At 72.1% G+C, this 112,781-nt stretch carries 104 protein-coding genes and 1 tRNA gene; 44 read left to right on the top strand and 61 right to left on the bottom strand.

What is annotated here, in order from left to right:
- The 5 genes from ABT112_RS15845 to ABT112_RS15865 all read left to right on the top strand — a co-directional run.
- A partial coding sequence (locus ABT112_RS15845; RefSeq protein WP_351509807.1) for a hypothetical protein occupies positions 1 to 277 on the top strand: 277 nt, incomplete at its 5' end.
- Entirely contained in the window at positions 274 to 1,002 is a 729-nt protein-coding gene (locus tag ABT112_RS15850; protein WP_351509810.1) for a response regulator transcription factor, read from the top strand. The genes ABT112_RS15845 and ABT112_RS15850, both read left to right, overlap by 4 nt.
- Positions 999 to 2,441, top strand: coding sequence for a sensor histidine kinase (locus ABT112_RS15855; protein WP_351509812.1), 1,443 nt, complete (start codon positions 999 to 1,001; stop codon positions 2,439 to 2,441). Before ABT112_RS15850 ends, ABT112_RS15855 begins: the two co-directional genes overlap by 4 nt.
- A 65-nt stretch (positions 2,442 to 2,506) precedes the next feature.
- Complete coding sequence (locus ABT112_RS15860; protein ID WP_351509814.1) at positions 2,507 to 3,493, top strand: alpha/beta hydrolase family protein; 987 nt, start codon at positions 2,507 to 2,509, stop codon at positions 3,491 to 3,493.
- Entirely contained in the window at positions 3,490 to 7,779 is a 4,290-nt protein-coding gene (locus ABT112_RS15865; protein WP_351509816.1) for a caspase family protein, read from the top strand. Before ABT112_RS15860 ends, ABT112_RS15865 begins: the two co-directional genes overlap by 4 nt.
- On the opposite strand, the gene icmA is transcribed toward ABT112_RS15865, so the two are convergent.
- The 3 genes from icmA to ABT112_RS15880 form a co-directional block, all read right to left on the bottom strand.
- Positions 7,755 to 9,455: a coenzyme B12-dependent isobutyryl-CoA mutase large subunit gene (gene icmA / locus ABT112_RS15870; protein ID WP_351509818.1), complete on the bottom strand. Its 1,701-nt coding sequence runs from the start codon at positions 9,453 to 9,455 to the stop codon at positions 7,755 to 7,757. The genes ABT112_RS15865 and icmA overlap by 25 nt on opposite strands.
- Before the next feature lie 73 nt (positions 9,456 to 9,528).
- On the bottom strand, positions 9,529 to 9,861 hold the full coding sequence (locus ABT112_RS15875; protein ID WP_351509820.1) for a DUF3817 domain-containing protein: 333 nt from the start codon (positions 9,859 to 9,861) through the stop codon (positions 9,529 to 9,531).
- A gap of 123 nt (positions 9,862 to 9,984) precedes the next feature.
- Complete coding sequence (locus ABT112_RS15880; protein WP_351509822.1) at positions 9,985 to 10,494, bottom strand: MarR family winged helix-turn-helix transcriptional regulator; 510 nt, start codon at positions 10,492 to 10,494, stop codon at positions 9,985 to 9,987.
- Positions 10,495 to 10,798: 304 nt separating this feature from the next.
- On the opposite strand from ABT112_RS15880, the gene ABT112_RS15885 reads away from it, so the two are divergent.
- On the top strand, positions 10,799 to 11,788 hold the full coding sequence (locus tag ABT112_RS15885) for a DUF5937 family protein (protein ID WP_351509824.1): 990 nt from the start codon (positions 10,799 to 10,801) through the stop codon (positions 11,786 to 11,788).
- A gap of 80 nt (positions 11,789 to 11,868) precedes the next feature.
- Here the strand turns inward: ABT112_RS15885 and ABT112_RS15890 are convergent, their stop codons facing one another.
- Positions 11,869 to 12,162 carry an MTH1187 family thiamine-binding protein gene (locus ABT112_RS15890; RefSeq protein WP_351509826.1) on the bottom strand — a complete coding sequence of 98 codons (294 nt, stop codon included), beginning with the start codon at positions 12,160 to 12,162 and terminating at the stop codon, positions 11,869 to 11,871.
- Complete coding sequence (locus tag ABT112_RS15895) at positions 12,159 to 12,503, bottom strand: DUF3817 domain-containing protein (RefSeq protein WP_351509829.1); 345 nt, start codon at positions 12,501 to 12,503, stop codon at positions 12,159 to 12,161. Before ABT112_RS15895 ends, ABT112_RS15890 begins: the two co-directional genes overlap by 4 nt.
- A gap of 167 nt (positions 12,504 to 12,670) precedes the next feature.
- On the opposite strand from ABT112_RS15895, the gene ABT112_RS15900 reads away from it, so the two are divergent.
- From ABT112_RS15900 to ABT112_RS15915, 4 genes are all read left to right on the top strand, one after another.
- Positions 12,671 to 13,309 (top strand): AIM24 family protein, encoded by a 639-nt coding sequence (locus ABT112_RS15900; protein WP_351509831.1) that lies wholly within the window; start codon positions 12,671 to 12,673, stop codon positions 13,307 to 13,309.
- A gap of 130 nt (positions 13,310 to 13,439) precedes the next feature.
- Positions 13,440 to 14,090 carry an AIM24 family protein gene (locus tag ABT112_RS15905; protein WP_351509833.1) on the top strand — a complete coding sequence of 217 codons (651 nt, stop codon included), beginning with the start codon at positions 13,440 to 13,442 and terminating at the stop codon, positions 14,088 to 14,090.
- Positions 14,087 to 14,875, top strand: coding sequence for an AIM24 family protein (locus tag ABT112_RS15910; RefSeq protein WP_351509835.1), 789 nt, complete (start codon positions 14,087 to 14,089; stop codon positions 14,873 to 14,875). Before ABT112_RS15905 ends, ABT112_RS15910 begins: the two co-directional genes overlap by 4 nt.
- Before the next feature lie 118 nt (positions 14,876 to 14,993).
- Entirely contained in the window at positions 14,994 to 15,470 is a 477-nt protein-coding gene (locus ABT112_RS15915; RefSeq protein WP_351509837.1) for a MarR family winged helix-turn-helix transcriptional regulator, read from the top strand.
- 19 nt (positions 15,471 to 15,489) lie between these two features.
- Here ABT112_RS15915 and ABT112_RS15920 read toward each other — a convergent pair whose 3' ends face one another.
- Positions 15,490 to 16,923, bottom strand: a complete 1,434-nt coding sequence (locus ABT112_RS15920) for a sensor histidine kinase (RefSeq protein ID WP_351509839.1) — start codon at positions 16,921 to 16,923, stop codon at positions 15,490 to 15,492.
- Positions 16,916 to 17,581: a response regulator transcription factor gene (locus ABT112_RS15925; protein WP_351509841.1), complete on the bottom strand. Its 666-nt coding sequence runs from the start codon at positions 17,579 to 17,581 to the stop codon at positions 16,916 to 16,918. Before ABT112_RS15925 ends, ABT112_RS15920 begins: the two co-directional genes overlap by 8 nt.
- 126 nt (positions 17,582 to 17,707) lie before the next feature.
- Here ABT112_RS15925 and ABT112_RS15930 point away from each other — a divergent pair, with 126 nt between their 5' ends.
- Positions 17,708 to 18,337, top strand: a complete 630-nt coding sequence (locus ABT112_RS15930) for a PepSY domain-containing protein (protein WP_351509843.1) — start codon at positions 17,708 to 17,710, stop codon at positions 18,335 to 18,337.
- 390 nt (positions 18,338 to 18,727) lie between these two features.
- Here the strand turns inward: ABT112_RS15930 and meaB are convergent, their stop codons facing one another.
- Both meaB and ABT112_RS15940 read right to left on the bottom strand, forming a co-directional pair.
- Entirely contained in the window at positions 18,728 to 19,693 is a 966-nt protein-coding gene (gene meaB / locus ABT112_RS15935; RefSeq protein WP_351509845.1) for a methylmalonyl Co-A mutase-associated GTPase MeaB, read from the bottom strand.
- A 247-nt stretch (positions 19,694 to 19,940) separates the two neighbouring features.
- The gene (locus ABT112_RS15940) at positions 19,941 to 21,152 is read right to left on the bottom strand and encodes an acetyl-CoA C-acetyltransferase (RefSeq protein ID WP_351509848.1); all 1,212 of its coding nucleotides are present in this window, start codon (positions 21,150 to 21,152) and stop codon (positions 19,941 to 19,943) included.
- A 136-nt stretch (positions 21,153 to 21,288) separates the two neighbouring features.
- Between ABT112_RS15940 and mce the strand changes: the two genes are divergently transcribed.
- The 8 genes from mce (at position 21,289) to ABT112_RS15980 (ending at position 32,210) form a co-directional block, all read left to right on the top strand.
- Positions 21,289 to 21,729 (top strand): methylmalonyl-CoA epimerase, encoded by a 441-nt coding sequence (mce, locus tag ABT112_RS15945; protein WP_351509850.1) that lies wholly within the window; start codon positions 21,289 to 21,291, stop codon positions 21,727 to 21,729.
- 227 nt (positions 21,730 to 21,956) lie between these two features.
- A complete protein-coding gene (gene scy / locus ABT112_RS15950) occupies positions 21,957 to 25,757 on the top strand; it encodes a polarized growth protein Scy (RefSeq protein WP_351510009.1) in 3,801 nt (1,266 codons plus the stop codon).
- A gap of 115 nt (positions 25,758 to 25,872) precedes the next feature.
- Positions 25,873 to 26,808, top strand: a complete 936-nt coding sequence (locus tag ABT112_RS15955; RefSeq protein ID WP_351509852.1) for a coiled-coil domain-containing protein — start codon at positions 25,873 to 25,875, stop codon at positions 26,806 to 26,808.
- Positions 26,809 to 26,905: 97 nt separating this feature from the next.
- Positions 26,906 to 27,961 carry an ABC transporter ATP-binding protein gene (locus ABT112_RS15960; protein ID WP_351509854.1) on the top strand — a complete coding sequence of 352 codons (1,056 nt, stop codon included), beginning with the start codon at positions 26,906 to 26,908 and terminating at the stop codon, positions 27,959 to 27,961.
- 3 nt (positions 27,962 to 27,964) lie between these two features.
- A complete protein-coding gene (locus ABT112_RS15965; protein WP_351509856.1) occupies positions 27,965 to 28,735 on the top strand; it encodes an ABC transporter permease in 771 nt (256 codons plus the stop codon).
- 63 nt (positions 28,736 to 28,798) lie between these two features.
- Complete coding sequence (locus ABT112_RS15970) at positions 28,799 to 29,749, top strand: hypothetical protein (RefSeq protein WP_351509859.1); 951 nt, start codon at positions 28,799 to 28,801, stop codon at positions 29,747 to 29,749.
- 206 nt (positions 29,750 to 29,955) lie between these two features.
- Positions 29,956 to 31,221 carry an ABC transporter ATP-binding protein gene (locus tag ABT112_RS15975; RefSeq protein ID WP_351509861.1) on the top strand — a complete coding sequence of 422 codons (1,266 nt, stop codon included), beginning with the start codon at positions 29,956 to 29,958 and terminating at the stop codon, positions 31,219 to 31,221.
- Positions 31,218 to 32,210 (top strand): ABC-2 transporter permease family protein, encoded by a 993-nt coding sequence (locus ABT112_RS15980; RefSeq protein WP_351509863.1) that lies wholly within the window; start codon positions 31,218 to 31,220, stop codon positions 32,208 to 32,210. The genes ABT112_RS15975 and ABT112_RS15980 overlap by 4 nt, the downstream gene beginning before the upstream one ends.
- Positions 32,211 to 32,251: 41 nt before the next feature.
- Here ABT112_RS15980 and ABT112_RS15985 read toward each other — a convergent pair whose 3' ends face one another.
- Entirely contained in the window at positions 32,252 to 32,599 is a 348-nt protein-coding gene (locus ABT112_RS15985; RefSeq protein ID WP_351509866.1) for an Rv1322 family protein, read from the bottom strand.
- A gap of 202 nt (positions 32,600 to 32,801) precedes the next feature.
- On the opposite strand from ABT112_RS15985, the gene ABT112_RS15990 reads away from it, so the two are divergent.
- Positions 32,802 to 33,830, top strand: coding sequence for an LLM class flavin-dependent oxidoreductase (locus ABT112_RS15990; RefSeq protein ID WP_351509868.1), 1,029 nt, complete (start codon positions 32,802 to 32,804; stop codon positions 33,828 to 33,830).
- Positions 33,831 to 33,952: 122 nt separating this feature from the next.
- Here the strand turns inward: ABT112_RS15990 and ABT112_RS15995 are convergent, their stop codons facing one another.
- Positions 33,953 to 34,345, bottom strand: coding sequence for an SCO5389 family protein (locus tag ABT112_RS15995; protein ID WP_351509870.1), 393 nt, complete (start codon positions 34,343 to 34,345; stop codon positions 33,953 to 33,955).
- Positions 34,346 to 34,557: 212 nt separating this feature from the next.
- Here ABT112_RS15995 and nucS point away from each other — a divergent pair, with 212 nt between their 5' ends.
- Positions 34,558 to 35,220: an endonuclease NucS gene (gene nucS / locus ABT112_RS16000; RefSeq protein ID WP_351509872.1), complete on the top strand. Its 663-nt coding sequence runs from the start codon at positions 34,558 to 34,560 to the stop codon at positions 35,218 to 35,220.
- 137 nt (positions 35,221 to 35,357) lie between these two features.
- On the opposite strand, the gene ABT112_RS16005 is transcribed toward nucS, so the two are convergent.
- The 4 genes from ABT112_RS16005 to ABT112_RS16020 all read right to left on the bottom strand — a co-directional run bounded on the left by ABT112_RS16005 (position 35,358) and on the right by ABT112_RS16020 (position 39,959).
- Positions 35,358 to 38,129 (bottom strand): ATP-binding protein, encoded by a 2,772-nt coding sequence (locus tag ABT112_RS16005; RefSeq protein ID WP_351509874.1) that lies wholly within the window; start codon positions 38,127 to 38,129, stop codon positions 35,358 to 35,360.
- Between the two features lie 228 nt (positions 38,130 to 38,357).
- Positions 38,358 to 38,681 (bottom strand): STAS domain-containing protein, encoded by a 324-nt coding sequence (locus ABT112_RS16010; RefSeq protein ID WP_351509876.1) that lies wholly within the window; start codon positions 38,679 to 38,681, stop codon positions 38,358 to 38,360.
- A gap of 136 nt (positions 38,682 to 38,817) precedes the next feature.
- Positions 38,818 to 39,666: a 3-hydroxyacyl-CoA dehydrogenase family protein gene (locus ABT112_RS16015; protein ID WP_351509878.1), complete on the bottom strand. Its 849-nt coding sequence runs from the start codon at positions 39,664 to 39,666 to the stop codon at positions 38,818 to 38,820.
- Positions 39,667 to 39,818: 152 nt separating this feature from the next.
- Positions 39,819 to 39,959 (bottom strand): hypothetical protein, encoded by a 141-nt coding sequence (locus ABT112_RS16020; RefSeq protein WP_351509880.1) that lies wholly within the window; start codon positions 39,957 to 39,959, stop codon positions 39,819 to 39,821.
- Positions 39,960 to 40,040: 81 nt separating this feature from the next.
- On the opposite strand from ABT112_RS16020, the gene ABT112_RS16025 reads away from it, so the two are divergent.
- Positions 40,041 to 40,613, top strand: a complete 573-nt coding sequence (locus ABT112_RS16025) for a cob(I)yrinic acid a,c-diamide adenosyltransferase (RefSeq protein WP_351509882.1) — start codon at positions 40,041 to 40,043, stop codon at positions 40,611 to 40,613.
- A 105-nt stretch (positions 40,614 to 40,718) separates the two neighbouring features.
- Here ABT112_RS16025 and ABT112_RS16030 read toward each other — a convergent pair whose 3' ends face one another.
- Complete coding sequence (locus tag ABT112_RS16030; protein WP_502975353.1) at positions 40,719 to 41,069, bottom strand: hypothetical protein; 351 nt, start codon at positions 41,067 to 41,069, stop codon at positions 40,719 to 40,721.
- A 358-nt stretch (positions 41,070 to 41,427) separates the two neighbouring features.
- On the opposite strand from ABT112_RS16030, the gene ABT112_RS16035 reads away from it, so the two are divergent.
- Both ABT112_RS16035 and ABT112_RS16040 read left to right on the top strand, forming a co-directional pair.
- Complete coding sequence (locus ABT112_RS16035) at positions 41,428 to 42,273, top strand: helix-turn-helix domain-containing protein (RefSeq protein WP_351509883.1); 846 nt, start codon at positions 41,428 to 41,430, stop codon at positions 42,271 to 42,273.
- Positions 42,252 to 42,464, top strand: coding sequence for a DUF397 domain-containing protein (locus ABT112_RS16040; RefSeq protein ID WP_351509885.1), 213 nt, complete (start codon positions 42,252 to 42,254; stop codon positions 42,462 to 42,464). Before ABT112_RS16035 ends, ABT112_RS16040 begins: the two co-directional genes overlap by 22 nt.
- Positions 42,465 to 42,568: 104 nt before the next feature.
- Here the strand turns inward: ABT112_RS16040 and ABT112_RS16045 are convergent, their stop codons facing one another.
- Positions 42,569 to 43,159: a hypothetical protein gene (locus ABT112_RS16045; protein WP_351509887.1), complete on the bottom strand. Its 591-nt coding sequence runs from the start codon at positions 43,157 to 43,159 to the stop codon at positions 42,569 to 42,571.
- Here ABT112_RS16045 and ABT112_RS16050 point away from each other — a divergent pair.
- Both ABT112_RS16050 and ABT112_RS16055 read left to right on the top strand, forming a co-directional pair.
- Positions 43,140 to 44,516: a sensor histidine kinase gene (locus ABT112_RS16050; protein ID WP_502975354.1), complete on the top strand. Its 1,377-nt coding sequence runs from the start codon at positions 43,140 to 43,142 to the stop codon at positions 44,514 to 44,516. The two genes, ABT112_RS16045 and ABT112_RS16050, sit on opposite strands and share 20 nt — an antisense overlap.
- Entirely contained in the window at positions 44,513 to 45,175 is a 663-nt protein-coding gene (locus ABT112_RS16055) for a response regulator (protein ID WP_351509892.1), read from the top strand. Before ABT112_RS16050 ends, ABT112_RS16055 begins: the two co-directional genes overlap by 4 nt.
- Before the next feature lie 228 nt (positions 45,176 to 45,403).
- On the opposite strand, the gene ABT112_RS16060 is transcribed toward ABT112_RS16055, so the two are convergent.
- From ABT112_RS16060 to ABT112_RS16180, 25 genes are all read right to left on the bottom strand, one after another.
- On the bottom strand, positions 45,404 to 45,880 hold the full coding sequence (locus ABT112_RS16060; protein WP_351509894.1) for a DUF2550 domain-containing protein: 477 nt from the start codon (positions 45,878 to 45,880) through the stop codon (positions 45,404 to 45,406).
- Positions 45,881 to 46,031: 151 nt separating this feature from the next.
- A complete protein-coding gene (locus ABT112_RS16065) occupies positions 46,032 to 46,409 on the bottom strand; it encodes a F0F1 ATP synthase subunit epsilon (protein WP_351509896.1) in 378 nt (125 codons plus the stop codon).
- 124 nt (positions 46,410 to 46,533) lie between these two features.
- On the bottom strand, positions 46,534 to 47,976 hold the full coding sequence (gene atpD / locus ABT112_RS16070; RefSeq protein WP_351509898.1) for a F0F1 ATP synthase subunit beta: 1,443 nt from the start codon (positions 47,974 to 47,976) through the stop codon (positions 46,534 to 46,536).
- A gap of 5 nt (positions 47,977 to 47,981) precedes the next feature.
- Positions 47,982 to 48,899: a F0F1 ATP synthase subunit gamma gene (locus tag ABT112_RS16075; protein ID WP_351509900.1), complete on the bottom strand. Its 918-nt coding sequence runs from the start codon at positions 48,897 to 48,899 to the stop codon at positions 47,982 to 47,984.
- A 2-nt stretch (positions 48,900 to 48,901) separates the two neighbouring features.
- Entirely contained in the window at positions 48,902 to 50,473 is a 1,572-nt protein-coding gene (gene atpA, locus ABT112_RS16080) for a F0F1 ATP synthase subunit alpha (protein ID WP_351509902.1), read from the bottom strand.
- Between the two features lie 143 nt (positions 50,474 to 50,616).
- Positions 50,617 to 51,432 (bottom strand): F0F1 ATP synthase subunit delta, encoded by an 816-nt coding sequence (locus ABT112_RS16085; protein ID WP_351509904.1) that lies wholly within the window; start codon positions 51,430 to 51,432, stop codon positions 50,617 to 50,619.
- Positions 51,429 to 51,971 (bottom strand): F0F1 ATP synthase subunit B, encoded by a 543-nt coding sequence (locus ABT112_RS16090; protein WP_351509906.1) that lies wholly within the window; start codon positions 51,969 to 51,971, stop codon positions 51,429 to 51,431. The genes ABT112_RS16085 and ABT112_RS16090 overlap by 4 nt, the downstream gene beginning before the upstream one ends.
- A 41-nt stretch (positions 51,972 to 52,012) precedes the next feature.
- Positions 52,013 to 52,264, bottom strand: coding sequence for an ATP synthase subunit C-like protein (locus ABT112_RS16095; RefSeq protein WP_351509907.1), 252 nt, complete (start codon positions 52,262 to 52,264; stop codon positions 52,013 to 52,015).
- 78 nt (positions 52,265 to 52,342) lie between these two features.
- Positions 52,343 to 53,143: a F0F1 ATP synthase subunit A gene (gene atpB, locus ABT112_RS16100; RefSeq protein ID WP_502975360.1), complete on the bottom strand. Its 801-nt coding sequence runs from the start codon at positions 53,141 to 53,143 to the stop codon at positions 52,343 to 52,345.
- A 279-nt stretch (positions 53,144 to 53,422) separates the two neighbouring features.
- Positions 53,423 to 53,860: a Cg1360 family ATP-synthase-associated protein gene (locus ABT112_RS16105; RefSeq protein WP_351509912.1), complete on the bottom strand. Its 438-nt coding sequence runs from the start codon at positions 53,858 to 53,860 to the stop codon at positions 53,423 to 53,425.
- A gap of 277 nt (positions 53,861 to 54,137) precedes the next feature.
- Complete coding sequence (locus tag ABT112_RS16110; RefSeq protein ID WP_351510013.1) at positions 54,138 to 55,511, bottom strand: MraY family glycosyltransferase; 1,374 nt, start codon at positions 55,509 to 55,511, stop codon at positions 54,138 to 54,140.
- Between the two features lie 127 nt (positions 55,512 to 55,638).
- Positions 55,639 to 56,931: a serine hydroxymethyltransferase gene (glyA, locus tag ABT112_RS16115; RefSeq protein ID WP_351509914.1), complete on the bottom strand. Its 1,293-nt coding sequence runs from the start codon at positions 56,929 to 56,931 to the stop codon at positions 55,639 to 55,641.
- A 481-nt stretch (positions 56,932 to 57,412) separates the two neighbouring features.
- Positions 57,413 to 58,102 carry an arsenate reductase/protein-tyrosine-phosphatase family protein gene (locus ABT112_RS16120; protein ID WP_502975355.1) on the bottom strand — a complete coding sequence of 230 codons (690 nt, stop codon included), beginning with the start codon at positions 58,100 to 58,102 and terminating at the stop codon, positions 57,413 to 57,415.
- Positions 58,099 to 58,746, bottom strand: a complete 648-nt coding sequence (locus ABT112_RS16125; protein WP_351509916.1) for an L-threonylcarbamoyladenylate synthase — start codon at positions 58,744 to 58,746, stop codon at positions 58,099 to 58,101. The genes ABT112_RS16120 and ABT112_RS16125 overlap by 4 nt, the downstream gene beginning before the upstream one ends.
- A 71-nt stretch (positions 58,747 to 58,817) precedes the next feature.
- Positions 58,818 to 59,723, bottom strand: a complete 906-nt coding sequence (gene prmC / locus ABT112_RS16130; protein ID WP_351509918.1) for a peptide chain release factor N(5)-glutamine methyltransferase — start codon at positions 59,721 to 59,723, stop codon at positions 58,818 to 58,820.
- Between the two features lie 59 nt (positions 59,724 to 59,782).
- Positions 59,783 to 60,859, bottom strand: coding sequence for a peptide chain release factor 1 (gene prfA, locus ABT112_RS16135; RefSeq protein ID WP_351509920.1), 1,077 nt, complete (start codon positions 60,857 to 60,859; stop codon positions 59,783 to 59,785).
- Between the two features lie 117 nt (positions 60,860 to 60,976).
- Positions 60,977 to 61,195: a 50S ribosomal protein L31 gene (gene rpmE, locus ABT112_RS16140; RefSeq protein ID WP_351509923.1), complete on the bottom strand. Its 219-nt coding sequence runs from the start codon at positions 61,193 to 61,195 to the stop codon at positions 60,977 to 60,979.
- 193 nt (positions 61,196 to 61,388) lie between these two features.
- The gene (locus ABT112_RS16145) at positions 61,389 to 62,510 is read right to left on the bottom strand and encodes an LCP family protein (RefSeq protein WP_351509925.1); all 1,122 of its coding nucleotides are present in this window, start codon (positions 62,508 to 62,510) and stop codon (positions 61,389 to 61,391) included.
- 639 nt (positions 62,511 to 63,149) lie between these two features.
- On the bottom strand, positions 63,150 to 65,165 hold the full coding sequence (rho, locus tag ABT112_RS16150) for a transcription termination factor Rho (RefSeq protein WP_351509927.1): 2,016 nt from the start codon (positions 65,163 to 65,165) through the stop codon (positions 63,150 to 63,152).
- A gap of 334 nt (positions 65,166 to 65,499) precedes the next feature.
- Complete coding sequence (gene thrB / locus ABT112_RS16155; RefSeq protein ID WP_351509929.1) at positions 65,500 to 66,480, bottom strand: homoserine kinase; 981 nt, start codon at positions 66,478 to 66,480, stop codon at positions 65,500 to 65,502.
- 362 nt (positions 66,481 to 66,842) lie between these two features.
- Positions 66,843 to 67,928: a threonine synthase gene (thrC, locus tag ABT112_RS16160; RefSeq protein WP_351509931.1), complete on the bottom strand. Its 1,086-nt coding sequence runs from the start codon at positions 67,926 to 67,928 to the stop codon at positions 66,843 to 66,845.
- A gap of 5 nt (positions 67,929 to 67,933) precedes the next feature.
- Positions 67,934 to 69,226: a homoserine dehydrogenase gene (locus tag ABT112_RS16165; protein WP_351509933.1), complete on the bottom strand. Its 1,293-nt coding sequence runs from the start codon at positions 69,224 to 69,226 to the stop codon at positions 67,934 to 67,936.
- Positions 69,227 to 69,500: 274 nt separating this feature from the next.
- Positions 69,501 to 70,892 (bottom strand): diaminopimelate decarboxylase, encoded by a 1,392-nt coding sequence (gene lysA, locus ABT112_RS16170; protein ID WP_351509935.1) that lies wholly within the window; start codon positions 70,890 to 70,892, stop codon positions 69,501 to 69,503.
- A gap of 327 nt (positions 70,893 to 71,219) precedes the next feature.
- Positions 71,220 to 72,503, bottom strand: a complete 1,284-nt coding sequence (gene nrtL, locus ABT112_RS16175) for an ArgS-related anticodon-binding protein NrtL (RefSeq protein ID WP_351509937.1) — start codon at positions 72,501 to 72,503, stop codon at positions 71,220 to 71,222.
- A gap of 278 nt (positions 72,504 to 72,781) precedes the next feature.
- Positions 72,782 to 73,213 carry a response regulator gene (locus tag ABT112_RS16180; protein WP_351509939.1) on the bottom strand — a complete coding sequence of 144 codons (432 nt, stop codon included), beginning with the start codon at positions 73,211 to 73,213 and terminating at the stop codon, positions 72,782 to 72,784.
- Positions 73,214 to 73,644: 431 nt separating this feature from the next.
- Here ABT112_RS16180 and ABT112_RS16185 point away from each other — a divergent pair.
- Both ABT112_RS16185 and ABT112_RS16190 read left to right on the top strand, forming a co-directional pair.
- A tRNA-Arg gene (locus tag ABT112_RS16185) sits at positions 73,645 to 73,716 on the top strand.
- Between the two features lie 345 nt (positions 73,717 to 74,061).
- Complete coding sequence (locus ABT112_RS16190) at positions 74,062 to 75,030, top strand: Swt1 family HEPN domain-containing protein (protein ID WP_351509941.1); 969 nt, start codon at positions 74,062 to 74,064, stop codon at positions 75,028 to 75,030.
- A 46-nt stretch (positions 75,031 to 75,076) separates the two neighbouring features.
- Here the strand turns inward: ABT112_RS16190 and ABT112_RS16195 are convergent, their stop codons facing one another.
- Both ABT112_RS16195 and ABT112_RS16200 read right to left on the bottom strand, forming a co-directional pair.
- Positions 75,077 to 75,373 carry a hypothetical protein gene (locus ABT112_RS16195; RefSeq protein ID WP_351509942.1) on the bottom strand — a complete coding sequence of 99 codons (297 nt, stop codon included), beginning with the start codon at positions 75,371 to 75,373 and terminating at the stop codon, positions 75,077 to 75,079.
- Positions 75,370 to 75,822 (bottom strand): GntR family transcriptional regulator, encoded by a 453-nt coding sequence (locus tag ABT112_RS16200; protein WP_351509944.1) that lies wholly within the window; start codon positions 75,820 to 75,822, stop codon positions 75,370 to 75,372. Before ABT112_RS16200 ends, ABT112_RS16195 begins: the two co-directional genes overlap by 4 nt.
- Before the next feature lie 408 nt (positions 75,823 to 76,230).
- Between ABT112_RS16200 and ABT112_RS16205 the strand changes: the two genes are divergently transcribed.
- Positions 76,231 to 77,151 (top strand): helix-turn-helix domain-containing protein, encoded by a 921-nt coding sequence (locus tag ABT112_RS16205; RefSeq protein WP_502975356.1) that lies wholly within the window; start codon positions 76,231 to 76,233, stop codon positions 77,149 to 77,151.
- A gap of 104 nt (positions 77,152 to 77,255) precedes the next feature.
- A complete protein-coding gene (locus ABT112_RS16210; protein ID WP_351509949.1) occupies positions 77,256 to 77,381 on the top strand; it encodes a hypothetical protein in 126 nt (41 codons plus the stop codon).
- A 440-nt stretch (positions 77,382 to 77,821) separates the two neighbouring features.
- On the opposite strand, the gene ABT112_RS16215 is transcribed toward ABT112_RS16210, so the two are convergent.
- Positions 77,822 to 78,118 carry a GYD domain-containing protein gene (locus ABT112_RS16215; protein WP_351510017.1) on the bottom strand — a complete coding sequence of 99 codons (297 nt, stop codon included), beginning with the start codon at positions 78,116 to 78,118 and terminating at the stop codon, positions 77,822 to 77,824.
- 235 nt (positions 78,119 to 78,353) lie between these two features.
- Positions 78,354 to 78,851 carry a potassium channel family protein gene (locus ABT112_RS16220; RefSeq protein ID WP_502975361.1) on the bottom strand — a complete coding sequence of 166 codons (498 nt, stop codon included), beginning with the start codon at positions 78,849 to 78,851 and terminating at the stop codon, positions 78,354 to 78,356.
- A gap of 271 nt (positions 78,852 to 79,122) precedes the next feature.
- Here ABT112_RS16220 and ABT112_RS16225 point away from each other — a divergent pair, with 271 nt between their 5' ends.
- Entirely contained in the window at positions 79,123 to 80,625 is a 1,503-nt protein-coding gene (locus tag ABT112_RS16225) for a hypothetical protein (protein WP_351509952.1), read from the top strand.
- 130 nt (positions 80,626 to 80,755) lie between these two features.
- Here ABT112_RS16225 and ABT112_RS16230 read toward each other — a convergent pair whose 3' ends face one another.
- The 6 genes from ABT112_RS16230 to ABT112_RS16255 form a co-directional block, all read right to left on the bottom strand.
- Positions 80,756 to 82,513, bottom strand: a complete 1,758-nt coding sequence (locus ABT112_RS16230) for a tetratricopeptide repeat protein (RefSeq protein ID WP_351509954.1) — start codon at positions 82,511 to 82,513, stop codon at positions 80,756 to 80,758.
- Positions 82,480 to 82,680, bottom strand: coding sequence for a hypothetical protein (locus ABT112_RS16235; protein ID WP_351509956.1), 201 nt, complete (start codon positions 82,678 to 82,680; stop codon positions 82,480 to 82,482). Before ABT112_RS16235 ends, ABT112_RS16230 begins: the two co-directional genes overlap by 34 nt.
- 25 nt (positions 82,681 to 82,705) lie before the next feature.
- Positions 82,706 to 82,918: a hypothetical protein gene (locus ABT112_RS16240; RefSeq protein WP_351509958.1), complete on the bottom strand. Its 213-nt coding sequence runs from the start codon at positions 82,916 to 82,918 to the stop codon at positions 82,706 to 82,708.
- Positions 82,915 to 83,751, bottom strand: coding sequence for a GTPase family protein (locus tag ABT112_RS16245; RefSeq protein WP_351509959.1), 837 nt, complete (start codon positions 83,749 to 83,751; stop codon positions 82,915 to 82,917). The genes ABT112_RS16240 and ABT112_RS16245 overlap by 4 nt, the downstream gene beginning before the upstream one ends.
- Positions 83,752 to 83,756: 5 nt before the next feature.
- Positions 83,757 to 85,559: a GTPase gene (locus tag ABT112_RS16250; RefSeq protein WP_351509961.1), complete on the bottom strand. Its 1,803-nt coding sequence runs from the start codon at positions 85,557 to 85,559 to the stop codon at positions 83,757 to 83,759.
- A gap of 253 nt (positions 85,560 to 85,812) precedes the next feature.
- The gene (locus ABT112_RS16255; RefSeq protein ID WP_351509963.1) at positions 85,813 to 86,496 is read right to left on the bottom strand and encodes a Crp/Fnr family transcriptional regulator; all 684 of its coding nucleotides are present in this window, start codon (positions 86,494 to 86,496) and stop codon (positions 85,813 to 85,815) included.
- A gap of 352 nt (positions 86,497 to 86,848) precedes the next feature.
- Here ABT112_RS16255 and ABT112_RS16260 point away from each other — a divergent pair, with 352 nt between their 5' ends.
- The 4 genes from ABT112_RS16260 to ABT112_RS16275 all read left to right on the top strand — a co-directional run bounded on the left by ABT112_RS16260 (position 86,849) and on the right by ABT112_RS16275 (position 92,021).
- On the top strand, positions 86,849 to 88,156 hold the full coding sequence (locus tag ABT112_RS16260; RefSeq protein ID WP_502975357.1) for an extracellular solute-binding protein: 1,308 nt from the start codon (positions 86,849 to 86,851) through the stop codon (positions 88,154 to 88,156).
- A gap of 332 nt (positions 88,157 to 88,488) precedes the next feature.
- Complete coding sequence (locus ABT112_RS16265) at positions 88,489 to 88,962, top strand: SH3 domain-containing protein (RefSeq protein WP_351509967.1); 474 nt, start codon at positions 88,489 to 88,491, stop codon at positions 88,960 to 88,962.
- Between the two features lie 204 nt (positions 88,963 to 89,166).
- Positions 89,167 to 90,570, top strand: a complete 1,404-nt coding sequence (locus tag ABT112_RS16270) for an FtsW/RodA/SpoVE family cell cycle protein (RefSeq protein ID WP_351509969.1) — start codon at positions 89,167 to 89,169, stop codon at positions 90,568 to 90,570.
- Positions 90,567 to 92,021, top strand: a complete 1,455-nt coding sequence (locus tag ABT112_RS16275; RefSeq protein WP_351509971.1) for a penicillin-binding transpeptidase domain-containing protein — start codon at positions 90,567 to 90,569, stop codon at positions 92,019 to 92,021. The genes ABT112_RS16270 and ABT112_RS16275 overlap by 4 nt, the downstream gene beginning before the upstream one ends.
- 160 nt (positions 92,022 to 92,181) lie before the next feature.
- Here ABT112_RS16275 and ABT112_RS16280 read toward each other — a convergent pair whose 3' ends face one another.
- On the bottom strand, positions 92,182 to 93,297 hold the full coding sequence (locus ABT112_RS16280) for a ferritin-like domain-containing protein (protein WP_351509973.1): 1,116 nt from the start codon (positions 93,295 to 93,297) through the stop codon (positions 92,182 to 92,184).
- A gap of 282 nt (positions 93,298 to 93,579) precedes the next feature.
- On the opposite strand from ABT112_RS16280, the gene ABT112_RS16285 reads away from it, so the two are divergent.
- The 4 genes from ABT112_RS16285 to ABT112_RS16300 all read left to right on the top strand — a co-directional run bounded on the left by ABT112_RS16285 (position 93,580) and on the right by ABT112_RS16300 (position 97,162).
- Entirely contained in the window at positions 93,580 to 94,524 is a 945-nt protein-coding gene (locus tag ABT112_RS16285) for an AurF N-oxygenase family protein (RefSeq protein ID WP_351509974.1), read from the top strand.
- Between the two features lie 153 nt (positions 94,525 to 94,677).
- A complete protein-coding gene (locus ABT112_RS16290) occupies positions 94,678 to 95,502 on the top strand; it encodes a TetR/AcrR family transcriptional regulator (protein ID WP_502975358.1) in 825 nt (274 codons plus the stop codon).
- Positions 95,503 to 95,552: 50 nt separating this feature from the next.
- A complete protein-coding gene (locus ABT112_RS16295) occupies positions 95,553 to 95,819 on the top strand; it encodes a DUF8847 domain-containing protein (RefSeq protein ID WP_351509976.1) in 267 nt (88 codons plus the stop codon).
- 200 nt (positions 95,820 to 96,019) lie between these two features.
- On the top strand, positions 96,020 to 97,162 hold the full coding sequence (locus tag ABT112_RS16300; protein WP_351509978.1) for a C40 family peptidase: 1,143 nt from the start codon (positions 96,020 to 96,022) through the stop codon (positions 97,160 to 97,162).
- Positions 97,163 to 97,395: 233 nt separating this feature from the next.
- On the opposite strand, the gene ABT112_RS16305 is transcribed toward ABT112_RS16300, so the two are convergent.
- The 5 genes from ABT112_RS16305 to ABT112_RS16325 form a co-directional block, all read right to left on the bottom strand.
- Positions 97,396 to 98,652 (bottom strand): styrene monooxygenase/indole monooxygenase family protein, encoded by a 1,257-nt coding sequence (locus tag ABT112_RS16305; RefSeq protein ID WP_351509980.1) that lies wholly within the window; start codon positions 98,650 to 98,652, stop codon positions 97,396 to 97,398.
- 66 nt (positions 98,653 to 98,718) lie between these two features.
- Positions 98,719 to 99,324, bottom strand: a complete 606-nt coding sequence (locus ABT112_RS16310; RefSeq protein WP_351509982.1) for a GTP-binding protein — start codon at positions 99,322 to 99,324, stop codon at positions 98,719 to 98,721.
- A gap of 10 nt (positions 99,325 to 99,334) precedes the next feature.
- Entirely contained in the window at positions 99,335 to 99,736 is a 402-nt protein-coding gene (locus ABT112_RS16315; protein WP_351509983.1) for a DUF742 domain-containing protein, read from the bottom strand.
- Complete coding sequence (locus ABT112_RS16320; protein ID WP_351509985.1) at positions 99,733 to 100,239, bottom strand: roadblock/LC7 domain-containing protein; 507 nt, start codon at positions 100,237 to 100,239, stop codon at positions 99,733 to 99,735. Before ABT112_RS16320 ends, ABT112_RS16315 begins: the two co-directional genes overlap by 4 nt.
- Positions 100,236 to 103,262, bottom strand: coding sequence for a sensor histidine kinase (locus ABT112_RS16325; protein WP_351510022.1), 3,027 nt, complete (start codon positions 103,260 to 103,262; stop codon positions 100,236 to 100,238). The genes ABT112_RS16320 and ABT112_RS16325 overlap by 4 nt, the downstream gene beginning before the upstream one ends.
- 411 nt (positions 103,263 to 103,673) lie before the next feature.
- Here ABT112_RS16325 and ABT112_RS16330 point away from each other — a divergent pair, with 411 nt between their 5' ends.
- Positions 103,674 to 104,519, top strand: coding sequence for a hypothetical protein (locus ABT112_RS16330; RefSeq protein ID WP_351509987.1), 846 nt, complete (start codon positions 103,674 to 103,676; stop codon positions 104,517 to 104,519).
- Between the two features lie 160 nt (positions 104,520 to 104,679).
- Here the strand turns inward: ABT112_RS16330 and ABT112_RS16335 are convergent, their stop codons facing one another.
- The 3 genes from ABT112_RS16335 to lon all read right to left on the bottom strand — a co-directional run bounded on the left by ABT112_RS16335 (position 104,680) and on the right by lon (position 109,202).
- Entirely contained in the window at positions 104,680 to 105,894 is a 1,215-nt protein-coding gene (locus ABT112_RS16335; protein WP_351509989.1) for a cytochrome P450 family protein, read from the bottom strand.
- 55 nt (positions 105,895 to 105,949) lie between these two features.
- Positions 105,950 to 106,447 carry a MarR family winged helix-turn-helix transcriptional regulator gene (locus tag ABT112_RS16340; RefSeq protein ID WP_351509991.1) on the bottom strand — a complete coding sequence of 166 codons (498 nt, stop codon included), beginning with the start codon at positions 106,445 to 106,447 and terminating at the stop codon, positions 105,950 to 105,952.
- A 340-nt stretch (positions 106,448 to 106,787) separates the two neighbouring features.
- Positions 106,788 to 109,202 carry an endopeptidase La gene (gene lon / locus ABT112_RS16345; RefSeq protein ID WP_351509993.1) on the bottom strand — a complete coding sequence of 805 codons (2,415 nt, stop codon included), beginning with the start codon at positions 109,200 to 109,202 and terminating at the stop codon, positions 106,788 to 106,790.
- A gap of 398 nt (positions 109,203 to 109,600) precedes the next feature.
- Between lon and ABT112_RS16350 the strand changes: the two genes are divergently transcribed.
- The 4 genes from ABT112_RS16350 to ABT112_RS16365 are packed head-to-tail and all read left to right on the top strand — an operon-like array spanning position 109,601 to position 112,750.
- A complete protein-coding gene (locus ABT112_RS16350) occupies positions 109,601 to 110,017 on the top strand; it encodes a hypothetical protein (protein WP_351509995.1) in 417 nt (138 codons plus the stop codon).
- An 11-nt stretch (positions 110,018 to 110,028) separates the two neighbouring features.
- Complete coding sequence (locus ABT112_RS16355) at positions 110,029 to 110,838, top strand: ATP-binding cassette domain-containing protein (protein WP_351509998.1); 810 nt, start codon at positions 110,029 to 110,031, stop codon at positions 110,836 to 110,838.
- On the top strand, positions 110,835 to 112,136 hold the full coding sequence (locus ABT112_RS16360) for a hypothetical protein (protein WP_351510000.1): 1,302 nt from the start codon (positions 110,835 to 110,837) through the stop codon (positions 112,134 to 112,136). Before ABT112_RS16355 ends, ABT112_RS16360 begins: the two co-directional genes overlap by 4 nt.
- Positions 112,133 to 112,750, top strand: coding sequence for a hypothetical protein (locus ABT112_RS16365; RefSeq protein ID WP_351510001.1), 618 nt, complete (start codon positions 112,133 to 112,135; stop codon positions 112,748 to 112,750). The genes ABT112_RS16360 and ABT112_RS16365 overlap by 4 nt, the downstream gene beginning before the upstream one ends.
- Positions 112,751 to 112,781: the final 31 nt, after the last annotated feature.

Genomic DNA, 112,781 nt, shown 5'->3' on the forward strand with positions numbered 1-112,781 from the left:
CGGTCATCGAGCCGGAGGAGAAGCAGAGGTGCTGCTCGGCTTCGACCAGGAGGTGTTGGACACCGGGGTAGATGACGTCGCCGACCTTCCACAGCACATCATGCGGCTGCGCCGCGGGATCGCGCTGTGGAACACCGCCCCGCCGGGCTCCTGGCGCGCCGACCGCCGGTCCCAAGAACTTTCCGAGAACGCCGTTTGGCAGCCTGGGGCCATGAACACCGAGCTCTCCCGCCGCGGCCGCCGGACGCCGCCCGCCCGGCCCGCGGTGCGCGGATGACCCCCGGCCGCGGCAGCGACCCCGCACCGGCGGGCCCGCCCGCGCCCCGGATCCTGGTGGTCGACGACGACCCCGAGGTGCGGGCCGCCGTCGAGGACGGCCTCTGCGTCGAGGGGTTCACCGTGTGCGGGGCGGCCGACGGGCTGGAGGCGCTGCGCGCGGTGGGCGACCGGCAGCCCGACGCCATGGTGCTGGACGTGATGATGCCGGTGCTGGACGGACTCGCGGTGTGCCGCCGGCTGCGGGCACTCGGGGACCGTACGCCGATCCTCGTCCTCACCGCGCTCGACGCCGTGCGCGAACGGGTCGACGGGCTGGACGCCGGCGCCGACGACTACCTCGTCAAGCCCTTCGCGCTGGACGAGCTGACCGCGCGCCTGCGCGCCCTGCTGCGCCGGGCCGCACCGCCGGCCGGGCCCGAGGAGCAGCAGAGCGCCTTCGCCGATCTCGTGGTGGACCCGGCTACCCGGACCGGGACGCGCGGCGGACGGCGGGTGGAGTTCAGCCGGACCGAGTTCGCCCTGCTGGAACTGCTGCTCGCCCACCCCGGCCAGGTGCTGCCGCGGGAGCTGATCCTGGAGCGGGTCTGGGGCGCCGCGTTCGGCCCGGACACCAACTCCCTGGCGGTCTACGTCGGTTATCTGCGCCGCAAGCTGGAGGCGGGCGGCGAGCCGCGGCTCGTCCACACCGTGCACGGCGTCGGCTACCGGCTGGACCTCGCATGACCGGCCGCCGGTCGCTCGGTGCCCGCTGGCGCCGCCACAGGCCGCTGCGGACCCGGCTGGCGGCGGTCGCCTCGGCCGCGGTGGCCCTGGTCGCGGTCGGGGTCTGCTGGGCGGCCTTCCTGGTGATCCGGCACGAGCTGTACCACCAGCTGGACCTCCACCTCACCCAGTCGGCGACGCTGGTGCAGCAGCAGAACCGCGACGACGGACCCCAAGTGGTGTACGGCGAGTGCGTCTTCCTCTCGGCGCCCGCCTGCTCGCAGATCGTCCCCGCCGACCCGGCCCGCGATCCGTCCGCGCCGTATCCCCTGGCGGTGACCGCACCCGTCCGGGAGGTCGCGACCGGCGACCGCGCCCCGTACTACAGCAACATCGGCGTGGAGGGGCACCCGGCCCGGATGCTCACCACCCCCTTCGGGGAGGACCGGGCGCTCCAGGTGGCGCTGCGCTCCGACACGGTGCAGCAGGGGGTGCGACGGGCCGCCTGGATGCTGGGCGGCGTCGGCGGCGCGGGGGTGCTGCTCGCCGGGGCGCTGGGCTACTGGGTGTCCCGGACCGGTCTCGCGCCGGTCGCCCGGCTGACCGCGACGGCCGAGCGGATCGCGGCGACCCGCGACGCCCGGCACCGGATCGAGCTGCCGCCGGGCCCGCCCGGCCGGCAGGACGAGGTGACCCGGCTGGCGGCGAGCTTCAACACCATGCTCGGCGAGCTGGAGCAGTCGGTGGCGGCGCAGCGGCAGCTGGTCGCGGACGCCTCGCACGAGCTGCGGACCCCGCTGACGGCGCTGCGCACCAACGCCGAACTGCTGTCCCGCGGCGACCGGCTGACCCCGGCGCAGCGGGAGCGCGCCTCCGGCGCGCTGGAGCGGCAGATGCGGGAGGTGACCCGGCTGGTGGGCGATCTGATCGAGCTGGCCCGGGAGGAGGAGCCGCAGCCGCTGCTGGAGGACGTCCGGCTGTCGGCGCTGCTGGAGCACGGGGTGGGGACGGCGCGGGAGCACTGGCCCGCGGTGGGGTTCACCGTGGCGGTCGAGCCGGCCGCACAGCCGCTGACGGTGGCCGGGGTGCCCGCCCGGCTCAGCCGGCTGCTGGGCAATCTGCTGGACAACGCCGCCAAGTTCAGCCCGCCGGGCGGCCCGGTGGAGGCGGCGCTCACCGCGCACGGCGGCGGCTGCGAACTCACCGTCCGCGACCACGGCCCGGGCATCGCCGCCGAGGACCTCCCCCACGTCTTCGACCGCTTCTACCGGGCGGACGCCGCCCGCGCCCTGCCCGGCTCGGGCCTGGGGCTGGCGATGGTCCGCCGGATCGCCCTGGCCCACGGCGCGGAGGCCACCGCGGAGCGGGCCCCGGGCGGCGGCGCGCTGTTCCGGGTCCGCTTCACAGGAGCGACGGCCGGCGAGGACGAACAGGGCACCACGGCACATCCGCCCGACTGACTGCCTCTCATCTCCGCGGCGTCTAGGGTGATTCGCGGGGAAACGCCGTACGGGAGGGGGCGCCGGTGGCGCGCGTCGTGGTGGTGCACGGAGTCGGCCGGCAGCTGGACACCGCCGAGACTCTGCTGCCGGCCCTGGAACCCGCGCTGCGGGGCGGGCTGAACCTGGCCCTGGAGCGTGACACGGCACTCGCCGGCCGGGTCCGGCCCCTGGCGGCGGGCGATGTGGCGTGCGTGGGCTACGGACACCTCTTCCGCCGGCCCGGGGCGCGCGGCGTACCGGACTTCGAAGCCACCGACGTCGCGCCGGGGTTCGAGACGGAGCTGCTGCTGGCCTGGTGGGAGGCGGCCGCGGCGGCCGACCCGGCTGTGCTCGGCCCGGACGCCGCCACGCGCGGAGTGCTCGGCTACGCCGCCTCCCGGCCGCTGACGACCGCCACGGTGCAGCGCGCCCTCGACGCCCTCACCCGCTCCCGGTTCTTCCGGGCCGTGTCGGACTCGCTGCTGATCGCCGGGCTCGAGCAGTTCCGCCGCTATCTCACGGACGGCGATCTGCGGGCCGCGGTGCGGGCCCGGACCGATGCGCTGATCGGCCCCGACACCCGGGTGGTGGTGGGCCACTCCCTCGGCTCGGTCGTCGCCTACGAGACGCTGTGCGCCCGGCGGACCGGCCAGGTCGCCTCGCTGGTGACGCTCGGCTCGCCGCTGGGCATCCGCAACCTGACCTTCGACCGGCTCCAGCCTCCTCCGCGCGAGGGCACCGGCGTCTGGCCGCCGGGCCTGCGGCACTGGCACAACGTCGCCGACGCCGGTGACATCGTGGCCCTGGTCCGCGAACTGGCCCCGCGGTTCGGGCCCCGGGTCCGCGACCACCGGGTGCACAACGGCACCACCATGCACAGCATGACGGCGTATCTCACGGCCGTGGAAACCGGTGCCGCCATCGCCGAGGGGCTCTCCGACACCGTGGAGCCGGGCGGTGCCGGGACGGCATCCGGCCCCGCGCGGCCGGGCGTCCGGGAGCCGGCCGCCCCCGGGGAGCCCGCGCCGTGACCGCCGCGCCGCTCCACCACGCCGGCCCGGACCTGGACCCGGGAGAGTTACGGCGTTTCCTCTTCGCCGCCGGGACCCGCCACTACCCGGCCGAGCCGGAACTCGGCGAGCTCCCCGGGGTGGACGAGGACGTGGACCGCGTCACCGCGCTCTTCGCCTCGCTCGGCTACCAGCGGATCCTGCCCCACCTGGGCCGCGACCCGGACGCCCAGCGGCTCCTGGCCGAGCTGGAGGAGTGGCTGCAGCACCCCGACCGCTCCGAACAGGACGTGCTGGTCCTCTACTACGCCGGCCACGGCATCAAGCACCCGCAGCGGCGGCAGCACTATCTGATGTGCGGCGGCAGCCGGATCGCGCTGCCGCAGAGCACCGCGGTCCGCTCCGGGGACCTCGCCGGGCTGCTCGCCTCGTCACCGGTCGGCCACGTCCTGATGCTCCTCGACACCTGCTACGCGGGCGCGGGGACCGCGGAGATGGCCGCCGTCGCCCACGATCTGGTCGCCACCCGCCCCCACGACGGCGACGGTCCCTGGCTGATGGCCGCCGCCCGGGCCCGGGAACAGGCCGTGGACCACGCGTTCGTCCCGGCGCTGGAACACGCGCTGGCCATCAGCCGGGCCGGGATGCGGCAGCCGCACCTCGACCCGGTGGAGATCACCGGCCGGGTCGACGCCCACCTGCGCGCGCACCACCCGCACCAGAGCGCCCGGTGCAGCGCCACCGATGTGCGCGTGCCGCCGCCGTTCTTCCCCAACCCGGCCCACCGGCCGGGCCTGCCGCCGGACCTGCTGGACATCCGGGCGGCCCGGGAGTGGGCGGCCCACTTCGACCCGCGGAGCCGTGGCGTGGAGTACGCCAGCGAGAAGGGGGACCGCTTCACCGGACGGCTCCAGGCGCTGGCGGTGCTCGCCGGATGGCTGCACCGGCCGCAGCACGACGGCCGGGCACGGGTGGTCACCGGCGGCCCCGGATCCGGCAAGTCCGCGGTCCTGGGCCGGCTGCTGGCCCTGGCGGACGCCGACCCCGCCCGCCGTCCCCCGGCTCCGGACCACGTGCTGCCGCCGCCCGGCTGTGTCACCGCCGCCGTGCACGCCCGCGGCAGCACGCTGGAGGCCCTCGCCGAGCGGCTGGCCGCGGCGCTGGACGTCGCGGCGGACACCGTCCAGCAGTTGCTCTCCGGCCTCGCGGACCGCGCCACCCCCTGCACCGTGCTCATCGACGCCCTCGACGAGGCCGGCACCGGCGTCGGCGGGAGCGAACCCCGGCGCATCGCCCGGGAACTGCTCCGCCCGCTCTCCGCGCTGCCGCAGGTCCGGCTGATCGTGGGCAGCCGCCGCGAGAGCGTGCCCGACCTCGGCAGCGCGGTGGAGCTGGTCGACCTCGACACCGACGCGTACACCGGCCCCGAGGACGTCGAGGAGTACGTCCGGAGCGTGCTGACCGGCGCCGGGGACGCTCCGGGGTGCGCGTACCGGGGTCCGGGCGAACCGGCGTCCGCCGTCGCGGCCGCGGTGGCCCGCCGGGCGGGCCGGTCCTTCCTTGTCGCCCGGATGACCGTGCGCGCGCTGCTCCACGGCGACCTGGTGGTGGACACCACGGTCCCGGGCTGGGAGGAGCGGCTGCCCTCGGAGGCCGGCCAGGCCTTCCACGCCTACCTCGCCCGGTACGGGGAGGACGAGCAGCGGGTCCGCCGGCTGCTCACCCCGCTCGCCTACGCCGAGGGCGACGGCCTGCCCTGGGACTCGCTGTGGGGCCCGCTGGCCACCGCGCTGTCCGGGGTGCCCTGTTCGGACGAGGACATCGACTGGCTGTTCCGGCACGCCGGGGCCTATGTCGTCGAGGTGCCCGTCGACGACGAGCGGTCGGTGTTCCGCCTCTTCCACGAGGCGCTGGCGGAGTACCTGCGCAACCCGCGCCGGGACACCGAGAACCAGCGGCGGATCACCGACGCGCTGCTGGCGTCGGTGCCCGCGGAGCCGGACGGGGAGCGCGACTGGCCGCGCGCCCACCCCTACGTCCTGTCCCACCTCCCGGGTCACGCCACCGCCGCCCGGGAGTTCGAACGGCTGCTGGGCGACGCCGGGCTGCTGGTCCACACCGAGCCCCACGCCCTGCTCTCCGCGCTGGAGGAGGTCACCGGCCCGGCGGCGACGGCGGTCCGGGCGATGTACCGGACGAGCGCCCACCTGTACCGGCACGCCACGTTCACCGAGCGCGCGCAGATCCTGGCCGTCGACGCGGCGCGGTTCCGCTCGTCGGTCCACCGGGAGCAGCTGGACCGGCGGCTGGAGTGGCGGCCCCGGTGGGCGACGAGCAGTCAGACGAGCACCGCGTTCCGCGCGGAGATCGCCTCGGAGCCGGACTACCCGCCGGCGCTGGCCTGTGCCGTGGTCGACGGCACGCCCGTCGCCGTGACGAACGCCCGGCCGGACCTCGCCGAGGTGCGGGAACTCGGCACCGGGAGCCGGGTCGCCGTGCTGCGTGGTCACACGGCCTCGGTGACCGCGATCGCCTGCACGGTGCTGGACGGCGACCCGGTCGCGGTGACCGGCAGCGGGGACGGCACCGTCCGGGTCTGGGACCTGGGGACCGCGGCGGAGCTGCGCCGGTTCCCGGTCTCCGGCGACCACGTGGTGGGGCTCGCGTGCACGACGGTGGACGGTGTCCCCGTGGTCGTGGGACACGGATTCCGGGGCACCCGGTGGCTCTGGGAGCTGCGCACCGGAGCCCTCCGTCGCGCCGCGGCGGCGCAGGGATCACGGTGGTCCAGCAAGGACGTCGGCATCGCGTGCCTGGCGCTGGACGACACGGTCCTCTCCGTCGCTCCCGGCACCGACCCCGGCGAGCATCTGTGGGATCTGCGCACCGGCCGTACCCGCGCCCTGGCACCGGACACCGAGGCCTACGCCGTCGCCTGCACCCGGCTCGACGGCCTGCCGACCGTGCTCCTCGGTGTCCGGAACGGGCCTCTGGTGCTGTGGGACCCGGAGTCCGGCACCGCGCGGTCGGAACTCCCGCTGCCGGCCTGCTGGGTCACGGCCATCGCCTGCACCGAGGTCGAGGGCACCGCGGTCGCGGTGCTGGGTCTCGGCGACGGCGGGGTGCAGATCGTCGACCTGCGGACCGGTGCGCTGCTCGGCCGGCTCAACGGCCACGGCGACTGGGTGCACCACGTGGTGTGCACCACGCTCGACGGCGCCCCGGTGGTGGTCACCGCCAGCAGCGACGGTTCCGTCCGGCTGTGGGACCTGGTGCTGAGCCCGCAGGCGGTCGATCCGGGCGGGCACAACAGCTCGGTGGAGGGCGTGGCCGACTGTGTCGTCGGCGGGGTCCCCGTCGCGGTGTCCGCGGGCCACGACCACTCCGTCCGGGTGTGGGACCTCGCGAGCGGCAGAGCGCTGGCCCGGTGGGAGGACCACGGCGGCTGGGTGGACTCCCTGGCCTGCGTGCAGGTGGACGGCGCGCCGGTGGCCGTGACGAGCGGCCACGACGGCACCGTGCGCGTCCGCGGACTGACCGACGGCACGGCGTGGACGGTGGTCGCCGGGTCCCCGTGGAAGCCGGCGGTCGCCTGCACGGTCCTGCGGGGCGAGCCGGTCGCCGTGATCGCCGAGCGCTCCTACGGCCGGGAGTCCCAGCCGTTGCGCGCCTGGAGTCTGTCGACCCGTCGGATGATCCCGGACATCACGGTGGCGGCGGGCAGCGCCGGCCTCCTGGCCTGCACCGTGCTGGACGGCAGACCCACCGCCGTCGTGCACGGCGGGCTGCCGTCGGGCGACCGCACCGTCCAGCTCTGGGACCTGCTCACCGGCGAGACCCCGGGCGAGCTGGTGGGGTGCACGGACCAGATCAACGCGATGGTGTGCACCGTGGTCGGTGACACGCCCGTGGTGATCACCGGCTCCGCGCACCACGGCGCGAGCGTCTGGGACCTGCGGACCCGGAAGGAGCGTTTCCGGCTCGACGCCGGCATGCCCTGGGTCAACGCCCTCGCCTGCACGGTGCGGGACGGCACCCCCGTCGTCGCCGCCGTCGGCTACCACGATCTCCAGGTGTGGGACCTGCTCGGCGGCCGCCTCGTCCAGCACTACGCGCTGCCCCACCGGACGAACGCGGTGGCCGTCGGCGCCGGCGGCGAGCTGATCGTCGGCACCGGCTACGAGGTCCTCGTCCTCGAACCGGCCGCGGCGCACCCCGCACGGCGAAGGCCGTTCCCCCTGGGGTGCCCCCGGGGAAACGGCCCTTCACACCCTGCCGCGGCTCAGAAGCCCGGCGGCTCGGTGTAGACGCCCCACTCGTCGCGCAGGACGCCGCAGATCTCCCCGAGGGTCGCCTCGGCCCGGACCGCCTCCAGCATCGGTTCGATCATGTTGCCGCCGTCGCGGGCCGCCCGCAGCATCGCGTCCAGCGCGGCGCGGACCCGGTCGTCCTCCCGGGCGGCCTTGCGTCCGGCCAGCACCCGGACCTGCTCCCGCTCGACCTCGTGGCTGACCCGCAGGATCTCCAGATCACCGGTGACCGAGGGGGTGTGGCAGTTGACGCCGACGACCTTCTTGTCGCCCTTCTCCAGGGCCTGCTGGTACCGGAAGGCGGACTCGGCGATCTCGCCGGTGAACCAGCCGTCCTCGATGCCGCGCAGGATGCCGGAGGTGATCGGCCCGATGGGGTGCTCGCCGTTCGGCACGGCCCGCCGTCCCCGCTCCTTGATCTGCTCGAAGATCTTCTCGGCGTCGGCCTCGATGCGGTCGGTCAGCGCCTCGATGTACCAGGAGCCGCCGAGCGGGTCGGCGACGTTGGCGACGCCGGTCTCCTCCATCAGCACCTGCTGGGTGCGCAGCGCGATCTCCGCGGCCTGCTCGGACGGCAGAGCGAGGGTCTCGTCCAGTGCGTTGGTGTGCAGCGAGTTGGTGCCGCCGAGCACCGCGGCCAGCGCCTCGACGGCGGTGCGGACCACGTTGTTGTACGGCTGCTGGGCGGTGAGCGACACCCCGGCGGTCTGGGTGTGGAAGCGCAGCCACTGCGCCTTCTCGGAGGTGGCGCCGTAGACGTCGCGCATCCAGCGGGCCCAGATGCGGCGCGCGGCGCGGAACTTGGCGATCTCCTCGAAGAAGTCGAGGTGCGCGTCGAAGAAGAAGGACAGCCCGGGGGCGAAGGCGTTGACGTCCAGGCCGCGGCTGAGGCCCAGCTCCACGTAGCCGAAGCCGTCGGCGAGGGTGTACGCGAGCTCCTGCGCGGCCGTCGCCCCGGCCTCGCGGATGTGGTAGCCGGAGACGGAGAGCGGCTTGTACGCGGGGATGCCCTGCGCGCAGTGCTCCATCAGGTCGCCGATGAGGCGCAGATGGGGCTCGGGCCGGAAGAGCCACTCCTTCTGCGCGATGTACTCCTTGAAGATGTCCGTCTGGAGGGTGCCGTTCAGGACCCCGGGGTCGATCCCCTGGCGCTCGGCGGCCACCAGGTACATGCAGAAGACGGGCACGGCCGGGCCGCTGATCGTCATCGACGTGGTGACGTCGCCCAGCGGGATGTCCTTGAAGAGGACCTCCATGTCGGCGGCGGAGTCGATGGCGACTCCGCAGTGGCCGACCTCGCCCAGCGAGCGGGGGTCGTCGGAGTCCCGGCCCATGAGCGTCGGCATGTCGAAGGCGACGGACAGGCCGCCACCGCCGTTGGCCAGGATCATCTTGTAGCGCTCGTTGGTCTGCTCGGCGTTGCCGAACCCGGCGAACTGGCGGATGGTCCAGGTCCGGCCGCGGTAGCCGGTGGCGTGCAGGCCCCGGGTGAAGGGGTACTCGCCGGGCCAGCCGATCCGCTCGAAGCCGGGCACCTCCGAGCCCTCCGGCGGCCCGTAGGCGGGCTCGACGGGGTCCCCCGAGAGCGTGGTGAAGTCCGCTTCCCGCTTGCGGGCTGCGTCGTACCGGGCCTGCCAGCGGCTGCGGCCCTCTTCGATGGCGTCGGCGTCCATACCCTCGAATTTACTAGGACGTCCTAGTAATTGTCGATGGGAAACCGCCCGCACTCCGGTGCGGGCGGTCGTCTCAGGCCTGCGCTGCGGCCGGGGTACCCCCGCTGACCAGCGGTTCCACCTCCTGGGTGACCTTGCGCTCGACGAAGAACGCGGCCCCGGGGATGGTGCCGGAGAGGAGGACCCAGAGCAGCTTGCCGAATCCCCACTTGGCCTTGGAGCCCAGGTCGAAGGCGAAGACCAGGTAGATGATGTAGAGGACGCCGTGGACCTGGGAGACCACGAACGTGACGTCCGCACCCGTGTCGAAGCCGTACTTGAAGATCATGCAGGTGCACAGCACGAGCAGCATCACGGCGGTGACGTAGGCCATGACCCGGTAGCGGGTCAGCACGCTCTTCTTCATGGACCGAGCGTAGCCGGAGGCTCCGGGCGATCTTCGGCCGCCCTCCCGCTCCCTCGATGCGCCCCGGAGCGGCCGTGCGCCGGCCCCGGGTCCGGCAAGGCCCCACTGCTCCTCGGACGGGCCCTACCGCTCCTCGAAGTCCGCCGCGGCCACCCGCAGCGGGCGCAGCATGGCGAAGATCTCCGAGCACTCCTCGTCGTCGTACACGCCCAGCCCGAAGTCCATGTCCATCAGATCGCGGGTGGCCGCCTGGACGACGTCCCGGCCCTTCGCGGTGATCGAGGCGAGGGTGCCGCGCCCGTCGTTCGGGTTGGGGCGCTTGTCGACCAGCCCGGACTTCACCAGGCGGTCCACGGTGTTCGTCACCGACGTCGGGTGCACCATCAGCCGCTCACCGATCTTCGACATCGGCAGCTCGCCCGCCTTGCTGAAGGTCAGCAGCACCAGTGCCTCGTACCGCGCGAAGGTCAGGCCGTACGGCTTGACCACGGCGTCGACCTGGGCGAGCAGGATCTGGTGGGCCCGCATGATCGAGGTGATGGCCGCCATCGACGGCACGGACCCCCATCGCTGCTTCCAGAGTTCATCGGCTCGGGCGATGGGGTCGAAGGGCAGGCTGAGGGGCTTCGGCACGCCACCGACCTTAGCGGTCGGCCATATGGCGGTCAGCCCCGTCTCAGCCCTCGGGCCGCGGGACGGACACCGCGCCCCGCCCCGCCCGCCGCCGCACGGCGGAACCGCCGGTCGGCGGGGCGGCGGCCGGCCATCCGGAACGCCTCCTCCCACCGCCGCGCACACCCGTCGCCCGCCCCGGCCGTCACCCGTTCGGCCCGTTCGGAACCGAGCCGATGCATGAGCGGCACCCTGCTGGGTAAATGCGGCCCGACCACACAGTTTCGGACTGAGCCGAAAGTTCGGTCCGGAGGGAGGGCGCCCCGTGCCGTTCCATCTCCGCTTCGACTCCGAGGACCGGCCGCACTGCCGGTTCGCCCTGTCCCCGCTCTGGGAACTCCAGGAGGCGGTGCGCACCCTCGGAGCCCCGTACCGCCACGGCTCCCATCTCCCGTGGCTGCGCCGGCTGCGGGACGGCGCCGCCGGCCTCGACCTCCGTCCGCTCCGGCTCCTGACGCCCGAGCGCGGCCGCGGCCCGGACTTCCTCTGCCCGCCGCCGGGCGGCCCGGCCACCACGATCGAGGACGAGCTGGACCGGGTGCGCGGCACCGCCCCGGAGCGGGTCCGCGCGGAGCTGCTCCGGGCCCTGGCCGCCACCCCGGGCGCGGCCGACACCCGGCACGGCCGGGCCCTGCTCGCCGACCCGGCCCGCGCGGCCGCGGACCTCGCGGCCCTGCTGGAACTGGCGTGGAAGGTCCTGATCGCTCCGCACTGGCCCCGGCTGCGTGCCCTGCTGGAGGCCGACATCGCCTTCCACGCCGGACGGCTGGCCGACGGCGGGCCCGAACGGCTCTTCGCCGAGCTGCACCCCCGCCTCTCCTGGTCGGAGACGGCCCTCACGGTGCGGTCCCGGCACGGCGGCCCGCCGGAGCACACGCTCGACGGCGACGATCTGCTCCTGATGCCGAGCGCCTTCGTCCGGCCGGACGTGGTGTGCGACGTGGGCCCGTCCTGGCCGGCCACCGTGGCCTACCCGGCGCGCGGCGCCGCCGGGCTGTGGTCCGAGCCGGACGGCGCCACCCCCGACGCGCTCGCCACCCTGCTGGGCCGGGGCCGGGCCACCGTGCTCACCGCCCTCGCCGAGCCCGCGACGACGACGGGGCTCGCCCAGCGGCTGGGACTGGCGCCGTCCTCGGTCTCCGCGCACCTCTCGGCGCTGCGCGACGCGGGCCTGCTGACCTCCAGCCGCTACGGCCACCAGGTGCTGTACGAGCGCACGCCGCTCGGGATCGCGCTGGCGTCCGAAGCGGCGTGAGAACACCGGGCACGAGCACCGGGCACGACACCCGGCGCGCAGGCGGACGGACACCCGGTCGCGGAGGTCCTCACGCGCCGTCAGGCCGACAGGTGCCGCTCCACCGTCTCGACCTTCGAGGTGAGCCCGTCGGTGACCCCCGGGCGGATGTCGGCCTTCAGCACGAGCGAGACCCGCGGCGCCCGGGCCTCCACGGCGGCGACGGCGCGGTGGACGACGTCCATGACCTCGTCCCACTCGCCCTCGACCGAGGTGAACATGGCGTCCGTGCGGTGGGGCAGCCCGGACTCGCGGACCACCCGTACCGCGTCGGCGACGTACTCGCCCACGTCCTCGCCGACCCCCAGCGGGGTGACCGAGAAGGCGACGATCATGCGTTGACGATCCCCTCGCGGCGCGCCCGGCTCGCGATCACCTCGGCCTCGACCTCGCGCTTGAGCTTCCGGTCCGCGACGAAACCGCCGGTCGGCAGCACCGACAGCACGAAGTAGAGGGCCACCGTCTTCAGCGGCCACTTGGTCTTGCTCCAGGCGTCGAGCAGGAAGACCAGGTAGAGGACGAAGAGCAGGCCGTGGACCGCGCCCATGACCGGCACCGCGTTGAACTCGGTGGTCCGCTTGAGCACGGAGCAGACCAGCAGCAGCAGGAAGGACACTGCCTCGGGCATCGAGACCAGACGCAGGCGTCGGATGGCAGTGGCGGTCTTGGTGTCCACGGGAACCTCTTCCGAGTGGCGGGCGGGCACGGCAGGCGGCGCAGCTTGTGAACACTTGCACAAGCGAAGGCCCATTGTGCCAGCCGCCCGGACCCGGGCCGCCCCCCGGGTCCGGTCCGGGCCGATGGCCCTGTTCGGACCCGCTTCGGGCGGATACCTTCATCCCCGTGGCTCAGTTTCGACTCCAAGGCAGCAAGGTGCTCGCCGTCGACATGACCGGCGACGCCGTGAAGGCGAAGAACGGCGCGATGGTCGCCTACGACGGCCGGATGGCGTTCAAGAAGATGTCCGGCGGCGGCGAGGGCATCCGGGGCATGGTGACCCGCCGGCTCACCGGCGAACAGATGGAGGTCATGGAGGTGTCGGGGCACGGCACCTGCTACTTCGCGGACCGCGCCAGCGAGATCAACCTGGTGTCGCTGCGCGGCGAGACGCTGTACGTCGAGGCCGGCAATCTGCTGTGCACGGACTCGTCCCTGCGCACCGGCACCTCGTTCACCGGGGTGCGCGGCGCCTCCCAGGGCAACGGCCTGTTCACCACGACCGTCGAGGGCACCGGCCAGGCGGCGATCCTCTCCGACGGCCCCGCGGTGGTGCTGCGGGTGAGCGACCGGTACCCGCTCCAGGTGGACCCGGGGGCGTACGTGGCGCACACCGGGAATCTGCAGCAGCACTTCCAGTCGGGCGTCACCTTCCGGACGTTCCTCGGGGAGGGCTCGGGCGAGGCCTTCCAGATCCGCTTCGAGGGCGAGGGGCTGGTCTACGTCCAGCCCAGCGAGCGGAACACCCTCGGCGGTGAGGTGTGAGCGCGACCCGGCCGACCGCCGGACACCCGGCCACCGCGCCGCCGGCCGTGCCGCGTCCGGCCGGCGGGCGGCCGCCCGCCGCCGCACCGGAGCACCGGACCCGCCGGACGCACAGCGAGAGGGGGGCCTGATGCCCTTTCAGGAGATCAATCCCAAGATGGTCGAGGCCCGGGTCCGGCCCGGCGAGCGGCTGTTCAGCCAGCGCGGCGCGATGCTCGCCTACCGGGGCGAGGTGACCTTCACGCCCAACACACAGGGCGGCCAGGGCGGCCTGACCTCGATGATCGGGCGCCGGATCGCCGACGAGGCGACGCCGCTGATGACCGTCGAGGGCAGCGGCACCGTGATGTTCGGCCACGGCGGCCACCACATCCAGGTGATCGAGCTCGCGGGCGACACCCTGTACGTCGAGGCGGACCGGCTGCTCGCCTTCGACGGCACTCTGGAGCAGGGCACGATGTTCATGGGCTCGCAGGGCGGGGTGATGGGCATGGTGCGCGGCCAGGTGACGGGCCAGGGCCTGTTCACCACCACCCTCAAGGGGCACGGTTCGGTGGCGGTGATGGCCCACGGCGGCGTGATCGAGCTGCCCATCACCCCGGACCGCCCCGTGCACGTCGACCCGCAGGCGTACGTCGCGCACCACGGGGACGTGCGGAACAAGCTGTCCACCGCGCTCGGCTGGCGCGACATGGTGGGGCGCGGCTCGGGCGAGGCGTTCCAACTGGAGCTCTCCGGCAGCGGCGCGGTGTACGTACAGGCCTCGGAGGAGAAGCTATGACCGGCCCCGTCGTCCACGACCCGCACACCCTGCCGGTCAACGACAACGTCAATGCCTACACCTTCTGTGTCGACCTGAAGGGACAGTGGTTCCTCCAGAAGGGGAAGATGATCGCCTACTACGGGCGGATCGACTTCGAGGGCGTCGGCCACGGCCGTCTCGACCGGCTGGTCGCGGGCAGTTTCCACTCCCCGCTGCACGCCTCGGACTGGGTGGTCGCCGAGGGCGAGGGCAAGATGCTCCTCGCCGACCGGGCCTTCGACGTCAACTCCTACGACCTCGAGGACGGCAACCTCACCATCCGCGCCGGCAACCTGCTGGCCTTCCAGCCGGGGCTCTCCCTCAAGCAGTCGATCGTCCCGGGCTTTCTCACCCTGATCGGCACCGGCACGTTCGTCGCCGCGTCGAACGGCCCGGTCGTCTTCGTGGAGCCGCCGGTCCGGGTCGACCCGCAGGCCCTGGTGGGCTGGGCCGACTGCCCCTCCCCCTGCCACCACTACGACCACGGCTACCTGCGCGGGGTCATGGGCGGGCTGCGCGCGCTGACCGGCATCGGAGGCACCTCGGGCGAGGAGCACCAATTCGAGTTCGTGGGGGCGGGGCAGGTACTGCTCCAGTCCACCGAGCTGCTGATGCCCGAGCAGAACACCGGCCTGGTGCCGCATCAGGAGGGCGTGCCGGGCGGCGGCCACTCCGGCGGTCACGGCGGCACCCCCGCCGGGCCCCCCGGCCTGCCCCAGCTGCCGGGTTCACTGGGGGGCCTCCAGCGTCGCTTCGGGCTGTGAGCGGTAGTCTGCGGAGTGTAACGTCGAACGCCTGCACACACGGGCGGGCGTCCCGGGGGAACGGACGCCACACACCAAAAATGGTCCGTATTTCAACTTTTGTAGGTAGAATCATTCTATGGAGACCGAGACGGCCACCCTCTGGCTCAGCGACGACGAACAGCGCGCCTGGCGTACCCACCTGGACGTCAACAAGCTGCTGATGCACCAGCTCGAAAAGGATCTGCAGCCGTTCGGCCTGACCAACAACGACTACGAGATCCTGGTCAACCTCTCCGAATCACCGGAGCTACGGATGCGGATGAGCGACCTCGCCGCCGCCACGCTCCAGTCCAAGAGCAGACTCTCCCACCAGATCACCCGGATGGAGAACGCGGGGCTGGTCCGCCGCGAGCACTGCGAGTCCGACCGGCGCGGCCTCTACGCCTGCCTGACGGACGAGGGCTCGGACACGATGCGGAGGGTCGCCCCGCACCACGTCGCCTCGGTCCGGCGGCACTTCATCGACCTGCTGCCGGCCGCCGAACTGGAGGCGCTCCGGGAGTCCCTGACCCCGGTGGCCGACCACCTCCGGGACCAGCGCAGCCGCAGCTAGGCCCTGCCCAACTCCCGGCTCAGCCGGCGGGCAGGCGCAGCTCGAACAGCGCGCCTCCCGCCGCCGACCGGCGGACCGTCAGGGTGCCGCCGTGGCGTTCCGCGACGTCCCGGGCGATGGCCAGACCGAGGCCGGCACCGCCGTCGTCCCGGCTCCGGGCGTCGTCCAGGCGGACGAACCGCTCGAAGATCCGCTCCCGCTGTTCCTCGGGCACGCCGCTGCCGTCGTCCGCGACGCCGAGCACCGCCCAGCCGCCCTCGGTCCGCAGCGAGACGGTCACCTCCGTCGCCGCGTGCCGCCGGCCGTTGTCCAGCAGGTTGCCCAGCACCCGCGCCAACTGGCTCCGGGAACCGGCCACGTCGAGGGGTGACTCCACCGCCTCGGCCCGCAGCCGCACCGGCCCTCCGGCGCGCTGCGCCAGCTCCTCGCGCACCAGGGCGGCCAGCTCCACCGTGCCGCCCTCCCGGGGCCGCTCCCCCGCGTCGAGCCGGGCGAGCAGCAGCAGGTCGGCGGCGAGCTGCTGGAGCCGCACGGTGTCCTCCACCGCGCCCTCGACGTCCAGCAGCTCCGGGTGGGCGACCCCCACCTCCAGCTGGGTCCGCAGGCTGGCGATCGGGCTGCGCAGCTCGTGCGAGGCGTCGGCGACGAAGCGCCGCTGCCGCTCCACGGACGTCTCCAGCGCGGCCAGCGTCTCGTTGGTGGTCCGGGCCAGCCGGGCGACCTCGTCCCGGGAGTCCGGTTCCGGCACCCGCCGGGACAGGTCGGTCGAGGCCGTGATGGCGGCCATCTCGCCGCGGATGCCCTCGACCGGGCGCAGCGCCCGCCGGGTGACCAGCCAGGTGACCCCGGCCACCACGAGCAGCAGCGGCGGCAGTCCGATCAGCATCGCCATGCGCACCTCGCCGACCGCCCCCTGCTCGGTGGCGAGCGGTGAGCCCGCGTGGACGGTCACGGTCTCCCCGCGCGGTGTGGTCGCCTCGACGGACGCGAAGCGGTACTCCTGCTTCTCGCCCTCCACGGTCGCGGTGCCACCGCGGGTCTCCCCCTCGTCCGAGGAGACCTCGCCGCTGTGCGGGGCGTCCTCCTCGTCCTCGTCCCCGTCGTCGTCCTCCGGAGGCCGGGAGGCGGCGCCGCCCGGCTTCACGTCGGCGGTCCCGGTGCCGGTGACGGCCTGCAGATCCTCACTGGCGGCCCGCAGCGCCCCGTCCTCGGAGACCACCTGCACGGGGTGCTCGTCGCCATCCGGCAGGTCCAGCCGGCCGTACGGCGCCCCGGTCGCCACCTGCCCGGCGACCTCCCGCGCCGCGACCTGCGACTGGAGGTCCGCCTGGTCGCGCAGATTGCCGCTCAGCACCATCAGCACGGCGACACCCGCGGCGATCAGAGCCGCCGCGACCACGGCCGTCGCCCCCAGCGCCGCCCGGGCCCGTACGGTGCCGAAGACCCTACGCACGGTCGCCCACCAGCCGGTATCCGGCCCCGCGCACGGTGCCGATGGTCTTCGCGCCGAGCTTCCGCCGCAGCGCGCTGATGTAGACCTCCACGATGTTCGGGTCGCCGTCGTAGGCGAAGTCCCAGACGTGCTCCAGGATCTCGGACTTGGAGACGACCTCGCCGGCGCGCAGCGCCAGCTGCTCCAGCACGGCGAACTCCTTGGTGGTCAGCGTCGCCTCCGCGCCGTCGACGGTGACCCGGCGGGCGGCGGTGTCGACGCTCAGCCCGCCCACGGTCAGCACCGGCGAGGCGGTCCGCCCGCGCCGCCGCAGCAGGGCCCGGACCCGGGCGACCAGCACCACGTACGAGAACGGCTTGGTCAGGTAGTCGTCGGCGCCGGTGTCGAGGCCCTCGGCCTCGTCGTACTCGCCGTCCTTGGCGGTCAGCATCAGGATCGGCACGTCGTCCCCGGCGGCCCGCAGCGCCCCGCACACCCGGTAGCCGTTCATCCCCGGCAGCATGATGTCGAGGACGATCAGGTCGTACGCGCCCTCGCTCGCCCGGTGCAGGCCCTCGGTCCCGTCGTGCACCACATCGACGGCGAACCCCTCCGCCGTCAGGCCCTTGGCCAGCGACAGCGCGAGGCGCCGCTCGTCCTCCACGATCAACAAACGCATGCGCCCAGCTTCCCAGAGCCCACCTGAAGAGAGCTTCAGGAGGCTTCAGCCCCGCTTCAGCATCACTTCGGCACGGTGGTCCACATCGCAACCGACTGCGATACCGAACCACAGCGGGAGGAACACATGAAGCGCAACATCGTCATCGCCACCGTCACCGCGGCGACGCTGATCGGCGGCACCGTCTCGGCCTTCGCCGTCCCCGGCAACGACGAGGCTGCGCAGACCCCCACCAGCGCCACGTCCACGAACGTCCGCGACACGGACGACCGGGACGGGGACGACCGGGACGCGGACGATGTCCGCGAGGCACGCGCCGCCACGACGGACGCGGCACAGGCCGTGGCCAAGGCCCTGAAGGCCCAGCCGGGCACCGTCGCCTCGGCTGAGCTGGACCACACCGCGAAGGGCGTCGTCTGGGACGTGGACGTCGTCGGCGACGACGGCACCTGGCACGAGCTGAAGCTGGACGCCGGCAACGGCCGCGTGCTCGGCAACCACGCCGAGCAGGAGGACGACGGCAACGCCGTGAAGAACGCGAAGACCGACGCCCGCGAAGCCATCGCGGCCGCCCAGAAGGCCGCCCCGGGCAAGGTCACCTCGGTCGAGTTCGACGACGGCGCCTGGGAGGTCGAGCTCCAGAACAAGCAGGGCCAGGACCAGGACGTCCGCGTCGACCAGAACACCGCCAAGGCCACCGTCACCGCCGACCACGACGACGACTCGGACGACGACCAGGACTCCGACGACGACTGACGGCAGCGCGTCCACCAACCACCGGACGGGGAAGCCCGATAACCGCTCCCCCGTCCGGTAGCGGGGAACGCCCAAGAGCCGGGAAAGTTGCTCACCGGCGGGAGGGGGCCGGGGTCGCAGGGGTGTGGGGTCCTGGAAGCTGCCGTGTATTTGTGGGCCGCCAGGCCCGTAAATATACGTTCCAGGACCCCACACCCCGGAGTGCCCCGGCCCCCGTCACCACGCACCGCCCGTGGCGCCCCCAGCGCCCCGGGCGCACAACCACCGCCGCCGCACAACACCCAACGCACCCGCACGCCGCACACAACGCGCCGCCCCAACACCGGAGCCCCCGAGGACCACCTCGGGGGCTCCACCACGTATCAGGGGCACCGAACCGCGCCCGACGAGTCAGCTCCCCGAGCCCTCAGTCAACCCGGCCACCAACTCGTCCGCAGCCGCGTAAGGATCGAGCTCCCCCGCCACGATCCGCTCCGCGAGCGCCCCGAGCCGCCGGTCCCCGTGCAGGTCGTAGATGCGTTCCCGCAGCCGGGTGACGGCGATCGTCTCGACCTCGCCCGCCGCCCGCCGAGCCCGCCGCTCGGAGAGCACGCCGTGCTCCTCCATCCAGGCCCGGTGCTTCTCCAGCGCCTCGACGACCTCGTCGATGCCCTCGCCCCGCGCCGCGACGGTCTTCACGATCGGGGGACGCCAGTCCCCCGCGGCCCGCGCCTCACCCAGCCCCAGCATGTGGTTGAGCTCCCGCGCGGTCGCGTCGGCCCCGTCCCGGTCGGCCTTGTTGACCACGTAGACGTCGCCGATCTCCAGGATTCCGGCCTTCGCCGCCTGGATCCCGTCCCCCATCCCGGGGGCCAGGAGGACCACGCTGGTGTCGGCCTGGGCGGCGATCTCGACCTCCGACTGCCCCACACCCACGGTCTCGACCAGCACCACGTCGCAGCCCGCGGCATCGAGCACCCGGATCGCCTGCGGCGCGGCCCAGGCGAGTCCGCCGAGGTGGCCCCGGGTGGCCATGGACCGGATGTAGACCCCGGGGTCGGACGCGTGATCGCTCATCCGCACCCGGTCGCCCAGCAGCGCACCGCCGGAGAACGGCGAGGACGGGTCGACGGCGAGCACCCCGACCCGCTTCCCGATCCGCCGGTACGCGGAGACGAGCGCCGAGGTGGAGGTCGACTTGCCGACTCCGGGGGAGCCGGTCAGCCCGACGACGTACGCCCCGCCCGTCAGCGGGGCGAGCGCCGCCATCACCTCGCGGAGCTGCGGCGACGCCCCCTCGACCAGCGAGATCAGCCGGGCCACGGCCCGGGGGCGCCCCTGGCGTGCCTGCTCGACCAGGGTGGGGACGTCAACCACTGTTCCGCTCCTCGCGCTCGCCCGAGCCGTCGCACCGACCGCCGGCCTCTGCCGTTCCGCGACCGGCTTCCTGCCGTTCCACGTCAGCCCCGTACCGTCCGCGGCCCGCGGCCCGCGGACCACCTCCGACCGTTCCGGCCCGGATCCTTCCGGACCGGAACCCGGACCCGTCCGCCCCGCGGCCCGCTTCGCGCCGCCCCGCGGACCACTTCACCGCTCCGCGGACCACTTCGTACCGTCCCGCGGACTACTTCGTCCCGTTCCGCGGCACCCGGATGATCAGGGCGTCACCCTGGCCACCGCCGCCGCAGAGCGCCGCGGCACCCGTTCCGCCGCCCCGCCGCTTCAGCTCCAGCGCCAGGTGCAGCACGATCCGCGCACCGGACATGCCGATCGGGTGGCCCAGGGCAATGGCGCCACCGTTGACGTTCACCTTTTCGGAGGAAACTCCCAGGTCCTTCATTGACTGGACCGCCACCGCGGCAAACGCCTCGTTGATTTCGATCAGATCAAGATCCCCAACGGTCAGACCGTCCTTGCCCAGGGCGTGTTCGATCGCATTCGAGGGCTGCGACTGCAGGGAGTTGTCCGGGCCGGCCACATTCCCGTGGGCGCCGATTTCGGCGATCCACTCCAGGCCCAGTTCCTCGGCCTTGGCCTTGCTCATCACCACAACGGCGGCCGCACCGTCGGAAATCTGCGAGGCGCTTCCCGCGGTGATCGTCCCGTCCTTGGCGAACGCGGGCCGCAGCTTTCCGAGCGATTCGGCGGTGGTCTCGGCCCGGATACCCTCGTCCTTGGCGAAGATCACCGGGTCACCCTTGCGCTGCGGAATCTCCACCGGGGTGATCTCGGCCTCGAACAGGCCGTTCTTCTGCGCCACGGCGGCCCGCTGGTGGGACTGGGCCGCGATCTCGTCCTGCTCCGGACGCCTGATGCCCAGCCGGGTGTTGTGCTTCTCGGTGGACTCGCCCATCGCGACGTTCTCGAAGGCGTCGGTCAGCCCGTCGTGCGCCATGGTGTCGAGCATCTCGACCGCGCCGTACTTGTAGCCCTCACGGGACTTCGGCAGCAGGTGGGGGGCGTTGGTCATCGACTCCTGGCCGCCCGCGACCACGACGTCGAACTCGCCCGCGCGGATCAGCTGGTCGGCCAGCGCGATGGCGTCCAGACCGGACAGACAGACCTTGTTGACCGTCAGCGCGGGCACGTTCATCGGGATTCCGGCCTTGACCGCCGCCTGCCGGGCGGGGATCTGGCCGGCTCCGGCCTGGAGCACCTGGCCCATGATCACGTACTGGACCTGGTCGCCGCCGATGCCCGCCCGGTCCAGCGCGGCCTTGATCGCGAAGCCGCCGAGGTCGGCTCCGGAGAAGCTGCGCAGGGATCCGAGCAGACGCCCCATGGGCGTACGGGCGCCTGCGACGATCACAGAGGTGGTGCCGGTCGTACCAGTCATGGTGCGGCCCCTTCGGGGGAAGGAAGTTAACGAGGGTTTTCGTCAATGTACTGAGCGGTACGCGCCTGGTCACCGGTCAGCAGGTGTGATCGCGCGCACGTTGCGTAACCACATGAACGGGCGGTGCACTGGAGCCATGCTGACGCGAATCGACCACATCGGGATCGCCTGCTTCGACCTCGACAAGACTGTTGAGTTCTACCGTGCCACGTACGGCTTCGAGGTGTTCCACACCGAAGTCAACGAGGAACAGGGCGTGCGCGAGGCCATGCTGAAGATCAACGAAACCTCGGACGGCGGTGCCTCCTACCTCCAGCTCCTGGAACCGGTCCGGGAGGACTCCACGGTCGCCAAGTGGCTGGCCAAGAACGGCGAGGGCGTGCACCACATCGCCTTCGGCACCGCGGACGTGGACGCCGACGCCGCGGACATCCGCGGCAAGGGCGTCCGGGTGCTCTACGACGAGCCGCGCACCGGCTCCATGGGCTCCCGGATCACGTTCCTGCACCCCAAGGACTGCCACGGTGTCCTGACCGAACTGGTCACCGCCAACCCCGCCTCCGCCGACGACCACTGACCTCTTCGTCCCCCGGCCGGTAGAGTGGCCGCTCGGCCGGGGTTCGGGTTGGGGGCTGTGACCCATACCTCGCCGACGATCTGACACCATTCTCCGACAGGCACGTACTAGAGCAGCATCAGAGCACGTACCGCGAAGGACAGTGCAGATCGGAGAACGGGCCGGCTCCTGGAAAGGCAGGACGATCGCCGGTGTCGACGCGACCAGGGGACGGATGGGACCGCGCAGTGCGGGGCTACGACCGCTACGAGGCTGACGACCACCTCTCGAAGTTCGAGGCCGAGATGGAGCGGCTGAAGACCGAGCGGGAGAAGGCCGTCCAGCACGCCGACGACCTCGGCTACCAGGTCGAGGTGTTGCGCGCCAAGCTGCACGAGGCGCGCCGCAACCTCGCGACCCGTCCTGCCTATGACACCGGGGACATCGGTTATCAGGCGGAGCAGATGCTCCGTAATGCCCAGATCCAGGCGGACCAGCTGCGGGCGGACGCCGAGCGCGAGCTGCGCGAGGCCCGTGCCCAGACCCAGCACCTGCTGCAGGACCAGGCCGAGCGGCAGGCCCGGCTGGAGGCCGAGCTGCACGCCGAGGCGGTGGCCCGGCGGCAGCGGCTGGACGAGGAGCTGGCCGAGCGCCGGCAGACCGTCGAGTCGCACGTCAACGAGAACGTCGCCTGGGCCGAGCAGCTGCGGGCCCGTTCCGAGGCCCAGGCCCGCCGGCTCATGGAGGAGTCGCGGGCCGAGTCCGAGCAGGCGCTGGCCGCCGCCCGGACCGAGGCCCACCGCCTGGCCGAGCAGGCCCGGGAGCGGCTGGTCTCGGAGTCCGAGGCGGCCCGCAGCGAGGCGGAGAGCATCCTGCGCCGGGCGCGGACCGACGCCGAACGGCTGCTCAACGCCGCGTCGACGCAGGCCCAGGAGGCCACCGACCACGCGGAGCAGCTGCGCACCTCCACCACCAGCGAGTCGGACGAGGCGCGCCGCCAGGCGACCGAGCTGACCCGGACCGCCGAGCAGCGGATGAAGGACGCCGAGGAGGCGCTGCGCGAGGCGCGGGCCGAGGCCGACCGGGTCCGCGAGGAGGCGTCCGCCGCCGCGGCGAAGCGGCTCAGCACCGCCGAGTCGGAGAACGAGCAGCGCACCCGGACCGCCAAGGCGCAGATCGCCCGGCTGGTGGGCGAGGCCACCAAGGAGGCCGAGGCGCTCAAGGCCGAGGCCGAGCAACTGCGCACCGACGCCCAGGCGGACGCCGACCGGGTCCTCGCCGAGGCCCAGGAGACCGCCCGCACCAGCGCCGCCGAGGACTCCGCGGCGCAGCTCGCCAAGGCCGCCCGCAGCGCGGAGGAGGTGCTGACCAAGGCGTCGGAGGACGCCAAGGACACCACCCGGGCCGCGACCGAGGAGGCCGAGCGGATCCGCCGCGAGGCGGAGGCCGAGGCCGACCGGCTGCGCGCCGAGGCGCACGACAGCGCGGAGCAGCTCAAGGGCGCGGCGAAGGACGACACCAAGGAGTACCGCGCCAAGGCCGTCGAACTGCAGGAGGAGGCCCGCCGGCTGCGCGGCGAGGCCGAGCAGCTCCGGTCGGAGGCGGTCGCCGAGGGCGAGCGGATCCGCAGCGAGGCCCGGCGCGAGGCGGTCCAGCAGATCGAGGAGGCGGCCAGCACCGCCGAGGGGCTGCTCGCCAAGTCCAAGGAGGACGCCGAGCAGCTCCGGACCAGCGCCGGCAGCGAGAGCGAGCGGGTGCGCACCGAGGCGATCGAGCGCGCCACGACGCTGCGCCGGCAGGCCGAGGACGCCCTGGAGCGGGCCCGTGCCGAGGCCGAGGAGCTGCGCTCGGAGGCCGCGGCACAGACCCTGAAGACCTCGGAGGAGGCGGCCGAGGAGGCGCGGCAGCTGCGCGAGGAGGCCGAGCAGGCCGCCCGCGACCGGCGGGCCGAGGCCGAGGAGGAGCTGACCCGGCTGCACACCGCGGCCGAGGAGCGGGTCACCGAGGCCGAGGAGGCGCTGCGGGAGGCCCGTACGGAGGCCGAGCGGCTGCGGAAGGAGGCCGCCGAGGAGACCGAGCGGCTGCGCACCGAGGCCGCCGAGCGGCAGCGGACGCTCCAGCAGCAGGCCGAGACCGAGGCGGAGCGGCTGCGCACCGAGGCCGCCGCGGACGCCTCCAATTCCCGTGCCGAGGGCGAGGCGCTGGCCGTGCGGCTGCGCAGCGAGGCCGCGGCCGAGGCCGAGGAGCTGCGGGCACAGGCCCTGGAGACCGCGGACCGGATGCGGGCGGAGGCCGCCGCGGCGGCCGAACGCACCGGCGCCGAGGCCGCGGAGGCGCTGGCCGCCGCCCAGGAGGAGGCGTCCCGCCGCCGGCGCGAGGCCGAGACGATGCTGGGCGACGCCCGCGAGGAGGCGCACCAGGAGCGGTCGGCGGCGCGCGAGCAGAGCGAGGAGCTGCTGGCGACGGCCCGCCACCGGGTCGAGGAGGCGCAGGCCGAGGCGCAGCGTCTGGTCGAGGAGGCGGAGCGGCGGTCCGCGGAGCTGGTGTCCGCGGCCGAGCAGACCGCGCAGCAGGTGCGGGACTCCGTCGCGGGGCTGCACGAGCAGGCCGAGGAGGAGATCGCCGGGCTGCGGTCGGCGGCCGAGCACGCGGCGGAGCGCACCCGGACGGAGGCGCAGGAGGAGGCCGACCGGGTCCGTTCCGACGCCTACGCGGAGCGGGAGCGGGCGTCCGAGGACGCGCAGCGGACCCGGCACGAGGCGCAGGGCGAGGCGGAGGCCGCCAAGTCGCTGGCGGAGCGGACGGTTTCGGAGGCGATCGAGGAGTCCGACCGGCTGCGGTCGGCGGCACGCGAGGAGGCCAACCAGAAGCGCTCCGAGGCCGCCGAGCAGGCCGACCGTCTCGTCACCGAGGCCACGGCCGAGGCGGAGCGCACGGTCGGCGAGGCCACCGAGGAGGCCCAGCGGCTGCGCACCGAGGCCGCCCAGGGGCTGGAGTCGGCCCAGCAGGAGTCCACGCGCACGCTGGACGAGGCCCGTTCGGAGGCGGACCGGCGCCGCGGCGAGGCCGCGGAGCAGGCGGACCGTCTGATGACGGAGGCCGCGAACGAGGCGGAGCGCCTGCGCAACGAGGCGTCCGCCACGGTCGGTTCGGCGCAGGAGCACGCGCAGGTCACCCGGGCGGAGGCCGACCGGATCAAGGCCGACGCCGAGGCGGCGGCCGAGCGGATGCGCCAGGAGGCCCAGGAGGAGTCGGACCGGCTGCTGGACGAGGCCCGGCAGGCGGCGGGCAAGCGCCGCGGCGACGCCGCCGAGCAGGCGGACCAGCTCATGGCCAAGGCCCAGGAGGAGGCGGTGAGCACCGCCGCGGCCGCCGAGGAGCAGGCCGACACGATGGTGGGCGCCGCCCGCACGGAGGCGGACCGGCTCGTCGCGGAGGCGGCGAACGAGGCCAACGCCCGGGTGGAGAGGTCCCGTACGGACGCCGACACCCTGCTCGGCGAGGCCCGCCGGGACGCCACCGCGATCCGGGAGCGCGCCGAGGAGCTGCGGACCCGGGTCGAGGCCGAGATGGAGGAGCTGCACGAGCGGGCCCGGCGGGAGTCGGCGGAGGCCCTGAAGTCCGCGGGCGAGCGGGTGGACAAGCTCGTCAAGGCGGCCGACGACCAGCTGACGGAGGCCGGGGAGAAGGCCAAGTCGATGGTCTCGGACGCGACGAGCGAGGCGAGCAAGGTCCGGATCGCCGCGGTGAAGAAGGCCGAGGGGCTGCTCAAGGAGGCCGAGCAGAAGAAGGCGGCGATCCTGCGGGAGGCGGATCAGCTGCGCACCGAGGCCTCGGAGGAGGCCGAGCGGATGCTCGACGAGGGGAAGCGCGAGCTCGAAGTGCTGGTGCGGCGCCGCGAGGACATCAATGCGGAGATCTCCCGTGTCCAGGACGTGCTGGAGGCGTTGGAATCATTTGAGACACCGGGCGGCACCAAGGAGAACGGCGTCAAGGCGGCTGCCGGAGCAGGCGCTTCGCGTTCGGGTGGCAAGCAGTCCGAGGGGTGAGCCACCCGAAAGAGGGGTCATTCTCCAGATCAAACCTGCGTTGACTCGATGACACGCCGCTTGCGCCCCTAGGATTCCACCTATCACCTCACCGGTCTCTTTCGACAGGAACCTCATGAGCGACACTTCCTCCCCCTTCGGCTTCGAGCTCGTGCGGCGTGGATACGACCGCGGGCAGGTGGACGACCGCATCACGAAGCTCGTCGCCGACCGTGACAGTGCACTCTCCCGAATCACCTCTCTGGAAAAGCGCATCGAGGAGTTGCATCTCGAGACGCAGAATGCCCAGGCCCAGGTCAACGACGCGGAGCCGTCGTACGCCGGTCTCGGCGCCCGGGTGGAGAAGATCCTCCGGCTTGCCGAGGAAGAGGCGAAGGACCTGCGCGAGGAGGCCCGTCGGGCCGCCGAGCAGCACCGGGAGCTGGCGGAGTCCTCCGCGCAGCAGGTGCGCAACGACGCCGAGACGTTCGCCGCCGAGCGCAAGGCGAAGGCCGAGGACGACGGCGCCCGGATCGTCGACAAGGCGAAGGGCGAGGCGGCGTCCCTGCGGTCCGAGGCGCAGAAGGACGCGCAGTCCAAGCGCGAGGAGGCGGACACCCTCTTCGAGGAGACCCGGGCCAAGGCCGCGCAGGCGGCGGCCGACTTCGAGACCAACCTCGCCAAGCGCCGCGAGCAGTCCGAGCGCGACCTGGCGTCCCGTCAGGCCAAGGCGGAGAAGCGTCTCGCCGAGATCGAGCACCGGGCCGAGCAGCTGCGCCTGGAGGCGGAGAAGCTGCGGACGGACGCGGAGCGCCGGGCCCGCCAGACGGTGGAGACCGCGCAGCGCCAGGCCGAGGACATCGTGGCGGACGCCAACGCCAAGGCCGACCGGGTCCGCAGCGAGTCGGAGCGGGAGCTGGCGGCGCTCACCAACCGCCGCGACAGCATCAACGCGCAGCTGACGAACGTCCGCGAGATGCTGGCGACGCTGACCGGTGCGGCGGTCGCCGCGGCCGGCAGCCCCGAAGAGGAGACGGTCACGCACGGGGTTCCCGCCCAGCAGACCCGCTGAGGCCCTGCGCCGGGCCCCCGGTCCGGCGAGGTAGTGCGCGGCGCCCTCCGCCCCTCTCCGGTGGCGGGGGGCGCCGCGCTGTGCCTAGCGTGTGGAAATGATCGAGCTCGAAGGGCTGACGAAACGGTACGGCGACACGCTGGCCGTCGACCGGCTGACCTTCACGGTGCGGCCGGGGGTCGTCACCGGCTTCCTGGGGCCGAACGGCTCCGGCAAGTCGACCACCATGCGGATGGTGCTCGGTCTGGATCACCCCACCGCCGGCGACGTCCGGATCGACGGCCGGCGCTATGCGGAGCTGCCTGACCCGCTGACGGACATCGGCGCCCTGCTCGACGCGGGGGCGGTGCACGGCGGCCGCAGCGCGTACCACCATCTGCTCGCACTGGCGCAGAGCAACGGGATTCCGCCCCGCCGGGTCGACGAGGTGCTGGACACCGTGGGTCTGGCGTCGGTGGCCCGGAAGCGCGCCAAGGGCTTCTCACTCGGGATGGGCCAGCGGCTCGGCATCGCGGGGGCACTGCTCGGGGACCCGCGGATCCTGATGTTCGACGAGCCGGTCAACGGGCTCGACCCCGAAGGCATCCACTGGATCCGGAATGTGATGAAGCGGCTGGCGGCGGAGGGCCGGACGGTCTTCGTCTCCAGCCATCTGATGAGCGAGATGGCCCTCACCGCCGACCATCTGGTCGTCATCGGACAGGGCCGGCTGCTCGCCGACACCTCCATGGCGGACTTCATCACCGAGCACTCCCGCTCGTTCGTCCGGCTGCGGAGCCCCGAACCGGAACGGCTGCGCGACCTGCTCCGCACGGCCGGGCTGACCCCGGTGGCCGGGGTGGACGGGGCGCTGGAGGTGGACGGCACGGACGCGGCCGCGGTGGGCGAGCTGACGGCCCGCAACGGGCTGGTGCTGCACGAGCTGAGCCCGCAGCACGCCTCCCTGGAGGAGGCCTTCATGCGGCTGACCGCGGGATCGGTGGAGTACCACGCGCACGGCGAGGGCGAGGTGACCGGCCCGGCAGCCGGGACCGGGGAGGCCGGGCCGGGAGCCGGAACCGGAGAGGCCGGGCCGCGGGTGCCCGTCGGGCAGCCGGCCGCGTGGGGCGCCGACTGGCGCGGGGCAGGCCGTGACGGACGGAAGAGAGGCTGAGCGATGGCGGTGTCGCAGGTGCTCCGGTCGGAGTGGACCAAGCTCCGGTCGGTACGGTCCACGGCGTGGACGCTGAGCCTGGCCTTCGTGGTGACGCTGGCCCTGGGCGCGCTGATCAGCATCGTGGCGAACGCGAGCTTCGGCGATCTGTCGGCGGAGGAGCAGCTCACCTTCGACCCGACGTTCCTCAGCTTCGCGGGCATGGGCATCGGTCAGCTCGCGATGATCGTCTTCGGGGTGCTGGTGGTCTCCACCGAGTACAGCAGCGGCATGATCCGCACCTCGCTGGCCGCCGTGCCCCGGCGCGGCACCTTTCTGCTCTCCAAGGTCGCCGTGGCCTCGGCCCTGGCGCTCGTCGTGGGCATGGTGACCAGCTTCGGCGCCTTCGCCCTCGGCCAGACCCTGCTGGGCGAGCACCGGGCCGCGCTCGGGGACCCCGGGGTGCTGCGGGCGGTGTTCGGCGGCGGGCTCTACATGGGGCTCATCGCGATGTTCTCGATGGGGATCGCCGCCATGCTGCGCAGCCCGCTGCTCTCGCTCGGCATCCTGATGCCGTTCTTCTTCCTGGTCTCGAACATCCTGGGCAATGTGGAGGCCACCCGCGAGATCGGCCAGTACCTCCCGGACCAGGCCGGGAACGCCGTCATGCAGGTGGTTCCCCCGCTGGACGACAATCCGCCGTACGGGCCGTGGGGCGGGCTGGCGATCATGGTCGCCTGGATCGCGGCGGCACTGGTCGGCGGCTGCCTGGTGATCCGCAGCCGCGACGCCTGAGACGCGTCCGCGCGGCCGGGGCTCCTCCGTCGCCCCGGACCCCGCGCGGGGAGAGGGGCCCGGGTGGCGGACCGGCGTCTGGCGGCCCTGGGGTTCGCCGAGATCCCGGCCGAGCGGCCGCTGAGCTACCCCGGCCGTCCGGTCACCGGGCCGTATCTGCTCACCGGGGCGGAGCTGCTGCCGCTGGCCGTCCGGCGGAGCCGGCCGGGCGCCTGGCCGGTGGCGGGCACCGGCGGTCCGGGGCGCCCGCTGGACGAGGTGCTGGCCGCGCTGGGCCGGCCCGCCGTCGGCCGGCGGCATCCGGTGATCGCGGTCGGCTCCAACGCCTCCCCCGCGCAGCTCGTCCACAAGCTCACCGGCCGCGGGGTGTCCGCGGTGGTGCCGCTGGTGCCGGTCCTGGTGGCCGGGGTCGCCGTGGGCTGCTCCGGGCACGTCAGCCGCCCCGGCTACGTGGCCCGGGCCCCGTACCCGTCGGGGACGGCTGACGCCGCGGCCGTCGCCGTGCTGAGCTGGCTGGACCCGGAGCAGCTGGCCGCCGTGGACGACTCGGAGGCCCCGAACTACCGGCGGGTGACCCTGCCCGGCGACCGCTTCGCGATGACCCTGCCGTCGGGGGAACGGCCGGCCGCCGCCGGACTGTACGTCAGCCGGCACGGCCTGCTCGTCGGCCCCGACGGCGGGCCGCGCCCCGTCACGCAGGACCAGGCCGCACTGCTGACCGCGCTGCTCGCCGCCTCGCCCCGGCTGAGGGCGCTGCTGGGGCCCGATGCGCTCAGCTGGGTGCGCCGCGCGGGCGCCGACCCGGAGCTGCGCCGGCGGGCCACCCGGCTCTTCGCCGAGGAGGGCCTGCTGCCGCCGGCCGACTTCGGGCCGTATCCGGCCCGGGGCGCCGGGCGTCACCGTCACCGCCTGCCGCTCCACGGCGGCCTGCCGCTCCACGACGATCTGCCGCTCGACGACGACCTGCCGCTCTACGACGATCTGCCGCCGCTCGACGGGACGCCGCCCGGCTGATCAACAGGGGTTTTCCGGCGGCGAGGGCACGTGCCGGTCCCACCGCGGACCGTGGGCGGGCGGCACCGGTCCGGGCCCGTCCCGCACTCCGCGCGATTGGACGGGAACCGTCAAGCTGTCGTTATCCTCCTAACTCTTACGGGGGCTCTCTGCAGACGTTCGTTGCAGACGTTCGTGTCCCCGACCCATCCGGCGAGGGGCGGATAATGATCGAGGCAGTCGGCCTGACGAAGCGCTACGGCGCCAAGACGGCCGTGTACAACCTGTCGTTCCAGGTACGACCGGGGACGGTGACCGGCTTCCTGGGGCCGAACGGATCCGGCAAGTCCACCACCATGCGCATGATCCTGGGGCTGGACCGGCCGACGAGCGGCCAGGTGACGATCGGTGGGCATCCCTACCGCAAGCTGCCGAACGCCCCGCGCCAGGTGGGCGCGCTGCTCGACGCCAAGGCCGTGCACGGCGGCCGCAGCGCCCGCAGCCATCTGCTGTGCCTGGCGCAGCTGTCGGGCATCCCGGCCTCCCGGGTGGACGAGGTGCTGGGCCTGGTCGGCCTGCACGAGGTGGCGAAGAAGCGGTCCAAGGGGTTCTCCCTGGGCATGGGCCAGCGGCTCGGCATCGCCGCGGCGCTGCTCGGCGACCCGCAGGTGCTGCTCTTCGACGAGCCGGTCAACGGCCTCGACCCGGAGGGCATCCTCTGGGTGCGCAACCTGATGAAGAAGCTGGCGGCCGAGGGCCGGACGGTCTTCGTCTCCAGCCACCTGATGAGCGAGATGGCGCTCACCGCCGAGCACCTGATCGTGATCGGGCGCGGCCAGCTGCTCGCCGACATGAGCGTGAAGGACTTCATCTCGGCCAACTCGGCCGACTTCGCCCGGGTCCGCACCCCCGAGGGCGACCAGGCGCAGCGGGAGAAGCTGACCGCGGCGCTCGGCGAGGCGGGCGGCCGGATCCAGCCGGAGCCGGACGGCGCGCTGCGGGTGAGCGGGATTCCGCTGCCGCGGATCAGCGACCTGGCCCACGAGGCGGACGTCCGGCTGTGGGAGCTGTCGCCGCACCAGGCGTCGCTGGAGGAGGCGTACATGCAGCTGACGCAGGGCGCCGTGGACTACCGCTCCACCCTCGACCAGTCCGCCGGAGCCCCGGGCCAGGCCGGAATGCCGGGCCAGCCCGGAATACCGGGGCAGGCCGGCCCCGGGTACGCCCCGCCGGGACAGCCCGCGCCGGGCTACGCGCCGCAGGGACAGCCGGGACCGGGCGGTCCGGTGCCGGGCGGCGGCTATGCCCCGCCGCCCGGTGGCTTCGCGCCGCCGCAGCAGGCCGGCCCGTACGGCGCCGCCCCCGGGCAGCCGAACCCGTACGCGCAGCCGCAGCAGGCCGCGCAGCCCGCCCCCACCGCTCCCCCGGCGGCGCCGCAGGCGCCGGCCGGCGCCCCCGACATGACGAAGCGTGACAGCGAGGACGGCCGATGAGCACCCCGTACCAGCAGCAGGGCACGGCGCCGACGGACGGACCGGGCGGACCGGTGCCGCCCCCGGCGTGGCAGGGCCACGCTCCGGCCCCGCACCAGGGGCCCGGCGGTCAGCCGCCGGCTCCGCAGTTCGCCGCCGGGGCGCCCGGGGGCTACGCCTCGCCGATTCCGGTGCGCGGCACCCACTTCTTCCACGCGCTGGCCTCGGAGTGGACCAAGATCCGGACGGTGCGCTCCACCATGTGGACGCTCGGCACCATGTTCCTGATCGTGGTGGGCGTCGGAGCGCTGACCGCGGCCGGGCTCAGCTCCTCGGAGCAGGCCCAGACCCCGCTCCTCGCGGGCGGCTTCTTCGGGCTGATGCTCGGCCAGATCTGCATCATCACCCTCGGCGTGCTGGTGGTGACCTCCGAGTTCGGCACCGGCATGATCCGCACGACCATGACCGCCTGTCCCTCCCGCGGCCGGGTGCTGGCGGCCAAGGCGACGGTCTTCTTCCTGCTCTCCTTCGTCATGACGACGGTGGCCACCGGGCTGACCGCGCTCATCCAGTCGTCCATGCTGGGCGGCCGGGAGCCGTCGGAGTTCGCCTCCCTCCCCAAGGGGTCGGTGGTGGACGGCGTGGTGATCGCCACCGGCAGCGAGTGGCTGGGCGCCACCGTCGGAGCGGGGCTCTACGTGGCGCTGCTCGGCCTGCTGTCGCTCGCCGTCGGCTCGCTGCTGCGGCACTCGGCCGGCGCCATCACCACGATGCTCGGCGTCGTGCTGCTGCCGCTGCTGCTCGCCCTGTTCATGGCGACCGAGAGCCTGCAGACCGTGCGGGAGAAGCTGATCGAGTACTCCCCGCTGAACGGTCTCGCCTCGCTCTACCGCATGCCGATGGGCGGCGGCGGTGACGGCACCGGCTGGGACCTGCTCTGGATCCTCGCGGGCGTCACGGCGGCGGCACTGGCCGGCGCGTTCGCGATGCTGCACCAGCGCGACGTCTGATCCGGTCCGGCGGCCGGGCCCCGGACCACCGGGGCCGGACGTCAGTACCGCGGAGCCTGACGGGACCGCTGCACCCGCGTGGTGCGGCGGTCCCGTGCGTTCCAGCACGCCCGGTGCCAGTGCCGCCGGTCGTCGACCGGCCGGGCCTGGGCCCAGGCCACCACATGCGGAACACCCGGCGGGATCTCCTGGTCGCACCCCGGGCAGCGGTAGTGCTTGGCCGCCGCCGCGCCGCCCACCGGGCGCACCACCCAGTCCTCGCCCTGCCAGCTCTCGGTGCTGCCCCAGCCCGCGAGGCCGGGGAGCGACCGCTGCGGGCCGGAGCGGTCCCCGTCGGTGTGCGGAGTGGGGCGGTCACCGCCGCGGGGGCGGTTTCGACGCGGAGACACGGGGCACCTCGCGAGCATTCCGGGGTCTGCTGAGCCGTGCCCCAGCGTACGCGGCGGACCGGGGGCGGCAGGCACCCCGGAGACCACCCCGTGATCACCCCGATAATCCGCAAAACTTCTTTCCGGGCCGTGCCTTTGGCACGTGTCAGCCGTTAATGCCTCCAGGGGGAGAGCCGCGTCGGCCGCTAGGAGGCAGAAGGCGATGCGCGTAGGAACGTTTGCACTGGCCGCCCAGTTCCCGGGCCAGGGGCAGGGGGAGGCACTGCACCGCGCGGTGCGGACGGCCGAGGTCGCCGAGGAGGCGGGGCTCGACGCGGTCTGGCTCGCCGAGCACCACTTCGTGCCGTACGGCGTCTGCCCGTCGGCGGTCACGCTGGCCGCGCTGCTGCTCGGCCGGACCCGGCGGATCGGGGTCGGCACCGCGGTCAGCGTGCTGCCCACCGCCCACCCGGTGTCCCTGGGCGAGCAGGCGGCCCTGCTCCATCTGACGTCCGGCGGCCGGTTCACCCTGGGCGTGGGCCGCGGCGGGCCCTGGGTCGATCTGGAGGTGTTCGGCTCCGGCCTGCCGGCGTACGAGACGGGATTCCCCGAATCCCTCGATCTGCTGCTGCGCTGGCTGCGGGAGCCGCGCGTCGGGGCGGACGGCGAGCGGTACTCCTTCCGCGAAGTGCCCGTCGTACCCCGGGCGGACGAACTGCTGGAAGCCCCCGAGGGCCCGCCGGTGGTGGTCGCCTGCACCTCCCCCGCGAGCGTCCGGCTGGCCGCGGAGCGCGGGCTGCCGATGCTGCTGGGCATGCACTGCGGTGACGAGGAGAAGGCCGAGGCGGTCGCGCTCTGGCGGCGGACGGCGCTGGCGGCCGGGCGTTCACCCGAGGAGGTCGCGGCCGCCGGGCACGTGTCGGCGGGCGTGCTGCAGATCGCGGACTCCCGGGCGCAGGCGTCCGAGGCACTGGCCAAGGCGATGCCCGGCTGGCTGCACCAGGGGCTGGGCGCCCATGTCACGGTCGACGGCCGGGCGCGCCGGATGCGCGATCCGCACGCCTACACCGAGCTGCTGTGCGCGCTCCACCCGGTGGGTCCCCCGAGGCTCTGCGCCGACCGCCTGGCGGCCACGGCGGAGAGCACCGGGGTCAGCCGGTTCGCCCTCATGGTGGAGGGCACGGGTGACCTCGCCGCGACCGAGGAGAATCTGCGCCGGCTGGGCGGTGAGGTGCTGCCGATGCTGTGCTGAGGCCGATGCGGTGCTGAGGCAGCGGTGGCCCGCCGGTCCGTGCATCGCGCAGGCGCCGGCAGCCGGGTGCTGCCGCTCCTGCCCGATGCACCTCCCCGGTACGCGGAGCGGTGCCGCCGCCGTCAGCAGTCCCGGAGGGTGGGCGACTGGTTGAGGAGCTGCCCCCGTACGGAGGTGAACCGGGCCAGCCGCTCGTCCACCGACGGGTCGACCGGGAAGACCGCCACGCGGTGACAGTTCTGGAACGCCAGCCGCACGCCGAAGTGCCGCTGCAGCGCGCCACGTATCGCGTCGCTCGCCAGCGCCCGGAGGAGCTGGCCGCGCGCCTGCTCGTCCGGCGGGGGCACCTGGTTGTCGGCGAACTCGCCGCCGTCCACCTTGAGCTGGGCCACCAGAGAGCTGATCAGCTCCCAGGCGTAAGGCAGGGAGGTCCGGACGCAGTCGACGAATTCCGCTTCGTCGACCTCGCCTCGCTCGGCCTTCTCGAGCAGGGCCGGTGAGACGTCGAGCGACATGGGGTTCTCCTCTCGCGACCCCGGGTCCCGGGGTCTTACGGGCAGGGACGGGAGTTCGCGACGCAGCGTGCCCATTCGGCGACTTCCCGCGTCAAAGGTATGTCCAGCACCGCCCCGGCACCAGGAGAATGGGCACACAACCGGCCACCGCCGAAGGGGTCCATCCAGGGCGAATCGCGTGGACCCGGCCCGGTCGAGTAGCGTGGCCGACCATGCGTCTCGTCATTGCCCGCTGCTCCGTCGACTACGCGGGCCGGCTCACCGCCCACCTCCCCTCGGCACCCCGGCTGATCCTTGTGAAGGCCGATGGAAGTGTGTCGATCCACGCGGACGACCGGGCCTACAAACCCCTCAACTGGATGTCCCCGCCGTGCACCCTCAAAGAGGGCGACGACCAGGTGTGGACCGTGGTGAACAAGGCGGGCGAGAAGCTCATCATCACCATGGAGGAGGTCCTGCACGACTCCTCGCACGAACTGGGCGTCGACCCCGGTCTGATCAAGGACGGCGTGGAGGCACACCTCCAGGAACTGCTCGCGGACCGGATCGAAACCCTCGGTGAGGGCTATTCGCTGATTCGGCGTGAATACCCCACAGCCATCGGGCCGGTCGACATTCTGTGCCGGGACGCGGACGGCACCACGGTGGCCGTGGAGATCAAACGGCGTGGCGAGATCGACGGGGTGGAGCAGCTCACCCGCTATCTCGAACTCCTCAACCGCGACCCGCATCTGGCCCCGGTGAAGGGTGTCTTCGCCGCCCAGGAGATCAAGCCGCAGGCGCGGGTGCTGGCCGCCGACCGCGGCATCGGCTGTGTGGTGCTCGACTACAACGGGCTGCGCGGCATCGAGGACGACAAGCTCCGGCTCTTCTGAGCCTTCGGCCCGGCCGGAAACCCGTCGAGCGGCCGGGCCTTCCCTGCAGGACGGCCCGCCGTTCGCGCCTGCCGCCGGTGCCCCGGGCCCTCGCCCGCGGCACCGGTGCGCGACAGGCCCGCCGCGCACGGCCCCGGTCAGGCGACCGGGGCCGTTTCCGTGCCTCCGCTTGCCGTTTGCGTGGCTCCGTTTGCCGTTCCCGTGGCCCCGCCTGCCGTTTCCGTGTCTCCGGCTGCCGTTTGCGCCGCCGCGCCGGACGGCGCCGGGGCGCTGCCGGTCACCGACTGCGTGCCGTCGGGGGTACCGGAGGCGGAACCGCCGCCGGTGTTCGACGTGGTGCCGCTCGGCGTGGCCGACGGGGTCCCCGACGGCGCCGGGGAGGACGGCGGACGCGAGGTGGACGGGGAGGACGGCGGCCGGGACGAGGACGGCGGCCGGCTGGAGGAGGGCGGCCCCGTCGGCTCGTCCGGATCCTCGCTCGACGCCGACGGGCTGGGCGCACCGCTCGTCGACGGCGTGCCGCTCGGGGTGCCGCCGGTGCTGGGCGAGCCGTCCGTCGTGGCCGGGGCGGCGTCCTCCACGGGCGTGCGGGGCCGGCTCGTGGACCCCTGGGCGGGCGGCTCGTCGGCGATCAGCCCGTTGCGGCCGTCGTCGGTGTCGGCGGACTGTTCGGTCCGCACCCGGTCCGGCTGCCGGCCGTCGCCGCCGGAGGCGAACCCCAGGGTCACCACGGTGCCGAGCACGGCCGCGAGCAGCGCGCCCGCACCGGCCGCGACGACATTGCGCCGCGCGCCGCTGAGGACCGTGTGCCGCCAGCCGGTCCGCTTCCCCGCTGCCGGCTTCCCGGCAGGGCCCGGCTTCCCGGCTCCGGCCGCCGGGGAGGCGACCGCGCTCCCGGCGCCGCCGGCCTCCGCGGCGGCGGAACCGCCGGAGAGCCGGGCCGGGACGGTGCGGGCCTCCTCCTCCGGTGACTTCCGGGCGAGCGCCGCGGTCACCCGCGCCGTCCGCGAGACCGGTGTCTGCACGATCTCCTCGGCCGCTGCCGGGCCGCCCGTGCCGGGCACGAAGCCGGCGGCCTGGTCGGCGACGAGGGCCAGCGCCCGCCGTCCGGCCACCGCGCCGCGGCGGTCGGCCAGGGCGCCGCGCAGCGCGATGGACGCCTCCAGCTCGGCGCGCGCCCGGTCCAGCCGGCCGGTGCACAGCGCGAGCACCCCCAACTCGTGGTGGAAGTAGGCCTCCTCGGCGACCTCGCCGGAGAGCCGGGCCGCCTCCTGCCCGTGCCGCAGGGTGCGCTCCCAGGCGCCCCAGTGTCCGGAAGCGGCGAACGCGGGGGCCGCGGTACGGGCCAGCAGCACGGCCGCGCTCGGGTGCCCGGCCTCCTCGCTGCCGACGAGGACGGCCATCGCGGCGAGGATCGCGTCCGCCTCGGCCGCGACCCGCTCCGGCGTGACGGACGGGTGCCCGGTCCACCAGGCGTAGTGCTGGGCGGCGCTGTGGGCGTGCCCGGCGGCGTCCTCGGCGTAGCCGGCGTCCGCCAGGCGCTCCGCGACGCCGGAGGCGAGGCGGTAGTGGGCCCCCACCGGGGTGAGCAGTCCACAGGCCAGCAGTTCCCCGACGGCGGCGTCCGCCCGGGTGTCGCCGACGAGGGCGGGCAGATGGGCCTGGTGGGGGCATTCGCCGGCGAGCGCGACCGCGAAGCGCAGGGTGTCGCGGGCCGCCTCGCTCAGCCGGGAGGCGAGCAGCGCGGCGGGCGCCGCGGCCTCGGGCAGGGTCGGCAGCGGGGTGTCCCGCTCGTCGCCGGACGGCTCCTCGGCCGCGTCCGCCGTCCCCTCGGCGCCGCCGGTGCCGCCCTCGCCGGCGAGCGGGCCGTCGCCTTCCGCGCGTCGGGCGTCGTGCTGCCGGAGCAGCGCACCGGCCTGGACGAAGCGCAGCGGCAGCCCCTCGGACTCGAACCAGAGGTCCGCCGCCCAGGCGGCCTCGTCCTCGGAGAGCGGGCGCTGCGCGGCCCGCTCCAGCAGCTCCAGGCAGGCCGCGCGGCTGAGTCCGCCGAGGAACACCTCCTCGAGGTGCGAGTCCGTGGCGGGCGCCGCCACGTCGGGCGTGGCGGAGAGGAGGAACGCGCACTCGGGCGTGGCGGCGAGCAGTTCGTCCAGGCCGCCACCGCCGAACTCGAGGTCGTCGAGGACGACGACGGCGCCGATCCCCTGCACCGTGGCCAGCAGTTCATCCCGTCCGGGCCGGTACCGGGGGGCGTGGTGGACGGTCGCGCAGAGCTCGTGGAGCAGTTCGGTGGGGGTCCGGCGGTAGCCGGAGAGCCGGACCACCCCGTCGGGGGCGAGGTCGGCGCAGTCGGCGGCGACGGCGTCGAGGAGGGCGCTGCGGCCGGATCCCGACGGCCCGGTGACGCGTACGGACCGCCCGCGGGAGAGCAGCCGCACCAGCCGTTCGCGCTCCTCGTCCCGCTCCAGCAGCGGCAGCGCGGGGGCCGCCGGGCCGGGCGGAACGGGGGGCATGGCGGCCCGGCGCAGCGCGTCGCGGTCCTCGCCGCTGGTGCGCCCGGGGCGGCCGGAGTCCGTCCCGGCGTCCTCGGTGCGGTAGCCGGGCGGGCGGCGCTCGATCTCGCTGCCGTCGACCGGATTGACCGTCACCAGGTACGCGCCCGCCTCGAGCTGGACGGCGCGGACGGTGCCGGTGCCCTTGCCGCCGTCCCGCTCACCGGGCGCGAAGGCGGGGGTCACCGCCTCGCGCGGCGGCCGGGGCGACGTGCCGCCGGGCCGCGCGGAATCGTGCTGCTCGTGGCCCTGGAACTCCTGGCCTGGGAACTCCCGGCCTGGGAACTCCTGGCCCTGGAGCTCGTGGCCCTGGAGCTCGTGGTCGTGCTCCTCGGGCTCCCGGTCGTTCGGGTCCATCGCTCAAAGCCCCCCAGATCCGGGTCGCGTGCCGTTGTGCTCCCGGCCTTTCCGCACGCACGCCGCCCGCTTCCGGTCCGGTGGTCCGCCGCGGCCTCCCGAACACGACGGGAGCCGAACCCCGGACCATCGCACAGTATCCAGCAAGAGGAGCGGGACCACGCGGTGCAGTAGGTCACATGTTGGTGAGGATGGCGCCCGGAGCGCCGCCCCGGCGGGCCGGGCGGGTCAGACCCGGGGCAGCGACTCGGCTTCGATACCGCCCTCGATGGAGAGGATGCGGTGCAGCCGGGTGGCGACCAGGAGGCGCTGCATCTGGGGCGGTACGCCGCGCAGCACGAGCCGGCGGCCCGCCCGGCCGGCCCGGCGGTGCGCCCCCATGATGACTCCGAGACCGGTGGCGTCCCAGGAGTCGAGCTCGGACAGGTCGAGTACGAGATCGCCCCGGCCGGTGTCGACGGCGGTGTGCAGGGCCGTTCGGGCGTCCGCCGCGCTGCGGACGTCGAGGCGGCCCCCGACGACCAGCTCGGCGTGGTCGCCCCTGATATGCATATGCGCTCCCCGAATGTGGTGCGTGCGTGGTCAAAGGTCTACAGAACTGACTGCCTCTCGGACGGCAAAGTTGCCGCCTGTAAGCGAACCGATACAGATTTCACCCTCAAGGGTGACCCCTGAGGGTGACGGCGCCTCAGTAGGTGTAGAAGCCCTGTCCGCTCTTCCGGCCGATGTCACCGGCGTCGACCATCCGACGCATGCTCTCCGGCGGGGCGAACTTCTCGTCCTGCGTCTCGGTGTAGATGTTGCCGGTGGCGTGCAGCAGGATGTCCACGCCGGTCAGGTCGGTGGTGGCGAGCGGGCCCATGGCGTGGCCGAAGCCCAGCTTGCAGGCGATGTCGATGTCCTCGGCCGAGGCGACACCGGACTCGTGCAGCTTCGCGGCCTCGACGACGAGCGCCGAGATGAGGCGGGTGGTGACGAAGCCGGCGACGTCGCGGTTGACGACGATGCAGGTCTTGCCCACGCTCTCGGCGAACTCCCGGGTGGTGGCGAGGGTTTCGTCACTGGTCTTGTAACCGCGCACCAGCTCGCACAGCTGCATCATCGGGACCGGCGAGAAGAAGTGGGCGCCGACGACCTTCTCGGGACGGTTCGTCACGGCCGCGATCTTGGTGATCGGGATGGCGGAGGTGTTGGACGCGAGCACCGCGTCCTCCTTCACCAGGCCGTCGAGGGCACGGAAGATCTCCTGCTTGACCTCGATCTTCTCGAACACCGCCTCCACGACGACGTCCGCGTCGGCGACCGCGTCGAGGTCGGTGCTGGTGGTGATCCGGCCCAGCGCGGCCTCAGCGGCCTCGGCGTCGAGCTTCCCCTTGGAGACGAACTTGTCGTACGAAGCCTTGATGCCGTCGGTGCCACGGGTCAGCGCCTCGTCGGTGACGTCGCGCAGCACGACGTCCCACCCCGCCTGCGCCGAGACCTGCGCGATACCGGACCCCATGAGTCCGGCTCCGATGACGGCGAGCTTCCTGGCCACTGCTGCTCCCTATGCCGTGACGACCCGGGGGGCGCCCCCCGGTAAAACTGAACGATTCGACTCTCCGGCGGACCTTAGCGTCCGTGAGGGCCCGGATGGCGGGGAAGAGATGCGCGTCACGTCTCACATGACGGACATCACACGGACGCGACTCATTCGGCTGACCGGACTGCGTAGTTGAGCACGTTTTCACTCAGCAGATGCTCGATCGCGTCGAGCCGGTCGAGCACCGCGCGGGACGCCTCGGCGGGCCCCATCCCGGACGTCATCGCCCGCCGCACGCCGCGCATCACGGTGTGCTGCAGCCAGTCGGGAGCGGGTGCGAGACACCGCGTAGCAGGCGGGAATCCGACGACAGGGCCTAGGCTCGACCCATGGTCAATCTGACGCGCATCTACACCCGGACCGGCGACGACGGCACCACCGCCCTGGGCGACATGAGCCGCACCGCGAAGACCGACGCGCGGATCGCCGCGTACGCCGACGCGAACGAGGCCAACGCGGCGATCGGCGTGGCCATCGCCCTCGGGCAGCTGCCCGAGGAGATCGTGACGGTCCTCGTCCGGGTGCAGAACGACCTGTTCGACGTGGGCGCCGACCTCGCCACCCCGGTGGTCGAGAACCCCCAGTACCCGCCCCTGCGCGTGGAACAGACCTACGTCGACAAGCTGGAGGCGGACTGCGACCGCTACCTGGAGGGCATCGAGAAGCTCCGGAGCTTCATCCTCCCGGGCGGCACCCCGGGCGCCGCGCTGCTGCACCAGGCCTGCACGGTGGTGCGGCGCGCCGAACGGTCCACCTGGGCGGCCCTGGAGCAGCACGCCGACCTCATGAACCCGCTCACCGCGACCTACCTCAACCGCCTCTCCGACCTGCTGTTCATCCTGGCCCGCACGGCCAACAAGGAGATCGGCGACGTGCTGTGGGTGCCGGGCGAGAACCGCTGAGGACGACGGGCCGGCCGGAACCCGGCCCCGGGACTCCGGGAGCCGGGGCGTTCGGGGGGCCGGGGGTATTCGGGAGCCCGGGGCATCCAGGGGCCGGTGACGGACTCAGCCCCCGTCCTCCGGTTCCGTCGGCATCGGCAGCCGTCCGCCACGGCTGTCGGCGACCCGCAGCGCGTCCCGGAGGGACTCGGTCAGCCGCGCGGTGGTGAAGCGCAGCTCACGGACACCGGCCCGGGGATCGGCGAGCACGGCCTCGGCCCCGCCGAGCACCTGAGCCCCGGAGGACAGCTGCGCGGCCTCCACATCGTCCGCGAGCCGGGACAGCCTGCTGCGGGGGTTGTCAGCACTCAGATAGCAGGGCCTGCCGTCGGGGCTCGTCCACGGCAGGAGCCGGAACCGGGACTCGGGGGTGGGCAGCGGAGCCGACGGGAGCAACGACTCCCCGGAACACGTCAACCGGCGCACGGTCCCACCGCCTTCCCGCAACGGCACGCACTGCCGTGGGCGCACTGCCCCGGTGGTGTCGGCCGTGGCCGACGCCCGCGCCGTTGCGGGCACCGGCTCCCGATGCGTTGACTCATGTCGGCTGCTCTCCTCAGGTCGGCCCCTCCCCCGGCACGCGGCGCCGGGGGTCCGTCACGCCTACGGGTCCTCCCGCTCCGTTCCGCTGTCGGGTGACCACGCGGCGACTACTTTGAGTGTGGCAACGAACGCGTTGTGCCATCCGGCCCGAGTGGGCGGTGACCGTCCCTCTGTCGGCCGCGGGACGGCAGGCACCGTCCCGAACTCGCACGTGGGACGAGAGGTTTCGAACGTGAAGTTCCAGTCGCAGTCACTGACCCCCGACCGCTCCGCACGGCACTTCTACGGCGCGGAGATGCGTCGGCACCGCGAGGCGGCGCAGCTCTCGCTGGTGCAACTGGCCAAGATCGTGAACTCCAGCAAGAGCGGCCTGGCACGCGTCGAGACCGCCGAACTGATGCCCCCGCCGGAGCTGTCGAGGGCGCTGGACGCGGCGTTCGGAACCGACGGCCTCTTCGCCCGGCTGTACGACCTGGCGAAGCGGGAGGCGCATCCGGATCAGTACCGGCGGTACATGGACTTCGAGGCCAGGGCCACGGACATCGAGCAGTACGGGGCGCAGGTTCTTCCGGGTCTCCTGCAGACTCCCGGCTATGCCCGCGCGTTCCTCGGCTGCCAGCCCGACCTGGCTCCGGAACAGTTGGAGGAACGGGTCGCGGCCCGGATGGCTCGGCAGGAGCGTCTGAGGTCCGAGTCACCTCCGTGCCGCTGGGCAGTACTCGATGAATCCGTACTCCGACGCAGAGTCGGCGACCGGAATTGCATGCTCGAGCAACTGGCCTCCCTACTCGAACAAGTGGATACTCCGGTCAGCAGGGTGCAGGTCATGCCCTTCGATGCCGGAGAACACCCTTTGCTCGGCGGCTCGTTGACCGTACTCACCCTGGCGGACGGCCCCGCCGTGGCGTACGAGGAGGGCATCGAGGCCGGTCACCTCTACGAAGATCCAGAAGCAGTGAAGAAGCGCCGACGCCGATACGATGTGCTGCGCGCGAACGCCCTCTCGCTGGCAGAGTCGGCGGCGTTGATTCGATCGGCGATGGAGGAGTACCAGCCATGCGAAACACCCTCGACCTGAGCACCGCTAACTGGCGCAAGAGCAGCTACAGCAACTCCAACGGCGGCGAGTGCGTCGAGGTCGCCGACGGAATCACCGGCCTCATCCCCGTCCGCGACAGCAAGAACCCCGACGGCCCCGCCCTCGTCTTCCCCGCCGCCTCCTGGGCGTCATTCGTCGACGCCGTGCGGGACGGCTCGCTGTCCGGCTGACGCCCCCTGGGCATCCGTACCCACGACACCCGGCTCCCCGCCCCCGTCCGGGGCGGGCAGCCGGGTTCGTCGTCTCCGCTGCGGAAGTCACCGACGCTCGCGCGTCACCGGCCCGAACTCAGCTCCTTCTCGCGGCTTTCCGCGGCCACCTCGCCCCCGCCCGCCGGGCCCTTCTTCGGCCAGAGCGTGTAGCTGCCGGCGATGAGGAGGTTGATGCCGATCAGCCAGCCCATCCTGGTCTGCCATGCCCGCAGCGACTCGGTGTTCCCGTCGTCGCCCACGTAGAGCGCCGCGCACTGGAGGAGGCCGATGGCGACGACTCCGGCGAGGATCCAGCGGCCTGCGGTCTTCCACTCGTGCACCGTGCGTGCCATCCCGTACTTCGGCGGCTTGGCCGGCTTCGGCGCGCCCGAGAAGCGGTGCGCGAAGTGCCCGTCCGCCCACTTGATCAAGTGGTGGCCCATGGCGACGGTGAAGCCGATGTAGACGGCCGCCAGACCGTGCTTCCAGTCCGGCTCCGCGCCGTTCTTCAGGTCGATCGCGGTGACCACCAGCAGCACCAGTTCGAGCAGCGGCTCACACAGCAGCACCGCCGCTCCGGTCCGGGGCATCTTGGCCAGATAGCGCAGGCTCAGGCCTCCGGCCAGCAGCAGCCAGAAGCCGACTTCACAGGCGATGATCAGCGTGACGATCACGACGGGGACCTCCTCGCGGTTCCCCTCCAGCATCGCCGCGGTCCGGGCCCCGTTCGTCGTCGCCAGTGACGAACCGCCACTGCATCCTTCGATGTACCCGGTCTCACCCCCCGCGTGGAGGCGCCGGGCCCTGCCGGGCGTGTTGGATGGCGGGGTGCCCCTCTCCTTCGCCCGCCCACACCGTGACGACGTGCTGCTCGCCGCCGGCGGGCTGCTCAGCGGTGTGCTGCTGTGGTCGCTCGGGCTGCACAGCTGGGGAGGGCGCTCGCTCCTGCCGGTCTGGACCGCGCTGATCCCGATCGCGGTGACCGCCGCGACCGAGCTGTTCCGCCGGTCCGCGCCGCCGGTCGCCCTGCTGGTCGCCACCGCCGCGATGATCGGCGACCAGTTCACGACCGGCAGTCTGGCGACGACGATGATGTTCACCGACGTCATGTACGCCGCCGTGGTCTACGGGACACCCGCGTCCGCCCGCCGCATCCCGGTGATCACCGGCTTCATCACCGTCGCCACGACCCTGGTGGCGCTGGTCTGGATCCGGCAGCCGGAGGCCCTGCTCATCGGCGTGTTGACCGGTCTGGTCACCTACGGCCCGGCCTCGACCGGCGCCTCCATCCGCAATCACCGCGACGCCGCGGAGGCCGCGCGGCTGCGCGCCGAGCAGACCGCGCTGCTCGCCGAGATGGACCGCCGGGAGGCCGTGACCGCCGAGCGCTCCCGGATGGCCCGCGAACTGCACGACCTGGTCGCCAACCACCTCTCCGCCATCGCCATCCACTCCACCGCCGCGCTGTCCATCGGCGAGCCGAAGGCGGCGAACGAGGCGCTCACCGTGATCCGGGAGAACAGCGTCCAAGGACTGGCCGAAATGCGCCGCCTCATCGGGCTGCTCCGCGACCCGGATGCCGCGGAGGCCCCCACCGCCGCCCCCACGCTCGACAGCCTCGACGCCCTGCTGGACCAGGCGCGGACGAACGGCACCGGCAGCGGACTGACCTTCGCGCTGGACGACGGCCGCGCCCCGGAGCAGGCCCTTCCGGCGCCCGTCGAGCTGGCCGCCTACCGGATCGTGCAGGAATCCCTCACCAACGCGCTCAAGCACGCCTCCCCCGGCGAGGTGGCCGTCCGCATCGCGCGGGGGCCCGGCGGCCCGCTGACCGTCCTGGTGACCAGCGAGGCCGGGGACCGTTCCGGCCCGCGGGCACCCGGCTCGGGCTCCGGGCTCGTCGGGATGGAGGAGCGGGTGGCGCTGCTCGGCGGCACGTTCGCAGCCGGCCCCGCCACGGCCGCCGGCCACCGGAAGATCTGGCAGGTCCGCGCCGAACTGCCCGTCGACGAAGGAGTCCCCGTCCCGTGACCATCCGCGTGCTCGTGGCCGATGACCAGTCCGCCGTCCGGGCGGGTCTGGTGCTGATCCTGCGCTCCGCCGCCGGCATCGAGGTGGTGGGCGAGGCGGCGGACGGCGAGGAGGCCGTCCGGCTCGCCCGCGAGCTCCGGCCCGATCTGGTCCTGATGGACGTCCAGATGCCCCGGCTCGACGGGGTCTCCGCCACCCGGCGGATCGTCGCCGAGCAGCTGGCCGACGTCCTGGTGCTCACCACCTTCGACCTGGACGAGTACGTCTTCGGCGCGCTCCGCGCGGGCGCCGCCGGGTTCCTGCTCAAGGACAGCGACGCGGCCGGGCTGATCGAGGGCGTCCGCACCGTGGCCCGCGGCGACGGTCTGATCGCTCCGGCGGTGACCCGCAGGCTGATCACGGAGTTCGCCGCCCCCCGCGCGGCACCCGCGCCGACCGCGGAGGCCCCCGATCCGGCGGTTCTCGACGCGCTGACCCGCAGGGAGCGGGAAGTGCTGGTGTGCATCGGCGAGGGCCTGTCGAACGCGGAGATCGCCGTCCGGCTGACCATGGCGGAGGCGACGGTGAAGACCCATGTGAGCCGGCTGCTCGCCAAGCTGGAGCTGCGCAGCCGGGTGCAGGCGGCCGTCCTGGCACGGGAGTTGGGCGTGGGCCGTTAGGGCGCATGTCCAGCAGTTGGAAGCGCCGGCAGTTGGGGGCGCCGACCACTGGGGGGCGGTCCAGCCGCTATGGGGCGTGTCCAGCCGTTGGGGGCGTGTGCGCCGGGACCGTGCGCGGTGGGCCGTCCGACGGGCGGGAAGTCGTCGCGAGCCTTCGGCCCTGCGAGAGGCCATGGTCCGGCTGAGGCTTCGGACCTGTGGCGGGGTCCGGGGCCCGGAAGAGAAGAATCAGGCCACGTTCACACGCTGGCCCGGAGGTGCCGCTTCCAGCCAGGCCAGGAAGCCGGTGAGGGCGTCCTCGCTCATGGCGAGCTCCAGATGGGTGCCGCGGTGCAGACAGCGGAGCACGATGGCGTCGGACAGCAGCGCCAGCTCCTCCTCGCCCTGCGGGGTCCGGCGCGAGAGAACCTCGATCGCGGAGCGCTCCAGCACCCGGCGCGGGCGGAGCGCGTAGGAGAAGACCCGGAACCACTCCACCCGGTCGCCGTTGTAGCGCGCCACCCCGTACACCCAGCCCCGGCCGCCGGGCTCAGGCCCGGACAGGCCGGCCTCGGCCTCGTCGGTGGTCCCGGCAACGTTCCAGCGCAGGCTGCAGTCGAACGTCCCGCCCGACCGCTGGATCAGTCTCCGGCGCAGGCCGAAGACGAACAGCCCCAGCAGTACGAGCGCGATGCCCACACTGCTCAGCAGCAGTGCGAGGAACATCTGCACCGACCTCCTCGCCTCATCTCGCCGGGCCAGTATGACCTCGGGATCCACCTCAGCCGCGGACCGTCCTGGAGGAGTCCAGGCCGGTCCGCGGCTGAGGAAGCACCCCCGGACCGGGTCCGGGGGAGAGTGTCGTGTCGCCGGGCCGTCAGCGGCTGCCCGTCGCCGCGACCAGCCGGATCTCGGCGCGCCGCTCGGCGGCGGCGTCCGTGTCCGACTTCGCTCGCTCCAGGGCGCGCTCCGCACGGGCGACGTCGATCTCGTCCGCCAGCTCGGCGATCTCCGCCAGCAGGGAAAGCTTGTTGTCGGCGAACGAGATGAATCCGCCGTGCACCGCCGCGACGACAGTACCGCCGCCACTCGTACGGATGGTCACCGGGCCGGACTCCAGCACACCGAGCAGCGGCTGGTGGCCGGGCATGACGCCGATGTCACCCGATGTGGTACGTGCGACGACCAGGGTGGCCTCGCCGGACCAGACACTGCGGTCCGCGGCGACCAGCTCGACGTGCAGCTCAGCAGCCAACGTGGCTCCTCGGGTCTCCGCCTGCCGTGGCAGGCGTCCAGTAAAGGACTGGGGTGTCAAGAGTAACGGGCGCGGATGTCAGGGGCGGGGCGGGCCCGCCCCTGACACCGTTCGAGCACGGGGCTCAGGAGACGCCGAGCTCCTTGGCGTTCTTCTTGAGGTCGTCGAGACCACCGCACATGAAGAAGGCCTGCTCCGGGAAGTGGTCGTACTCGCCGTCGGCGATCGCGTTGAACGCGGCGATCGACTCGTCGAGCGGCACGTCCGAACCGTCCACACCGGTGAACTGCTTCGCCGCGTGGGTGTTCTGCGACAGGAACCGCTCGATACGACGGGCGCGGTGGACGACCAGCTTGTCCTCCTCGCCCAGCTCGTCGATACCGAGAATCGCGATGATGTCCTGGAGGTCCTTGTACTTCTGCAGGATCCCCTTGACGCGCGAGGCGCAGTCGTAGTGCTCCTGCGTGATGTAGCGCGGGTCCAGGATGCGGGACGTCGAGTCCAGCGGGTCCACCGCCGGGTAGATGCCCTTCTCCGAGATCGGCCGGGAGAGCACCGTCGTCGCGTCGAGGTGCGCGAAGGTGGTCGCCGGGGCCGGGTCGGTCAGGTCGTCCGCCGGCACGTAGATCGCCTGCATCGAGGTGATCGAGTGACCACGGGTCGAGGTGATGCGCTCCTGCAGGAGGCCCATCTCGTCCGCGAGGTTCGGCTGGTAACCCACCGCGGACGGCATACGGCCGAGCAGGGTGGACACCTCGGAACCGGCCTGGGTGAAGCGGAAGATGTTGTCGATGAAGAACAGCACGTCCTGCTTCTGCACATCGCGGAAGTACTCCGCCATGGTCAGACCGGCCAGCGCGACGCGGAGACGGGTGCCCGGGGGCTCGTCCATCTGGCCGAAGACCAGCGCGGTCTTGTCCAGAACGCCGGACTCCTCCATCTCACCGATGAGGTCGTTGCCCTCACGGGTGCGCTCACCGACGCCGGCGAACACGGAAACGCCCTCGTGCAGCTTGGCCACACGCATGATCATTTCCTGGATGAGGACCGTCTTGCCGACGCCCGCACCACCGAACAGACCGATCTTGCCGCCCTTGACGTACGGGGTCAGCAGGTCGACGACCTTCAGGCCGGTCTCGAACATCTCGGTCTTGGACTCGAGCTGGTCGAACGCCGGGGCCTTGCGGTGGATCGTCCACCGCTCGGACTCGTTGCCGTTCTCCTCGGGGAGGTTCAGCACCTCGCCGAGGGTGTTGAACACCTTGCCCTTGGTGAAGTCACCGACCGGGACGGTGATGCCGTTCCCGGTGTCGGTCACCACAGCCTGGCGGACCAGACCGTCGGTGGGCTGCATGGAGATCGCACGGACCACACCTTCACCGAGGTGCTGGGCAACCTCGAGGGTGAGGACCTTCTGCTTGCCGTCCTCGGCCGGGTCGGCGACCTCGACGGTCAGTGCGTTGTAGATGTCCGGCATCGCGTCGACGGGGAACTCCACGTCGACGACCGGGCCGATGACCCGCGCGACGCGGCCCGTCGCCGTGGCCGTCTCAACAGTGGTGGTCATAGTTGTCAGTCACTCCCCGCGGTCGCGTCGGCCAGGGCGCTCGCGCCACCGACGATCTCGCTGATTTCCTGGGTGATGTCGGCCTGGCGGGCCGCGTTGGCAAGCCGCGTGAGCGACTTGATGAGCTCTTCGGCGTTGTCGGTCGCCGACTTCATCGCACGGCGGCGGGCGGCGTGCTCGGAAGCGGCCGACTGCAGCAGAGCGTTGTAGATCCGGCTCTCGACGTACCGCGGCAGCAGGGCGTCGAGGACGTCCTCCGCCGACGGCTCGAACTCGAACAGCGGAAGGATCTCGTCCTTGCCGCCCTCCGGCTTCTGCTCCGTCGCGTCGAGGCTGAGCGGCAGCAGACGGTTGTCCACCGGCTGCTGCGTCATCATCGACACGAACTCGGTGAAGACGATGTGGAGCTCGTCCACGCCGCCCTCGGCCGTGTCCGCGACGAAGGACTCGATCAGCGGAGCGGCCACCTTCTTGGCGTCCGCGTACGTCGGACTGTCGGTGAAGCCCGTCCAGGATTCCGCGACCTTGCGCTCACGGAAGCTGTAGTAGGCCACACCCTTACGCCCGACGATGTACGGCACGACCTCCTTGCCCTCGGCGGTGAGGCGCTGGGTCAGCGCCTCGGCCGCCTTGATGGCGTTGGAGGAGTAGCCGCCGGCCAGACCGCGGTCGCTCGTGATGAGCAGGACCGCGGCGCGGACCGGACGGTCCGCCTCGGTGGTCAGCGGGTGCTTGTCGTTGGAGCCGGTCGCCACCGCCGTCACCGCGCGCGTCAGCTCACGGGAGTACGGAGTGGAGGCCGCCACCTGCCGCTGCGCCTTGACGATGCGGGAGGCGGCGATCATCTCCATCGCCTTGGTGATCTTCTTCGTGGCGGTGACGGACTTGATCCGGCGCTTGTAGACGCGAATCTGGGCGCCCATACTCAGCCCTCACCCAGGAGCTTGCCGTCCGCGGTCTCGAACTGCTTCTTGAAGCTCGCGATCGCGTCGGCCAGCGCCTGCAGCGTGTCGTCGGACATCTTCGCACCCTCGCGAATGCTGGTCAGCAGACCCTTGTGCTCGCGGTGCAGGTAGTCGAGGAGCTCCCGCTCGAAGCGGCGGATGTCCCCGACCGGCACGTCGTCCATCTTGCCGGTGGTGCCGGCCCAGATGGAGACGACCTGGTCCTCGGTGGAGAACGGCGCGTACTGGCCCTGCTTCAGCAGCTCGACCATGCGCTTACCGCGCTCCAGCGACGCCTTGGAGGCCGCGTCCAGGTCGGAACCGAAGGCGGCGAACGCCTCCAGCTCGCGGTACTGGGCGAGGTCCACACGGAGACGGCCGGAGACCTGCCGCATGGCCTTGTGCTGCGCGGAGCCACCGACACGGGAGACCGAGATACCCACGTTCAGCGCCGGGCGCTGGCCCGCGTTGAACAGGTCGGACTCCAGGAAGCACTGGCCGTCGGTGATGGAGATGACGTTGGTCGGAATGAACGCCGACACGTCGTTCGCCTTGGTCTCGACGATCGGCAGACCGGTCATCGAGCCCTTGCCCATCTCGTCGGAGAGCTTGGCGCAGCGCTCCAGGAGGCGGGAGTGCAGGTAGAAGACGTCACCCGGGTAGGCCTCACGGCCCGGCGGGCGGCGCAGCAGCAGGGAGACGGCGCGGTAGGCGTCGGCCTGCTTCGAGAGGTCGTCGAAGACGATCAGAACGTGCTTGCCCTGGTACATCCAGTGCTGGCCGATGGCCGAGCCGGTGTAGGGGGCGAGGTACTTGAAGCCGGCCGGGTCGGACGCCGGGGCGGCGACGATCGTCGTGTACTCGAGGGCACCGGCCTCCTCCAGCGCGCCGCGCACGGACGCGATGGTGGAGCCCTTCTGGCCGACGGCGACGTAGATGCAGCGGACCTGCTTGTCCGGGTCGCCGGAACGCCAGTTGTCGCGCTGGTTGATGATCGTGTCGATCGCCAGGGCGGTCTTGCCCGTCTGGCGGTCGCCGATGATCAGCTGACGCTGGCCGCGGCCGATCGGGGTCATGGCGTCGACGGCCTTGAGGCCGGTCTCCATCGGCTCGTGCACCGACTTACGGGCCATGACGCCCGGGGCCTGCAGTTCGAGGGCACGGCGGCCCTCGGTCTCGATCTCGCCCTTGCCGTCGATCGCGTTGCCGAGGGGGTCGACGACGCGACCCAGGTAGCCGTCGCCGACGGCCACGGACAGGACCTCACCGGTGCGCGTGACCGGCTGGCCCTCCTCGATACCGCTGAACTCGCCGAGGACGACCGCACCGATCTCGCGCTCCTCGAGGTTGAGGGCGAGACCGAGGGTGCCGTCCTCGAACTTCAGCAGCTCGTTCGCCATGGCCGAGGGAAGGCCCTCGACCTTCGCGATGCCGTCGCCGGCAACGCTGACCGTACCGACCTCCTCGCGCGAGGCCGCGTCCGGCTTGTACGCCTGGACAAAGTTCTCCAGCGCGTCCCGGATCTCCTCCGGCCGGATCGTGAGCTCCGCCATCTGGGTTCCCTGCTCTCCTTGTTGGGCCCGAAGTGTTCTCTGGGGGGTACGGGGGTGTCACCCCCCGAGATGTCACTGCGACTACGGCCCAACTCGGGCCGCTAACAGTACGTTTTCTACAGCTGCTTTTGAGTTGGTGACCGTCAGCCGGCCATCCGCCGACTCGCCTCTTCGAGGCGGTCCGCGATGGTCCCGTTGATGACCTCGTCGCCGACACGGACCTGGATCCCGCCGAGGACCTCGGGGTCCACGTCGAGGTTCAGATGCATCGGGCGGCCGTACAGCTTCGAGAGGGCGGCGCCGAGGCGCTGCTTCTGCCCGTCACTGATCGGCACCGCCGAGGTGACGACCGCGACCATGCGGTCCCGGCGCTCCGCGGCGAGCTTGGAGAGGGCGTCGAGCCCTCCCTCCAGGCTACGGCCCCGCGGATGTGTCACAAGACGCACCACGAGACGCTCGGTGACCGGGTTGGCACGCCCGCCGAGCAGGGTGCGCACCAGCTCCGCCTTGGCGGACACGGTGGCGACCCGGTCGGTGAGCGCGGCCCGCAGCTCCGGCGTGGAGGAGACGATCCGGCCGAACCGGAACAGCTCGTCCTCGACGTCGTCCAGGGCGTCGCTCCGCTGGGCCGCGACGAGGTCGGCGATGTTCGCCAGCTCCTCGAGCGCGTCCACCAGCTCACGGGAGCGCGACCAGCGGGAGCGGACCATGCCGGAGACCAGGTCGACGGTCTCGCCGCCGACCTGGCTGCCCAGCAGCCGAGCGGCGAGCTCCGCCTTGGCCTCACCGGGCTGCGACGGGTCGGTGAGGACCCGGCGCAGCGACACCTCGCGGTCGAGCAGCCTCGTGACGGCGGCCAGCTCCTCGGCGAGCTTCGCGGCGTCGACGGACGTGTTGTCCGTCAGCGCGTCGAGACGCTCACGTGCGGAGGCCAGTGCCTCGCGGCTCGCTCCATTCATCGGGTGGCCTCGGCCTTCTCCTCGAGCTCGTCGAGGAAGCGGTCGATCGTGCGGCTCTGCCGGGCGGAGTCCTCGAGGGACTCGCCCACGAGCTTGCCGGCCAGGTCGGTGGCGAGCTTGCCCACGTCCTGGCGCAGCGCCTGAGCCGCCTGCTTGCGGTCGGCCTCGATCTGCGCGTGACCGGCAGCGATGATCTCCTCACGCTGCCGCTGGCCTTCCGCGCGCATCTCGGCGATGAGCGCGGCGCCCTGCTCCTGCGCCTCCTGGCGCAGACGGGCAGCCTCGTGCCGTGCCTCGGAGAGCTGAGCCTTGTACTGCTCGAGCACCTCCTGGGCCTCGGTCTGGGCTTCCTCGGCCTTGGCGATCCCGCCCTCGATGGCCTCGCGCCGCTCGTCCAGAACCTTGTTGATGTTCGGGAGGAGCTTCTTGGCGAGGAAGAAGAAGACGATCGCGAAGGCGAGGAGGCCGATGACGATCTCTGGGATCGCCGGGAGGAGGGGGTTCTGCTCCTCCTGCGCCAGGTGTACCAGAGCGCTCACATCAATGCCTTTCGTCGAATCGGGCGGGACGTACGCCGCGATTACTTGTACGGGTAGACGAACGGCATGACCAGACCGATCAGCGCGAGCGCCTCACAGAGGACGAAGCCGAGAATCTGGTTGGCACGGATCAGACCGGCGGCCTCGGGCTGACGGGCCAGGGCCTGGGTGCCGTTACCGAAGATGATGCCGACGCCGACGCCGGGGCCGATCGCCGCGAGGCCGTAGCCGATCGAACCGAGGTTGCCCTTGATCTGGACAGCGTCTGCGGCGAGGGTCTGGAGAGCGGACATGCCGATTCTTCCTTCTCTTTCACGGACCGGTGGGGGTTGGCCACCGGACGCCTATCGGGTTTGGGAGCTGGCTGCTGATCAGTGGTGCTCGGCGAGAGCACCCTGGATGTAGTTGCAGGCCAGGAGGATGAAGACGTATGCCTGCAGCGCCTGGATGAACAGCTCGAAGGCGGTCAGCAGGATGACCATGACGAACGAGACGCCGGCGTACGCGATACCGATGCCGTTGAGCATGTACCAGCTGGCGATGGTGAAGATCAGCAGCAGGACGTGACCGGCGAACATGTTCGCGAAGAGCCGCACCGCGTGGGTGAACGGCCGGATCAGCAGGTTCGAGAAGAACTCGATCGACATGACCACGGGAAGAACCGGGCCGAGCGACTTGTCGTAGCCGCCAATGTTCTTCAGGCCACCGACGAAGCCGTGCCGCTTGAAGGTCAGGCTGACCCACAGGACATACACGATCGCCGCGAACGCGACCGGGAATCCGATGATCGAAGGCGCAGGGAACTGGGCGAACGGAACAATGGCCCAGAGGTTCATGATCCAGATCAGGAAGAACAGCGAGACCATGAGCGGGACGTACTTCTCGCCCTCACGCTTGCCGAGCGTCTCGTAGACCACGCTGCGCCGGACGAAGTCGAGACCGGCCTCGCCGACCATCTGCAGCTTGCCGGGGATGAGCTTCGGCTTGTTGAACGCCGCCCAGAAGAACGCGACCACGATGATCGTGCTCAGCAGCGCCAGCAGCATCGGCTTGTTGAACTCGATGCCGCCGGCCTCGAACATCGGCTTGAAGACAAAGGAGTGCAGGCCAGGGGACACTTCATTGAAGCCGCACCCGTCGAAGATGTGGCAATCGGTCTCGAAGGCGAGCATCTGGTCAGCACTCACCGCGAGCTCCTTCAGCGTGGCGCATGGGTACGGCAACCTCGTTGTGTCGGCACGGCACGGAGCCGCGGGTCGGCACTGGACTGGTCTTACGAATGTGAGGGCGGCTGGTCGGCACCTGGCCGAGTGGCCTGAAAGGCATCAGCTGCATGGGCTGCCGGTTCCGTCCCGTGAAAGTGGGGGACTCAGCCGCCTGCGCCCGCGATGCCGCAGTTGGCACCGGACGATAGCAGGCGCTCAGGCCCGTGTTTATTCCGGCCCTACCTGTCACGCCGTCGACCCTGTCGGCTCGGACTTCCGGCTCTCGGCGGACGCGGGCTCGACGTAGAGGATCTTGGCCTTCATGTGGGCACGCACCTGTGCTCCGACCCAGGTCAGCGTCGCGGCGATCAGCGCAATCGCGAAGGCCCGGGGATTGAACAGCGTGGTGTTCTTGAACACGGCCATGAACACGAAGAGCAGCAGAATCTGCGTCGTGTAGAGCAACAGGCCCATGGCCTGGAACAGATGAGGGAACGTGCGCGCGGTCCGCTGCAGAACGAGCAGCCCGATCCCCATGAACAGGGAGACCACCACCACACCGACCGCCGCGCCGATAGCCCCCTTGCCGCCGGCCAGTACGAAACCGACAACGACGGCGATCACGCCGACTGCGGCCGTGGGCACGGCGGTTCGTAGGAGCATGCGGGCGTCGTTCTCAGGCATGGCGGCAACTCCGGCGGGAGACGGGGGCACGAGTGTCGTCATGGACGAGCGTAGGGCCCGGCCGAGGGCGCACCTCACAGCAACGGACCGTTGCGGGACGGCCCTTCTGCTCTAGCACCGGGTTTCGTGAACGGTATCACAAACTATTTGATGAGGTCTTTACCTAGCCGGTGTGCTACCCGTCACACATACGAGCTAACCCGCGCACCAATGAGCTGACGCCCTTTGGAATGTCTGCTAAGGGGCAGCATGTCCGGGTTTCATCGTGTCCCTTTTGTTACCAGTTGCGGGAGCGGGCGCCGATCGCTGTGGCACCGTTCACGCCCGCCGGCATCGGGGCGAGCTCCTCGCCCTCGCGCCGCTCCGCCTCCCCGTCGGTGCCCGAGACGGCCGTTCCGGAAGCCGCGGCGTCCGCCGGAGCAGCGTCGGAGGCGAGTGCTCCGGGCCCCGACGCCGCCACCGTCGACTCCCCGCCGCTGCGGTAGCGCGGCGGGATGAACGCGTAGGCCCAGCGCGGTGCCTTGGGGGTGAAGCGCGGCATCAGGAGCAGCACCAGTCCCAGGGCGCTCAGCGCGACGATCACCAGCAGTATCCACACGCTGGCCGAGTTGACCGAGTACGCGACCGCGCCGAAGGCGATCAGCGCCGACCAGAAGTACATGATCAGGACGGCCCGGCTGTGGGAGTGGCCGATCTCCAGCAGCCGGTGGTGCAGGTGCCCGCGGTCGGCGACGAAGGGCGACTGGCCCTTCCAGGTGCGGCGGACGATCGCCAGGACCAGGTCGGCGACGGGGACCATCAGCACCGTCAGCGGCAGCAGCAGCGGAATGTAGACCGGCACCGTGGCGTGGACCGCCGCCCGCTCCGAACCGGTGAACAGCTTCAGGGCGTCCGGGTCGACCTGGCCCGTGATGGAGATCGCGCCCGCGGCCAGCACCAGGCCGATCAGCATCGAGCCCGAGTCCCCCATGAAGATCCGCGCCGGGTGCATGTTGTGCGGCAGGAAGCCCACGCACATGCCCATCAGGATGGCCGCGAACAGGGTCGCCGGGGCCGCCGCCTCCAGGCCGTAGCCGAACCACATGCGGTACGCGTACATGAAGAACGCCGCCGCCGCGATGCAGACCATGCCCGAGGCGAGGCCGTCCAGGCCGTCCACGAAGTTCACCGCGTTGATGGTGATGACCACCAGGGCGACGGTCAGCAGCGTGCCCTGCATCGGGGTGAGTGCGACCGATCCCACACCCGGCACCGGGATCCACAGGATCGTCAGACCCTGCATCACCATCACGCCGGCGGCGATCATCTGCCCGCCGAGCTTGATCAGGGCGTCGACGCCCCACTTGTCGTCCAGCACGCCGAGCAGCCAGATCAGGGCGGCGCCGGAGAGCAGCGCCCGTGGCTCGTTGGACAGTTCGAACACCTTGCGGACGTCGGCGAGGTGCGCAGCGACGAGCAGACCCGCGCACAGCCCTCCGAACATGGCGATGCCGCCGAGTCGCGGCGTCGGCTCGCGGTGCACGTCACGGGCGCGGATCTCCGGCATCGCACCGGCCGCGATGGCGAACTTGCGCACCGGTCCGGTGAGAAGATAGGTGACCGCGGCCGTCACGCACAGCGTCAGCAGGTATTCACGCACGGGCTGCCCCAGGGGTTTCGCTGGCCATCTCAGCCCCTCACCCTAGCTTCTCGCGGGAGGGCTGCCGGGGTGGCCGGAACACGGCTGCACATGAGGTGGGACACCCCGGACCGGCTCGACGGTTCCACGGCCCCTCCCGCTACGCGGCCACGGGCGCAGGGTACGGCGGGAAGGCCGCCGCCAGCTCGGCCGCGCCCGGCCCGGCACCCGGGTCCTCCCGCAGGGCCGCCCCGAGCAGCTTCGCGATCCGTGCCATCTCCGCCTCCCCCATCCCCTGGGTCGTCACCGCGGCACTGCCCAGCCGGATGCCCGTCGCCCGGGCGGGCGGGGCGGCCCCGCAGGGCAGCGAGCAGGTGTCGAGCACCAGCCCCGCCGCGGCGCAGCGGCCGCGGGCGGTGCGCCCGTCCAGGCCCAGCGGTGCCACGTCCGCCGTGATCAGGTGGGTGTCGGTGCCGCCCGTGGTGATCGCCAGGCCCTCCGCCGCCAGCCCGTCGGCCAGTGCCCGCGCGTTGGCGACCACCTGGTGGGCGTAGGCCGCGAAGGCGGGGCCGGCCGCCTCTCCGAAGGCCACCGCCTTGGCGGCGACGGTGTGCATCTGGGCGCCGGCCTGGGTGAACGGGAAGACCGCCCGGTCGATCCGTTCGGCGAGCCCGGTGCCGCACAGCAGCAGACCGCCCCGGGGCCCGCGCAGCACCTTGTGCGTGGTGGCGCAGACCACATCGGCGTACGGCACCGGGCTGGGTGCCGCTCCCCCGGCGACCAGGCCGATGGGGTGCGCCGCGTCCACGATCAGCGAGGCGCCGGCCTCGTCCGCGATCTCCCGGAACGCGGCGTAGTCGGGGTGCCGCGGGTAGGAGATCGAGCCGCAGACGATCGCCTTCGGCCGGTGCCGGCGGGCCAGGGAGCGGAGCGCGGCGTAGTCGATCACGCCTGCCTCCGGGTGGCCGGCCGGGTGCACTCCGTATCCGACGAAGTCGAACCACCGGCCCGAGAAGTTCGCCGGGGAGTCATGGGTGAGGTGGCCGCCCTGGGGCAGCGCCATGGCCAGCACGGTGTCGCCGGGGCGCAGGAGAGCGGCGTAGGCGGCGAGCACGGCGGAGGATCCGGAGTGCGGCTGGACGTTGGCGTGCGGGGCGCCGAAGAGCGCGGTGGCCCGTTCGGCGGCGAGCCGTTCGGCGAGGTCGACCAGCTCGCACCCGCCGTGGTGGCGGGCGCCCGGATAGCCCTCGGCGTACTTGTTGGCGAGGGGGGAGCCGAGTGCCGCGAGCACCGCGGGGGAGGTGAAGTTCTCCGCCGCGATGAGCTGGAGCCCGGCCGACTGGCGTTCGAGCTCGGCGAGCAGCAGCCCGGCGAGCTCGGGGTCCTGGCGGCGCAGCGCGTCGAAATCGGGGCCCCAGTGGGTGCGTGTGGTGTCCGCGGTGCTGACCGGCATGGCTGACTCCGGGCATGGAGGGGTGGTCCGGTGCCGGGGCCGGGAGGGCTCACCGGCGCCCGTCGCGCCCGGTACGGCACCTCGCTGCGGTGCCGGAGCCGTCCGGTGGCGGGACGGCCCGCCGCCCGGGACGGCTCCCCCGCCGCCTCGGGAGGTGACCCGGTCCCGGACGCCGTGAACGCTTCGGCGGACCTTCCCGGTCACAGCACTAGCCAATGTAGGACCGCAGCGCCGTCACCGCAGGTGCGCGGCGTGGAGCACCGCTGGGGGGCGTGTCCGGGCGGGCCACCTCACCCGTGGCGGGCCGCCTCACCCGTGCCGGGCCGCCTCACCCGTGCAGGAGCGGCGGCAAGGGCGGCCGTCCGCGCAGGCGCTCGGTGCGGACGCGTCGGCTCCGTACGAGGGCACCGAGGAGAGCGTCCGACGCGAGGCACGCTCAGCGGAGACCGTCGCTCGGAGCCGTCGCCTCCCGGGAAGCGCCTCAGCCCCGCGCGGAGACGCCCGTGAGCGCCGTGACCACCGGGTCGAGTGCCTGGTTGATCTCCTCGCCGATGCTGCGGAAGAAGGTGATGGGGGCGCCGTACGGGTCGTACACCTCGTCGGCCTCGGGGCTGGGGGCCAGCAGCCAGCCCCGGAGTGCCGCCGCGGCACGGACCAGGGAGCGCGCCCGGTCCACCACCGCGCCCGCCGGTTCCGGGTCGGGCAGCGTGGCGGGGTCTATGGCGCGCACCAGCCGGGTGAACTCCTTCAGCGTGAAGGTCCGCAGCCCCGCGGAGTGACCCATGGAGATGACCTGCGCCCGGTGGTCGCGGGTGGCCGTCAGCACCAGGTCGGCGCGGATGACGTGCTCGTCGAGGAGCTCCCGGCCGGTGAATCCGTCCGGGTCCGCGCCGAGGTCGCTGAGCACGGTGGCGGCGTGGGCCTCCATGGGAGCCCCCTCGTGCCCCCAGGTGCCCGCGCTCTCCACGATCAGGCCGCGGGTGCCGTGCGGGCCCAGGGGCTCGCCGAGGCGGTCCGCGAGGGCATGCCGCGTCAGCCGCTCGGTGATCGGCGAGCGGCAGACGTTGCCGGTGCTGACGTGGAGGATGCGGAAGGTGCCGCGCGCGGCGCCGGTGCCGTCCGCACCGGCCGCGCCACGATCCGCTATGCCACGCCCCTCAGGGAGTGTCAATTGGCCACCTCGAGGTCGGGTACGACCTCCCGGAGCTGCTCGGCGCTGATCGCGCCCGCGCGCAGCAGCACCGGCACGCTGCCGGTGACATCGACGATCGAGGACGGCACGGCGGCCGGGGTGGTGCCCCCGTCGAGGTAGACGGAGACCGCGTCGCCCAGCATCTCCTGGGCGGCGTCGCAGTCCTGCGGGGCCGGGTGCCCGGTGAGGTTCGCGCTGGAGACCGCCATCGGGCCGAACTCGGTGAGCAGCTCGATCGCGACCGGGTGCAGCGGCATCCGCACGGCGACGGTGCCCCGGGTCTCCCCCAGGTCCCACTGGAGCGACGGCTGGTGCCGGGCGACCAGGGTGAGGGCGCCCGGCCAGAAGGCGTCGACGAGCTCCCAGGCCTGCTCGGAGAAGTCCGTGACCAGCCCGTGCAGGGTGTTCGGGGAGCCCACCAGGACCGGCGAGGGCATCTGGCGGCCGCGGCCCTTGGCGGCCAGCAGGTCGCCGACGGCCTCGGAGCTGAAGGCGTCCGCGCCGATGCCGTAGACGGTGTCGGTGGGCAGCACGACCAGCTCGCCACGGCGGACGGCGGAAGCGGCTTCCCGCAGACCGGTTTTGCGATCGGTCGCGTCGGTGCAGTCGTAACGCCGTGCCATCTAACGGGCCTCCCTGTTCCGGGGCTCCTGCTGGGTCTGCTGTCGTCCGGCCGCTGTCGCGGCGAGGGGCGTCACGGCGTGGCCCTGCGCGCCGTGGCGAACCGCGGACGGTTGTTGAGGTCCGGGTGGTCGGCCGCGTCGGCCCAGCCCCGCTCCTCGGTGAAGATCCACGGCACCTGGCCGCCCTGGGTGTCGGCGTGCTCGACGACGACCACCCCGCCGGGGCGCAGCAGCCGGTGGGCGGTGCGCTCGATGCCGCGGATGGTGTCGAGACCGTCCTCGCCGGAGAAGAGCGCCAGCTGGGGGTCGTGGTCGCGGGCCTCGGGGGCGACGTACTCCCACTCGGTGAGCGGGATGTACGGCGGGTTGGAGACCACCAGGTCGACCTGGCCGTCCAGCTCCGGGAGCGCACTGAAGGCGTCCCCCTGGTGCAGCCGCACCCGCGAGCCCTCGACGTTCTTGCGCGCCCAGCGGAGCGCGCCCTCGTCGAGCTCGACGGCGTGCACCCGGGACCGCGGCACCTCCTGGGCCAGCGCGAGCGCGATGGCGCCCGAGCCGGTGCACAGGTCGACGATGAGCGGCTCGACGACGTCCATGGCGCGCACCGCGTCTATCGCCCAGCCGACCACCGACTCCGTCTCCGGCCGGGGGACGAAGACACCGGGGCCGACCTGGAGCTCCAGGTAGCGGAAGAAGGCGCGGCCGGTGATGTGCTGGAGCGGCTCGCGGGCCTCCCGGCGGGCCACCGCCTCCCAGTAGCGGGCGTCGAAGTCGGCGTCGGACACCGCGTGCAGCGCGCCGCGCTTCACCCCGTGCACGAACGCCGCCAGCTCCTCCGCGTCGAAGCGGGGCGAGGGGACGCCGGCGTCGGCCAGCCGCTGGGTGGCCTGCGCCACCTCGGCGAGCAGCACCGAGCGCGGGTGCGGCTCACGACGGAGCGGCTGGGGGTCGTGGTGCCCCCCGGACTGTTGCGACATCCGGTCCTCCGACGACGGCTCAGGGTTGACGGCTTGCGGGTGGTGCGGCGGACCGCGCCCTACTGGGCGGCGGCCAGCTTGGCGGCGGAGTCGGCGTCGACGCAGGCCTGGACCACCGGGTCCAGCTCACCGTCGAGCACCTGGTCCAGGTTGTACGCCTTGAACCCCACCCGGTGGTCGGAAATGCGGTTCTCCGGGAAGTTGTACGTCCGGATGCGCTCGGAGCGGTCGACGGTGCGGACCTGGCTGCGGCGGGCGTCCGCGGCCTCCTTCTCGGCCTCCTCCTGCGCCGCGGCGAGCAGCCGGGCGCGCAGGATGCGCAGCGCCTGCTCCTTGTTCTGGAGCTGGCTCTTCTCGTTCTGGCAGGAGGCGACGACGCCGGTGGGGATGTGGGTGATGCGCACCGCGGAGTCGGTGGTGTTGACCGACTGGCCGCCGGGGCCGGACGAGCGGTAGACGTCGATCCGCAGGTCGTTGGCGTTGATCTCGACGTCGACGTCCTCGGCCTCGGGCAGCACGAGCACGCCCGCGGCGGAGGTGTGGATGCGGCCCTGCGACTCGGTGGCGGGCACCCGCTGGACCCGGTGCACCCCGCCCTCGTACTTGAGCCGCGCCCAGACGCCCTGGCCGGGCTCGGCGGTGGCGTTGCCCTTGAGCTTCACCGCGACCTGGACGTCCTTGTAGCCGCCGAGGTCGGACTCGTTGGCCTCGATGATCTCGGTCTTCCAGTTGTGGCGCTCGGCGTAGCGCAGGTACATGCGCAGCAGGTCGCCGGCGAAGAGCGCGGACTCGTCGCCGCCCTCCCCCGCCTTGATCTCGAGGATGACGTCCTTGTCGTCGCTGGGGTCGCGCGGGACGAGCAGCAGCCGCAGCTTCTCGGTCAGCTCCTCGCGCCGCTGCTCCAGCTCCTTGACCTCGGCCACGAAGTCCGGGTCGTCGGCGGCGAACTCACGCGCGGTCTCGATGTCGTCGCCGGTCCGCTTCCAGGACCGGTAGGTGCCGACGATCGGTGTCAGCTCCGCGTACCGCTTGTTCAGCCGGCGCGCGTTGGCCTGGTCGGCGTGGACCGCGGGGTCGGCGAGCTGCTTCTCCAGATCGGCGTGCTCGCCGATCAGTTCCTCGACCGCCTCGAACATCGGGACTCGTTCCTTGAGTGAAGGGCTGGATGCGTGGGTTGCCTGGGCCTGCGGGACGACAAAGCGCCGGTCCGGTCACCCCTGTGCGGGGCGACCGAGGACCGGCGCTGCGGGTCGCTACTTCTTGCCAGCGGCCTTGCCGAAGCGGGCCTCGAAGCGGGCCACGCGGCCACCGGTGTCGAGGATCTTCTGCTTGCCCGTGTAGAACGGGTGGCACTCGGAGCACACGTCGGCGCGGATGGCGCCCTCGGTGACGGTGCTACGGGTGGTGAACGAGGCTCCGCAGGTGCAGCTGACCTGGGTGTCCACGTACTCCGGGTGGATGTCGCGCTTCAAGGGATTCTCCTAGGTTCGGGAGGGCTCCGGGTCGTACAGGCGGGATACCTGTGCGTGAACCGGGGCCGACATACCAGTCTGCCAGCACTGGCCGTATCTCCCAAAACCGGGGGTCGGCCGCATCTATTCCACCGGCCGCGCCGATGGTCCGGTCACCGTCGGTGACCTGCCGGAACAGTGTTCCGGGCGGGCGTCAAGAGCTCTTGACGACCTTGGAGGCATCCGCCTTGTCACCGGCCGCGCCCTTGGTCGCCGACTCCGGTATCGGGCGGTCCTTGCGCAGGGCTTCCCAGACCTGCGCGCCCTTCTTCTCCAGCGGGATGACGCGGTTGGGGTCGGCCGGGTCGTACGTGACCGGCATCGTCACCATGTTCATGTCCTTCGGACCGATGCCCTGGAGGCCCTTGGCGAAGCCGAGGAGGTCGTCGACGGAGGCGAGGGAGGAGTCGGTGGTGACGGTCCGGGTCGCGGTGTCCGCCAGGCCGTAGAGCTTGGACGGGCTGCCGAACAGGTCGACGTTCTCCGCCTGGTGGATCAGCGCCTTGACGAAGGCCTGCTGAAGCTGGATCCGGCCCAGGTCGCTGCCGTCGCCGACGGCGTGCCGGGTGCGGACCAGGCCGAGGGCCTGCTCGCCGTCCAGGGTGTGCCTGCCGGGCTGCAGGTCGAGCCGGCTGCTCTTGTCCTGGATCGGCTTGCCGGTGGTGACGGGCACCCCGCCGAGCTTGTCGATGAGCTTCTTGAAGCCGGTGAAGTCGACCTCGAGGTAGTGGTCCATGCGGATGCCGGACAGCTTCTCGACGGTCTTCACCGAACAGGCCGGACCACCGATCTGGTACGACTCGTTGAACATGGCGCGCTCGGCGGCCGGCGAGGTCCCGCCGCCGGTCTTCCGGCACTCGGGGCGGCTGACGATGGTGTCGCGCGGGATGCTGACGACGCTGGCCTTCTTGTGCCCCTTGGAGACGTGCAGCACCATCGCGGTGTCCGCGCGGGCGCCGCCGCCGTCGTCCCCGTACTTGCCGTTGGTGCCCTGGCGGGAGTCCGAGCCCATGAGCAGGATGTCCATCGAGCCGTTGTCGGCGTTCTTCGGACGGTCGGTGCCCAGCGCGGAGTTGATGTCCACGCCCTTGAGGTTCCCGTTGAGCTGGAAGTAGGCGTAGCCGAGACCCGCGCCGGAGAGCACCGCCGCGCCGGCTGCCGACCAGGCGACGACCGTCAGGACCTTCCGGCGGGTGCCGTGCACCTTCCGCCGCCGCCCGGTGGGCCGTATTCGGCCAGGTCCCGAACCGGATGCTGTCGTACCTTCGTCGGCCATGTGTTCCTCAGTCCTCGCAATGCTGTTCGGCCGTCCTGCTACCCCCTGCCGAGACGGTCAGGCGTGGAAAGTCGTCATCTGTCAGGACGACGGCTCACCCAGCAGGGTGGCACGGGCGCGTTAAGGAGCCTCTCAGCGCGCGACGGCACACGGAGGGCGGACGGCCGGTGGCGCACGCCGGGTCTCACCTGCGGTTTCGACCGGAGAAAAGGGGCGCTTTCCGGCCAGATCCGATCTTGACGGATGTGGCCAACGTCTCTCCGGGACCCTCTTGCCGACGAGGAAGACGGCCGTCGTCGCGGGCCGCACCACGGCGGGGTGACGGCCATCGGGCCCGGGAAGGGCGCAGGCGCCCGGGTGACGCCCTCGATCGGCCAACGCGGGCCGGGACGGCGGGAGATGGCGCCCGCGGCCGCTCGCGGCGGCCCTGGGGCCCGGCGTCAGGTCCCGCGCCGGGGCCTGATGTCACGTCCCGCCCCGGCGCCCCGACCGCGGCCGGGCAGTCCCGTCACGGGCGTCCCGACCGCGGCTCAACAGTCCCGTCACGGGCGTCCCGACATGCACCAGGGCCCTCCGTCACCGCATGGTGAGGGAGGGCCCCGGATGTGGCCGGCGGATGAGACGCCGTCAGCCGGTGACTCAGTCGTTGCCGTTGTTCATGCCCGGCGTCGTCTTCTGAATCTGGAGCAGGAACTCCGCATTGCTCTTGGTCTGCTTCATCTTGTCCAGGAGCAGCTCGATGGCCTGCTGCGAGTCGAGCGCGTGCAGCACCCGGCGCAGCTTCCAGACCACGCCCAGCTCCTCGCTGCCGAGGAGGATCTCCTCCTTGCGGGTGCCGGAGGCATCCACGTCGACGGCCGGGAAGATGCGCTTGTCGGCGAGCTTCCGGTCGAGCTTGAGCTCCATGTTGCCGGTGCCCTTGAACTCCTCGAAGATCACCTCGTCCATCCGCGAGCCGGTCTCGACCAGCGCGGTGGCCAGGATGGTCAGCGAGCCGCCGTCCTCGATGTTCCGCGCGGCACCGAAGAAGCGCTTCGGCGGGTACAGCGCGGTCGAGTCGACACCACCGGACAGGATGCGGCCGGAGGCGGGGGCCGCGAGGTTGTACGCACGGCCCAGACGGGTGATGGAGTCCAGCAGCACGACCACGTCGTGGCCCAACTCCACCAGACGCTTGGCGCGCTCGATGGCGAGCTCCGCGACGGTGGTGTGGTCCTCGGCCGGACGGTCGAAGGTCGAGGAGATGACCTCGCCCTTGACCGACCGCTGCATGTCGGTGACCTCTTCCGGACGCTCGTCGACCAGGACGACCATCAGGTGGCACTCGGGGTTGTTGTGCGTGATCGCGTTGGCGATCGACTGCATGATCATGGTCTTGCCGGCCTTCGGCGGCGAGACGATGAGACCACGCTGGCCCTTGCCGATCGGCGCGACCATGTCGATGATCCGCGTGGTCAGTGCGCCCGGCTCGTTCTCCAGGCGCAGCCGCTCCTGCGGGTACAGCGGCGTCAGCTTGTTGAACTCCGGGCGGCCGCGGCCGGTTTCGGGCGCCATGCCGTTGACGGAGTCCAGCCGCACCAGCGCGTTGAACTTCTCGCGGCGCTCGCCCTCCTTCGGCTGCCGGACCGCGCCGGTGACGTGGTCGCCCTTGCGCAGGCCGTTCTTGCGGACCTGGGCGAGCGAGACGTACACGTCGTTCGGGCCCGGGAGGTAGCCGGAGGTGCGGATGAACGCGTAGTTGTCGAGGATGTCGAGGATTCCCGCGACGGGGATCAGGACGTCGTCCTCGGAGACCTGCGGCTCGTTGCCGAAGTCGTCGCGGCCGCGACGGCCACGGCGGTCGCGGTACCGACCGCGGCGCCCGCGCCGGCCGCCCTCGAAGTCGTCGTCGTCCTGCTGGCCGCCGCCACCGCCGCCACCGCGGTTGTCCCGCTGCTGGCGGTTGCCGCCGCCCTGGTTGTCGTCGCCGCCCTTGCCGCGGCGGTCGCGCTGGCCCCGCTCGCGGCGGTCGCCCTTCTGGCCCTGACCGCCCTGACCGCGGTCCTGGCGGTCGCCGCTCTTGGAGCGGCCCTCGGCGGCGTCGGCGGCGTTCTCGGCCTTGGCGTCGGACTTCGCCTCGACGCGGGCCTCGACCTTGGTGTCGGTGCCGCTCTCGGCGGCCTCGGGGCTGCCCGCCTGCGCGGTGGCGCGGCGCCGGCGGCGCTCGCCGGCCGGCTGCTGCTCGTCGCTGGCCGGCTGGCCCGGGATGTCGATCTGCTGCTGGGCCACGGCCTTCGCGGCCGGCGCGTCGGCGCTCTGCTCCCCCTCGCCCGTACGGGCCTTGGAGGTGGTGCGGCGCTTGGGCTTGGTCTCGCCCGAGGCCGCGGCGGAGGCAGCGGTGTCGCCCTTGGCGGGGGCCGAGGAACCCCCGGCCTGCTTCTCCTTGATGACCTCGATCAGCTGGCTCTTGCGCATCCGCGCGGTGCCCTTGATGCCGAGGCCGGAGGCGACCTGCTGCAGCTCGGCCAGGACCATGCCGTCGAGGCCGGTGCCGGAGCGGCGACGCTTGGGGGCAGCACCGGTGGCAGGCGCGGCAGGAGCGTCCGTGGCGGGCGCGGAGGCAGCGCCGACGGAGTTGTCGGCAGTCACGCCCATCAGATCGGTGGTGTCGCTCACGAAGGGTCCTTCCCTGGAGCGGGCGTCGGCCTGTCTGGCTCGGCGACCGGTTGTGCTGTCCGGCTGCGGTCCTTGGGTTGCGGACCGGCCGGGGCGGTGGTCCGCCGGTACGGCGGAGAGATCAATTGATAATTCCGGCGCATTGCGCCGACTCCGGAGCGTGCTCGAATCTGCTCAGGCAGGCTGCTCAGGCAGTTTGGGAGGCTCCCGGAAGAGGGGTGGTCCCGAAGGGGGACACGGAGCACCGCACCTGAATGGTGCCGGGTGCAGACTTGAGGTTAACACTACCGGATCCAAAAACATTCCCCCTCACTCAAGACCGGCAAGCGTGTGTTCACCCGGGAATACGGCCCTCACCGGTGCCGTCGGGCGTTCTGGTGCCGTCCGGGTGTCCGCCCCGTCCGGAGAGCGGCAGGACACTCGCCCCCGCCGCGTCGAGGGTGAGCGGATTGGCCGCCCAGCCCTCGCCCGCCAGCTGCGCCACCTTGTCGGCGGTGCTGCTGTCGGCGAGCGCGAGCACCGTCGGGCCCGCGCCGGAGATGACCGCGGGGACGCCGTCCGCCCGCAGCCGGGCGACCAGGGCCACGCTCTGCGGCATCGCCGGGGAGCGGTACTCCTGGTGGAGCCGGTCCTCGGTGGCCGGCAGCAGCAGTTCGGGGCGCCGGGTGAGGGCCTCGACGAGCAGCGCGGCACGGCCCGCGTTGGTGGCCGCGTCCACATGCGGGACGGTGCGCGGCAGCAGGCCGCGGGCGGTCTCGGTGAGCACCGGCTTCGACGGCACGAAGACCACCGGAACGATGGATTCCGCAGGGGTCATCCGGATCGCGCGGGCGGCACCGGCGTCGGTCCACGCCAGGGTGAACCCGCCCAGCAGGCACGCCGCGACGTTGTCCGGGTGCCCCTCGATCTCGGTGGCCAGCTCCAGCAGCGCGGTGTCGTCGAGGCGCTCGGCGCCGCCTATCGTCACGGCGCGGGCGGCGACGATGCCCGCGCAGATGGCGGCGGAGGAGGAGCCCAGGCCGCGGCCGTGCGGAATGCGGTTGGCGCAGACGACCTCCAGCCCGCGGGGCTGCCCGCCGAGCAGGTCGAACGCGGTGCGCAGGGACCGGACGAGCAGATGACTCTCGTCCCGCGGCAGGGTCTCGGCGCCCTCACCGGCGATGTCGACGTGCAGGCCGGAGTCGGCGACCCGGACGACCACGTCGTCGTAGAGCCCCAGACTCAGCCCGAGGGCGTCGAAGCCCGGACCGAGGTTGGCGCTGGTGGCGGGGACGCGCACCCGTACGGCGGCGGCGCGGAAAGCGGGACCGGCCATCGGTCGATGACTCTCCTTGTGTGGAACGTGGGAATTCTCCCCGGACTTCCTCCCCGGGCCTCGCCGTGAGGAATCCCGGAGGTCCCCCGCCAGGGGCCCGGCGGCCGCGCATCATGGCGGGCAAGCTGCGGCGGGGCGGGGTTTCGACTACCAGCCTATCGAAGGAAGGTTCTGCCGCGACATAGGGCGCACGGGAGGCGCACGATGCGTGTCGCACCCAGCCTGTGCTCCCTTGAGGCGTTTCTCCCCGGATGTCCCGGGGAGAAGGGGCCGGACCTGGTGTTTCCCCCCGAGCTGCCGGGCCGGTCACGAGGACCGGGCAGCACCCCGGAGGGAAACGCCGTACGACGCGTCGGCCGAGGTCAGGCGAGGCCGAGCCGCTCGGCGGCCGCGTCCGCGTCCACCGGGACGGTGACCGGCTGCGGCGCGCCCGCCACGGCCCAGTCCGGGTCCTTGAGGCCGTTGCCGGTGACCGTGCAGACGATCCGCTGGCCGGGGTCGACCTTGCCCTCCTCGACGGCCTTCAGCAGGCCCGCGACGCTCGCGGCCGAGGCGGGCTCGACGAAGACGCCCTCCTGCGAGGCCAGCAGCCGGTAGGCCGCCAGGATCTGACGGTCGGTCACCGCGTCGATGAGGCCGCCGGACTCGTCCCGGGCCGCCTCCGCCTGCGACCAGGAGGCCGGGTTGCCGATCCGGATCGCGGTGGCGATGGTCTGCGGGTCGAGCACCGGCTCGCCGCGGACGATCGGCGCCGCGCCGGAGGCCTGGAAGCCCCACATCCGCGGGCGGCGGGAGGAGACGCCGTCGTCCGCGTACTCGCGGTAGCCCCGCCAGTACGCGGTGATGTTGCCCGCGTTGCCGACCGGCAGCACATGGATGTCGGGGGCGTCCCCGAGCGCGTCGACGACCTCGAAGGAGGCGGTCTTCTGGCCCTCGATCCGGTACGGGTTGACCGAGTTGACCAGCGCCACCGGGTACTTCTCGGACAGCCCGCGGGCCAGGTTCAGGCAGTCGTCGAAGTTGCCCTCGACCTGCAGGATGCGCGAGCCGTAGACCAGGGCCTGGCCCATCTTGCCCATCGCGATCTTGCCCTGAGGGACGAGGACGGCGCAGACCATCCCCGCCCGGACGGCGTACGCGGCGGCCGAGGCGGAGGTGTTGCCGGTGGAGGCGCAGATGACGGCCTTCGCGCCCTCCTCCTTCGCCCGGGTGATGGCCATCGTCATGCCGCGGTCCTTGAAGGACCCGGTGGGGTTGGCGCCCTCGACCTTGAGGTGGACCTCGCAGCCGGTGCGCTCGGAGAGCACCTGCGCGGGCACGAGCGGCGTGCCGCCCTCGCGGAGGGTGACGACCGGCGTGTCAGCGGTCACGGGCAGCCGATCGCGGTACTCCTCGATGATGCCGCGCCACTGATGGGTGCCGGTGGGCCGGTCGACGATTGCAGACATGTTCCTTACTCTCCTTCAACCCGCATGATGCTCGCGACGCCGCGCACGGTCTCGAGCCGGCGCAGCGCCTCGACGGTCGCCGAGAGGGCGGCGTCGGGTGCCCGGTGGGTGACGACCACGAGCGATGCCTCGCCGTCCTTGCCCTGCTGGCGGACCGTGTCGATGGATACGCCGTGCTCGGCGAAGACGGTGGCGACCTGGGCCAGGACGCCGGACTTGTCGGCGACGTCGAGGCTGATGTGATAGCGCGTGACGACCTCGCCCATCGGGCTGACCGGCAGCTGCGTGTACGCGGACTCGCCCGGCCCGGTCGCCTCGTTCACCTTGTTCCGGCAGACGGCGACCAGGTCGCCCAGGACCGCCGACGCCGTCGGCGAGCCGCCCGCACCGGGGCCGTAGAACATCAGCTGCCCGGCGGCGTCCGCCTCGATGAAGACCGCGTTGTACGCCTCCCGGACGGAGGCCAGCGGGTGGCTGAGCGGGATCATCGCCGGGTGCACGCGCGCGGTGACCGACCGGCCGTCGGCCGCCCGCTCGCAGATCGCCAGCAGCTTGACCGTGCAGCCCATGCGCTTGGCGGAGGCGATGTCGGCCGCGGTGACCTCGGTGATGCCCTCGCGGTGCACGTCGTCGATGGTGACGCGGGTGTGGAAGGCGATACCGGCCAGGATGGCGGCCTTGGCGGCGGCGTCGAAGCCCTCGACGTCGGCGGTCGGGTCGGCCTCGGCGTAGCCCAGCGCGGTCGCCTCGTCGAGTGCCTCGCTGTACCCGGCGCCGCTGGTGTCCATCTTGTCGAGGATGAAGTTCGTGGTGCCGTTGACGATGCCCAGGACGCGGTTGACCTTGTCGCCGGCCATGGATTCGCGCAGCGGCCGCACCAACGGGATGGCGCCGGCGACGGCCGCCTCGTAGTAGAGGTCGGTGCCGCGCTGCTCGGCGGCGGCGTGCAGGGCCGCGCCCTCCTCGGCGAGGAGCGCCTTGTTGGCGCTGACCACGCTGGCGCCGTGCTCGAAGGCCGTGGTGATCAGGCCCCGGGCGGGCTCGATCCCGCCGATGACCTCGATGACCACGTCGATGTCGCCGCGTTTGACCAGCGCCATCGCGTCGGTGGTGATCAGCTCCTCCGGAACGCCGTCCCGGACCCGGCCGGGACGGCGCACGGCGATACCGGCCAGCTCGACGGGCGCACCGACCCGGGCGGCGAGATCGTCCGCGTGCGTCGTCATGATGCGCGCCACCTCTGAGCCGACCACTCCACAGCCCAGCAGCGCCACTTTCAGCGGACGCGTACGCATCATCCGACCTCGTTTCTCATCCATCGTGGTGTTGCACCAGTCTCACTCACCGGACGGGACTTTCTATCCCCGTTCCAGAATTCGAGATGCCGTTCTCGTATTGCTGAGAACGGCTCCTCAATTATCTCCGCCGCCTGCTGTGCGGCGGACCTCCGCCCCTCCTCCGCCCGCCGGCCGAACCCCGGTGGGCGGGGTCGGCGCGGACGGGCCGGGGCCCCAGCCGACGCCCGGGGGCGGGCAGGGGGCCTGTGACGGCCCCCGGCCCTCCGCCGGCGGCCTACCCGACGTCGAGACGGAGCAGATCCTCCTCCGTCTCCCGCCGGACGATCACCCGCGCCTCGCCGTCCTTGACCACGACCACCGGCGGGCGCAGCGCATGGTTGTAGTTGCTCGCCATGGAGCGGCAGTACGCCCCCGTCGCCGGCACGGCGATCAGGTCGCCGGGCGCCAGGTCGGCGGGGAGGAAGGCGTCGCGGACCACGATGTCACCGGACTCGCAGTGCTTGCCCACGACGCGGGAGAGCATCGGCTCGGCGTCGGAGGTCCGGGACACCAGGGCCACCGAGTACTCCGCGTCGTACAGCGCGGTGCGGATGTTGTCGGACATGCCGCCGTCCACACTGACGTAGGTCCGCAGCCCCTGCAGCGGCTTGACCGTCCCCACCTCGTACAGCGTGAAGGCGGTGGGGCCGACGATCGCCCGGCCGGGCTCCACGGAGATCCGCGGCACGGCGAGACCGGCGCCTTCGCACTCACGGGTGACGATCTCGCTGAGCGCCTTCGCGATCTCGTGCGGCTCGCGGGGGTCGTCGTCGGCGGTGTACGCGATGCCGAGGCCGCCGCCGAGGTCGATCTCGGGCAGCTCGACCCCGTGCTCGTCACGGACCTGCTTCAGCAGCCCGACGACCCGGTGGGCCGCCACCTCGAAGCCGGAGGTGTCGAAGATCTGCGAGCCGATGTGGGAGTGGATGCCGACGAGTTCGAGGTGCTCGAGCCGGAGCGCGCGGCTCACCGCCTCGGCGGCCTGGCCGCCGGCGAGCGGGAGACCGAACTTCTGGTCCTCGTGCGCGGTGGCGATGAATTCATGCGTGTGCGCCTCGACGCCCACGGTCACCCGGATCTGCACCCGCTGGCGCTTTCCGAGCTTCTCCGCGATGTGCGCGACCCGCACGATCTCCTGGAACGAATCGAGGACGATACGGCCGACGCCTTCCCGGACGGCACGCTCGATTTCCTCGGTCGACTTGTTGTTCCCGTGCAGCGCAATGCGGTCGGCCGGCATTCCGGCCGCGAGCGCGGTGGCCAGTTCGCCGCCGGAGCAGACGTCGAGATTCAGCCCCTCCTCGTGCAGCCACCGCACGACGGCGCGGGAGAGGAACGCCTTGCCGGCGTAGAAGACGTCGGCACCGTCCCCGAACGCCTCGCGCCAGGCACGGCAGCGGGCGCGGAAATCCTCCTCGTCGAGGAAGTAGGCGGGCGTACCGAACTCCTCGGCGAGCCGCTGCACGTCGAGGCCGCCCACGGTCGCGACCCCGTCGGCGTCCCGGCCGACAGTCCGGGCCCAGACGCGCCGGTCGAGGACGTTGAGGTCGGCGGGCGGTGCGGTGTAGTGGCCCTCGGGGATGACGTCGGCGTAGCGCGGGCCGGCGGGGTGTGCGGAACGGCTCATGCGCGGGCCTCCGGTCCATTGGCCCGGGTGCCGGCGAGGGGCGTGGTGGGGACGTGGGCGGTGGGGGTGCCGGTGTGCCGGGCGGACATGCGGTCCCGCCTGTTCATGGGGGTCTCGCTTCGTTCGTACGCGGGGGCTGCGTTGCGTCCGCACGCGGGGGTTGCGTTTCGTTCGAACGCGGGGGATGTGTTGCGTCCGCACGCGGGGGTTGCGTTTCGTTCGAACGCGGGGGATGTGTTGCGTCCGCACGCGGGGGCTGCGTGCACAGGAGCTGTGTTCACGGGGGGTGTGCTCACGGGAGATGCGTTCACGGGGGCTCTGAACTCCTCAGAGATGTGCGGGTGCGGTGATGCCGAGCAGGTGCAGGCCGCCGGCGAGCACCGTCCCGGCCGCCTGGGCGAGGGCGACGCGGGCCCGGTGGGCGGCCTCGGGTTTCTCGTCACCGCGGGGCAGTACGGGGCAGGTGTCGTGAAAGCGGAAGAAGGCGTCAGCGGTCGCTTCCAGATGCCGCGCGACCCGATCGGGGGCACGCAGCCGGGCAGCGGAGGCCAGAACGGCGGGGTACTCACCGATGGCCCCGAGGAGATCGTCGACGGCGGGCAGGTCGTCGGGGGCGGGGAGGTCTTCGATGGCGGGGTGGAGGGTGCTGGATCCGCCGGGAATTCCCAGGTCAGCGGCGTTACGGAGCAGCGCGCAGGTGCGGGCGTGGGCGTACCGGACGCGGAAGAGCGGGTTCACCTCACGCTGAGCGAGGAGCTCCTGAGCATCGACACGGACGTGATCGTGAGCCGCGGGACGCAGCAGCGCCCAGCGCGCGGCGTCGGATCCGAGGGTGCGCAGCAGCTCGTCCGCGGACATGGCGACGGGCACGGGCCGGATGACGGAGACGGAGGGGGCGGAGGAGGAGACTCCAGCGGAGGAAGGGACTCCAGCGGCAGATGCGGAACCCGTCCCGGGCAGGGCGGGGCGGCAACCGTCGACGTTGCCGGACAGCCCGTCGCGGAAGCTCTCAGCGGCGTCAGCGGCGTCAGCGGCGTCAGCGGCGTCAGCGGCCGAGGCTTCCCGTAGGTGGGACTCGACGGTGACACCGAGTCCCACCCAGTCCGGATCGCTGCCGAAGGCGCGGGACTGTCCTGCCCCCGGCTCACAACGGAGGGTGATGTCGGCCGCCCCTTGGGTGCGCAGGATGCGAGCGACGGCGTCCGCGGTGACGGCGGCTCGGGTCTCACGGCGAAAGGCGAGCACGACGGCCTGCCCGGCCAGCGCGTCCCCGTACCCGTATCCATCGCCCTGGCCGAGCACCTGCCGCACGAGCCCGGAGTGCGAAGCGGAATCCAGCGTGATGTTGAGGAAGCCCGGGTCGGCGATCTCGACGCGAGCAACCCCCGACGCCTCGGCGAGCCTGGGGCGCAGGATCTCGGCCACCCGGCGCGGCGTATGCCCCGCACTGCCGGCGAGCTGGAGGGCGATGTTGGTGGCGTAGTCCCCGCAGCCGGGGCGGGGCGGGCGGCGGACCACCGCACGCGTCGGTACGGTCACACGCAGCTCACCGGCCTCGACGGCGCAGCGCACGGTGCGGAGCACGGTGCGGGAGAGCTCGGCGGGTGTCACGGCACCAGCGTATGGGAGGAGGGGGGTGGGTCCGCGAACCGGATTCGCCCGAGGGCCTCACCGTCCGGCTCCGTGACCGGGCCACGCGCCCGCGCACGCCTGCCGTCCGGCCGCGGAGTCCGCCCGCCGACCACTGCGTTGACTCACTGGAAGGCCCCAGCCGCCCTTCACCGACGCGCCGAGTGGGCCTGGGCGGACCGACGCGCTGAGTGGGCCTGAGCGGTGGGTGCCGACAGGCCGGGTCAGCCGCCTGAACGGGTGGGGGCCGACAGGCTGGGTCAGCCGGCGGGGCGCACGGCAGGCTCGGGACCATGGCCCGTGCCGCTCGGCCCGCTCACATCCCCGTCGGGGCCGGAGCTCCGTCTGCTGTCGACAAGTCTTCGCACCACTTGCACGAGCTCAGCGGGCTCAAAAGGTTTCGCCAGGAACGCTTCCACACCCAAGGTCTGCCCACGATCCACTTCCTGCTGCGCGCAGGCACTGACGATCGCCAGCGGGATGTCGCGCGTGGAGGGATCGGAACGCAGTCGGGAGGCGGTACGCATGCCGTCGAGCCGAGGCATGACGACATCGAGGGTGATCACATCGGGGCGCACGCGGTGCACAATCTCCAGGCACTCGGCACCATCGGCCGCGGTCACGACCTCGAAACCCTCAAGCTCGAGGTTGACCCTGATCAGCTGCCGGATGACCTTGTTGTCGTCGACCACAAGGACCCGGCCGGAGGAGCCAGGCACAAACCCGAGAGTAGGTCCGCAGCTTGGACTGCGTCCGGGTTTTGCCCACTTCCACCCCCTGCGGGGGACCTCCACACGAGGGTTGACGCCCCTTTGCGCCACTTCCGACAACGACTGAGCCATCCCCGCACCGGGGACCGCATGGAGGAGGGACAGGCGAGCGGGATGAGGCCCGAGGGAGCTACGGGGCTCGGGTCCCGCTCTGGGCCCATGTGTCCCAACAAGCGGCACTGCACCCACGGGGAACCACCGGGGAAGCACGAGCCGCCTCCGGCAGCGAGGGCATGGAGCGACCTTGCCACCGAGCTCCGCCCGATCGCGGCGAGCACCTGCAGAAACCCGTTCATGAGCACCCCATCGGAGCTGGTAGTGTTCTGTTCGTCGCCGCGAGCAGCAGCGACAACGCCCCCGTAGCTCAGGGGATAGAGCAACGGCCTCCGGAGCCGTGTGCGCAGGTTCGAATCCTGCCGGGGGCACTTCGCCTCAACCAGCACGATGATGCGGTTGACCAGCGCAGATGCCAAGCATGAAGAGCGGGAACCAGTCTCACTGGGTCCCGCTCTTTGTCGTTGGTTCGCGCTGATCGCGATAGACCTGCGATAGACGGGTCGGGCGATCAGCGACGGACTCACGCATGTCTGCTGCGCGTCGAAGCCACCTCTCCCTAGAAACCACGGCGCAACGTGCAGACGGACGGCTAGCCTCGCCACAGTTCAGCACCAGAGCGAGGGGGATGCAGGCAGATGCGGGCCCGCAGCACGTGGCAGCGATTTTCTCTAGGCACAAAAGCAGCCATCGATCAGGCACTGTATGCAAGTGGAATGCCAGAGGAAACTCTTGCCTTGTACTCACGCTGGTGGCAGCTAGAGACGTACCTGCGCTCTCTGATCTACGTGGAACTTCGATCGTTTCACGGCGTAGATTGGGTGAACCACATCGGCCAGAGCGCGACAACCAGACAACAGAGAGACGAGTCTCTCAAGTACATGGCCACTGCGGACTGGGAAGATCCGTTGAGCTATCTGGACGTCGGGAAGCTCTTTCCGCTACTTGAGGCCAACTGGCATCTCGTAGAACCATCGCTGATGAACAAAGACGCTCTTCTTGCTCGCACTTCAGAACTACTCGCGATACGACACCGTCTTGGCCATCTACGTCGCCCTCACGGTGACGACCTCAACCGTCTTGAGCAAACACTGCGCGATCTAGAGAAGGGAGCATTCGCCGCTTACGCTTCATATAACCGCGACTTTCATCCAGACCCTAACATTGCCGATCAGGTTGTCGCCGCATGGATCCGTGAAGAGCATCAGACAGCTCAGAGGCTAATCCAGCACGCCGATCGTCAGTACGATGTCCTTTTTCGCCTTTCGTATACGGTTCGCCCGTATGCCACCGCACCGACGGGAAGCGATCCGATCAGCGGTTGCACCGGCCTCCTCTGGAAAGCGACCTTCCACCTACGCGGCCGGGAGGTACGCCCATCTGCACTATGGCGAGACAGCTACCTGAATCGCAATGCGAGACAGCTACTCGTCCATATGCTCATCGACTCTGGGTCGGTGGCCTTCACATTCCCCGCTGTTGATGACGGCGAGCGAGTGGCGGACGCGATAGGGGAAGCGTTTGACGCTGTACTTCTCAACGTTCGCGACAGACGTGAAAAGAGTGAGCGTGAGCTCAGCGAATCTCCAATGCGCAGTATTCACCTCGACCCACGCATTGAGATGAATTCAGGATGGAACGTTGTCGATGACACGACAGTGCCGATCTCCATCTTTGGTGCTTGATGGTGGTGGCGCCCTAGTTCAGGGCGCCACCACCACTAGGTATTCGCTAAATCAGGATGACCAGCCAAGTTCCTTCTCGATCTTCTGGTTCATCACAAGCGGCCGGGTACCCCTGGTCAGCAAGCCACCAGGCCACGGCTACTTCTCGCTGCACCGATGCAAGCCGGTCGGCTCCCCGCCCCACCCGCGAGATGATCCGGCCGCCGTCGACACGGAACACGGCATGGTCGCCTAGCCGCAGCATCTCGATACCGTCCGGCTCCAGGTCGGCGACCGCGCATGCCCGGCGCAGGATGGCCTTTGCCGCGTCCGCGTCGAACTCCGTGCGTTCCGTCGTCGTCATGCCGTCTGCGTCTCCCGTCCGGTCGGCAGGGTGAGCACTTCACGCCCCCTCCCTGCCCCCTTGCCGATCAACCCACGCCCTTCCATCTGCGCGATGGCCGAGCGCACGGCGGTCCGAGACGCGCCGAACCGCTCGCACAGCTCCTTCTCGGTGGGGAAGCGGTCACCGACCTTCACCCCTTCGCCGCGCAACAGGTCGGTCACCCTCTCGACCAACGGCCGACGGTCACCGGCCCCCGTCATGAACCATCCGGCGCCCTGTACCGACTCGATCACCCCATCGGCCTTGAGAGTGGCAAGCGCCCGCTCGATGGTGCTGCGACTCACGCCGTACTCGCTCACGAGTGCCGACTGAGACGGCAGCGCTTCCGTGATCTTGCCGTCCCTGATCTTCTCGCGGAGGGATTCTGAGACCTCCAGGTACGTACCTCGCGGACTGCCCTGCGGCACGTGGGCTCCCCTTCCTCGGCCTGGCCGGCGCCCCGTCGGCGCGTCATGGGTCAAGTTTTCCACGACCCGTGCAGTCGACCCATGGTCTCGCCAGTCCTCCCCTTCGGCGCCGTCGTTCTCCTGCGCATCCAGTGCCTTCCCATGTGCGGTACTAGCCGAGCTAGCGCGCCGACGTCGGACAGTTTTGGGACGTTGTCGACGACTCTAGCTCTCTGAACTGCGCGGATGCCCCCGTCTCGCTTGCTCGAAGTGCTACATAACATCTGGCCGTCCCGGACGGATTCTCGGCATCGTTGGACATGGATGCCGCCTCGTTGTCAGGCTCTTGTTGTCCGAGTGGCGGACTTACACATCGCGATAACGGGACTAGGGGGACCGGTGCAGCGTCACAGATATAGAGATGCACACATGAGAGGCGGATCATTGCAGTCCTGGCTATTGGGGGAGAAGCGTCGAAGTGGTCTCAGCTTCGGAGAGTTGGCTGCGCTGACATTCGTCTCGAAATCTTCCTTGCAGCGGGCTACGCAAGGGTTCGAGCTGCCCAGTCGGCAAGTTTTCGAAGCTTTTGTTCGCGGCTGCGCCTCAGATCCCGAGATTGCCGAAGGTGAGTGGCAGAGGGCCAGAATGATGCACCATCTCTTCCTGGGGCAGAGAGTCTCATCGCTCCACCCTGAAGACGTCACAAACCACAGCGAATTACGTCAGGCTCTTGAGGGCCTCGTGAAGCGAAAAGGTCTCACCCTTCGGCAGATTGAAAAGCTTGCCGAAAGGCGAAATGCCAAACTCCGCCGCAGCACGCTGAGCGATTCGCTGAGTGGGCGTCAAAACTTCAGTCTCGCGTCGGTGCAAGAGCTTGTCCGGTCGTGCGGAGGAGAGGAGAACCTCGTTCAGGCGTGGGGTGATGCATGGCGGCGAGCAGAGAGCGATAGACGCGGCCGAAAGGGGCATCTGGGTGAGGTTCGCAAGCTGCCAGCAGAGGTGAGGCAATATGTTGAGCTTGGCGTAGGAGAAATTTTCCGTGTGTGCGAGCGCTACGGGGTTTCGAGTGCCGAGATAGACATGTTTATTCGCGAGCGTGCCGACTTGCAGCGCCGGACGGGTAGGCGCAGTTATTGGCTTGATGCTCCGGAGTCATGGAAGGCTTCCGTATCCCAACCTTGCGGTGACGTGTCAGGGGGCATCGAAAGGGCCGTAGAAAGCGTGCTGCTAGAGCATTTCGGAGGGCCGTTGAATGGGGATCTTGCGGCGGGACTCACGAAAGCGGTGGTCGAAGAAGTTCGCCAGAACAGAATGGTGAGCAACCTCGGCGAATCGGAGACTCGCGAATAAATACAGTTTCACCATTCGACTGCGCCATGTCGTAGATCTGGCGCCGGGGGAGGTTTGCCTTGGAAGGCCCTAAGGGCGATACCGGAAGACAGGAGGGGAACTTCGTGGAAGACCTGAGCGGGCGAAAACTGCGCAAACAGTGGAGTTGGCCCGAACGCTGGCAAGTCGCACTGGCTGCGGCGGGCCTGCTCGTGGCGATCATCAGCACAGTGGTCCAGTACGTGCAATAGCGCGGTCCACGCATGGCGGTAGCGGACGGCCGTCAGGGGGCAAGTCGCTCTGCGCACGGTATGCGATAGAGATCGGCCCAACGTTGCACGCGACAGGCAAAGCATGCAGGTCAAGTGCCATTTCTAGATTGCCCTAGGCATGCCCTCCGGAGCCGTGTGCGCAGGTTCGAATCCTGCCGGGGGCACCTTGTACGAGGTGCCCAAAGACCCCGCCATCAGCGCTTTTGCTGAGACGGGGTCTTCGCGTATGTGCAGCCGTCTGCCACTCAAAGCCGCCGCATGCCGACGTCCGTGGACTGTTTCGTGGGCAGGGGCAGGAAGGCGGGTCATCGGCGCAGGTCACCGTGGCATGGCGAAGCCCCGGGACGGTGTCCAGGGGCTTCGGAGCGTCCGCCCTGGGGCACTCGTATTCGCGAAACCGGTCCTCGATCTGTAAAGCCTCAGCCAGTGGCTTTGGCGATGATGCGGTCCATCTCCTCCCGGCCGAAGGCCCGCAGCGTGGTGGGACGCACATTGCCCAGCCCGGCGACCTGCAAGAGCACCGCAGTGGCGGTCTCGTCATCGGGCGCCTCTACCACTGCCACGAGGTCGTACGGACCGACGGTCCAGTAGAGGTTCAGGACTTTCACCCCCATCTTCTGTGCCGCCGCGGCGAAGGCCTCGGCGCGCTGCGGGGTGTCCTTGTAGCCCCGGATCCCCTGATCGGTCCAGTTCAGCAACGAGACAAACGTCGGCATGGTCATTCACCCCTATGAACGGAGACACAACACATCGTCGATCCATGCTGAGCACCATGGCGCGTAAAGCGCATTCAGAGACAGGCCGGACGAGCGATGACCGGCACCCTGTGCCGCCGGACGCCCGAATTCGGCCGGCGACCGGGCAGCTTCGGTTCCCGTGACGAGTCCGGTCTCTCCTCGTGATGTGGGGCCCCGCCGGGTCGGAGCCGGCCGGCGGATCTGTCGTCGGCGGTCAGCGGTCGCCGTGGTTAGTGAGGAGGCGTTCCATGTGGTCGAAGCGGGCGTGGAGGGCGCGGAGTTCGGTGTCGAGGGCCTCCTCGCCCTCGTGGGTGTACCGGCGGACCTCCGTGCCGAGGCGGTGGGCGTCCTGCTGGGCCTTGCCGACGAACCAGGTGGCGATCGCCGCGGTGACCATGCCGAAGGTGGTGATGCCGGCCAGCATGACGACCGAGGCGATGACCCGTCCCCAGGCCGTCACCGGGTACAGGTCTCCGTACCCGACGGTGGTCGCGGTCTCGATGGACCACCAGACGGCCTTGGGGTACGAGGTGATGTTGGCGCCCGGGGCGCCGTGTTCGGCGGGGACGACCAGGGCCGAGCCCGCCAGCAGGACGAGCGCGGTGGCCAGGGACATGCCGAGGGCGGCCCGGACGTGGAAGGTGCGCCACCACTTCTTGCCCAGCAGCCGGCCGAGGAAGAGCACGAAGAACGACTGCTGCACGGAACACATCCCCCTGGCGACGGGCACGGGCAGGGCTTCGGGGCGAGGCTACCGCCGCGGGAGGCGGGTGGAGAGCTGACACACGCGGCCGGCTGCGGGTGGGCGGAGTACGGCCTGCCGGTCAGCCGTCAGTGTCAGCCCGAGTCCATGGACGGGCTGTGGACGGTGTCCTGGCGCATCGCCGCAGGTGAGTTGTTCTTCGCGAGGCCCGGAAACCTGGGCCCGGCGGAGACTGCCGAACGCGTCGACACCATCGGGTGATCGCTGCGACGATCTTGCGATGTCCTCCCCTCTTACGGAGCTGTGGTTGCGCGGCGTCGCCGCCAACCCGGCCGCGCCGTCGGATGTCCTGCTGCGTCTGCTGAACCCGGCTGCGCGCGCGGCCTGGACCGTCATGTGCCAGGAGCGTGCCCTTCCCGCGGATGTGGTCGACGCGGTGATCGGGCATCCGGCGCGGGCGGTTCGCCGGGCCTTCGCCCGCAATCGGCATGCCACCTCGGTGCAGCGGGGTCGACTGGTCGAGGACCCCGACGGTTTCGTCCGCGCCGACCTCGCCTCCGGCCCCCGCCCGCGGCTGGGGCGGGTCGAAGCGCTCCCCGCCGATGTCATCGAAACGCTGCTGACCGGACAGGACGATGCCGATCACGATCAGCTGGTCACCGCTGCCGAGGTCGCACAGGAGCTGGTGGTCTCCGGGCAGATACCCATGTCCTTCTACCGGGAAATGTGGGCTCACAAGAACCCCGAACTACGGGCGCAGGCAGCCGGCGCCTGGCTCTGGCTCACGCATGAGCAACGCCGTGCCCTGCTGACCGATCCGGACCCTGCCGTACGCGACGCCGCCCGCAAGGGCTGTCGGGTGCTGGTTCCCGCTGCCATGGAGGCCGACCTGCCGGAAGCCGACTGCCACCACCGGTCGCTTCTGCTCGTCAACTACGCCGTCTCCCGCAAGGTGGCGGCCGCGTGCCTCGCCGACGGACGCAACCTGTGGGCCCTGGCCCACAACCGCCACACGCCGGCGGACGTCGTCGCGCGCCTTGCGGGCCATCCCGATCCCCGCGTACGTGAGCGCGTGGCCGGCCGGGCCGACCTCGGTCCCCGCCTGCTGGAGAATCTCGCCGAGGACCCGGACGACACCGTGCGGACCCGGGCGCTGGTGCATCCCCTGCCACGCACCTGGGCCCAACGCGAGGCTCTTGATCGGGTCGTCGGCCGCACCGCCGAGAACATCGGTCCGGTCGACGAGCTGCGGGTGGAGCCGGACACCGGCTGGTACAGCGCATGTGCCGATTCCGCCTCTCCCCTGCTCCGCCGAGTCGCCGTGACCTGTCCCGGGCTTCCCCAGGACCTGGTGCAGCGCCTGGCCGACGACCCCGACCCGCAGGTGCGGTACCTGCTCGCCTACAACCACCCGCTCGCGCCGCCCGAAACCGTCCTCGACGCCTTCCTTGCCACTCCACGGCAGCGCCCGTATCTCCTGACGCTGCCCCAGCTGCCCCGCACCGGTCTGCGCCATCTCCTCGACCACGAGGACCCGGACGTGCGCGAACTGGCCGCCGCCGACCCCACCTTGGACCGGGCGCCCGTCCACCTGGTAACCGACACCGACGCCCAGGTGCGTCGAGCCGCCGCCGCCAACCCGCTCCTGCCTCTCGACCTGATCGCGATACTTCTGGAGCGCGCCGAAACCGCGGAAGGGGCGGCGGCCAACGCGGGCCTCTCCGCCGAACGCCTTCACGAACTGCTCGACCGCGCCGGTCTGCCCCGCACCGCCGCTGAGTGAACCGATGCGCGTCGGCCGCGTCCCGCCCGGTCGCGTCGTTGTTCGCACTCGGGTGGGACGGTGCGCGTGTACGGGACGCGGCTGGTGCGCATGCGCGAGCCATGTCGCCCGTCGGCGTCAGCCCTCGCCGTCAGCCCTCGCCCCCGGCCCCCGAGTCGGCTTCCCCGTGGGCCTCGCTGTGGGCCGCGCGGGCGCGGGTCCAGGTTTCCTCGGTGATCAGGCCGCGGTCCCGGAGGCGGTCCAGGACGATGTCGCCGCGCGGGGCCCGTACGGCGGTGGTCAGGGCGTTCAGCAACGCGGGGCGGGCGCGGGCGGGGTCTCCTCGGTCGTGGGCGTCGAAGGCCTGTTCCGCGGCGGTGAAGGGGTCGTCGGGGGCGGCTTCGGCGGCTTCCGTCAGGTGCCGGGCCGCGGCGTCCCGGTCCCCGAAGGCCAGGGCGGCGCTGTAGCGGCCCATGGCCAGGCCGTGCCGCAGGCCCGCCGGGTCGGCGGCCATGGCGGTGCCGGGTGCCTGGTGCAGGGCCTCGGTGCCCTTGCCGAACAGCCGGTCCGCGCGGTGCGGTTCGCGGGCCGTGAGGGCCAGGTGGCCCAGGCGCAGCAGGACGTCGGGGTTGAGAGGGCGCAGGACGAGGAGTTCGGTCCAGGTCTTCTCGGCCTCCGCGGTGTGTCCGAGGCGCTCCTGGCAGTCGCCGAGCCGGAGCAGGGCGAGCGGGCCCGGTTCGGTCGCCGGGCCGGGGAGGGCGGCGAGGACCTGGCGGAGGTCGTGTTCCGCGGTGCGGGCGTCGCCGCTGTCGTACGCCGATTCGGCCCGCATGAGGAGGGGTTCGACGGTGCCCTCCAGGGTGGGTGCGGCGTGCACCAGGGCCCAGTCGAGGAGTTCGCGCACCCGGGGCGCGTGTCCGGAACCCCCGTAGAGCAGGATCCTGGCCGCTCCGACGACCAGCGGGCCGCTGTGCGGTGCCTGTTCCAGGGCGGGGGCCAGGCGCCGCAGGGCGGCCTCGGGGTGGCCCGCGGCGAGGAGTTCGGCCGCTGCCTGGAGCGTGCCGCGCATCTCCTCGAAGCCCATGCGGATCTCGGCCGGCAGGACCGGTCCGGCGACGCCCCGGCGCCAGTCGCCGAGGACCGCGTCGACGGTGCCGGGCCGCAGGGCCCGGTCGGGCGGGGCTCCGGGGCGGGAGGTCCAGCCGGGGACGAACAGCGGCAGCGGCGGGGCGACCGGTTCGCGCCGGGGCGGTACGCCGAGGGTGCGGGCGGGGTCGGCCGGGCCGCCGGTGCGGTCGTCGACGGACACCCAGGCGGGCGCGCGGAAGTTCTTGACCCGCACTTCGACGGGCCAGAAGGCCGACGAGGACGTGCCGTGCAGATCGTGCGAGACGACGTCGCGGTAGAGGTCGTCGGAGACGATGACGGCGAGGCCGGCCGCGGGGTAGGCGTCGACGGCGCCGCGCAGGGCGGCGCTGTCGAGCATGCGGGGCACCTCGATGGCGACATTGGTGGAGTAGCCGAGCGGCTGTTCGCGGAGCATGCCCTGGCCGAGGCTGAGCCGGGCCCGCGTCCGGGCGGTCTCCGGCGCCGTCGTGTTGTGGTGGCGCAGGCCGGCGCCGAGGACCCGGCAGAACGCGGCGATCGTCCGGGCCTCGTCGATCCCGGCGGGGAGGACGATGAACGCCCCGTCGCCGGCGGCCTGGAGCCGCCACTGCCGGAAGTCCGTTCCGCTGTCGATCGCGGTGGCCCGGAGCAGGAGGTGCAGCAGCCGTTGCAGTGCCTCCCGCTCCGGGGCGCGGGTGCGGCGGCTCCACGCGACGATGTCCACGCCCGCGCAGAGCCGCCGTTCGCCGGAGAGCATCATGCGGCCGGTCAGTACCGGAACCAGTCGACGATGCTGTCCCATATCGAGCCGATGGTGTTCTTGAGCGACTCCCACAGGCTCCGGGCGGCGTCGCGCAGCCACCTCAGGAAGGCGTCGACGTTCGCGAGGACCTGTTCGAGTTTGCTGCGCGACAGCTGGTCGAGCATGGTTTCGAGTCTGGCCCGCTGGGCGCTGGTGAGTGTGGCCACGGTGGTCGTTTCCTTTCCCGGGTTCTCAGATGAAGAGGCGGCGTACCCGCTGCCAGATGTCGTGGGCGTAGGCCCGTACGCGCCGGAGGAGTTCGCTGCCCGCGTCCAGCACGTCGGCCAGCCATTCCAGGAACGCCGACACCGAGCGCAGGATCGCGGCGAGGGAGGTCTGGGATTCGCGTTCCAGGAGGCGGTGGATCTCGGCCTGCTGGCGGTTGGAGAGGGTCACCGCGGTCATGCCTTTCCGGAGCCCTGGCCCTCGGCACGCCGCCGGGCGACGTACTCCTGGACCTCGGGGGCGGCCAGTTCGAAGGGGTCGGCGGTGTCGACGGGCAGTTTCCAGGCGGCCTTTCCGGCGGACTTGATGAGGGTGATCAGCAGGTCGTCGAGCCGGTAGCGGCGCTCGGCGGAGTAGTGGGCGATGTTTCCGGCGCGCAGTCCCGGGACCTGGCGGGCGAGTTTGCGCGCGATGTCGCGGCACCGGCCGTCGATGGACTTCTCCTGCTCGACGTCGGGGAAGTTGAGGGTGGCGTCCCAGCTGCCGGGGCCGATGAGGTCGACCTTGTTGAGGCCGATGACCAGGCGGCGGCGCCGGCCGTCGTTGAGGATCGGCAGGATGACGTCGTTGAAGATGCGCTGGTCCTCGCCGAGGAGCCGTTCGGTGGCCTCCAGGACGTAGAGCACGACATCGGCCTGCGGCAGGTGCTCGCGGTAGATGCCCTCGAAGATCCGGTCCTCTTCGATGCCCTCGCCGAGTCCCGGCATGTCGAGGATGTGCAGGGCGCCGCCGCCGCGCAGGGCGAACTCCTTGAGCTGCGCCTCCGAGGTGCCGCGCAGGGCGTGGCTGACCTTGAACTCGGCGGAGAACAGGTTGTTGATGGTGGTGGTCTTGCCGACGCCCGCCTTGCCGATGACGGCGACCCGGGGCGGGTTGGCGGCGCGCTCCTCGGTGACGAGCCGGGTGAGCTTGTCGGTGTTCTCGTCGCCGAGGATGCGGCGGAGGGCGTCGGGGGCCTTGCCGGTCTGGGTGAGCCCGAACATGCCGTTCAGGAAGGTCTTGTCCTTGTCCATGGTGGTCAGCGCTCCGTGGTGGAAGCGGCCATGAGGCCGACGCGGATGTGTTCGGTGAGCGTGTCCAGGCCGTACTGCTCGGTCGTGGAACACGGGATGATGTCGCCCTCGGTGAGGGCGGGCAGGTAGGGCGCGAGCTTCCCGTAGACGTTGCCGACCTGCTGGGTCAGCGCGAGGCGCTGGCCGGGCGAGGGACGGCGGGCGGCGTGGTCCCAGTCGCCGGGGCCGATGGTGTCGGCCCGGGTGATGGCGACCGTGACGCCCGTGTGCGGTCCGAGGGTGTGGGCGAGGGCCCGGAGCGCCTCCTGGTCGGGGCGGAAGGCCCGCGGGTGGGCCTGGACGACCCAGACCGCGTGGTCGAGCCGGGGCAGCAGGGCGGTGTACAGGTCCCGGTACGCCTCCTCCGTCTCCTGGCTCTCGGCGTAGCCGGGTGTGTCGACGACGTCGACGGGAAGGGCGCCGTGCCCGGCGGTACGGAGCACGGCGGGGACGTGGTGCAGGTCCAGCGTGGTGGCCTGGAACCGCCCCGTTTCGAGGTCGAGCCCGAACAGGGCGTTGATCAGTGAGGACTTGCCGGCCCCGCACTTGCCGAGGAACGCAATGCGCATCGCGGGACTCCTTTCAGCCGTTGGCCTCGTTTCTACGGGAGCCGGGGGAAGCGGACCCCGAGCCAGGACGGGGTTCGGGCCGCGGGTGTCGAACAGTTCGCACCAGGTCCACCGGCCGTCGGTGAAGGAGCCGTGCCGGGGCGGGGCGGAGCCGTCGGCGCGGTGGGGATCCGCGGGCAGGGCATCGGGGCGGGACGCGGTGGGGTTGTGGGCGGTATCGGTGCGGGATACGGCGGGACCGGGGGCGGCATCGGCTCGGGACACGGTGGCGCCGGGGGCCGTGCCGGACGCGGTGGGGCGCGGGGCGCCGGTGGTGGAGACAGGGGCGTCGGCGGGGAAGGCATGGACGTCGGCGGTGGAGTCATGGACGTCGGCAGTGGAGACATCGGTCCGGGAGACGGAGAGGTCGTGGGCCAGGGGCTCGGCGGCCACCACGACGAGGTCGGTGTCCGGCCGGGCGGCGAGCCGGCTCTCCAGCCAGGCACCGGAGCAGGCGCGGCGGACGGCGACCACCGCCCGTCCGCCGAAGCCTGATTCGCCGAGCCGGGTGAGCCCTTCGGCGACGGCGATCCGGAGCCGCAGGCGGTGGGGTGCGCCGCCGGGCGTGCGGGCCCGGTGGTCCGGGGTGGCCGGGTGCGCGGAGGGTCCGGCGGCGGGTCCGGGGGGTGCCGCGGGCGCCGAGTGGTCGGCAGGTTCCGAGGGGACCGCAGCCCACGAGACGTCCGCGGGGCCCGAGTCGGCCTCAGGTCCGGAGTGGCCGGTGGGTCCCGGGCCGTCCGCGCGTTCCGAGACGTCCGCGGGCGCCGAGACGTCCGCGCGTCCCGAGACGGAACCCGAGACGTCCGCGGGTCTCGAGACAGGACCCGAGACCTCCGCGCGTCCCGAGACGGGACCCGAGACCTCCGCGGGTCCTTGGCGCGCTGCGGCGTTGTGCGCGGCGAGGAGGTCGCGGAGCCGCCCGAGGAAGGTGGCCAGCGCGGCGGGTTCGTCGATTCCGGGCGGCCACACTCCGAGCACGCCGCCCTCGGAGGTGGCCTCCCACAGCACGCGGTCCAGTCCGGGTACCGCGCAGGCGTCCCGCAGCAGCGGGAGCACGTCGTCCGTTCCGTCCGGCACGCCCACCGCGGCGCACAAGCGGCGGACGTCGTGCGGGGCTTCCAGGGTCGTGTCGGGGGGTTGCCCGACGGGGCCTTGTGTCATCCGCTCACGGTGCCGGGGCCCGCCCCCTCGCACACCGCAGTGGAGCGGGATTGGGCACACCGGCCGGTCCCGGCCGAACAGGATCCGGGGCTTGGCGAGTCACCGGGCGGCGGCGCGGGACCGCACGCGGAACCGTCCCGGCGGCGCCCGGTCGGCGGGCCGTGAGCCGCGGAGCGCGTCCGCGCCCCCGCCGCCTCACCGCCCGAGCCGACTCACCACCCTCGTCGGCCGCCCGTTCTCTGCGCCCGCCCCCTCAGGGCATCCCGAGCGCCGCCTTGTGCAGTGCCTCGACATCGTGGATGACCACACTGCGGTAGCCGACGGAGAGGGTGCCCTCGGTGCGGAATTCGGCGAGCGTCTCGTTCACCGAGCGTTCCGTCGCGCCCACCAGGGCGGCGATCTCCGCCTGGTTGAGGCCGACCGCGATCATGATCCCCTCCGGGGCGGGGATGCCCCAGTGGGTGACGAATTCGAGCAGCACCCGGGCCAGCCGGGCGCGGACCGAGCCGTCGACGTACTCCAGCCGCCGTCGTATGGCCGAGCGGAACTTGGCGGTGACGCTGCGCGTCACGGCGTCGTACACCGCCGGGTGCCGGGCCAGGAAGGCGCGGAACGCCTCACCCCCGATGCAGCGGCAGACCACCGCGCCGGCGGCCGTGGCGGTCGCCGTGCGGGGGCTGCCGTCGATGACACCGATCTCGCCGACCAGGTCTCCCCGGGACCGGACGGCGAGCAGTGCCAGCTGTTCCTCCGCGGTGATCGCGGTCACCTTCACATAGCCGTCCAGGACGATGTACACGTCGTGGGCGGTCTCCTCCTGGCGCATCAGTACGCTGCCCGCTCCGTACTGGCGGCCGGTGCCGAGCGTCAGCAGCTCCCCGCGCTCCTCCGGGCCGAGCCCGGCCAGCAGGCTTCCCACCGGGAAATCATCGGACATCCCCCGCTCCTCCCCCTCGACACATGATTACCACCGCTCAGGGGCAATTCGGAGGGTTGTCGTGAGAATGGACATCCGTGCGAAAGCAGGTCTGTCGGGCACCTGTTCCCGCGCGGTCCCGCCCCTTCACCGGGAGGTCGCGGCGCCGGGGCGCGGCGCCTGCCGCAGGCACCGGTCCACCGCGGGCGAAGTACGCGGGAGGAGTCCGGACATGGCGCCATCACCCGGGGCGCGAGGCCGCGTCGATACCGAAGCGAGACCGGTGGACGGTGGACCTCCCGATAGCAGCGGGAGAGACTCGGCTTTCGCGCCTGGCCTTTTCCTGAGGTCAATTCGACGCGACAGAGCGGGCATGCACAACCATGCACAACAGAGGGCGGTAAAGGCAGTGCGGCGGCGATTCTCTGGTTTTGTCGCGGCAGGGGTCGCGACGTCCCTGCTGTGCACACTGACGGCATGCGGCGGAAGTTCCGTCGGATCCGGCGACGTGACGCTCAAACTGGTGGCGGCCGACTACGGGGACCGCCCCGGCAACAGCTCGAAGCGCTACTGGGACCGGCTGGCCGGTGAATTCGAGTTCCGGCACCCCGGCATCACCGTGGACGTCGACGTGTACAACTGGAACACGATCGACCAGAAGGTCGATGCCCTGGTGAAAGCGGGCAAGGCCCCCGACATCGCACAGACCGGCTCGTACGCCGATTACGCGGCCCAGGGCAAGCTCTACCCGGCGGACCAGCTGCTCTCCATTCCCACCCAGGCCGCGTTCCTCCCCGCTCTCGCCGAAGCGGGACAGGTCCGTCGCATGCAGTACGGCATGCCGTTCGTCGCCAGCACCCGCGTGCTCTTCTACAACAAGGACCTCCTGGCGAAGGCGGGAATCCAGGACCCGCCGGAGACCTGGGACGAACTGCGGTCGGACGCCCTCGCGCTGCGGCGGGCCGGTGTGCAGGTGCCGTACGCGCTCCCGCTGGGCAGGGAGGAAGCGCAGGCGGAGACGTTGAACTGGATGCTCAGCGGCGGTGGCGGCTACACCGACGGGGTCGGCAGCTACACCATCGACTCCCCGGAAAACATCGAGACGTTCACCTGGCTGCGGGACGAACTCGTCGGCGCCGGGCTCACCAACAAGTCCCCTTCCCGCACCGACCGGCGGGCCGCGTTCGACGCCTTCACCCGGGGGGACGTCGCGATGGTCAACGGCCATCCGACGCTGATGCAGCTCGCCCAGGAGAACGGCATCCGGTACGGCACGGCTCCGCTGCCCGGAAAAGAGGGCCCGTCGAAGGCGACGACCGGGGTCGCCGACTGGATCATGGCTTTCAAGCGGAACGGCCACCGCAAGGAAATCGGAGCATTCCTCGACTTCGTCTACGAGGAGAAGAACGTGCTGAAGTTCACCGGCGAGTACAACCTGCTGCCGGTGACCAACTCCGCCTCCGACAGCATGCGTTCGGACCCCGCACAAAGGAAAGTACGCCCGTTCCTGGACCAGTTGCCGGGGGCGAAGTTCTATCCGGTCGGCAAGAGGTCGTGGGGGGCGACGGTGCGCACAGTCAAGAATTCGATCGGCAGCACCGTGGAACGAAACGGCGACCCGGCGAGCGTGCTCGGCTCACTCCAGCGCAAGGCCGGCCTCCTGGAGAATTCCACCCCCTGACGGCGACGGACCGCCCGCATCCCTGAACCGCACCCCTGATCACTCCCCACCAGCAACGATCACTCATCGTGACAAGTTGCGCACGACAGGTGTCCGATTTAGCGTTGTGTCCGCGGGTCGGCCGCTCCTCCGCCTTCACACCCGGTCCGACTCTCCGCCGGAGAGACCGGGGTGAGGCCCGTCCGGGGCGCACGCCCGGCCCGTCGCGCCGGCACCCGACACCCGGCGCCCCTCGATCCCCCCTGCCGGACATCTCCCCGCCGGACACCCCCTGCCGGACACCCCCTGCCGGACATCCCCATGCGGGACACCCCTCGCCGAGGAGGACCACGATGCTGCAGTCGAAGCTCCGCAGGCTCGCCGTCGCCGCCGCCACCGGCACCCTCGCCACCCTCACCGCCATCGGTCCGGCCGTGGCCGACTCCGGCCCCGACGGCACGGACCCGCGCTCCGACAGCGAAGGCTTCCGCTCGGACAGCGGCAACTCCAGCGGCGACCCCCGTTCCGACAGCCGTTCCGACAGCCGCTTCGACAGCAGCGACCAGCGCTCCGACGGCCGGGACCACCGCGCCCCGTACCGAGGCCGGGTCACCGCCCGGTCCGGCCTGATCCTGCGGGACGCCCCGAGCCTCCACGCCCGGATCGTCGGACAGCTCCCGCATGGCACGGTCGTCCGGATCAGCTGCAAGGTCAACAGCGACGACGTGGCCGGCAACCCCCGCTGGTACCTGCTGGAGAACGGCAAGTGGGCCTGGGCCTCCGCGCGCTACATCGAGAACATCGGACCCGCCCCGGCCTGGTGCTGACGCCCCACCACCGGAGCGCCGACACCACCGGAGCGCCGACGGTGCCATCCCGGCGTCCCGCGCCGGGAGGGCACCGCATCGCGGCGAGCCTCCCGATGAGGCCCCGCCCCGACACCCACCGAGCACCGGGACTCCCCTCATCGGCACAGCCACGCAAGGCAGGCATGCCGGACTTGGGCGTTACCGCTTGGTACGTTTCCTGGCATGACCGCAACGAGAGCGGACGCGCCCCCGCCGGCTCTGCGCCTCCCCCAGCGGCGGGGGGTCGAACTCGCCCTGCTGGTCGGCGCCGTGCTCATCCCCGTCCTCGGCTACATCGAGGTGGGACTCGCCCGGCACGACTCCGTGCCACGGGGCGCGGCCGGTTACGGCGCCGGGCTGGGCGTTCTCGCCCTGGTCGCCCATCTGACCGTCCGGTTACGGGCCCCCTTCGCCGACCCGCTGCTGCTGCCGATCGGCGTTCTGCTCAACGGCCTCGGCCTGGTCTTCATCTACCGGCTCGACCTGGAGACCCCCGAGAACCACGCCGCCCCCACCCAGCTCGTCTGGTCCGCACTCGGCGTCGGCTTCTTCATCGCCGTCGTCCTGCTGCTGCGGGACTACCGGGTGCTCCAGCGCTACGCCTATCTGAGCGTGGCCGCGGCCCTGGTCCTGATGACCGTGCCGATCTTCTTCCCGGACACCAACGGCGCCAAGATCTGGGTCCGGATCGGGGGCCTGTCGTTCCAGCCCGGCGAATTCGCCAAGATCCTGCTCGCGGTCTTCTTCGCCACCTATCTCGCCGCGAACCGGCACGCCCTGGCGTACACCGGCCGCCGCATCCGGAAGCTCCAGCTGCCCACCGGCCGGGTGCTGGGACCGGTCGTGGCGATCTGGCTGGTCAGCGTCTGCGTCCTGGTCCTCGAACGCGACCTGGGCACCTCGCTGCTGTTCTTCGGACTGTTCGTGATCATGCTGTACGTGGCCACCGGCCGGACCGGCTGGATCGCCGTGGGGCTGCTGCTGGCGGCGGTGGGCGCGTTCGTCGTCGGCTCCCTGGAACCGCATGTGCACAGCCGCGTCGAGGCCTGGCTGAACCCTTTCGCCAGCATCGAGGCCGGTCGCGGCACCGGTCAGCTCGCCGAGTCGCTGTTCGCCTTCGCCGCGGGCGGGATGCTGGGCACCGGACTCGGGCAGGGCCACTCCATACTGATCAGCTTCGCCGCCAAGTCCGACTTCATCCTCGCCACCGCGGGCGAGGAGCTCGGGCTCTGGGGACTCACCGCGATCTTCCTGCTCTACGCCCTGCTGGTGGCCCGCGGCTACCGGGCGGCGCTCGCGCTGCGCGATCCGTTCGGACGGCTGCTCGCGGTCGGGCTCGCCGCGATCATCGCGCTCCAGGTGTTCGTCATCGCGGGCGGGGTGACCGGGCTGATCCCGCTCACCGGCATGGCGATGCCGTTCCTCGCGCAGGGCGGCTCGTCCGTCGTCACCAACTGGATCATCGTGGCGCTGCTCATCGTGCTCAGCAACGCCGCCCGGCGGCCCCGCCCGACGACCGCCGACACCGGTGTCATCGCCTCCGTGGCGCCCGACGCCCCGGAGAACCCCGGGGAGGACCGGCCATGATCCGCTGCACCCGGCATGTCGCCGCCTTCAGCCTGCTGCTCCTGGTCGCGCTGCTCCTCAACGCCTCCCGGGTCCAGGTCCTGGAGGCGGACGGCTACGACCACAACCAGGCCAACCGCCGTCTCGCCATCGCGCGGTACGACCGGCCGCGGGGCGACATCCTCGTCGGCGGCACCCCCGTCACCGGCTCGGCCGACACCCATGAGCGGCTGCGTTATGAACGCCGGTACTCCGACGGCCCGCTCTACGCCCCGGTCACCGGCTACGCCTCGCAGACGTACGGCACCACGCTGCTGGAGGGCACCGAGGACGACCTGCTCTCCGGCACCGACTCCCGGCTCGCCCGGGTGCCGCTGTGGAACGACCTCATCCGCAAGCGGCAGCCCGGCGGCGATGTGCACACCACCCTCGACGCCGGTGTGCAGCGCGCCGCCCACCAGGGGCTGAACGGCCGGCGGGGCGCGGTGGTCGCCCTGGAGCCGGCCACCGGCCGGATCCTCGCCCTGGTCAGCTCGCCGTCGTACGACCCGGGGACGCTGGCGGGCACCGGCGCGTCCGTGACCGCGGCCTGGCAGCGGCTGACCACGAGCCCGGCGCGCCCCATGCTCAACCGGGCGCTGCGGCAGACCTATCCGCCGGGCTCCACGTTCAAGGTGGTGACCGCGGCGGCGGCGCTGGACGCGGGCGTGGTCGACGAGGTGCGGGACCCCACGGACACCGCGGACCCCTACCGGCTGCCGAACTCGAGCACCCGGCTCACCAACGAGGCCTCCGGCTGCGAGAACGCCACCCTGCAGCACGCCTTCGAGGTGTCCTGCAACACCGTCTTCGCGCGGCTCGGGGTGGACGTGGGGCTGCGCGGCATGGTGGACGCCGCGGAGAGCTTCGGCTTCAACGACAGGGACGTGCGGATCCCGGTGCGGGTGGCGGAGAGCACCTTCGACACCTCGATGGACCGGGCTCAGCTCGCCCTCTCCTCGATCGGGCAGTACGACACCCGGGCGACCCCGCTGGAGATGGCCATGGTCGCGGCGGCGGTGGCCAACCGCGGGGTGATCGAGCGCCCGGCGCTGGTCCGGAAGGTGACCGCCGCGAACGGCCGGACGGTCTCCACGCACCGCCCCCGGACCTACCGGCGGGCGATGAGCCGGGACACCGCGGACCGGCTCCGGGAGCTGATGGTCGCGGTGGTCACCGACGGCACCGGCACCCAGGCCTCGATCGACGGCGCGGAGGTCGGCGGCAAGACGGGCACCGCGCAGCACGGGGTCGACAACTCCGGTACGCCCTATGCCTGGTTCATCTCCTGGGCCCGCGCCGAGGGCGCGGCGAAGCCGGCGGTCGCCGTGGCGGTCGTCATCGAGGACGCGGAGGCGGACCGGGCGGACATCAGCGGCGGCGGCAGCGCGGCCCCGATCGCCCGGGAGGTGATGCGGGCCGCGCTGGACTGAGCCGGGGCGGGCACGCGAAGGCTGCCGGCCCCGGACGGATCAGGCCGCGGACGGATCAGGGCGCGGGAGGTACTCGTCGACCGCCCGCCCCTCCGGCCACGCGGGCCACGGCCGGTCCCGCCACCGCGCTCCCCGGGGCCCGGGCCCCGGGCCCCGGGAATCAGCCGTCCGCCGCGGTGGCCCCCGCGGCGATGGCGTCCGTCACCTCCGCCGCGCGGGCCTCCTCCTCCGCGGCGAACCGCTGCGCGTCGAGCCGGTCGGCCAGCTCCTCGTCCTGGGCCATCAGCAGATCGAGGCTGGAGTCGCCCAGGTCGAACACGCCCATGTCGAGGTAGGCCCGCTGGAGCCGTTCGCCCCACAGGCCGATGTCCTTGACGCAGGGCACGATCCGGCTGAAGAGCAGCTTCCGGAAGAGGTGCAGGAATTCGGACTGCTCGGTGAACTCGGCGGCCTCCTGCGCCGGGATGCCGAAGTTCTCCAGCACCTCCGTGCCGCGCAGCCGGTCGCGCATCAGATAGCAGCCCTCGATCACGAACTCCTCGCGTTCCCGGAGTTCGGCATCGCTCAGCTGCCGGTAGTAGTCGCGCAGCGCCATCCGCCCGAAGGCCACGTGCCGGGCCTCGTCCTGCATGACGTAGGCGAGGATCTGTTGCGGCAGCGGCTTGTCGGTGGTGTCCCGGATCATGCCGAAGGCGGCCAGGGCCAGGCCCTCGATGAGCACCTGCATGCCCAGGTACGGCATGTCCCAGCGGGAGTCCCGGAGGGTGTCGCCGAGCAGGGCCTGGAGGTTGTCGTTGATCGGGTAGAGCATCCCGACCTTCTCGTGCAGGAAGCGGCCGTAGATCTCGGCGTGCCGGGCCTCGTCCATGGTCTGGGTCGCGGAGTAGAACTTCGCGTCGAGGTCGGGGACGGACTCCACGATCCGCGCCGCGCAGATCATCGCGCCCTGTTCACCGTGCAGGAACTGGCTGAACTGCCAGGAGGCGTAGTGCCTGCGCAGCTCGCTGCGGTCGCGCTCGGTCATCCGGTCCCAGTAGCGGGTGCCGTACAGGGCCATGGACTCGTCGGGGGTGCCGAGCGGGTCGTACGGGTCGACCTCCAGGTCCCAGTCGATCCGTTTGGCGCCGTCCCACTGTTTGTCCTTGCCCTTCTGGTAGAGGGCCAGGAGCCGGTCGCGGCCGTCGTCGTAGTCCCAGTTGAAGCGGGCGGCGCCGGATGCGGGCACCTGCCATTGACCATCCCCGGGATTCTGCGCGTAGAGCTCATGCGTCGTCATGGACGCCTCCTTGCCTTCACGACACCCGTACAGGGGCGGATGGTTGGCAGGCTCACACGCCGGTTACCCAACGGTCAACAAGTCGGGCGCAAGGGATTGACGGCCTTGCTGACAGGAAGTCTCATAAGGGGCAGGCTTTCGGAGGGCCGTACTCCGAAAGCCTGTTCCGTCGCGCCCGTAGCGATCAACTGCTCATGTTTGTATGGGAGTTGAGGAACGATCGCGGGGTGCGTCCGTGGCCCTCCCCGGGCCCGAAACGCCGATCAGCGAGGTGTTCCAGCGATGACGACCCCACCGGACAGCGTCGCGGCCCGGCCCTCCGCCCTCCGGGACGCGCTCGGGCCGCTCCGCGACCGGGAGCAGGTCGCCCAGCGGCTGCTCGACTCCTCCGCGAAGCACTCCTTCGACCCGGACACCGAACTCGACTGGGACGCCCCGTTCGAGGACGACAAGTGGTTCTGGCCCCCGGAGCTCGTCTCGCTCTACGACACCCCGCTGTGGCGCCGGATGTCCGAGGAGCAGCGCAGGGACCTGGCCCGGCACGAGGCCGCCTCGCTCGCCTCGCTCGGCATCTGGTTCGAGATCATCCTGATGCAGCTGCTCGTCCGGCACATCTACGACAAGCCCGTGACCAGCGCGCACGTCCGCTACGCGCTCACCGAGATCGCCGACGAGTGCCGGCACTCGATGATGTTCGCCCGGCTGATCCGCAAGGGCGGCACCCCCGTCTACCCGGTGTCCCGGCTGCACCACAACCTCGCCCGGATCCTCAAGACGGTCTCCACGACGCCCGGTTCGTTCGCCGCCACCCTGCTCGGCGAGGAGATTCTCGACTACATGCAGCGGCTGACCTTCCCGGACGAGCGGATCCAGCCGCTGATCCGCGGCGTCACCCGCATCCATGTGGTGGAGGAGGCCCGCCATGTCCGCTACGCGCGCGAGGAGCTGCGCCGCCAGATGGTGTCCTGCCCGCGGTGGGAGGCCGAGCTGACCCGGATCAGCTCGGGCGAGGCCGCGCGGGTGTTCTCGCTCGCCTTCGTCAATCCGCAGGTCTACACCGACGTCGGCCTGGACCGGCGGGTGGCCGTGGCGCAGGTGCAGGCCAGCGGCCACCGCCGCGAGGTGATGCGGACCGGGGCCCGGCGGCTGACCGACTTCCTCGACGACATCGGCGTGCTGCAGGGCGTGGGCCGCCGGCTGTGGCGCAGCTCCGGGCTGCTGGCGTAGGGCCTGCCTGCCCGGTGGATCGCGCCGGGCCCGCGGCCCGTTCCACCGGGACCGGGCCGGGGCGCCGCAGCCTCCCCGCCGTCCGGCACCGCCGCCTCCCGGCCGTCCACGCGCCCTGCTCGCCCCCGTGGCACGGCGGTTACGCTGCGGTACATGACAGGCAGCGGAACCGCCCCCACGGAACGGCCGACCCGCTCCCGCGGCGGAGGGCACGACGTCGCCTACCGCAGGATGAGCGTCGAGCAGCGCCGCGCCCAGCTGCTCACCGCGGCGCTGGAACTCTTCGCCCGCCACGCCCCGGAGGACGTCTCGCTGGACGACGTCGCCCATGCCGCGGAGGTCTCCCGGCCCCTGGTCTACCGGTACTTCCCGGGCGGCAAGCAGCAGTTGTACGAGGCGGCGCTGCGCAGCGCCGCCGACGAGCTGGAGCAGTGCTTCGCCGAGCCGCAGACCGGCTCGCTGACGGTCCGGCTGTGCCGCGCCCTCGACCGCTATCTGGCCTTCGTCGACGAGCACGACGCGGGTTTCACGGCCCTGCTGCAGGGCGGCAGCGTCGCCGAGACCTCCCGTACCGGCGCGATCGTCGACGAGGTCCGGCGGGCGGCGGCCGAGCAGATCCTGCTGCACATGTCCGTGCCGGACCCCGGGCCGCGGCTGCGGATGATGGTCCGCACCTGGATCACCGCGGTGGAGGCCGCCTCCCTGATCTGGCTGGACGAGACCGCCGGGGCGCCCCGGGGCCGCCGGCCGTCCGCCGGCGAGCTGCGGGACTGGCTGGTCGACCACTTCGTCGCCCTGCTCACCGCCACCGCGGCCGGCGACCCACAGACCGCGCGGGTGACGGTGGCCGCGCTGGCGCTGGAGCGGGCGGACGGACCGGCGGGGTCCCTGGCCCGGCGGGTCGTACCACTGGTGAGCGAGGCGGCCCATCTGCTGGACGGCGGCTTCCCGGCGGGCGGTACCGGGCACACCGGGTGACGGCGGGCCCGGGCGGGCGCCGCCCGGGCCCGCCGGGTGAAGATGGTGCGGTGAGAAGCGAGGACACACTCTTTGTCGGCGGCCCGCTGGACGGCAGGGTCCTGCCGGTGCTCCTGGGGATGACCGGCCATCCGCCCAAGGTGTACGAGGTTCCGGTGCCCGGTCCGGAGGGCGGCGAGCCGGCGGTCCACGTCTACCTGCGGGAGCCGGCCGGGCACACCAGGCTGGGGATCCAGCGCGGGTGGAAGTACCGCTACGCGCCGGAGGGCCGGCCGGCGGGCGGTCCGAAGTGGCCCTGGTCGAAGCCCGGCCGGTGACACCGGCCGCGCTCGCGGCCCGTCCGGCACAACGGCCGGGACCGGCCCCCGGAGCGGTGCGGCGGGAGCCGCGGCATGGTCCATGCGTGGCCGGTTCGCCCGGCACCGACCATAGATCCCGACAATACGACCATCTCTGAAATAGTGTCAGAAGACCGGGCAAATCCGCCCAGCTCTCTGATGCACCCGAGGTGAGTTTCGTGTCAGGACGGTTCGCACGCTCGGTCCGTACGGCGGCGGTGGTCGCCGGAACCGCGCTCGCGGTGTCGGCCCCGCCGCCGCTCGCCGGCGCCGCCCCCGCCGACCCGCCCGTCCGGGAGCTGCTGACGCAGCTTCAGACCTACTACCGGAAGGCCGAGGAAGCCGGCGAGGCGTACAACGCCACCGAGGAACGGTTCCGGCGGCAGCGGGCCGAGGTCATCCGGCTCAACGGCCGGCTGGCCATCGCCCGGACGAAGCTGGCCAAGGGGCAGGGCGCCGCGGTCCGCCTGGTCCGGGACCAGTACCAGGGGTCCACCGCCGAGCTCTCCCCCTATCTCCGGCTGCTGCTGAGCCGCCGGCCGCAGACCTTCCTCGACGAGGACCACCTGCTCCGGCGGGCGGCGGACGAACGCGCCGAAGCGCTGGTCCGGCTGGCCCGGGGCGAGCGCCGGCTCGCCGGTCTGGCGCGCGAGGCGCGGACGGCGCTGGAGCGGCAGCAGGCGCTGGCGCGGCGCAGCGTGGAGCAGCGGGACACCGCGCAGCGCCGGCTCGACGAGGTGGAGCGGATGCTCGCCTCGCTGTCCGCGGAGCAGTTGGCGGAGCTGGGCCGGCTGGAGCAGGAGGACACCGGCACCGCCCAGCGGGCCCTGATGGGGTCCGGCGCACTGGATGCGGAGCGCCCGCCGTCCCGGGCGGGCGACCGGGCCGTGCGGTACGCGGTCGGGCAGATCGGCCGGCCGTACGCCTGGGGCGCGGAGGGGCCGGACTCCTTCGACTGCTCCGGGCTCACCCAGCAGGCGTGGACCCGGGCGGGGCGGCCGGTCCCGCGGACCAGCCAGCAGCAGTGGAAGCAGTTGCGGCGGGTGCCGCTGCGGGACGTCCGGCCCGGTGACCTGGTGGTGTACTTCCCGGAGGCGACACATGTGGCCCTGTACATCGGCGAGGGCAGGGTGGTGCACGCCCCGCGGCCGGGCGCGGATGTGAAGGTCTCGCCGCTGGCGGCCAATCCCCTGCTGGGGGTGGTCCGGCCGGACGACGGCGAGCCGTCGCTGACGCGCTACGTCCCGCCGGAGCTCCCCGAGGGCGCGATGGACGGGGACGACACGGGGTACTCCGGGGCTCCGGAGCAGCGGGAGGCGTGATCCGCGGCGGGCCGTCCCGGGCGGTTCCGGGCGCTTTCGTAGGATGCCGGGTGGTTCCGGGCGCTCCGTGGGTGCCGGGTGGTTCCGGGCGAGGGCCCTGCCCGGGCCCCACCAGGAATGGCCACCGGGCGCCCCGCGTCACCTGAGAGAGGGACACGGGGCGCCCGGTGCGTGGGCCCGTCCGACGGCTGCCACGGCCACCGACGGCTGACGGACTGCCGGTCAGGGGCCCGTCAGGCTCCGGCGACCGACTCCAGGTACGCCGCCGTCTTCTCCGGCTCGTAGAAGAAGTTCTCGAAGTCGGCCGGGTCGTTGAAGCCGTTGGCGAAGCGGTCGGCGACCGGCTGGAGCTGGCCGGCGGCACCGATCAGGTTCAGGATGTGCTCCGGCGGCGGGGCCAGCATCGCGTTGGTCCACTTGGTGACGTGCTGGGCGGTGTCCCAGTAGCGGTCGAAGGTGGCCTGCATCCACTCCTCGTCGAACGGCTTGTCGCCGTGCTCGACGATGCTCGCCAGGTAGGCGGCGGCGCACTTCGACGCCGAGTTGGAACCCTGGCCGGTGATCGGGTCGTTGGCGACGACCACGTCGGCCACGCCCAGCGCGAGCCCGCCGCCGGGCAGCCGGCCGACCGGGTTGCGCACCGTGGGGGCGTACCGTCCGGCGAGCGTGCCGTTGGCGTCCGTCAGCTCGACCTTGGTGGCGCGGGCGTACTCCCAGGGAGTGAACTTCTCCATCAGCTCCAGGGTCAGCGCCAGGTGCTCGTTGGGGTCCTTGACGCCCTGGAACGCGTCGAGCGGCCCGCCGGGGATGCCCTCCCAGAAGAGGATGTCGGCCCGGCCGGAGGTGGTGTAGGTGGGCATGATGAACAGCTCGCCGACGCCCGGCACCAGGTTGCAGCGGACGGCGTCGGTCTCCGGGTGCTCCGGGCGCGGGCCCAGACCGTGCACGTAGGAGACGGCCAGCGCGCGCTGCGGGGTGTCGTACGGGGAGCGGTCGGCGTCGCGGCCGAACATCGAGACCAGCTCGCCCTTGCCGGCGGTGACCAGCACCAGGTCGTAGCGGCGGGAGAAGAAGTCGAGGTCGGAGACGGCGGCGCCGTGGATGACCAGCTGGCCGCCGCGCTGCGCGAAGGTCTCCATCCAGCCGGCCATCTTCACCCGCTGGTCGACGGACTGCGCGTAGCCGTCGAGCGAACCCAGCCAGTCGATGATCCGCCCGCGGCTCTCGCCCTCGGCCGGCGGCTCGGGGTTGGCCACGGAGACGCCGAGCCCCTCGATCCGCGGGGCCTGGCTCTCCCAGAAGTTGATCTGGAGATCGCGCTCGTGCTGGAGCGCGGTGTGGAACATGCACTGGGTGGACATCACGCGCCCGGTGCGTATCTCGTCCGCCGTGCGGTTCGACATCAGGGTGACCTCGTACCCCTGCGACTGCAGGCCCAAGGCGAGTTGGAGACCGGACTGGCCGGCCCCCACGACGAGTATCTTCCGCATGACTGGGCTCTCTCTCAACACATAAAAAGGAACGCTGCGTTCCGGAACAGCGGGGCCGAGGCTACGTCACTGAGCAGTGACGTCAAGGGCGTGGCCCACCAGCTGCAACAGCGATTCGACGACGGTGATCCGCTTCCGCGCGTCCATGATCACCACCGGCACGTGCGCCGGAACGGACAACGCCTCGCGTACATCCGCCACTTCGTACTCGGGAGTGCCCTCGAAGTGGTTGACCGCGACGACGTACGGGAACCCGCAGCTCTCGAAGTAGTCGAGGGCCGGGAAGGAGTCGTCCAGCCTGCGGGTGTCGGCCAGCACGACGGCTCCGATCGCCCCGCGCACCAGGTCGTCCCACATGAACCAGAAGCGCTGCTGGCCGGGCGTGCCGAAGAGGTAGAGCACCAGGTCCTGGTCGAGCGTGATCCGGCCGAAGTCCATGGCGACCGTCGTCGTGCCCTTGTCCGGGGTCGCGGTGAGGTCGTCGATGTCTTCACTGGCCTGCGTCATCACCGCCTCGGTGGTGAGCGGAGTGATCTCCGAGACCGAGCCGACGAAGGTCGTCTTGCCGACGCCGAAGCCGCCGGCCACCACGATCTTGGTGGCGATGGGGGCCCGGGTGTGGTCCGTCTGCCAGCTCTGCAGACCCTCTTCGGTGGCCCCGCCCGCGGTCATGGTGCTGGCGTCAGAGCCTGCGAAGTCCACTGAGCACCCTTTCGAGCAGCGCGCGGTCGGGCCGGCCGGTGTCGTTCCCGGAGCCGTAGACGCGGATCTTTCCCTGGTCGGCCAAGTCGCTGAGCAGCACGCGGACCACGCCCAGCGGCATGCTCAGCAGCGCGGAGATCTCGGCGACCGACCGCATGCGGCGGCACAGCTCGACGATCATCCGCATTTCCGGCATGACGCGGTCGGCCCACCCGCCGGAGGTGAGTTCCCGCCGCTCCTCGGGGGCGTCGAGGGCCGCCACGAAGGTCTCGACGAGCAGCACATGGCCGAACCGGGTGCGGCCACCGGTCAGCGAGTAGGGACGGACACGGGCGGGTTTGCGGTCCCCGCCTCGGGTGGGCAACTTGGGCGAGGAGGTCACTGGTCCCTCTCCATGGACTTGCGCAGTTCGCTGCGGAGTTCGGGGGTGAGCACGTGGCCGGCACGGCCGACGAACAGGGCCATGTGGTAGGCGACCACGCTCATGTCGCAGTCCGGGGTGGCGTGCACACCGAGCAGCGAGCCGTCGCTGATCGACATGACGAAGAGGCTGCCCTCGTCCATCGCGACCATGGTCTGCTTGACGCCGCCGGCGTCCATCAGCCGGGCGGCGCCGGTGGTGAGGGCGCCGAGACCGGACACGATGGTGGCGAGGTCGGCGCTCGACCCCCGGGGGCCTTCGCGCTGCTCGCCCGTCCGCTGCGCCGCGAGCCCCGGGTCGGAGGCGAGCAGCAGCAGACCGTCGGACGAGACGACCGCGACCGCGTGGACGCCGGGTACCTCGTCGACCAGATTGCTCAGCAGCCAGTGCAGGTTACGAGCCTCGTTGCTCCCGCCGTGACCCGTCGCCCGGTGCCCCGGGCCGGCCTTGGTATACGCGTTCAACCGCGTGCCTCCTCGACTGTGCCACCGTCGTCCTGTGCCCCCGTCTGGTGCTGTCCGGTTCGTTCCACGGTCTCGGCCTCGGCGTCGCGTCGGCCATCACGGCTGCCCTGCTGGAATCCACCGAGCCTGCGGCGCAGGGCATCGGCGTCGACGGAACCCTTGCGCTCCCGCTTGGGTCCCGTGGGCGCCACGGTCTTCGGCGTCCGCTTGGGCAGCCCCTTGTCCGTGACGCGCTCCCACTTCGGTGCCCGCTCCCCGGGCTCTTCCCCCTCCGCGGACGGCTGCTGCGCAGACTCCGCGGCGTCCTGTACCGGCTCCGCGGCCGGGGTCGCCCCGGCCGGGCCGTCGACCCGCTCCCACTGGGCCGCCCGCGGGCCGGAGTCCCGGCTCGCGTCGCCGGCCGCCGGAGCGTGCGCCGCCTGCGCGGCGTCCGCCGGGTCGGCCTGCTGCGGCACCCGGATCGACTGGGTCGGCTGGTCGAGCCGCCCGGTCGTCCCTTCGTCCTCGGTGCGGGCGTGCTCATCGGACCCGGCGGCGTACGGGGCCTCCGGGGCGGTCCGGCCGGCCGGCTGCGGCTCCGACTGCGCTTCCGCGACGGCCCGTTCGGCCGCCGCCACCAGCGGGTCGTCGGAGGTCAGGGCCAGCGACGGGGCACCGGGCTCCCGGGGCTCCTCCTGTGCCGGCCGCTCGGTCTCCGACGGCTGCGGCGCCGCCGGGGACAGCGTGAGCGGGTCCGGCAGCGGGGTCTCGCCCGTCGGGGCGCCGTCCGGGTCCGGGCCGGACGGCGCTACCGCGGCCGGCTCCGGAACGGTCCCGCCGGGCGCCTCCGGGGACTGCTGTGCGTCAGGCGCCGGGGCCGCGGGCTCCTGCGGCCCGGCGTCCGCCGCGGACCGGGCCGCGGGCAGGACGGCCGTACGGCGCGGCAGCGCGTTGGAGTTGGCCTCCGCGACCGAGCCCGGCAGGCTCACCGCGGGGGTGCCGCCCGGCTTCCCGGACGCGGAACCTCCGGCGGCGGCCGGCGCGGGACGGGTCGGGAGTATCGACTTGGGGAGGACGACCACGGCCGCCACCCCGCCCTGCTTCTGGTCGCGCAGCTGCACCCGGACGCCGTGCCGGGCCGCGAGCCGGGCCACCACGTAGAGCCCGAGCCCGAGCGCGTGGTCCTCGCCGGTGGCACCGGCGGCGTCGTGCGGATGCGGGTCGGCGAGCCGGGCGTTCAGCTCCGCCAGCCGCTCCTCGGTCATCCCGATGCCCTCGTCCTGGACGGAGAGCATGACCTCACCGCTCTCCATCAGCCAGCCGGAGAGCTCGACGTCGGCGTCCGGCGGGGAGAACGCCGTGGCGTTCTCCAGCAGTTCCGCGACGAGGTGGCTGACCGCGTCGGCGGCGAAGCCCGCGATCCGGGCGTGCGGCGGGAGGGACTGGATCCGCACCCGCTCGTAGCGCTCGATCTCGCTGACGGCGGCCCGCAGCACGTCCAGCAGCGGCACCGGGCCGCTGTGCCCGTTGCCGTACTCGGAGCCGGCGAGGACCAGCAGGTTCTCGCTGTACCGCCGCATCCGGGTGGCCAGGTGGTCGAGCTTGAAGAGGGTGTCCAGCCGCTCCGGCTCCTGTTCCCGGTCCTCCAGCCCCTCGATCACGCCGAGCTGCCGCTCGACCAGGCCGAGGGTGCGCAGCGCGAGGTTGACGTGGCTGCCGTGGATCCGGTCCTGGATGCCGGCGAGCAGCTCGGTGAGCTCCTTCTGCTTGCCGAGCAGTTCCTCCCGCTGGTCGGCCAGGCGCTGCCGTTCGGCGACCAGCCGGGCGCGGTCGTCGCCGAGCTGCTCGGAGCGGCCGTGCTGCCGGGCCGCGGCCTCCCGCAGCTCGTTGACGGCCGCGACGACCTCCGCGAACTCGTCGTTGCGGCCGGTGTAGCGCACCGGCTCCTCCGCGACCGGGTCGGCCGCGACACGGCGGGCGCCGCGCCGCAGCGCGGACAGCGGACGGGTCATGGAGCGGGCGGCCGACATGCTGATGCCGACCGCGAGCAGCAGGCAGACCACGCCCAGCGCGATCCGCATCTCCAGCGCGGTGACGTCGTCGTCGCGCAGCTGGGCGAGCTGGGTGGTCCCGGTGGAGGTGAGCGCGGACTCCGCGGCCCGCATCCGGTCGACCCGGGCGGACAGGGCTGCGTCGACCCGGTTGCGGTTGAGCCGGACGTCCTGCGCGGAGAGCCGCGGCTGGTCGGTGAGCCGGGCCAGATAGGCCTCGGCGGTGCCGACCTCGGTGCCGTTGACGGTGCTGGCGTAGCGGTCGGCCGCGGCCTCGGGGGCCGTCTGGTCGAACTCGGCGAGCGCCGCCTGCTCCTGCACCCGGGCACGCTGGCCGGCGGCGGTGAGCTGCGGCTGACCGCCGCCGCCGGAGAGCGCGCCGAGGAGCAGCGCGCGGGTGGCCGAGGCCTGTTCGACGGCGCGGCCGAGGGCGGGCAGCGCCTCGGTGGAGCCGTCGGTGGCGCGCGGCGGTGTCCGGCGGGCCAGATCGGTGGAGACGCCGTGCAGCGCCTGGACGGCCTCGCTGTACGCGGTGAAGGTGCGCAGCGCGTCGCCCCGGCCGGAGAGCGCCTCCTGGCGCAGCTCGGGCAGGGTGTCCAGGACGCGCCGCAGGTCGGCCGGGGCGTCCGGGCGGATCTCCGTCACCTGACGGTCGACCCGGGCGCGACGGGTCTCGGAGACGGCCGCGGCGCCGGAGGAGTTGCTGCGGCGGGCCGCGACGAACTCCGTCATCACGTCCCGCTCGTCGGCCAGGGAATGGGCGAGCGCGACGGCCTGCCCGTTCAGCTCCGACAGGGTGACGAGCCGCTGGGACTCCGTCAGGTCATGGGAAGGGCCGGCAATACCGGGGGCGGCCGCCGCGATGACGGCGACGCCCACCACGGCGACCGACGCGACCAGACGGTTACGGACCCGCGCGGTGCGCTGCGGCGTGGGGTTCGCCCCGCCGCCCTCCGTGCCCTTCGGTCCACGATCTCTGCCCCGAGGCCACATCTTCTGCACCGGTGCTCGCAATCTGTACTCGTCCGCCCATGGCCGAGGTGACGACAGTTCACTGGCTGACCTGCTGTGCGCGGAGCGCAACGGGCGTCCACCCCCACCCCGAGGTACCAAATCGACCATTCCAGTACCGGTGTGGGCGAGGCGTTCATCGCCCGGCTGGCCACCCGAACGAGTGAACATCACGACAGAGTTGAGGAACAACTCCCTCGACACCCTGTCTAACGCGTTCCGCGCGCGCCGGTTGGAAAAGACCGGGGGCGCCTGGCAAGATGCCCGCCCGCAGCACGCCGGAGCCCGTCGAATCCGGTGGAATCCCGGCAGCCGGGACACCGGCCGGGGCGGTTCCCGCGCAGGTCAGAGCCGTTTGGCCGAAAGTATGCGGACGTCCGGCAGACTGGCCGCATGCGCATCGACGTCACCACCGAACCCGGGGATCCCCAACACCCCAACGAGGACTACGCATCGGTGGCCCTACCAGCGTCGGGCCGAGGCGGTGCACTCGTCCTGCTGGACGGGGTGACCCCACCGGAGGACGAGGCCGGATGCACGCACGGTGTTCCGTGGTTCACCGCCCGGCTCGGTGGCGCGCTGCTCGAACTGTCCGGTTCGCGGCGGGATATGACGCTGGCATCCTGTCTCGCGGACGCCATCAGGCGCGCCGCGGACGCTCACTCCGGGGTGTGTGACCTTTCTCACGCCCGCACTCCGCAGGCCACTGTCGTGGCTGTGCGCTGGGACGACGCCGTGGTGGAGCACCTGGTGCTGTCGGACTCCGTGCTGCTGATCGAAGCGGCGGACGGCACCGTCACCCCGGTCCTCGACGACCGCCTCCACCGGCTCCCGGACTCCGTACGGGCGCTGGGCGCCACCGCGCGCTCCCTGCCGCGCGGTTCGGCGGAGCGGGCGGCGGCGCGTGCGGAGTACGGCCGCGCCGTCGAGTCCCTGCGCAACGCCACGGGCGGGTTCTTCACCGCCGCCGCCGATCCGGAGGTGGCCCGGCTGGCCGTGACCGGCAGCACGCCGCGGTCGGACGTCCGGGCGCTCGCCGCGCTGACGGACGGCGCGGCCCGCTGGACGGAGGTCTTCCGCAAGGGGGACTGGGCGGCGTGCCTCTCGGTGCTGCGCGGGGCGGGAACCCGGGCGCTGGTCACCGCGGTACGGGAGGCGGAGGCCGCCGACCCGGAGGGCGAGACGTACCCGCGGGGCAAGGCACGGGACGACGCGTCGGTGGTGTTCGCGGAGCTCTGACGGCGGGCCCGGCCGAGGTTCCGACGACCGGCCCACCGGGGGTTCTGACGGCCGGCCGCAGGCTCTGATGGCCGGTCGGCCGGGCTGCCCTGGGCAGGCCGGAGGCCCGGCGGCCCTGCGAGGGGCTGCCGGGCCTCCGTGCGGTGTGCGCGAGGGGGCGTCAGGCCGTGACCGGCAGCGACACCAGCGCGCGGGACCGGAACGAGGTCCGCCACGGCAGTTCGTCCACCGGGGCCGCGGGCGCCAGGTCCGGGAAGCGGCGCAGCAGGGTGTCGAGGGCGATGCCGACCTCCATGCGGGCCAGGGGCGCCCCGAGGCAGTAGTGGATGCCGTGCCCCAGGGAGAGGTGGCCGGTGTCCTCGCGTCGGATGTCGAAACGATCCGGATCCGGGTAGCGGTCGGGGTCGCGGTTGGCGGAGGCCAGGCACAGCAGCACCGTGTCGCCGGACGGGATGTCCACGCCTCCGACGTCCATCGTCTCCAGCGGGAAGCGGCGAACGGCCATCTGCTGCGGCATGGCAAAGCGGTGGATCTCCTCGACCGCCCCGGGCAGCAGGCCGGGGGCGGCCCGGAGGGCTTCGAGTTGCTCGGGGTGCTCGAAGAGGGTCAGCAACCCGGCGCTGATGAGATGCTGCGCGTTCTCACTGCCCCCCAAGAGGATCAGGAAGGCCAGGGAGACGAGTTCGTCCTCGCTCAGCCGGTCGCCGTCGTCGCGGACCGCGATGAGCTCGGAGAGCAGATTGCCGTCCGGCTCGGCACGGCGCAGCGCGACGAGGTCGATCAGAAAGCGGTGGAGGAAGTCGACGGCCTCGGCGATCTGGCGAGGATGCTCCGGGGTGAACATCTCCGCCGTGCGGTCCGCGAACGGCCGGCGGTCCGCTTCGGGTACGCCGAGGAGGTCGCCGATGACGGCCATCGGCAGCGGCAGGGAGTAGTCGGCGACGATGTCCGCCGAGCCGTCCTTCTCGATGCGCTGCGCCAGGCCGTCGGCGAGCCGGTCGGCGGTGGCCTGGACGCGCTCGCGCAGTGCCTCGACGGACCGGGGTGTGAAGCCCTTGGAGATCAGCCGGCGCAGGCGGAGGTGGTGGTCGGGGTCGATGTTGAGGAGATTGGCGTCCAGCGCCGGGGGCAGCGAGAAGCCCTTGTACCCCTCCCCGGAATCGGCCTTGTTCACCGACAGCCGGGGGTCGGCGAGACCGGCCCGGACGTCCGCCTCGCGGGTGACGAGCCAGACCGGTGACCCGTCGGGGAGGGCGATCCGGTGCACGGGGTGCTCGGCGCGGAGGCGGGCGTAGAGGGGGTAGGGGTCCTTCAGGCAGGCGGCGTCGAAGGGCTGGGGCAGGGCCTCGCGCTCGGCGGAGGTCTCCGTCGTCATGGTGAGCTCCCTTTCGGAACTGCGGGGGCGCTCCCCGGTAGGTGCCCGTCGGTGGTTACTCGTCAGTTTCGCTTTCCACGTTCAGACGGTTGAGCAACCTGGCCAGTTCCGCGATCTCGCCACTGTCCCAGGTGGCGAGCTTCCGGACGTACCGCGCACGGCGGGCTTTGCGGACGGCGGAGAAGCGGGTGCGGCCCTCGTCGGTGAGCGCCACGAGGGAGGCGCGGCCGTCGGCGGGGTCCGGCTCCCGGACGACCAGACCGAGGTCCTCCAGAGCCCGCAGCTGACGGCTCATCGTGGCCTTGCCGACGCCGAAGTAGCCCGCGAGATCGGTGGCCCGCTGCGCTCCGGCGTCCTCCAGCCGGACGAGCAGCCCGTAGGCGGCCGGTTCGAGGTCGGGGTGGACCGCGCGGGCCATCTCGCCGGAGGAGGCCCGGGCGCGGCGCAGGAAGACCGCCAACTCCCTTTCCAGCGCGAGAAAGGCCTGGTCCCCGCCGTCGGTGCGGTCGGCTCCGGCCGTCTCCTCGGGGCCGCCGGCCCCAGTGTTGTGCACGTCAGCACCCTCTCCGGCTGTCCTCTGCGGGGTTCTCCCCGGGCGGCGGCTGGTGCCGCTCTCCCCAGTATTTCTCAGAAGCGGCAGGGACTGTCATCTGCCCCTTCCGGCCTGGGACCGCTGCTGGGGGCAGGGAACGGCGCCTGGGCGGGCCTGTGGTGCGGCGGCGGTGCGGAACCGGAGGTAGACGAACAGCCGGGCGGCTCGTGCGGCGGCGGGGCTGACCGGAGGCGGACGAACGGCCGCGCGGCGGGACGGGCCGGTGGCACGCGAACGGCCGGGCGGCCCGGTGTTCCCGGGCCGCCCGGCCGCCGCGGTGGTGGCGCCTGCGCCGGAGCCGTTACGCGGCCGCCCGCACCGGGGCCGCCGTGGACTCCAGGGCCAGCTCCATGACCTGACGGACGTCGGAGACGGGGTGGACGTCCAGCTTCTCCAGGATCTCGGCGGGCACCTCGTCGAGGTCGGCCTCGTTCCGCTTGGGGATCACCACGGTGGTGACGCCCGCCCGGTGCGCGGCCAGCAGCTTCTGCTTCACGCCGCCGATGGGCAGCACCCGTCCGGTCAGCGACACCTCGCCGGTCATCGCCACGTCGTCGCGGACCCGGCGGCCGGACAGCAGCGAGGCGAGCGCGGTGGTCATGGTGATGCCCGCGCTCGGCCCGTCCTTGGGCACGGCACCGGCCGGGACGTGCAGGTGCACGCCCCGCTCCTTCAGGTCGCCGACGGGGAGTTCCAGCTCCGCGCCGTGCGAGCGCAGGAAGGAGAGCGCGATCTGCGCCGACTCCTTCATGACGTCACCGAGCTGTCCGGTCAGCGTCAGTCCGCTGCCCCCGGTCTCCGGGTCGGCGAGCGAGGCCTCGACGAAGAGGACGTCGCCGCCCGCCCCGGTGACCGCGAGTCCGGTCGCCACGCCGGGCACCGCGGTGCGCCGCTCGCCCGGGTCCTGGGCGGACTCCGGCACGTGGTGCGGGCGTCCGACGAGCGGCCGCAGGCCGTCCGGGCCGACGGTCAGCGGCAGTTCCTGCTCGCCGAGCTCGTGCCGGGCCGCGACCTTGCGCAGCAGCCGGGCGACGGCCCGCTCCAGGTTCCGCACGCCCGCCTCGCGGGTGTACTCCCCCGCCAGCCGGCGCAGCGCCTCGTCCTCCAGCACCACCTCGCCGGGCTCCAGGCCCGCACGCTCCAGCTGGCGCGGGAGCAGGTGGTCGCGGGCGATGACGACCTTCTCGTCCTCGGTGTAGCCGTCCAGCCGGACCAGTTCCATCCGGTCGAGCAGCGCCTCCGGGATCGCCTCCAGGACGTTGGCGGTGGCCAGGAAGACGACGTCCGACAGGTCGAGCTCGACCTCCAGGTAGTGGTCCCGGAAGGTGTGGTTCTGGGCCGGGTCGAGGACTTCGAGCAGGGCGGCGGCCGGGTCGCCCCGGAAGTCGGACCCCACCTTGTCGATCTCGTCGAGCAGCACCACCGGGTTCATGGCCCCGGCCTCCTTCACGGCGCGGACGATCCGGCCGGGCAGCGCGCCGACGTAGGTGCGCCGGTGGCCGCGGATCTCCGCCTCGTCCCGGACGCCGCCGAGCGCGACCCGGACGAACTTCCGGCCCATCGCGCGGGCGACGCTCTCGCCCAGCGAGGTCTTTCCGACCCCCGGAGGGCCGACGAGGGCGAGGACGGCACCGCCGCGGCGGCCGCCGACGACGCCCAGCCCGCGGTCGGTGCGCCGCTTGCGCACGGCCAGGTACTCGGTGATGCGCTCCTTCACATCGTCGAGGCCGGCGTGGTCGGCGTCGAGGACGGCCTTGGCGCCGGGTATGTCGTACGCGTCCTCGGTCCGCTCGTTCCACGGCAGTTCCAGCACGGTGTCGAGCCAGGTGCGGATCCAGCTGCCCTCGGGGCTCTGGTCGGAGGAGCGCTCCAGCTTGTCGACCTCCTTGAGGGCCGCTTCGCGCACCTTCTCCGGGAGGCCGGCGGCCTCGACCCGGGCCCGGTAGTCGTCGGACTCGTCGTCCGGGTCGCCGCTCAGCTCGGAGAGCTCCTTGCGGACGGCCTCCAGCTGGCGCCGCAGCAGGAACTCCCGCTGCTGCCTGTCGACACCCTCCTGGACGTCCTTGGCGATGGATTCGGCGACGTCCTGCTCGGCGAGGTGCTCGCCGAGCCAGCCGACGGCCAGTCGGAGGCGGGCCACCGGGTCGGTGGTCTCCAGCAGCTGCACCCGCTGCCGCACGGTCAGGAACGGCGAATAGCCGGCGTTGTCGGCGAGCTGGGACACGTCGTCGATCTGCTGCACCCGGTCCACGACCTGCCAGGCGCCGCGCTTGCGCAGCCAGCTGGTGGCGAGGGCCTTGTACTCCTTCATCAGCTCGGTGACGGAGCCCGGCAGCCCCTCGCCGTCGGGGCCGGTGGGAGTGACCTCCTCGACCCGGGTGCCCTCGATCCAGAGGGCGGCGCCGGGCCCGGTGGTCCCGGCCCCCACGCGCACCCGGCTCACGCCGCGGATGAGCGCGCCGGGGTCGCCGTCGGAGAGCCGGCCGACCTGCTCGACGGCGCCGAGGGTGCCGATCCCGGCGTAGGTGCCGTCGACCCGCGGGACCAGCAGCACCTGCGGTTTGCCGCCCCCGGACCGCGCGGCGGCCTGCGCGGCCTCCACCGCGGCCCGCACCTCGGTGTCGGACAGGTCCAGCGGCACCACCATTCCGGGCAGCACGACCTCGTCGTCGAGCGGCAGCACGGGCAGGGTGAGCGGTGTGGACGTCGAAGCCATGATCTCCCCTTAGGCATTCAAGTTGAGCGCTAATGACTCAATGCAGGGAGGGGGCGGGATGTTCCCCGGGCGGCGTTCGCTGTGAGCGATCGACCGCCGGGCTTGCCGGACAGGAGAACCGGCGGGCGGCGCGACTTCTTCCGCCCGGCCGGCGTCATCCACCCTCCAGGACGACACGCGACACGCGACGGGCGACGGGCGACGGGCGACACCGGCCGGGAGGGCGACCGCGGCGGCGCGTGTCAAGAGGGCGCGAGGTAACACGCCGTACAGTGATCATCACCACAATCGATGTATTCACCACGAATCCGTCGCCCTTCCCCATAGATTGGTCCGAGCCGAACAGGTCTTGAACATTCGAGACCAACAGGCCTTACAAAACAGGGGGATTCATGCGCATGACCATGCCGAGCAAGCGGAAGCGAGCGATGGTCGGAGCCGTCGCGGTGCTGGCCCTCGCCGTTCCCGCGGCGAGCGCCGTGGCGGCCGAGATCAGCGGCAGCCGGCTTCCGTTCTCCGTGGCCACCGCGGGCAACAAGGAGGACGGTGACCGCTGGAAGGGCAAGAGCAGCGGCCACGCCAAGGCGTGCGGCGACGTTCCGGTCAACGACACCAGGACGTTCAGCGCGTACATCTATGAGGACCGCAGCTTCCGCCCCGACCCGAAGATAGCCAGCACCTCGCGCAGCTACCGCTCGGGTTACGGCTGTGGCTCGTACAAGGGCACCAGCACCAGCAGCAAGTACTACACCCAGGCCACATGGGCCGGCATTCCCGGCAGCCGCGCCTACGGCTACGTGAACGCCCAGAACTGATCAGGAACGCGGTGTCACTTCTCAACAGCGCCGCCGCGACCGGCTCCGAGCCGGTCGCGGCGGTCGCCGACGTCTCGATGCACTACGGCTCGCTGACCGCGCTGGACCAGGTCTCGCTGGAGTTCCCACCCGGCGTCACCGGACTGCTCGGCCCCAACGGCGCGGGCAAGAGCACCCTGCTCTCCCTGCTGAGCACCGCACGCAGACCCGCCGGTGGCACCGTGACCCTGCTCGGGGAGCAGGCGACGAAGGGCGCCGGGGTGCGGCGCCTGCGCCGGCGGATCGGTGTCCTCCCCCAGCACTTCGGCTTCTACCCGCGCTTCACCGTGCTCGAGTTCACCGAGTACGCGGCATGGCTGCGCAAGGTCCCCGCGGCCGGCCGCCGCGAGGCCGCCCGGGAGGCGCTGCGGCACGTGCAGATGGACCGCCATGCCGACCGCAGGATGGGCGAACTCTCCGGCGGCATGCTGCGGCGCGTCGGTATCGCACAGGCCATGGTCAACAAGCCGGCGCTGGTCCTCCTGGACGAGCCGACCGTCGGACTCGACCCCGCCCAGCGCGTCGGGTTCCGCAGCCTGATCCGGGGACTCGGTGAGCAGTCGGCCGTCGTCATGAGCACGCATCTCGCCGAGGACGTGGCCCACGTGTGCGACCGGGTCGCGGTGCTCCTGGAGGGCACGGTCCGCTTCACCGGCACGGTGTCCGAACTCTGCGCCCTCCCGCACGGGGACGGGAGCGCGGACGACGCGCCCGAGGTGGACGGCGGATCGGTGGAAGCCGGATATCTGCATCTCGCCGGGGCGGAGGCGGTGGGGGCGTGAACCGCATTCTGACGACCGAGATGTGGCGAGGCGAGGCCAAGTGGGTGGCCGCCCTGATGGCGGCCGTCGGTGCCTGGTACTTCGCCTCCGAGGATCCGGCCCAGAGCGACTGGATCGGCTGGTGGACCCAGACCAGCATGAACGTCCAGCTCTTCGGTGTGATCGTGATGGGTTCGGTGATGAGTGGCGTCGCCGCCTGGGGGGCCGGCCGCGACCACCGGCACCGCACCCTGGACTGGGCCGACACCGCCGCACGCAGCGGCTGGACCCGGAACCTGGTGCTCTGGCTCGCCTCCTGGCTGTGGTCGCTGCTGGCCTACGCGGTCTTCACGGCCATCGCCTTCTCGCGAACCGCCGCCATCAGCGACGTCAGCTCACCGGCGTGGACCCCGCTGCTGCTCGGCGCCTCCATGCTGGGGCTGCAGGTCGCCGTCGGCGTGGCCTTCGGCGCGCTGCTGCCGTCCAGGGTGCTCGCTCCCTTCGTGGGCATCGCCTGGTACGGCCTCTTCGTCGGGCTCGCCTTCGCCCCGAAGCACTGGCTGAACCACCTCTTCCCCGCCATCGACGAGCACTGGGACACCACCTTCGCGCCCAGCACCGGCCGACTGCTCACCGCCGCCGTCTGGTGTCTGGCCGCGGGCCTCTGCGCGCTCGCGATTCCCGCGCTGAAGAGGCGGTCGGCGCTCGGCCGCCAGGCTCCCGCGCTGATCGCCCTGACCGTCGTCGCCGCCACGGCGGGCACCGCACTCGTCGTCCTCCCGCCTCCGGCACGCGACTCCTTCTGGGCGAAGCCCGCGCCGCAGCCCGCGCGTCCCGTCTGCGCCACCAGCGGGCGCACCACGGCATGCCTGTGGCCCGACGACCGCCACCTCCTCCCCCGGGTGAACGCGGCGGTGAAACGGCTCGACTCCGGGCTGGGGAAGCTCTCGGGATTCAACCGCGCCTTCTACGCCACCGGTCTGGACCTGCCGAGGGGCCACACCGCGGAGCTGCCGCTGAGCTCCCCCTCCGAAAGTGAAAGCGACCTCGCCGACTCCCTGTTCAGCGCCGCGCTGCCGCAGCCGGCGGGCGGCTGCGAGCCCCACATCCTGAAGTCGATCGGCGGCTACCCGGACACCTTCCTCTTCGAAGCGGCGGTGCGCAGCCGGGCCGGCGCGCCGAGCGAGTACTACGGCGAGCGGTTCGGGAAGGCCCTCGAAAGGATCAACAAGGCACCGTCCGCCGAGCGCGACGCCTGGATCGAGGGCGCCGCGACACGGATCCGCGGCTGCCGGCCCGTCCCGTCGGTCCCGCGGTGAACGCCGCCGTCGCCGTCGCGCGCAGCCGGGGGCTGCCCCGGGCGGCCGGGATCTGCCTCGTCCTGGCCTTGCTGGCGAGCGGGTTCGTGGGGCAGCGGCTCGCGGTGCCCGAGCTGCGCTACCTGTCCGACTTCAGCGTGCCGGTGGCGGAGCTGGTGCCCATCGCCCACGCGGTGCTCCTCGCGACCACGCTCTTCTCCCCGATGGCGGACCTCGAGTGGACGGCGGCGCAGCCCATGCGCCGCCACCGGGCGGTCCATCTGCTGACGCTGCTGGTGCTGGCGGTGGGGCTGTGCGCTCTTCCCCTGGCCGCCGGGGCGCCGGTGCCGGTGTTCGCCGCGGCGGTGCGCAACGCCGTGGGCTATCTCGGGCTCGGCATGATCAGTGCGCGGCTCTTCGGGAGCGGGCTGGCCTGGCTGCTGCCTCTCGGCATGTTCGGTCCCACCCTGTTCCTCGGCGTGGGGCCGAACAACACCCCCGAAGCCTGGGCCTGGTCCATCCAGCCGGCCCACGACGTCCCGGCCGGGGTGGCCGCGGCCGTTCTGTGGGCCGTGGGGCTGGTGCTGGCCGCCACGGGGTCCCCCCGCCGCACGGAGCGGGCCGAGCAGCAGTGACCGCCTGCGGCTGAAGCCGGCTCCGCCCCGA

The organism is Streptomyces sp. NPDC002055 (assembly GCF_040296705.1).
GTDB lineage: Bacteria > Actinomycetota > Actinomycetes > Streptomycetales > Streptomycetaceae > Streptomyces.

Excerpts from the sequence above, each read along its gene's own strand:
- ABT112_RS15850 (WP_351509810.1), top strand. The coding sequence starts at position 274 with ATGACCCCCGGCCGCGGCAGCGACCCCGCACCGGCGGGCCCGCCCGCG.
- ABT112_RS15855 (WP_351509812.1), top strand. The coding sequence starts at position 999 with ATGACCGGCCGCCGGTCGCTCGGTGCCCGCTGGCGCCGCCACAGGCCG.
- icmA (WP_351509818.1), bottom strand. The coding sequence starts at position 9,455 with ATGGACGCCGACGCCATCGAAGAGGGCCGCAGCCGCTGGCAGGCCCGG.
- ABT112_RS15875 (WP_351509820.1), bottom strand. The coding sequence starts at position 9,861 with ATGAAGAAGAGCGTGCTGACCCGCTACCGGGTCATGGCCTACGTCACC.
- ABT112_RS15890 (WP_351509826.1), bottom strand. The coding sequence starts at position 12,162 with ATGATCGTCGCCTTCTCGGTCACCCCGCTGGGGGTCGGCGAGGACGTG.
- ABT112_RS15905 (WP_351509833.1), top strand. The coding sequence starts at position 13,440 with ATGCCCTTTCAGGAGATCAATCCCAAGATGGTCGAGGCCCGGGTCCGG.
- ABT112_RS15910 (WP_351509835.1), top strand. The coding sequence starts at position 14,087 with ATGACCGGCCCCGTCGTCCACGACCCGCACACCCTGCCGGTCAACGAC.
- ABT112_RS15915 (WP_351509837.1), top strand. The coding sequence starts at position 14,994 with ATGGAGACCGAGACGGCCACCCTCTGGCTCAGCGACGACGAACAGCGC.
- ABT112_RS15925 (WP_351509841.1), bottom strand. The coding sequence starts at position 17,581 with ATGCGTTTGTTGATCGTGGAGGACGAGCGGCGCCTCGCGCTGTCGCTG.
- ABT112_RS15930 (WP_351509843.1), top strand. The coding sequence starts at position 17,708 with ATGAAGCGCAACATCGTCATCGCCACCGTCACCGCGGCGACGCTGATC.
- ABT112_RS15940 (WP_351509848.1), bottom strand. The coding sequence starts at position 21,152 with ATGACTGGTACGACCGGCACCACCTCTGTGATCGTCGCAGGCGCCCGT.
- mce (WP_351509850.1), top strand. The coding sequence starts at position 21,289 with ATGCTGACGCGAATCGACCACATCGGGATCGCCTGCTTCGACCTCGAC.
- ABT112_RS15955 (WP_351509852.1), top strand. The coding sequence starts at position 25,873 with ATGAGCGACACTTCCTCCCCCTTCGGCTTCGAGCTCGTGCGGCGTGGA.
- ABT112_RS15960 (WP_351509854.1), top strand. The coding sequence starts at position 26,906 with ATGATCGAGCTCGAAGGGCTGACGAAACGGTACGGCGACACGCTGGCC.
- ABT112_RS15965 (WP_351509856.1), top strand. The coding sequence starts at position 27,965 with ATGGCGGTGTCGCAGGTGCTCCGGTCGGAGTGGACCAAGCTCCGGTCG.
- ABT112_RS15975 (WP_351509861.1), top strand. The coding sequence starts at position 29,956 with ATGATCGAGGCAGTCGGCCTGACGAAGCGCTACGGCGCCAAGACGGCC.
- ABT112_RS15980 (WP_351509863.1), top strand. The coding sequence starts at position 31,218 with ATGAGCACCCCGTACCAGCAGCAGGGCACGGCGCCGACGGACGGACCG.
- ABT112_RS15990 (WP_351509868.1), top strand. The coding sequence starts at position 32,802 with ATGCGCGTAGGAACGTTTGCACTGGCCGCCCAGTTCCCGGGCCAGGGG.
- ABT112_RS15995 (WP_351509870.1), bottom strand. The coding sequence starts at position 34,345 with ATGTCGCTCGACGTCTCACCGGCCCTGCTCGAGAAGGCCGAGCGAGGC.
- nucS (WP_351509872.1), top strand. The coding sequence starts at position 34,558 with ATGCGTCTCGTCATTGCCCGCTGCTCCGTCGACTACGCGGGCCGGCTC.
- ABT112_RS16005 (WP_351509874.1), bottom strand. The coding sequence starts at position 38,129 with ATGGACCCGAACGACCGGGAGCCCGAGGAGCACGACCACGAGCTCCAG.
- ABT112_RS16010 (WP_351509876.1), bottom strand. The coding sequence starts at position 38,681 with ATGCATATCAGGGGCGACCACGCCGAGCTGGTCGTCGGGGGCCGCCTC.
- ABT112_RS16025 (WP_351509882.1), top strand. The coding sequence starts at position 40,041 with ATGGTCAATCTGACGCGCATCTACACCCGGACCGGCGACGACGGCACC.
- ABT112_RS16040 (WP_351509885.1), top strand. The coding sequence starts at position 42,252 with ATGCGAAACACCCTCGACCTGAGCACCGCTAACTGGCGCAAGAGCAGC.
- ABT112_RS16050 (WP_502975354.1), top strand. The coding sequence starts at position 43,140 with ATGATCAGCGTGACGATCACGACGGGGACCTCCTCGCGGTTCCCCTCC.
- ABT112_RS16060 (WP_351509894.1), bottom strand. The coding sequence starts at position 45,880 with ATGTTCCTCGCACTGCTGCTGAGCAGTGTGGGCATCGCGCTCGTACTG.
- atpD (WP_351509898.1), bottom strand. The coding sequence starts at position 47,976 with ATGACCACCACTGTTGAGACGGCCACGGCGACGGGCCGCGTCGCGCGG.
- ABT112_RS16075 (WP_351509900.1), bottom strand. The coding sequence starts at position 48,899 with ATGGGCGCCCAGATTCGCGTCTACAAGCGCCGGATCAAGTCCGTCACC.
- atpA (WP_351509902.1), bottom strand. The coding sequence starts at position 50,473 with ATGGCGGAGCTCACGATCCGGCCGGAGGAGATCCGGGACGCGCTGGAG.
- ABT112_RS16085 (WP_351509904.1), bottom strand. The coding sequence starts at position 51,432 with ATGAATGGAGCGAGCCGCGAGGCACTGGCCTCCGCACGTGAGCGTCTC.
- ABT112_RS16095 (WP_351509907.1), bottom strand. The coding sequence starts at position 52,264 with ATGTCCGCTCTCCAGACCCTCGCCGCAGACGCTGTCCAGATCAAGGGC.
- atpB (WP_502975360.1), bottom strand. The coding sequence starts at position 53,143 with ATGCTCGCCTTCGAGACCGATTGCCACATCTTCGACGGGTGCGGCTTC.
- ABT112_RS16105 (WP_351509912.1), bottom strand. The coding sequence starts at position 53,860 with ATGCCTGAGAACGACGCCCGCATGCTCCTACGAACCGCCGTGCCCACG.
- glyA (WP_351509914.1), bottom strand. The coding sequence starts at position 56,931 with ATGCCGGTCAGCACCGCGGACACCACACGCACCCACTGGGGCCCCGAT.
- ABT112_RS16125 (WP_351509916.1), bottom strand. The coding sequence starts at position 58,746 with ATGGCACGGCGTTACGACTGCACCGACGCGACCGATCGCAAAACCGGT.
- prmC (WP_351509918.1), bottom strand. The coding sequence starts at position 59,723 with ATGTCGCAACAGTCCGGGGGGCACCACGACCCCCAGCCGCTCCGTCGT.
- prfA (WP_351509920.1), bottom strand. The coding sequence starts at position 60,859 with ATGTTCGAGGCGGTCGAGGAACTGATCGGCGAGCACGCCGATCTGGAG.
- ABT112_RS16145 (WP_351509925.1), bottom strand. The coding sequence starts at position 62,510 with ATGGCCGACGAAGGTACGACAGCATCCGGTTCGGGACCTGGCCGAATA.
- thrB (WP_351509929.1), bottom strand. The coding sequence starts at position 66,480 with ATGGCCGGTCCCGCTTTCCGCGCCGCCGCCGTACGGGTGCGCGTCCCC.
- thrC (WP_351509931.1), bottom strand. The coding sequence starts at position 67,928 with ATGTCTGCAATCGTCGACCGGCCCACCGGCACCCATCAGTGGCGCGGC.
- ABT112_RS16165 (WP_351509933.1), bottom strand. The coding sequence starts at position 69,226 with ATGATGCGTACGCGTCCGCTGAAAGTGGCGCTGCTGGGCTGTGGAGTG.
- lysA (WP_351509935.1), bottom strand. The coding sequence starts at position 70,892 with ATGAGCCGTTCCGCACACCCCGCCGGCCCGCGCTACGCCGACGTCATC.
- ABT112_RS16190 (WP_351509941.1), top strand. The coding sequence starts at position 74,062 with ATGCCAGAGGAAACTCTTGCCTTGTACTCACGCTGGTGGCAGCTAGAG.
- ABT112_RS16195 (WP_351509942.1), bottom strand. The coding sequence starts at position 75,373 with ATGACGACGACGGAACGCACGGAGTTCGACGCGGACGCGGCAAAGGCC.
- ABT112_RS16205 (WP_502975356.1), top strand. The coding sequence starts at position 76,231 with ATGAGAGGCGGATCATTGCAGTCCTGGCTATTGGGGGAGAAGCGTCGA.
- ABT112_RS16215 (WP_351510017.1), bottom strand. The coding sequence starts at position 78,118 with ATGCCGACGTTTGTCTCGTTGCTGAACTGGACCGATCAGGGGATCCGG.
- ABT112_RS16220 (WP_502975361.1), bottom strand. The coding sequence starts at position 78,851 with ATGTGTTCCGTGCAGCAGTCGTTCTTCGTGCTCTTCCTCGGCCGGCTG.
- ABT112_RS16225 (WP_351509952.1), top strand. The coding sequence starts at position 79,123 with ATGTCCTCCCCTCTTACGGAGCTGTGGTTGCGCGGCGTCGCCGCCAAC.
- ABT112_RS16230 (WP_351509954.1), bottom strand. The coding sequence starts at position 82,513 with ATGGGACAGCATCGTCGACTGGTTCCGGTACTGACCGGCCGCATGATG.
- ABT112_RS16240 (WP_351509958.1), bottom strand. The coding sequence starts at position 82,918 with ATGACCGCGGTGACCCTCTCCAACCGCCAGCAGGCCGAGATCCACCGC.
- ABT112_RS16245 (WP_351509959.1), bottom strand. The coding sequence starts at position 83,751 with ATGGACAAGGACAAGACCTTCCTGAACGGCATGTTCGGGCTCACCCAG.
- ABT112_RS16250 (WP_351509961.1), bottom strand. The coding sequence starts at position 85,559 with ATGACACAAGGCCCCGTCGGGCAACCCCCCGACACGACCCTGGAAGCC.
- ABT112_RS16255 (WP_351509963.1), bottom strand. The coding sequence starts at position 86,496 with ATGTCCGATGATTTCCCGGTGGGAAGCCTGCTGGCCGGGCTCGGCCCG.
- ABT112_RS16260 (WP_502975357.1), top strand. The coding sequence starts at position 86,849 with ATGCACAACCATGCACAACAGAGGGCGGTAAAGGCAGTGCGGCGGCGA.
- ABT112_RS16265 (WP_351509967.1), top strand. The coding sequence starts at position 88,489 with ATGCTGCAGTCGAAGCTCCGCAGGCTCGCCGTCGCCGCCGCCACCGGC.
- ABT112_RS16270 (WP_351509969.1), top strand. The coding sequence starts at position 89,167 with ATGACCGCAACGAGAGCGGACGCGCCCCCGCCGGCTCTGCGCCTCCCC.
- ABT112_RS16275 (WP_351509971.1), top strand. The coding sequence starts at position 90,567 with ATGATCCGCTGCACCCGGCATGTCGCCGCCTTCAGCCTGCTGCTCCTG.
- ABT112_RS16280 (WP_351509973.1), bottom strand. The coding sequence starts at position 93,297 with ATGACGACGCATGAGCTCTACGCGCAGAATCCCGGGGATGGTCAATGG.
- ABT112_RS16285 (WP_351509974.1), top strand. The coding sequence starts at position 93,580 with ATGACGACCCCACCGGACAGCGTCGCGGCCCGGCCCTCCGCCCTCCGG.
- ABT112_RS16290 (WP_502975358.1), top strand. The coding sequence starts at position 94,678 with ATGACAGGCAGCGGAACCGCCCCCACGGAACGGCCGACCCGCTCCCGC.
- ABT112_RS16305 (WP_351509980.1), bottom strand. The coding sequence starts at position 98,652 with ATGCGGAAGATACTCGTCGTGGGGGCCGGCCAGTCCGGTCTCCAACTC.
- ABT112_RS16310 (WP_351509982.1), bottom strand. The coding sequence starts at position 99,324 with ATGACCGCGGGCGGGGCCACCGAAGAGGGTCTGCAGAGCTGGCAGACG.
- ABT112_RS16325 (WP_351510022.1), bottom strand. The coding sequence starts at position 103,262 with ATGTGGCCTCGGGGCAGAGATCGTGGACCGAAGGGCACGGAGGGCGGC.
- ABT112_RS16330 (WP_351509987.1), top strand. The coding sequence starts at position 103,674 with ATGCGCATCGACGTCACCACCGAACCCGGGGATCCCCAACACCCCAAC.
- ABT112_RS16335 (WP_351509989.1), bottom strand. The coding sequence starts at position 105,894 with ATGACGACGGAGACCTCCGCCGAGCGCGAGGCCCTGCCCCAGCCCTTC.
- lon (WP_351509993.1), bottom strand. The coding sequence starts at position 109,202 with ATGGCTTCGACGTCCACACCGCTCACCCTGCCCGTGCTGCCGCTCGAC.
- ABT112_RS16350 (WP_351509995.1), top strand. The coding sequence starts at position 109,601 with ATGACCATGCCGAGCAAGCGGAAGCGAGCGATGGTCGGAGCCGTCGCG.